Source organism: Pseudomonas sp. B21-056, from assembly GCF_026016325.1.
In the GTDB taxonomy this organism is placed as follows: Bacteria; Pseudomonadota; Gammaproteobacteria; order Pseudomonadales; family Pseudomonadaceae; genus Aquipseudomonas.
Genome location: NZ_CP087203.1, coordinates 1,545,837 through 1,659,747, shown reverse-complemented (window position 1 = coordinate 1,659,747; position 113,911 = coordinate 1,545,837). Strand labels below are relative to the sequence as shown.

The following is a 113,911-nucleotide window of genomic DNA, read 5'->3' as shown; positions in this document are numbered from 1 at the left end:
CGAGGCGGTGCCGGCGTTGCTGTCGTCCGCGGCGTGAGGCAGGTCATCGACAACGTTCACGTCGAGGTTGCCAGTGGCGGTGGTGCCGTTGTCATCAGTGACGACGACGTTGAATTGCTCACTGAGGCTGTTGGCGCCGTTGGCGTTTGGATGAGCTTCGTTGTCCAGCAAGGTGTAGCTGTAGCTGACCACGCCGGTGGCGGCGTTGAAACCGGTGATGGTCAGGGTGTTGCCCAATGCGGTGGTAATCGACTGTGGAAAACCAGCGACCACACCACCGGTGACGACGTTGATGCCGCCCACGCTCATGGTCTGTACGCCGTCCAGAGCAGTCACGCTAAAGGTGCCGCTCTGAGTCAGCGCCGATGCATCCGGGCTGCTACCATCGCTGAGGTTTTTTTCCTGAACCGCCAGCTCACCCCCTTCAGCATCAAGGCCCACCAACACCACTGGATCGTCGTTGTTGTGCACTTGCAGCACCAGGTTCGCAGTGCTGGTATCGCCATCAGAATCGGTCAGGGTGTAGGTGAAGGTTTCGGTACCGCTTCCCCCGCCGTGCAACGCGACGAATTGCGGGTCGCTGGTGTCCAGGGTGTAGGTGTACGTGCCGTTGGGGTTGAGCACCAAGGTGCCGTAGGTTCCGGTGAACGTCCCGCCGATGACCGGGCCGCTGTCGGGACCGGTGGGAATGCGGTCGGCGCCCTGGTGGTCGTTGGGCAGTACGTTGCCAGTGAGGGTGACCAATGTTTCCGATGCGAGGCTTTCGTTGTTGTCGTCGATCGCCTGGGGCACGTCGTCGGTGATGTTGACGTCCAGGGTACCGGTGACGCTGTCGCCATCGGTGTCCACGGCCACGACCGGGAAGTGTTCGGTGAGGGTATTGGCACCGTCGCCGGCGGGATGGGTTTCATTGTCGATCAGGGTGTAGTTGTAGCTGACCACCCCGGTGGCTGGGTTGTAACCGGTGACGGTCAAGGTGTTGCCCAGTGGGCTGGTGATGGTCTGAGGGAAGCCTGTGGGTACGCCGCCGGCGATCACGCTGATGCCGCCGATGCTCAGGCTGCTCAACCCGTCAGGGGCATTGATGGTGAAGGTGCCGCTCTGTACCAACGCGCCTGGATTGCTGGCTGAGCCGTCGGGCAGATTGGCCTCGTTGGCGGTCAGTTCACCGCCCTCCACGTTCAGCCCGTCGAGGGTCACGGGGTTGTCCGGGGTCACCGGTGGCACGGTGTCATTGTTGCCGTTGAGGTTCGCATCGCCGGCCAGGCGTATGAGAGGGAACTCAGGAATCCCGTTGAACCCGGCCGTAGGGAAGCCGATGTGCGGTGCAACGACGCCGCCCACTTCCTCCAGCAGCACAAAACTGTGCCCCCCGCCCAAAGCACCGGCCGCATTCCCGGCACCGGGGCCAGCGGCCGTGGCTTCGCCGGTCTGGGTCGGGTCGGCACCGGCGGCGATGGCTTGCTGCAGTTTCTGCACATCGGTCAGTTGCCCGGTCGTCGGGGTCACTGCTTCAGGCGTATCGACATGGGGTGCCTGGTGGGCGAGCAACTGCGTAGAGAGCGTCAGGTTGCTTTCGCGCCCAAGGGTCAGGTCCTGGCCGTTCGTGAGGTGAACGGCCACAGCCCCTACGGCACCGGTGATCAGGTGCTCGCCGGCATACAGCCGATCTCCTTCGACCAGCGGTCGCCGCTGGCCTGCGGCCGTCTCTGCGAAAACCTGCCCCACAATCTTGCTGACCGTACCGATGAGCGCTGCCATGTGCATTCCTCCCGTTGCCGACCACAGTCGGCACTGTCTGGGTGAAGAAATTCGTGCTCAGGAGCGGCCAAAAAATCTGGAAAATCTGCCAGCTTTCGCGAGAGTCAAAGGCACTAGCCAGTCGCCATAACGACAAAAAACCGTCACCAAAAACACCCACTCGTTCTGCCCTGTTGGCACCTCTTCACATTCTTTCAAAATTCCCATGGAACTTTTATTTGACGTCTGGAAGCCGTAAGAGCCCTTATTTTCAAAGGCTTCTTCCTTGAACAATGTGCCGCTTTTTTCAGAGGACATAAGTTTTTTTCGACATAAGCCTTATGAGAAATTCTTCTTAGGTTTGCCGCAGGATGTTCTTAGCTGTGTTGTTACAAGGTTGAAACGGTTTTGATCTTAAATACGTCAATATTCTGGCGACACAGAAGCACAACAGACCTCAGGAGATGCACCCCATGCGCGTTTTATCCCCTCTTTGCAGCGCGGTTTTGCTGGCGATGGCCTGCTCTTCTTCTGCGCAGGCCATGTCGCTGACCGAAGCGATCCAGAGCACCATTGCGACTCATCCGGAATTGGCGCAACGGGTGGACAGCCGTCTGTCGGCCAATGAAGACGTCAAGGTCGCCAGGGGGGGCTTCTTCCCGTCGGTGGATTTGAATGCCGGCTACGGCCGTGGCTACAGCGACAACCCCAATACCCGCGCCTTGGGCAATCACAACACCAACACCCTGACCTACACCCAGTCGGAGCTGCGCCTGCGGCAGATGCTGTTTGACGGGTTCAACACCAGCAATGAGGTGGAACGCACCAAGGGCGTGGTCAATTCCCGGGCCTATTACGCCCAAGGCACCGCCCAGGACCTGGCCCTGCGCACCATCGAGGTCTACCTGGAAGTGCTCAAGCGCCGCGAACTGGTGACCCTGGCCAAGAACAACCTGCAGGCGCACCTGCGGGTTAACGACCAGATCGGTCTGCGCACCCAGCGCGGCGTGGGCAGCACGGCCGACTCCGATCAGTCCAATGCCCGTCGGGCGCTGGCAGAGAACAACTACGACACCGCCCAGGTCGACCTGGCCGACGCCGAGGCGAACTTCTACAGCGTGGTCGGGCGCATGCCCGATGAGCTGGAAGCACCGCCCTCGACCAAAGGGGAAATGCCCGCCGACCTGCGCGAAGCCCAGCAAAGCATGGTGGACAACCACCCGTACCTGAAATCGGCCCAGGCCGACGTGCAGTCCGCCGAGAGCCAATATGAAGTGGCCAAGTCGCCGTTCTACCCGCGCTTCGACGCCGAGGCCGCGGTGGGCGCCAATAACAACATCGGTGGCGAAGAAGGCCACGACAACAATTGGCGGGTCGGTGTGGTGATGAACTACAACCTGTTCCGCGGCGGCAGCGACAAGGCCCGGCTGGCGTCCAACGCGCACCAGATCGACCAGGCCATGGACATCCGCAACAACGCCTTGCGCCAGCTCAATGAAGACACGCGCCTGGCCTGGAACGCGATGCTCAACGCCCGCAAACAGACTCCTACCGCCCGGGAATATGCCGACACCACTGCCCGCGTGCGGGCCGCCTATCAGGATCAGTTCGGTCTCGGCCAACGGACCCTGCTCGACCTGCTCGACAGCGAAAACGAGCTGTACAACGCCAACCGTCGCTACACCGAAGTGCGCTACACCGAGGAATACTCGATGTACCGGGTGCTGGCGAACATGGGCCTGTTGTTGAGCAAACAGCGGATCGTGCTGCCGGCCGACGCCATCGCCCAGACCGAAGTCAAGAGCGAAGCGCGGTTGCCCGAATTGAAGTAGCCCATTGGGAGCGATCAATGTGACCAGCATGGAACCCGCTACCCCTGGCGCCGACCCGCGCCTGAGCTTCGATGACCCTCTGCTGGATGGTCTGTTGATCCTCTGCAAACTCCATGGCGCGACGGTCAGCCGCGCCAGCCTCAGCGCCGGGCTTCCTATGGCGCACCAACGGCTGAGCCTGGACCTGCTGCCACGCGCAGCGGCCCGGGCCGGTTTGCAGGCACGTTTGCTGCGCCGGGGCCTGGCCGAGATCTCGTCGCTCAATTTGCCGGTCATGCTGATTCTGGCCGGTGGCCGTTGCGCGGTATTGCGACGCTGGCACGAAGACGGCCGGGCGCTGATCCTGCCCTGCGAAGCCGACGGCGGCGAGCAATGGGTCAGTCGCGAGGAATTGATCGCCGACTACGCTGGCCAGGCGCTGTTCGCCCGGCCGCGCCATGAACTCGAAGATCTGCGCTCGCCCCTGGTGCCACGGGTCGAAGCGTGGTTCCGCGACACCTTGAAACTGTCGCGCTGGCTGTACAGCGACGCGATCCTGGCGAGTCTGCTCATCAACCTGCTGGGGTTGATGGTGCCGCTGTTCGTCATGCAGACCTACGACCGCGTGGTGCCGAACCAGGCCACGTCCACCCTGTGGGTGTTGGCCGTGGGACTGTTGATCGGCACCGGCTTCGAGCTGGTACTGCGAGTAGTGCGTGCTCACCTGCTGGACAGTGCCGGCAAGAAAACCGACGTGATCCTCTCCGCTACCCTGTTCGAACGCATCACCGGCATGGCGATGAAGGCCCGGCCGGTGACCATCGGCGGGTTCGCCCAGAGCATCCATGACTTCCAGGGCCTGCGGGAATTTCTCACCGCCGTGACCCTCACCAGCCTGATCGACCTGCCCTTTGCCGTGCTGATGCTGTTGGTGATCGGCCTGCTGGGGGGCTGGCTGGTGGTCATTCCGGTGGTGGCGTTTCCCATCACGGTGATCTTCGCGATGATCATCCAGGTGCGCCTGCGTGATACCGTACAAAAAAGCCTGGCCCTGGGTGCCCAGCGCCAGGCCCTGCTGATCGAAACCCTCGGCGGCCTGGAAACCCTCAAGGCCTGCAGCGCCGAGAGCGAGCGCCAGCATCAATGGGAAAGCACCCACGGCGCCCTCACCCGCCTGGACAGTCACGCACGCAACCTCTCGGCGCTGGCGACCAACGGCACCCTGTTCCTGCAACAACTGGCCGGCATGACCACCATCGTCGCCGGGGTCTACAGCATCATCGCCGGCAACCTCAGCGTCGGCGCGCTGGTGGCGTCCTACATGCTCGGCAGCCGGGTCCTGGCGCCACTGGGACAGATCGCCGGGCTGATCACCCGTTACCAACAGGCCCAACTCACCATGCGCAGCACCGACGCTCTGATGGCCCTGCCCCAAGAGCGCGATGCCAAACAGCGGCCGCTGGACCATACCCAATTGCAGGGAGCGCTGGACGTCCACGGCGTGACGTTCCACTACAACGACCAGAGCACACCGGCGTTGTCGAACGCGAGCTTGCACATCAAGGCCGGCGAACGGGTCGGGATCATCGGCCGCAGCGGCTCAGGCAAAAGTACCCTGGCGCGCCTGGTGATGGGATTTTATGAACCCCAGGAGGGCCAGTTGCTGCTCGACGGCCTGGACCTGCGGCAACTGGACGTCGCCGACCTGCGCCACCAGATCGGCTACGTCGCCCATGACCTGCCGCTGCTGGCCGGCAGCCTGCGCGACAACCTGATCCTCGGTGCCCGCTACATCAGCGATGCCCGCATGCTCGAAGTGGCGGAACTGACCGGTGTCAACGAACTGGCCCGCCAGCATCCCCAGGGGTTCGATCGCCCGGTGGGCGAGCGCGGCCAACTGCTTTCCGGCGGCCAGCGCCAGGCCGTACTGCTGGCCCGGGCCCTGCTGCTCGATCCGCCGATCCTGCTGCTGGACGAACCCACCAGCGCCATGGACAACAGCAGCGAAGACGCCTTGCGGCAAAAGCTGCATACCCACATCCAGGGCAAGACCGTGCTGCTGATCACCCACCGCACTTCGATGCTGAGCCTGGTGGATCGGCTGGTGGTGCTGGACAACGGCCGGATCGTGGCGGATGGGCCGAAAGAGGTGGTGATCGAGGCGCTGCGCAAGGGGCGGGTGGGTTCCGGAACGGCCTAGCAAGCACCGCAGAACTTTTGTGGCGAGGGGATTTAGCGAAACGTCGCACCGCCCCGCTGGGCTGCGAAGCGGCCCTAAAACCTGACACCTCGGTATAACAGGCAGATTGAGTTGACTGGTTTGGGGCTGCTTTGCAGCCCAGCGGGGATAAATCCCCTCGCCACAAAAGCCTTATCCGGTATCACTTCACTTAACCGACGGGTATCCCCATGTCTGCCCAAACATCCGATCCAGCCACCCGAAGCTACTTCGGCAGTTTCAGCAAAAGTGCCGAGAGCGAGTTCATGCCGGAAACCGCCGGCGCGGCGCTGCAGGACTCTCCCCGTCGATCCCGCGTCACCGTGTGGCTGGCCGCCGGGCTGATCGTCACCGCGCTGGTGTGGGCGAAACTGGCGATCCTGCAGGAAGTCACCACCGGCGAAGGCAAGGCGATTCCGTCGAGCAAGGTCCAGGTGATCCAGAACCTGGAGGGCGGCATCGTCACCGAGATTTTCGTCCGTGAAGGCCAGATGGTGAACAAGGGTGACACCCTGCTGCGCCTCGACGACACGCGGTACCGGTCGAACAAGGGCGAGAGCGAGGCCGACCGTTATGCCTTGATGGCCCAGGTCCAGCGTTTGTCGGCGGAGGCCGAAGGGCGGCCTTTCCAGGTATCGGCCGAAGTGACCGCCAAGGCACCGCAAGTGGCCGAGGACGAGCGCTCGCTGTATGAACAACGGCAACGGCGCCTGGCCAGCGAACAACGGACCCTGACCGAACAACTGCGGCAGAAAACCCAGGAGCTGGCGGAGTTTCGTTCCAAGCAAAGCCAGTTCAGCTCCAGCCTGGCCCTGCTGCAAGAGGAAATGAACATGTCCGCGCCGCTGGTGAGTACCGGTGCGGTGTCACCGGTAGAGATCCTGCGGCTCAAGCGCAGCGCGGTGGAGATCCGCGGTTCGCTCAACGCCACCACCCTGGCGATCCCCCGGGCCGAATCGGCGATCAATGAAATCAAGAGCAAGATCGACGAATCGGAACAGACCTTCCGCTCCGACGCGGCCAAGGAACTCAACGAGAAACGCACGGACCTGTCGAAGATCACCGCCTCGAGCATCGCCATCGACGACCGCGTGACCCGCACCACTGTCGTTTCGCCGGTGCATGGGGTGATCAAGCAGCTCAAGGTCAACACCATCGGCGGCGTGGTGCAGCCGGGCAGCGACATGGTGGAAATCGTGCCCATGGAAGACAACCTGCTGATCGAAGCCAAGGTCCGCCCGCAAGACGTTGCCTTCCTCAATCCGGGCCAGAAAGCCATGGTCAAGTTCAGCGCCTACGACTACACGATCTACGGCGGGCTGAGCGCCCGGCTCGAACTGATCGGTGCCGATACCATCACCGACGACAAGGGCAACAGTTTCTACCTGATCCAGGTGCGTACCGATAAGAACCATCTGGGCGGCGACACCAAACCGCTGCTGATCATTCCGGGGATGGTGGCGACGGTGGACATCATTACCGGGGAGAAAAGTGTGCTGGATTACCTGCTCAAGCCGGTGTTGAAGGCGCGGACCGAGGCGATGCGCGAGCGGTAACGGCCTGATCGTTCCCACGCTCTGCGTGGGCACGCATCCTGTGACGCTCCGCGTCACGCTTGGGGGACGCTGAGCGTCCCTGGCGGCATTCCCACGCGGAGCGTGGGAACGATCATCAGTGGGTGTGGTTACGCTGGTAAGTCTCCTCCCCCATCGCCGCAATCTGCCCCTCAATCAACGCCTCGAACGGCCTGAGCAACGGCTCGAAACCCACCGGTGCTTCCAGCACCTGCAACGCCTGGACAATCGCCTCCACCGTCGACAATGCGCCCGGTCCCGGAGCCTTGCGCAAGCGGTAACGGGACACCCCGCCATCGGCCATGGTCACCCTCGGCAACGCCGCCAGCAACGGATTGAGGTGCAGCAACTTGCGCGCCTTGCGCCAGGTACCGTCCGGCACCACCAATAGCAGCGGTTCATCGGACGGCGCATAGGCCTGCATCGGTTGCGCATTCTCGCCGGGGAACAGCAGGCAGGCCCGATAACCCGGTTGATTGAGCAACCGGGGCAGATCCTCGAACACCTCGCCCACGACCAGCTCCGCATTGTTGAGCCCCAACGCCGCCAGCCGGGCGGTGTTCAAGGCGTGGTTCACTTCGCTGGGATGTTGCAGCAGCAAGACCCGGGTGCGGCTGTCGAGGCTGGGGATCAGCGGGCACAGGCAATGGCTTTGCGGCCTATGGCAGCGCGGGCAATGAATTCTGGACATGACGGCACCTCAGGCCTGGTTGAGCTGCGCCTTGAGCAGGTCGCGGAAAGTCTGGATCAGCGGCTCGCGGCTGCGGCCACGGCGCACGATCATCGAAAACGGCGCCTGATAGCCGAACGTGGCCGGCAACAACACCCGCAGGTCGCCCTTGTCGACCCAGGCCTGGGCATAGTGCTCGGGCAGGTAGCCGATGTAGGCGCCGGACAAGACCAGGATCAGTTGCGCCTCCATGCTCTCCACCGTCGCGGCGCTGTGCTTGAAGCCGTGGCGGGCCAGTTCGGCCTGGCTCCAGTAACCGCGCCCGACCATGCGCTGCTGGGTGATGAGTTGTTCGGGGATACGCCGTTCGTTGAACAGCGGGTGACGGTTGCTGCAATACAACCAGTGTTGTTCGCGGTACAGGGGCATGTAGACCAGCCCGCTCATGCGCGTGGAAAACGCACCGATGGCGAGATCGAGGCGGTTGTCCTGCACGCCGAGTTGCAGTTCGTAGGGGCTCATGACCGACAGGTGCAGGTGCACCGCCGGGTGCTCGAGGCTGTAGGCGCCGATGGCTTCGGCGAACGGCAGGGCCTTGTCACTGACGGTGGAATCGATCACCCCCAGGTTCAACGTGCCGCGCAATTCTCCCTTGAGGGCGGCGGCATATTGCTCGAAACCTTCAAGCTCACCCAACAGGCGCAGGGTTTCCTGGTGGAACAGCTCGCCCTTGCTGGTCAGGCTGAACCCGCCCCGGCCGCGATGACACAACACCAGGCCCAGGGCCGACTCAAGCTGGCTCATGTAGGTGCTGATGGCCGAGGTGGAGAGGTTGAGCTCGTGCTGGGCATTGGCGAACCCCTGGTGCCGGACCACGCTGACGAAAATGCGCAGCAGTTTCAGGTCGGGTAGAGCGTTGGTCATTGGGGTTTCTCCGTACCGGCGGGTCACTGCAAAACTTTGTGGCGAGGGGATTTATCCCCGCTGGGGCGCGAAGCGGCCCCGAATCCTGACACCTCGGTGCATCAGGAATATTGATTGGGGCTGCTTCGCAGCCCAGCGGGGCGGTGCGACGTTTCGCTAAATCCCCTCGCCACAGGGTATCCATCAGGGCCAACAGCAAGCGCCTATCTGGACAGAAGTCTATCGCCCCGCCCCGCATTAGTTTAGAAAATTCTGAACTAAGTATTTGCCCCCAGGGATTCTTCACGGCCACGGCTTTTCGCAGAATCGGCCCCTGATAACTAAAACAAACGATGAGGCCCTACCCGTGGACAAGATTCTTCACCAACCACTGGGCGGCAACGAAATGCCGCGCTTCGGCGGCATCGCCACCATGATGCGACTTCCCCACGTGCCCACCGCCGCCGGCCTGGACGCTGCCTTCGTCGGCGTGCCGCTGGACATCGGCACCTCCCTGCGCGCCGGCACCCGATTCGGGCCTCGGGAGATCCGCGCCGAATCCGTGATGATCCGCCCCTACAACATGGCCACCGGTGCCGCGCCGTTCGACTCGCTGTCGGTGGCCGACATCGGCGACGTGGCGATCAACACCTTCAACCTGCTGGACGCGGTGCGGATCATCGAGGAGTCGTACCACAAGATCCTCGAACATAACGTCATCCCGCTGACCCTGGGCGGCGATCACACCATCACCCTGCCGATCCTGCGGGCCATCCACAAGAAACACGGCAAGGTCGGCCTGGTGCACATCGACGCCCATGCCGATGTGAACGACCACATGTTCGGCGAGAAAATCGCCCACGGCACCACCTTCCGCCGCGCTGTGGAAGAAGGCCTGCTCGATTGCGATCGCGTGGTGCAGATCGGCCTGCGGGCCCAGGGCTACACCGCCGATGACTTCAACTGGAGCCGTCGCCAGGGTTTCCGCGTGGTTCAGGCCGAAGAATGCTGGCACCACTCCCTGGCACCGCTGATGGCCGAAGTCCGCGAGAAAGTCGGCGGCGGCCCGGTCTATCTGAGTTTCGACATCGACGGCATCGACCCGGCCTGGGCACCGGGCACCGGCACCCCGGAAATCGGTGGCCTGACCACCATCCAGGCCATCGAAATCGTGCGCGGCTGCCAAGGCCTCGACCTGGTCGGTTGCGACCTGGTAGAAGTCTCGCCACCGTACGACACCACCGGCAACACCTCGCTGCTGGGCGCCAACCTGCTGTACGAGATGCTCTGCGTACTGCCCGGCGTGACCCATCGCTGAGGCGCCGTCATGAACGAACGAGATCAAGTACTCAGGGCCGCCGCGGAATTGGTGTCGGCCTTCGCTCGCAATGACCGCGACGCCTACTTCGGTGCGTTCACCACCGACGCGAGTTTCGTGTTCCACACCCTCGAACAGCCCCTGCTGTCTCGCGATGCCTATCAGGTGCTGTGGGATCGCTGGCGGTCCGAGGAGGGTTTCGAGGTGCTTTCGTGCTCTTCGAGCAACGCCTTCGTCAGCCTGCAAGGGGACGTGGCGGTTTTCATCCATGACGTGGCCACCGAGCTGCGCATGCTAGGGGAGCGACACTTTAGCCAGGAGCGCGAAACCATTGTGTTTCGCCAAGAACAACAGGGCCTATGGCTGGCCTGCCATGAACATTTGTCCGCAATGCCGGAAGGGCTGCCACCCTTTAGCCAAACAGGCGACGCTCACATTCGATGAGCGCGCCGTGATGATCGGAGCAGATCATGCATAACAATAACGACAATAGCCTTACGCAAATCGAAACCAACGGAGTCGAACAGATCCCGGACCATGAACGCACCGCCGGCCCGGGCGACCTGTTTCGCCTGATCTTCGGCGGCGCCAATACCTTCGCCACCGCCGTGCTCGGCAGTTTCCCGGTGCTGTTCGGTCTGTCGTTCCAGGCCGGAGTCTGGGCGATTGTGCTGGGGGTGCTGGTGGGTTCGATCATTCTCGCGCCCATGGGCCTGTTCGGCCCGCTCAACGGTACCAACAACGCGGTGTCTTCCGGTGCGCACTTTGGCGTGCACGGGCGGATCGTCGGTTCGTTCCTGTCGCTGCTGACCGCCATCGCGTTCTTCTCGCTGTCGGTGTGGAGTTCCGGGGACGCGCTGATCGGTGGCGCCAAGCGCTTGATCGGCGTGCCGGAAACCGACCTGAGCCTGGGGCTGGCCTACGGCCTGTTCGCCCTGCTGGTATTGACGGTGTGCATCTACGGCTTCCGCTTCATGCTGTGGGTCAACCGCATCGCCGTGTGGGCCGCCAGCTTGCTGTTCCTGCTGGGCATTATCGCCTTCGCACCGAGCTTCGACAGCCAGTTCGCCGGCACCGTCGGCCTCGGTCAGCCGGGTTTCTGGGCCGCCTTCATCGGCGCGGCGCTGGTGGCCATGAGCAACCCGATTTCCTTCGGCGCGTTCCTCGGTGACTGGTCGCGCTACATCCCGCGCCACACCCCCAAGCGGCGCATCATGGCAGCGGTGATCGCCGCGCAACTGGCGACACTGATTCCGTTCCTGTTCGGCCTCGCTACCGCCACCATCGTGGCGATCAAGGCACCGGACTACATCGCGGCGAACAACTACGTGGGCGGACTGCTGGCGGTGTCGCCGAGCTGGTTCTTCCTGCCGGTGTGCCTGATTGCGGTGATCGGTGGCATGTCCACCGGCACCACGTCGCTGTATGGCACCGGGTTGGACATGTCCAGCGTGTTTCCGCGAGTGCTGTCGCGGGTCAAGGCGACGCTGCTGATCGGCGTGCTGTCGATTGCCTTCATCTTCATCGGGCGCTTCGCCGCGAACCTGGTGCAGAGCGTGTCGACCTTCGCCGTGCTGATCATCACCTGCACCACGCCATGGATGGTGATCATGATCATTGGCCTGCTGGTGCGCCGCGGCTTCTACTGCCCGGATGACCTGCAAGTGTTCACCCGCGGCGAAACCGGCGGCCGCTACTGGTTCAGCCACGGTTGGAATTGGCGCGGCCTGGGGGCGTGGATTCCCAGCGCACTGGTGGGGTTGTGCTTCGTCAACCTGCCGGGGCAGTTCGTCGGGCCACTGGGCGAGCTGGCCGGGGGCATCGACATCAGCCTGCCGGTGACCCTGGGTCTGGCTTCGGTGGTGTACCTGGGGTTGCTGGGGCTTTTTCCAGAACCGGCGGCGGTGTATGGCCCATCCCCCACTACTCAGGCGGACGCAAAACCTGTGGCGAGGGGATTCATCCCCGCTGGAGCGCGCAGCGGTCCCCAACCCTGACTCCTCGGTGTGCCAGACAAATTGAGTTGAATGTTTTGGGGCCGCTTCGCAGCCCAGCGGGGCGGTGCGACGTTTCGATAAATCCCCTCGCCACAAAGGCAGCACACACCCCGACCTCACTATAAAAAAGACAATCGGAGACACGCCATCATGGCTTTGGATTTAATCGTCGTTCTCATCTACGCCGCCGGCATGATCGCCCTCGGCTGGTACGGCATGCGCCGCGCCAAAACCCGTGACGACTACCTGGTCGCCGGGCGCAACCTGGGCCCGGGCTTCTATCTGGGCACCATGGCCGCCACCGTACTGGGCGGCGCGTCCACCATCGGCACCGTGCGCCTGGGTTATGTCCACGGGATTTCCGGGTTCTGGCTGTGCGGCGCCATCGGCCTGGGTATCGTCGGCCTGAGCCTGTTCCTCGCCAAGCCGTTGCTCAAACTGAAGATCTACACCGTCACCCAGGTGCTGGAGCGCCGCTATAATCCGGCCGCACGCCACGCCAGTGCGTTGATCATGCTGGTGTATGCGCTGATGATCGGCGCCACTTCGACCATCGCCATTGGCACCGTCATGCAGGTGCTGTTCGGCCTGCCCTTCTGGGTCTCGATCCTGGTGGGCGGCGGTGTGGTGGTGCTGTATTCCACCATCGGCGGCATGTGGTCGCTGACCCTCACCGATATCGTGCAATTTTTGATCATGACCGTCGGCCTGGTGTTCCTGCTGATGCCGATGTCCATCATGGACGCCGGCGGCTGGGATGCGATGGTGGCGAAACTGCCGGCCAGCTACTTCGATTTCACCGCGATCGGCTGGGACACCATCGTCACGTACTTCCTGATCTACTTCTTCGGCATCTTCATCGGCCAGGACATCTGGCAGCGGGTGTTCACCGCCCGCAGCGAAGGCGTGGCAAAAGTCGCCGGCACCGCCGCCGGTTTGTATTGCGTGCTGTACGGCCTGGCCGGGGCGCTGATCGGCATGGCGGCCAAGGTGTTGCTGCCGGACCTTGCCAACGTCAACAACGCTTTTGCCAGCGTGGTCCAGACCAGCCTGCCCAGCGGTATTCGCGGGCTAGTGGTGGCCGCGGCACTGGCTGCGTTGATGTCCACCGCCGCAGCGGGCCTGCTCGCGGCCTCGACCACGGTGGTTCAGGATCTGCTGCCCCGCTTGCGCCAGGGCCGTGAAAACACCGGCGGCGATGCCCATGAAAACCGCATCGCGACCCTGTTGATGGGCGTGGTGGTGCTGGGCATCGCCCTGGTGGTCAGCGACGTGATCAGCGCCCTGACCCTGGCCTACAACCTGTTGGTGGGCGGCATGCTGATCCCGCTGATCGGCGCCATCTACTGGAAACGCGCCACCACGGCGGGCGCCATCACCAGCATGTCACTGGGCTTCCTGACCGCGCTGTTCTTCATGCTCAAGGACGGCCTCGACGCCAACACGCCGATCTACTACAGCCTGGGCGTGGCGCTGGTGAGTTTTGTGGTGGTGAGTGTGTTGTCGCCACGGGCGAATGTGGTGGCGAAGACGGTTTGATTATTGGTAAACGACTGTGGGAGCGAGCCTGCTCGCGATGGCGGCGTATCAGCTACGACTTATGCTGCTGATACAACGCATTCGCGAGCAGGCTCGCTCCCACAAAAAATAGACCTGACAGGTAATCAGCGGCGACGCGGCTGGCGGCGGCGTTGCTCGTCATCGGTGCGGATCGGGATCGGCTGCATGGGCGGTTCGATCAGGCCGAGTGCGACACCCAGGTCGTGAAGCCAGTTCTGAATTTTCTCTTTCATCGTGGTGCCCCCTCAGGGTCATGCGAGCGGCAGATTTCTGTGGCCCCTTCGCGTTGATAATAGTCCGATGTGCTGCGCAATGCTCGTCTCTGTTTGCAATGATCTGTTACTGAATTGATCCAAATCCCACCCCCGTAGTTCAAGCCGATTGGGCCGTCGCCACGGGCGTCCGCGGCCAGGCCTGTTGCTGCAACTCGATCCAGGCGTTCAGGTTGGCCCCGACCATGCCCTTGCGCCACATCAGCCAGGTGGTGGCACTGGCAAACGGCTCGGCCAATGGATGCACCGTCACCCGCTCGCGGCCCGGCATGCTGGCCAGCATCGACTCGGACAACAACGCCACCCCGGAGCCGGCGATCACGCACGCCAGCATCCCCTGATAAGACTCGATCTCCATCGCCCGGCCCATGGTCGCGTGGTCATGGGCAAACCAGGCCTCCAGGCGCATGCGATACGAACAGCCCCGGCGAAAGGTGAACACCGAGCGGCCCTGGACATCCAGCGCACTGCGCACCGGCGGATGATCGGCCTCGGTAATCACCACCAATCGCTCGTCGCACAACGGCACGCCGTCCAACCCCGCCAGCTCCAGCGGGCCATCCACCAACGCCGCATCGAGACGCCCGGTGAGCAAGCCTTCGAGCAATTCCCCGCTGGGCCCGGACTGCACTTGCAGGTTCACCGCCGGGTACGCCCGGTGATAACTGGCCAGCAGGTCCGGCAGGTGAATCGCCGCCGTGCTGTACATGGTGCCCAGCACAAACTCCCCGGCCGGTTGGCCGCCCTGCACGGCCGCATGGGCTTCGTCGTGCAGGGCAAAGAGCTTGGTCGCATAGTCCAACAGGACTTTTCCCGCCGGCGAAAGCTGCAAGCGCTGACGCTCCCGTAGGAAAAGATCCACGCCCAACTGCTCTTCGAGCTGCTTGAGCCGGGTCGACAGATTCGACGGCACCCGGTGCAGGCGCTCGGCGGCTCGGGTGATGGACCCTTCCTCGGCCACGGCCTGGAAGATCCGCAACTGGCTGAACTCCACGACATTCTCCAAAAAGGAACAAGTTACTCACTATTATTCATTTTTAATGAAAGTCAATCGGTTCTAGCCTGACGGTCATTCGCCTCAACGTGGAGAACGATCATGTCGCCCCTTATTCGCCTGCTCGCCAGCTTCATCGCTTTGATGATGGCCATGGGCATCGGCCGCTTCGCCCTTACACCTCAGTTACCTCATCTCATCGGCGAAGGTCAGATCGACTTGACCGCCGCCGGTCTGATTGCCGCCGCCAACTACCTGGGTTATTTCCTCGGCGCGCTGGACGCGATGTTCGCTCGCCGCCCGGAACAGGTGCGCCGGCGTTTGCTCGGTGGCCTGTGGCTGTGCGTGCTGCTGACCCTGGCGTCGTTCTGGGCCTGGGGCTTCTGGCCGCACCTGGCGCTACGCTTCGGCACCGGCGTGGCGAGTGCCTGGGTGCTGGTGATGATCACGGCACTGAGCCAACCCTTGGCCGCCGCGGCGGGACAGCCACGGCTGGGGGCGCTGGTATTTGCCGGACCGGGGCTGGGGATTTTTCTCACAGGCCTGCTGGCCTTGGGCTCGAACCTGTTGGGCCAGACGTCCGCCACGCTGTGGCTGGTGTATGCCGGTGTGGCTCTGGCGATGCTGCTGGTGGTGCTGCCGATCCTGCCACAACCCGCCGCAGTCGCGACCGTTGCGCCGCCGGCCGGCTCATCGCCGAACCGTGGCATTGCCCGGCTCGGCGTGGTGTATGCCTTGTACGGCGTGGGCTACATCATTCCCGCCACGTTCCTGTCGCAGATGGCCTCGGCGCAATTCCACGGCCAATGGCAGGCCGACCTGTTCTGGCCCTGCTTCGGCCTGGCCGCCGCCCTCGGCGTGTTGCTGGTGAGCCTGCGTCGGCCAAACCCGAACAGCACCGGTCGCTGGCTGATCGGCACGTTATGGCTGCAGGCCGCCGGGGTGTTCGCCTGCCTGCTGGGCAGCGGGCCGGGGTTGGCGCTGGGGGTGATCCTGTGTGGCGCGCCGTTCCTGGCGTGCATGCAACTGGTGATGCTGCGCTCCCGGGAACTGGCCCCCCACGCCACCCAGCGCAACGCCGGGCTGTTGACTGCGTGCTTTGCCGTGGGCCAACTCAGCGGGCCGTTGCTGGCGGCGCTGAGCAGTCACTTCAGCGGCGGCCTGCAACCGGCGTTGGTGGTTGCCGGCTGCGGTCTGGTGCTGGCTGGCGGATTGCTGCTGCGACCGGCTCGCCAGAGCGCGGTGAACCCCTGCGCCCAAACCGCCCTGCGCTGATCAGGCCCGGCCGACCGAGCTGAACGAGGAGTTCAGTTGGGTCGCCCGCTCACGCCGCGCCAGGGCGAAATACAACACCCCGCCGAGGAAGCAACCGGTGAACCAGGCAAAGTTGGCCATCGGTTGCAGCAGCGGCGTGAAGGTGATCGCCACCCCCATCAGCGTCGCCGGAACCAGCGCCTTGACCGCCGTCCAGTTGATGCCGCCGCTGTAGTAATACCGCCCGCTCGGCCCGTCATTGAACAGCGCGTCGACGTCGATCGCCTGCTTTTTGATCAGGTAGAAGTCCACCAGCAGAATCCCGAACAGCGGGCCGATGAAGGCCGCCAGCACGTCCAGGGTGTAATGGATCACTTCAGGATTGTTGAACAGGTTCCAGGGCGTGATGAAAATCGACGCCAGCGCAGCGATCATGCCACCGGCACGCCAACTGATCTTGCTGGGCGCGACGTTGGCGAAATCGAAGGCCGGCGATACGAAGTTGGCAACAATGTTGATGCCGACGGTGGCGGTGACGAAGGCAAAGGCGCCGAGCAGCACGGCCACGCTGTTGTCGATGCGCGCCACGGTGGCGATCGGGTCATGGAGCATTTCGCCGAACACCGGCAGGGTCCCGGACACAATCACCACGGTGACCAGCGAGAACGCCAGGAAATTCACCGGCAGCCCCCAGAAATTGCCCCGGCGCACGTCAGACATGCTCCGGCAGTAGCGACTGAAATCGCCGAAATTCAGGGTCGGCCCGGAAAAGTACGACACCACCAGCGCCGTCGCTACGATCACTTGACCGAACGCCTGCCAGCCGGACAGGGACTTTTCCGCCAGGGTAAAGCTGATGTTGCTCCAACCGGCCTTCCACACAATCCAGCCGGCCAGCAAAAACATCACCGCGTAGACCACCGGCCCGGCCCAGTCGATGAAACGGCGGATCGACTCCATGCCCGTCCAGAACACCAGCGCCTGGACGAACCACAGGCTGAGGAAACCAAACCAGCCCAGGTAAGACAAACCGACAAAATGCGGCGTCGCATAGGCTTCCATTGTAGGAAAGAACCGCAGCACCACGATGATCAGCGCACTGGACGCCAGGTACGTCTGAATGCCGTACCACGCCACGGCGATCAAGCCACGAATCACCGCAGGAATGTTCGCCCCGAACACCCCGAACGCCAGCCGGCAGATCACCGGATACGGCACCGCCGCCTGCTGGCTCGGCTTGGCCACCAGATTGGCGATCACCTGCACGATGCAGATCCCGCCCAACAGCGCGATCAACACCTGCCAACTCGCCAGCCCCAGCGCGAACAGGCTGGCGGCGAACACATAGCCACCGACGCTGTGCACATCACTCATCCAGAACGCGAAGATGTTGTACCAATTCCATTTCTGCGGCAGCGGGCCCAGGTCTTCGTTATAGAGGCGGGGGCTGTAGCCGTTGGGTAATTGCTCGGACATCGCGGGGCTCCTTATGAGTTCCACCGTGCCCCCGAGACGACCTGCTCACCACACTGCGCACGGGAGCCGGCATGGTTTGTATACGAAGCGCTACGCAGAATGCGTGCCATAGGCGGGGAATATGAGACAAACCGAGGTGTATGGCGGGGTTTGATAGCGGGCAGGAAGGGACATACGCCCACGAACAGGGCGCGAGTGCATGCTAAAGGTGCAAGATTTTGTATACAGCCAGATCAAAGGGTCTGACTCAGCTTTTGTGGCGAGGGGATTTATCCCCGCTGGGCTGCGTAGCAGCCCCAAGACAGCCAAGTTGTTCTGCCTGGCACACCGAGGTGTCAGGTTTTAGGGCTGCTACGCAGCCCAGCGGGGATAAATCCCCTCGCCACAAAAGCATCCTTTCCGACACAGATTCTGTTGTCGGCTGAAAGATCAACTCAACTCAATACGATCCGCATGAATAACAATCTGCCCATTCTTGTACAGCGCACCAATGGCCTTCTTGAAGTTGCCCTTGCTCACGCCAAACAGGCTGCTGATCAGCGCCGGATCGCTCTTGTCGCTGACCGGCAGGGTGCCGTTGTTGTCACGCAACTTGGCGAGGATCTTGGCATTCAGGCTGGTGGCGGCTTCCTGGCCGACCGGTTGCAGGCTCAGGCTGATCTTGCCGTCCCCACGGATTTCCTTGATGTAACCTTTTTCCTGCTTGCCGGGGCGCAGGAACTTGAAGACTTCGTTCTTGTGGATAAGTCCCCAGTGGCGGTTATTGATGATCGCCTTGAAGCCCATGTCGGTGGCTTCGGCAACCAGCAGGTCCACTTCCTGGCCCGGCGCGTAGTTGGCCGGCGTCTTGTCCAGGTGACGGTCCAGCCGCGCCGTAGCGGTGATGCGGCGGGTATGCTTATCGAGATAGACGTGCACCACGCAATAATCCCCGGCCGTCATCTGGCGTTTCTCTTCCGAGAACGGCAGCAACAGATCCTTGGGCAGGCCCCAGTCGAGGAACACGCCGATGCTGTTGACTTCAACCACTTTCAGACTGGCGAATTCACCGACCTGGACTTTGGGTTTTTCCGTGGTCGCGATCAGTTTGTCGTCGCTGTCCAGGTAAATGAAAACATTGAGCCAGTCTTCATCTTCACTGGGAATATCCTTGGGGATATAACGATTGGGCAAAAGGATTTCGCCGTCCGCACCACCGTCCAGATATAAACCGAAGTTCGTGTGTTTAACCACTTGCAAACTGTTGTAGCGACCGACTAAAGCCATTTCCGAATACCCTCATTGCGTGGGCGGCATTCTACCCGGTTTTGCGGTGCGATTCGTGACCGGCAGGAAAGCGTCCCTTCCGAGAATCAGCCACTCGTCAGGCAGACCACGTCCCATGCGGCCGATGCGCACAGGCCGGTCGACGTTACACTTCCCTGTTGGTTGTTATTTAAAACAGTGGCTTAGGGCAATGACCGTGGCATAAATCCGCCACTTGCCCAACCCTGTCCAGATCATTCAGCGGGATATCGACCAAGCAAGGGTCATGTATTTCCTGTACGATGCCTGGCCCAATTAATTATCGACAGGTTAATGGCCGCCATGCGCGTAAAAGCATCCCACAGCAAAGCAAAGCCAGCTCCAGCCGTTGAAACCAGCGAATCGATCAACGATCAGATTGCTGCGTTCCTCAAGTCCGGCGGTGAAATCCAGCAAATTGCCAAAGGCGTCAGCGGCCAGACATTCGGCCCGTCCAAGCAGATCAGCCTGGGCAAAAAGTAAACCCCGCATCACCTGGTCCCAAAGCGCTTTGAGCTTCGAAGCGCTTGGACTGGAACCCTCCCCCGCCACATCTCCCTCGTAAAAATCGACGAACGGCCTTCACCGCCGGATATTCGTCGGTATGCTTGCACCTCTCTAGCTCAAGTGCTCCAGCTTGTCCTGCTCCTCGCTATTCACGGAGTGAAGCATGCGCCTTCCCATTGTCCTGCTGAGCATCAGCCTGCTGGCCTGTCCCCCTGCCCACGGACAGATTTTCCAACGCGAACTCGGCGACTTTGACCTGAAGCTCGGCACCAGCCCCAGCCGCAGCATGGCCCAAGGCCTCGTCACGCCGTCGAGCACCGGCTCATTTCATGGCGGCCTGGACCTGAGCCACGACAGCGGCTGGTACTTTGGCCAATGGTCACCCAGCGCCGGCCTGACCTCGTCCGCCGACCTCGAGGTGGATTCCTACATGGGTTTTAAACAGCCCTTCGACCAGACCCTGGGCTATGAAGTCGGCCTGATCCACTACAGCTACCCCACTGTCGACACCCTCGACAGCCAGGAACTCTATGGTGGCCTGACCGTGCTCGGCAGTCGTTTCGGCGCAGCCCTGAGCAACGATCCCGACAAACAGAACAGCACGCTGTTCGCCGACCTGGGCGGTAACGTGCCGTTCGGCATCGGCGTCAGCGCCAAATACACCACCCATCAGCTCAACACACCGGTTTCGGTCGAGAACGGCTACGTAGGCAGTTTCAGCGACTGGTCGTTGAAAATTTCCCGTCCGTGGCGGGGCATCGACCTGGACCTGATCTACAGCGACTCCAGCCTCAGCGGTAGCAGCTGCTCGGCCTATTCCGGCCACAACAGCGAATGCGACGGCCTGCTGACCCTGAAGATGGCCCACCCGTTTTACTAAGGGTTACGTATTCACTCGGCTGAACTGCCGCGCGCCTGCCATGCTCAAACAAAACACCGATGGCTTCGCAAGGACTCGCTCATGTCGCGCTGGTTTATACGCACCGCCACCTTTATCGCCCTGCTGCTGTTGCTCACGGCCTGCAGCCGTATCGGCCTGGCCTACCGCAACCTCGACCTGATCATCCCCTGGACCCTCAATGACTACCTGGAGATCAACGGCGAGCAAAAGGACTGGTTCAACGAACGCCTCAAGGAACACCTGAGCTGGCACTGCACCACGCAACTGCCGGGTTACCTCGACTGGCTGGACCGCTTGAAAACCATGGTCCAGACCGATCAGGTGAGCGACGAAGCGCTACAACAGCGCACCCGGGAAGCCAAGGCCGCCATCGCCGAAACCGCTCGAGAGATCACTCCGTCCGCCATCGAACTGCTGCAAGGCCTGAACGACGAACAAGTCGCCGACATGGACGCCGCCTTCATCAAGGACCAGCGCAAACGCCAGCAGGATTACCTCAAGCCGTCGCTGCAACAACAGATCCAGGAACGCAGCGAACGCATGGAGAAACGTCTGAACGACTGGCTCGGCCCCCTCAACATCGCCCAACGCCAGCGCGTGGTGGCCTGGTCCACCGCCCTGGGCGACCAGAACCAGCAATGGATCGCCAACCGCGCCCATTGGCAGAACCAGTTCAGCGCCGCCGTGGCCCAGCGCCACAACCCGGACTTCCCGAAACGCATCGAGCAACTGCTGGTCAACCGCGAAAGCCTCTGGACACCCGCCTACCGCGAGGCCTACAACAAAACCGAAGCCCAGGCCCGCAGCCTGCTGGTAGACCTGATGGCCGACAGCACCCCGCCCCAACGCGAACGGCTGTTGAAGAAAATCGACGGGGTGAAGAAGGACTTTACCGACTTGAAGTGCCTGAAAGCCGCAAAAAACTGAACAAACACGCTCTCTCAAACACAGAAAAACCCTGTGGGAGCGAGCCTGCTCGCTCCCACAAGTGTTGTGTACAACCCTCAGGCAATCTGCGCCTTCGAAGCCAGATCATCAAAGGTAAACTCATCCAGCGCATCCTCCTGCTCATCCAGCACCTGGCGCGGATGATCATTCCCGGGAATGCTGCTGTCGATCAGGCTCAACAACCGCGAACCCCGCACCGTCAGCACGAAATTCTCACCATTGCCGCCCTCTTCCTCCGGCCGAGGCTCAATGAAGCCACGCTCCAGCAGCAACTTTTCGTACTCCCCGGCGACCGCTTTCAGATGATCGAGGTTCTCGATGTCCTCACCCGCGGCCGCTTTCGCCGCCGCGTACTCCTCCGCATAAGGCCGAGGCGTAAAACTGTGGCCGGCGCCGTTCTGCACCTCGTGCAACAACCGTTCGATCAAGTCCCAGTTATAAGTCGTCATCCTGGTCCATCCTCCAAAGAGTGAGATGCCTACCTAAGGTGTGACCGAGGCGCCACGCCACCGTTCAGCCAGGCTTCCAGGCGGACCGTCTGGCCAACCGACCAACGGTCTGTCGAATTCGTCCAAGGCCAGACGACCACTTGTTGAACAGCCCTGCCCCTAGGAGAAATCACCATGAACGTAGAGAATCATCCCGTCGTCTCGCGGGAAGAATGGCTCAAGGCTCGCCAACAACACCTGGCCCACGAAAAAGCCTTCACCCGCGAACGCGACAAACTCAGCGCCGAACGCCGCGCCCTGCCCTGGGTCAAAATCGACAAACCCTACCGCTTCCAAGGTCTCCATGGCGAACTCAGCCTGACCGACCTGTTCGGCGGCCGCAGCCAACTGATCGTCTACCACTTCATGTTCGGCCCTGGCTGGAAAGAAGGCTGCCAGGGCTGCTCCTTCCTCTCCGACCACATCGACGGCGCCAACCAACACCTATCCCACCACGACGTCGCCATAGTAGCCGTCTCCCGCGCCCCGTTCGCCGAATTCCAGCCATTCAAACGCCGCATGGGCTGGGCCTTCGACTGGGTCTCTTCAAACGGTTGCGACTTCAACTACGACTTCGGCGTCAGCTTCAAAGCCGAAGACACCGCCGCCGGAAAGGCCACCTACAACTACGAAAAAACCGACACCGCCGAAGGCGAACTCCCCGGCCTGAGCGTCTTCTATCGCAACGAAGCCGGCGAGATCTTCCACACCTACTCCACGTATGCCCGGGGTTTGGACATGCTGGTCGGGACTTACCACTACCTTGACTTGACGCCGAAGGGTCGTAATGAGGACGAGATCATGGACTGGGTACGGCATCACGATAAATACGAGGACACCAAGCCCAACGGCTGCTGCCACGGTTGATGCAGGGCATTCACCTACCGCCCAGTCGAGCAAAGCTCCCGTGGCGAGGGAGCTTGCTCCCGCTCGACTGCGCAGCAGGCGCCTGCGGTGCCAGAACCAACACCACCGCTTGGATGTGATTGGGAGACGATTGCGGGCGCAGGAATAGGAGCAATGAAACGGGCGACCTGATTCGCCCGTTTCATTGTTGGATCCTTTATTACCGGTGGTTTTGCTGCGCTTGCATGTACTGACGCAGAAGTTGATTGATGCGCGTCTGGTAACCAGCGCCCTGCCCCTTGAACCACTCCAGCACATCGGCGTCGAGGCGAATGGTCACTGCTTGTTTTGTCGGAACACGCAGCTCCGCGCGACGAAAGAAATCCTCTCCCAATTCGGGAATGTCGCTAGTGTCGATGTCTTCGTCATTGATTCTGGCCAAGCGCTCCCAGTCAGTCTTCGATGCTTTTGACATATAGTTTGGCCTCCTGCTGAGTGGATTTTCGGGCTGAGATGATACGGATGACATCGCCACGCCGTTCGGTATACACGACCACGCCAATCAACACCTTGATCCAGCCAATTGCGATCCAGCGATCTTCGTCGTAATCCGCTCGGTAATCGTGCAGAACCAGCACAGAATGCTGGAAGACGGCCGGAACGTCGTTGAAGTCGATACCGTGTTTGCGGATATTGGCTCGGTTCTTCTCTTCGTCCCATTCAAACCGCATGGGACGCCCTGTACTTACTTACGTACATACACAATACTCTTCTCGACAGGAATGCGAAGCCCCTGGTGGGCCCATAATCGTGGTTGGTCCTCGACGTCTCGCAATGGAAGCGAAAGACAAAAGCGTAGGGAACGCATTTCCGAGGGACAACCCTAAAAAGTCGTGGGATGTTTCGTTGCTCGACAGCTCAGCAAGCGTCTTCGCTGTCTAAGCAGAGCCAAAGCTGACCGCCACCTAAGCAAGGTCCTACAAAAGGCTCGGAAAGCGGTGTCTTGTGACCCAGGAACCGACAAGCCTATAGTCCCCCATCGCCCACATGGCGACTCGGGTTTGGCGACCTGAACAACGAGGGTCATCCATTAACCGAGGCTCTTACCATGACTAAATACATGCCCATCACCGGCGTCGACTGCACGCCGGCTACCTTGCTCATCGACACCGAAGCTCCGCTCGATGTCCTCTTCGAAACTGCCGATTACCGTATTCGCACCGTGACTCAGGTGTTGGAGAACATCGCGTTTCGTTCGGATATCAGCTCCGACACCGTCGTGCTTTCCGACTTCTGCAAACTGCTGACAGTATCATTGCGCGATGGGTGTGATGTGATGGATGTGATTGGACGGCGATTGCGAGCGCAGGCGGCGGAGTAATGGAAATGGGCAGCCAGAGGGTTGCCCATTTCCCATCCCACCAGTGGAATGGCAGAGCACGACTTGAGACTGAAATGACGCAGCAACGGATAAGGGCAATCAGGGCCGTGACATGGAAATCGTGCACCAGATATGCAAACGTGGAGAACCCAGAATGGTTGAGACGTTTACAGAATTCGATCCAACAGAGTATCTCTACACTCCCGAGGCTATTGCGGAGTTCATGAGCGACGCCCTCGAAACCGGTGATGCAGGCTATATAGCTAAAGCCATGGAAGTGGCCGCACGCACCAAAAAAAATGACCAAACGTGCTGAAATTCCTCAGGACCAGACCACGATTAACAGGCGAGCGAATTTTCAGTCAACTCATAATCGTAGTCTATTCCTGAGCAACTCTTTATCTTTACTTGGAACGAATCACAATCGTAGACGCTAGCATGTCACCGAGCCTTTTCCGTGAGCCAAAGAAAATAAACACCCAATCAAAAACACTTAGAAACGGCGTCGTGATGTTACGCATAAAAGACTGATATAGATTGCAACTCAAGTAACTACGCTCATCAATCACTGTCATTCCTAATAGTTTTTTCCCCACGCTTTGACCGTTTGGCATCGCATCGGAAAACAGGTAATACGCTGCACCTGAACCTAAAGCCAAGAGACCGACCACGTTTGGCGGAAAACCAATATATCGGGCTATCAGCCCTACAATGTAGAACAGCAAAAAAGTAACGATTGAGTCAATTATCTGCCCTCCCCACCTACGCCCAAGCCCAGCCAGGTTATTAGGCTTCTGATACTTGCTTTGGGTACTGTTAACTTCCATGGGTACTGCTCCATTGACGTATAAATGTAAGAATATCGGCACAGCAAAATTTGCGCCTCTCTCGACAAATCTAGTGTGATTGATTGGGCATCTTTCTCCTTCGGGGTCAGCCCTGTCCCTCATACCGGATGTCAAAAAAGCTGAAAAAGGGAAACGAACGCTCCCCTTTCCATCTCTTGTCTCTACTTGACAGCAGTCACAGTCGTAACAGGAATACGCTGCTGAGGCTGCGTGGTGTCATAGACATGCAGTTCACAGCCCTGCCCCACAAACTGAAACTCCGCCAGATAAACCTTACCCTTCCCCGGCGTGAACCTGGTGTTGATCGGGCCACAGCGGTAGCCACTGTTGATACTTGCACCACTGGCGTAACCTGATACCTCGAATGGCTGATCGGGATCAGCTTGTACTTCCAACTGTGGGAAGTGTTTCAAGGTTGCGCTGTGGGTTGCTTCGTTAAGCTTGGCAATCCAGCCGAACACCTTGCCACGACCGGAATCCACTACGGTTCCTCGCACATCCATGCGCTGATCTGGGTCGTTGGCCCGCCTAATCGAAAACTCAACGGGGTACGTAGCGCCCGAAGCTTTCATAATGACTTTGGCATGCAGGGCATCGACGGTTACCTTGTTCTGCTGGAGCTGGACACCTTCATTGAGCAGGCTGGGGGAAGAGTCTCGGACATTGGATTTGCAACCTGGTAGCGTCAAGATCAGGCTCAATACCAGCAGTGTAGTTTTTTTCATTAATGCTCCTAGCGCATTATTAATAGTTGAATAGAAACAAGGAGAACCACACTCAATCGTACCCTCTCGATAAAGCATGGCTTGAGCCTGATGAATCGATGCAACGGATTTAGAGATAGTTTGGAACTACTCAGGAACAGGCTACGATTAAAAAGCGAGTTGGTTTTTAGTCAATTCATAATCGCGATCCATCCTGCTAAGAATTTCCTCTCTCGCTTGTTCGCCCGCTAGTTATCGTTCAACCCACACAGAATAATAAAATCTGAAATCGGCATTTCTACGCCGCCATCCTCTCCTGAATCGAGAACATCTTGAATAACAACTACCCCTTTCAAAAAATCAAACTCAACATCAAAACAATTGAACTCACATTGCCTAGCTAAACTTTATCAGAGTCAGCTCGTTGCTGAAGAGCCCGGGGGTCAGCTCCATCTTCGCCTGGTTCGACGGCAGGCGATTGAGCTGGTCGACCATCTGCTCGATTTCCCGCAGGTTGACCAGCTCGCCGGTCTTGCCGGGAAACGCCATCGCCAATTCACGCTCCGACAATTGGCTGTTTTCGGCGCCTTTCAAACCCTCGAGGCGGCCCTCGACCACCAGCACTTGCAGGTGCCCGCTGGAGAGGTCCTGCTGCGGCAAGTAGGCACGGCTGGTGACCAGGCCTTTCTCGATGTAGTGGTCGGTGATGGCCTTGAGCAGTTCATTGAGCTGGGGCACACCCAGGCATTGGCCGATGTAGGGCTGGAGCAGACGCTTGCGCTCACTGGCGGAAAGGCTGTCGGCGCCCTTGAGTTCGACGGTCTTGATGGGAAAGCAACGGGTGTCGACCGGGGCGGCCGGCTGGACAGGCCTGGCCTCTTTTCCGGGCAAGTCCTTGAGTTCCTCAAGACGCCGGCGCTGCTCTTCGAGCAAACGATCCTGGCGTTCGCGGATCAGGTCGGTTTCACCGGGAGTGGGGGCGGCGTGAGCCAGGGTAAGCGGAGAAAGGCACAGCAAAGCCAGGCACAACCTCGCCCAAAGGGCGGGTGAGGACATGTTCGATCCCTCGAAATCAAAGTGATATCAAAATAGCGGCGCGATACTAGATAGCCACTATTCCGACGTCAATTAAATATTCGAGTTTTGAAGCGACTGTTGGAACCGTTGATCTGAAATCAGACGCTTCCCATACGGGGTAAGGCCAGTTCCAACGGCGCAGAGCGCTGTGGGAGCAAAGCTTGCTCCCACAGCCGTTCGAGGTGTTTGCCTGCTACTGACTCGCCTTCTCGATAGCTTCTTTGTTCTGAGGCCCGAAAGAGTATTTCTGGGCCCGTTCCTTCATCGTGCGCGGGTCCGGCAAGCCTACGGTCTCCGGGTTCGCAAAGCCGGTTTTGTTACCGAGCATAGGATTGATGGCATCGAACAGAAAACTGAAACCTTGCTTCAGCGAACTCTGGGCGATGCCGTGACACCCCATGCAACCGCCCATGGTCAGGCTTTTAGTGCTGTGATCATAATCCGGCACGTTGATGTTCGGTTGGTTGCGGGCATTGGTCAGGGTGTTGTCATTCCGGATCGGGAATACGTTGCTGCCACGAAACAGCTGAATCCCCGGCTGGCTGCTTTCGACCATGATATTGGCCAGGTAGTAATCCGGGTCGGTTTGAGTGCTCGACGGGATGGCCTGCACGCCTTTAAGCCGATAGTGCTTCCAGACCGAATTGTTGAATTCGCTGCTGCCGTCCATGAGCTGTTTGACCTGGTTGTTCACCGCTTCAACTTCGGAATAAACAGTCAGCGGTTGCACCACACGGATCGGGCCGGCCTGCCCCTCGGGGATCCCGTTGCTGTTGGAGTAGACACCAGGATTCTTCGAAGTGGCGACGAGACCTGGGTTCGGCAAAGAAACCGTATAAGTTTTGTTGCCGTCAGAGAAAGTGGCGGTCGGGGGATTGTTTGTAGTATCGAGACCGGGATAGGCAATCTTGTCGTAGTTGGCAATGTAGTAGAGTCCGCTCGGCGACTTGCCATCGGACAAGGTCAGGGCATCCTCGTGCTCGAACGTGGCGAATATGAAAGTCGGGTAGTTGGGCGTCTTGTGGATGATATGCAGGGCGACCAGCGCGTAGTCTTCATTGTGCGCCACCGGCACATCATCTTTGCCCTGATAGGTCACCACCGTCGCCGTATGGTAGCGCGCACGATTCTGTACCGGAATGTCTGCCAGTTTGCGCCAAGCCGCCTTGACCTCCACCGCGCCGTCGGGCAGCACAATATGCTCCGGAAAACTGCTCAAGGTTTTCGCGTACTCGTAAACGACCGGGTTAGCCTTGGCCTCGAACAGGATCTGGCTGTCGCTCGAAGGGGCATAGTCGTCGCCTGTCTTCGCCGCATTGGGCGGGTTGACCGGGAAAAATATCGCGTTCTGCCCTATCTGGGTCGCCTCGTCCAGATTGTTGTAATGGGCAAAGGTGGCGCCTGCTGCCAGAGGTATACCGTTGGGGAAGTTGATATAGCTGTATTGCGGGTCGGAACCAAACGGACGCATAGGACCGCCTGCGGAGTTTTTCTGCTTTTGTGCCGCCGGAAACAGCTCGGTACGGTGAGCAAAGGTTTGCCACAACAAGGGGTTGGGAGATTTTGACACCTTGCCCGAATCCGCAAAGCTGCTGCCGGGATTGCCGACGCCACGGTTGGCCGGTAACGGGGTCTTGGCGGTATTGTTCAGGGCGAAAAAGCTCCGCCAGGCGAAGGTTGCATAGTCGGTATGGCTGAGCCCCGTCGCCAGGTCCGCAGGCAGTTGCGGGTTGTCCGCCGTCAGATCGCTGGTGGTGATGGCATAGGAAACGCCCAATCCCGGCGCGCTCGTCAAGACCCCGAAGGACTTGGAAAAATAGGGGCTCCAGTTGACCCCGTCGGTTGAAGCAAACGTGTTGGCGCCACTGCTGATAAAAATGCGGTTGCCGATCATTGTTGCACGGCTCAGGAGAAGCTCATTGGTTATACCCGACAGCGCTTGCTCATCGCCCCAATGACCACTGCGGTCGTAAGCACGCACGGCCAGATGGCCAACGTCATAAGAGTAGTAAAGCAACAGCTCACCGTTAAAAACCACCGGCACTACGCTCAGGATCCTGTAGGCGTTTGCCTTGAACCCGAGATTTGGCTGGCTCCACTGAAGGCCGTCGTCCGAGGTTACGTAGTAAACAGTGCTGTCGTCCTCCTCGCAGTAGAAGACAAACAATTGCCCGTTGTACACCACAGGACTGTTATAGGCGGCATCACTGCTGCCCGTGACAGGGTTCACGTCGGACCAGGTCATGCCATCTTCGGAACTGATGCTGTTTATCTGAGCCTGGTTGGTAAAGGTCAGTATCAGCTTTTGTTTGAACACCGTTACTGAAACGTTACCCAAGATACTGCCGACGGGGATGGGTTGTGGAGGAGACCAATTATTCCCCTCCACCGAAGTGGAAAAATAGATATGAGCGGTATCACTATCGCCGACCCAGAACATGTACAGCTTGCCTTTGAACGACTGCACCGCGGGTGTAAACAACCCAACTGAAGTGGCGGGCACGCTGCTGGTTGCAGATGGTTTTCCATTGATGGCATCAGGGCTATCGAATACATCCACTTCGATCCCCACACCTTGTTGCGGCGTGGCAATGATCACACTTTCCGCATAAGTCGATGAGACCGCGAACACGCTGCACAGGCACAACATCAGGCGACTGAATATCGCTCTCAGGGTCATGGCTTTCATTCCTTTGAATAATCCTTTTTCAAGGAGCGACCCAGCGTTGCAGGCGCAACGCTACCGGTCGTTTTTTCCATGGTAGACGACTGTTTAATAACGGCCAGGGGCATTGCGAAAAGAAGTCACCCGGACCGCGGCCAATGAACTTTCCACTCGACATCGGCCTCAACCCATTACCTGCCCAACAAGGAATACGAGGCCCACCATGAAAACCCTCCTGACATTCACCCTCGCCGCCACGCTCACCTGCGCCCTGCCCGCCTGGGCCACTTGCACCCCGGAAGAAGCCACCGCCAAGCGTGAACAACTGGCCCAGGAAGTGACCAGACTCACCCAACAGAACCCGGCCAAGGCCAAGGAGATGAATGATCAGTTGCAGGCCATGGATCTGGAGACAGCCAGCAAGGACGTGCCGGACAAGTGCCAATTGATTGATAAGCGCTTGGAGGAACTGAAGGATGCCGGGAAGAAGGCTGAATAGAGGCGGTGCATGGCTCCGCTTTTGTGGCGAGGGGATTTATCCCCTCGCCACAGAGTTTGTGTAGATGGAATGGAATGCGCATAAAAAAACCGGACCCAAGGTCCGGTTTTTCATGATGTGCTACAGACGACTCACTCAGCCGCCGGCGCTTGCGGCTTGCGGCGCTTGAGTGGGGCCATGCCGTCCTTGCTGACCAGCGACGGGGCTTCGGTCTTCGGACGGTTGGCGGTCTTGCGCTTGGTCGGGGCCTTGGCGGCGGCTTTCTTCTTGTCGCCCTTGGCGTCGACCTTTTTCTTCTTCGCGCCAACGGCCTTGCCCGAAGCCTTGACCTTTTTCGGTCCGCCGTAGGTGCCTTTGACTTCCTTGATCGTACGGCGCTCGAAGCTCTGTTTGAGGTAGCGCTCGATGCTCGACATCAGGTTCCAGTCGCCATGGCAGATCAGCGAGATCGCCAGGCCATCGTTGCCGGCACGACCGGTACGGCCGATGCGGTGCACGTATTCGTCACCGCTGCGGGGCATGTCGAAGTTGATGACCAGGTCCAGGCCTTCCACGTCCAGGCCACGGGCGGCGACGTCGGTGGCCACGAGGATCTTCACGCCGCCTTGCTTGAGGCGATCGATCGCCAGCTTGCGGTCCTTCTGGTCCTTCTCGCCGTGCAGCACGAACGCCTTGTATTCCTGTGCCACCAGGCGACCGTAGATGCGGTCGGCCATGGCCCGGGTGTTGGTGAATACGATGGCTTTTTCGTAGGTTTCGTTGGCGAGCAGCCAGTTCACGATCTGCTCTTTGTGCTGGTTGTGGTCCGCCGTGATGATCTGCTGGCGGGTGGTGGAGTTCAGTTGGCTGACCGCGTTGAGCTGCAAGTGCTCCGGGTTGTTCAGCACCTTGGCGACCATCTCCCGCAGGCCCGAGCCGCCGGTGGTGGCGGAGAACAGCATGGTCTGCTGGCGGTTGGCGCACTCGTCTACCAAGCGCTGCACGTCTTCGGCAAAGCCCATGTCCAGCATGCGGTCGGCTTCGTCCAGCACCAGCACTTCGACTTCCTTCAGGTCGAGATTACCGGCGTTCAGTTGTTCGATCATCCGCCCCGGCGTACCGATCAGAATGTCCGGCACCTTGCGCAGCATGGCGGCCTGGACCTTGAAGTCTTCGCCGCCGGTGATCAGGCCGGACTTGATGAAGGTGAACTGCGAAAAGCGCTCGACTTCCTTCAAGGTCTGCTGAGCCAGCTCACGGGTCGGCAGCAGGATCAGGGTCTTGATGCTGACACGAACCTTGGCCGGGCCGATCAGGCGGTTGAGGATCGGCAACACGAACGCGGCGGTCTTGCCACTGCCGGTCTGCGCCGTCACCCGCAGGTCACGCCCCTGGAGCGCGAGCGGAATGGCCGCTGCCTGCACCGGCGTTGGCTCGACAAATTTAAGCTCGGCCACGGCTTTGAGCAGGCGTTCGTGCAGGGCGAATTCGGAAAACACGGGTGCTACCTCGAAGAAATGCAAAAAAACAGCTGCATAGGGTAACGGTTTCGAGCGCGAAGGCCGAGTTTCTTTATACAAACGGCGACAATCAGTGGCTTTTTTCACGGCCGACTCGCCATCAACGGTCACTTCGGCAGGCTTAAATGCTCTAATCCCCCGTCGAATTTCAATAGAAGACCCGTTTCGCCCATGGACATCAAACAGCTCTGGCTCAACATCCAAGACCTCTGGGGTGCCCTCGACCAGCACCCACTCCTGCATTCCGGCCTCGCCCTGGTGTTGCTGCTGACCATTGCCCTGGTGCTCGGACGCGTGGCGCGTTACCTGATCCTGCACGGCGCCAAACTGCTCGGTCGCCAGCCGGCCCTGCATTGGGTCAACGACCTGCGCCACAACAAGGTCTTCCATCGCCTGGCGCAGATGAGCCCGTCACTGATCATCCAGTTCGGCCTACCCCTGATCCCTGGACTGAGCAAGACCAGCCTGGTGTTCCTCGGCAATGTCGCCACGGCCTTCACCATCCTGTTCATGGTGCTGACCCTCAGCGCCCTGCTCAACGCCCTGCTGGATGTCTACGCCCGCACCGAACACGCCCGCACGCGCTCGATCAAGGGTTACGTGCAACTGACGAAAATGGTGCTGTACGTGTTCGGCGCGATCATCATCGTCGCGACCTTGATCGACCGTTCGCCGTTGTTGCTGCTGTCGGGCCTGGGTGCGATGTCGGCAGTGATCCTGTTGGTCTACAAGGACACCCTGCTGTCGTTCGTCGCCAGCGTGCAACTGACCAGCAACGACATGCTGCGGGTCGGCGACTGGATCGAAATGCCCCAGGTCGGCGCCGACGGTGACGTGGTGGACATCACCCTGCACACGGTCAAGGTGCAGAATTTCGACAAGACCATCGTCTCGATTCCCACGTGGCGGTTGATGTCCGAGTCGTTCAAGAACTGGCGCGGCATGCAGCAATCCGGCGGACGCCGAATCAAGCGCAGCCTGTTCATCGACGCCAGCGGCGTGCGTTTCCTGCATGATGAGGAGGAACAGCGCCTGACCCACGTGCGCTTGCTTACCGACTACATCAGCCGCAAGCAAGCCGAACTCAAGGCCTGGAACGAAGCTCAGGGCAACGTTGCGGCGATGTCGGCCAACCGTCGACGGATGACCAACCTGGGCACCTTCCGCGCCTATGCCCTGGCGTACTTGAAGAGCCACCCCGAAATCCAGCCGAACATGACCTGCATGGTCCGCCAGATGCAAACCACAGCCCAGGGCATCCCGCTGGAAATCTACTGCTTTACCCGCACCACCGTGTGGGCCGACTATGAGCGCATCCAGGGGGATATTTTTGATTACCTGCTGGCAGTGATGCCGGAGTTCGGGTTGAACCTGTATCAACAGCCTAGCGGCATGGATTTGCGTTCGGGGTTACTGCCGGCGGTGTTGGGGGCAAGTCATATTCCGGAGGGGCAGAAGCAGGTGGTCTGAAATCACCGCTGATCCCTGTGGGAGCCGAGCTTGCTCGCGATGGCGGTGGGTCAGTCAACCTCTCAATTGAATGCACCACCGTCATCGCGAGCAGGCTCGCTCCCACAGGTCATGCGCCATACCCGGAAGCAATAAACACCACAAATCCCATGTGGGAGCGAGCCTGCTCGCGATAGCAGTGGGTCAGTCAACATCCATTCTGAATGTGCCGCCGTCATCGCGAGCAAGCTCGGCTCCCACAGGTCATGCGTCATATCCAAAAGTCATGAACACCACAAACCCCTGTGGGAGCGAGCCTGCTCGCGATTGGCAATACCAGTCGACATTGATGTCGGCTGACAGATTGCTATCGCGAGCAGGCTCGCTCCCACAGGGGTTGTAGCTATTTTTTAATTACTTGGCCTGACGCTGCGGTGCTTTGTGCACCATGCTGTAGGCGTAGTCCACACCCATCCCATAAGCGCCGCTGTGTTCCAGGACCAGTCCCATGACCGCTTCGTAAGTCTCTTTGTGTGCCCAGTCACGTTGGTATTCCAGCAGTACTTGTTGCCAGGTCACCGGCACCGCACCGGCCTGAATCATTCGCTGTACCGACATATCATGGGCTTCTTTGGTGGTGCCGCCGGAGGCGTCGGTGACGATGTACACCTCGTAGCCTTCAGCCAGTGCTTCCAGTGCCGGGAAGGTCAGGCAGACCTCGGTCCACAGCGCCGCGATGATCAGTTTCTTGCGACCGGTAGCCTTCACCGCGTCGACCAGCGCCTTGTCTTCCCAGGAGTTCATCGAGGTGCGCTCGATAGGTTTCTGATCCGGGTGGACCGCCAGCAGTTCAGGCCAGATGTAGCCGCTGAAGCTTTCGGTTTCGACCGAGGTGTAGATCGTCGGCACGTTGAAGATCTTCGCCGCCTTGGCCAGGCCGACGGTGTTGTTCTTCAAGGTCTGACGGTCGATCGACTGTACGCCGAAGGCCATTTGTGGCTGGTGGTCGATCAGGATCAGGGCCGAGTTGGTTGGGTTCAGCAGTTCGCGGTTAGACATGATGTGTTCCTTTTTAATTTATAAATTTCAATAAGTTAGGGTTTGTCGACGTTCGCTTCAGCGGTGATTTCGTCGGCATGGGTGTACTTTAGGGGCTAGCCATGAAAGGGACAATCACCTAAAGTCGAGAATCATTGATTCTAAATAAGGGACAATAATGGACCGCATCGAATGCATGCGCGCCTTCGTCGTCACCGTGGGCGAGAACGGCTTCGCAGCAGCCGCCCGGGCCATGGACGTACCGAGGTCGAAAGTCAGCAAGCAGATTCAGGCGCTGGAAGAAGCGATCGGCGTGCAGTTGCTGCAACGCACCACGCGCAGCCTGCATCTCACCGAGGCAGGCGCCGAATATTTCGATGCGGCCCGGGAGGTTTTGGCGGCGCTGGATGAGGCCGAGCAGCGGGCACGGGATGGGATCGGTGAATTACGCGGGGTGTTGCGGGTCAACGCGCCGATGTCGTTCGGCCTACGTCGGCTGGGCAAGCTGATTCCGCTGTTCCACGAGCGCCATCCGAACATCGAGCTGCAAGTGGTGCTCAGCGACCAGCAGGTCGACCCGGTGCGCGGCGGTTTCGACGTGACCATTCGCATCGCCAGCATGCCCGACTCGACCATGATCGCCCGGCAACTGGCGCCGGCACCACGCATCATGGTCGCTGCCCCGGCGTATCTCGAACGTGCGGGCGTCCCGCAGACGCCCCAGGACCTGCGCACCCATCAGTGCCTCAACTACGGTTACCTGCAAAGCGGCGTGAGCCTGCAATTGAGCAATGGCAAGGAGACGCAACGAGTCAATGTCACCGGCCCCTTGCACGTCAACAACGGTGACTTGCTGGCGCAGGCAGCCGAGGCCGGCATGGGCATTGCGCTGCTGCCGGATTTCATCGTTGAAGACGGCTTGGCCGCCGGGCGTTTGGTGCCGGTGCTGTGCGAATGGCAAGCACCGGCGATCAGCATCAACGCAGTGTATTCGTCAGCCCGGCGCCTGCCGCAGAAAACCCGGGCCTTTATCGAATTCCTGGTCGAACAATTGGCGATTAGGCAACCTGCGGCTTGCGCAGGCTCAACCGACTGATCCACACCGCGAGCAGAATGACACCACCGCCCAGGAATAACCGGCCCAGTTCTTCGTGCTGGTTCCAGATCAAAAGGTTCAGCAACAGCCCCACCGGCACATGCAGGTTGTTCATCACCGCCAACGTTCCGCCGTGGACCAGGCACGCGCCCTTGTTCCACCAGTAGAGCCCCAACGCCGTGGAGACGAGGCCGAGGAACACCAGCACGCCCCATTGCAACGGTGCTTCGGGCCAGAAACTCGCCTTGCCGAACAACAGGAAAGCCGGCAACGCCACCGCCAGTGCACCCAGGTAGAAGTAGCCGAAACGCCGGTAATGCGGCAGGTCGCTCGGATGACGGGCCACCAGATGCTTGTACAACACCTGCCCGGCCGCGTAGGTGAAGTTGGCCAGTTGCAGCAGCAGGAAACCCATGAAGAAATCCGGGTTGATCCGGTCATAGCGAATCACCGCCGCACCGGCCACGGCCACCAGCGCAGCCACCAGTGCCCAGGGATTGAAACGGCGGTTCAGTGCGTCTTCGATCAGCGTCACATGCAGCGGCGTGAGGATGGTGAAGAGCAACACCTCCGGCACGGTCAACACCCGGAAGCTCAGGTACAGGCAGACGTAGGTCACGCCGAACTGCAAGGCGCCGATCAGAAGCATGCCGCGCATGAACGACGCCTCCACCTGGCGCCAGCGGGTCAAGGGAATGAACACCAGCCCGGCCAGCAGCACCCGGACCAGCACCGCGAAGTAGCTGTCGACGTGCCCGGCCAGGTATTCGCCGATCAAGCTGAAGGAAAATGCCTGGATCAATGTCACAAAAAGTAGATAGCCCATACGCCCCTCGTTTCGGATGGCGGCGAAGATAGCGGTTTTTGCCGGATCCGTGAAAGGCAACACTGACTGTTTACGTGATGGCGTTTATCCTCAAGCCCACTTCAACAGGAAACTTCATCCACCGCCGGCGCGCGAACCAGGCGTTGCTGCCGATCATTGGCTGCACGCTGAAGCACCCGGGTCACGGCCTGGAAGTTCGCCGGTTTGGTCAGAATGTCATCGGCACCGGCAGCCCTGAAACGTTCGACCTCGTGGGAGAAAACACTCGCGGTAAAAGCGACGATGTAACAAGTATTTCCCTGCGGCAGTTCACGGATCCTACGGATCGCTTCCACCCCATCCATGACAGGCATGTTGATGTCCATGAGAATGACCTCTGGCGTAGAAGTCGCACACCGACTGACCGCCTCCAGGCCATCGGCTGCAAGAGCAGCGTCATACCCCAGCGCTTCCAGCATCCCCATGGCAACTTTCTGATTCACTGGATGGTTCTCCACCAGCAGGATATCCAGCGGATAATGCTTGGCAAAAGACCAGTCGAAACCCACCGCTGCATGATCATCATCCAAAGGGATTTCCGAACCTCGGAAATGCGCCGTGGGGAGCGAGAAGGAGAACGTCGAACCCACACCCGATTGGCTGGTAAAAGATAAAGTGCCCTGCTGTGCTTCGACCAATTTCTTGCAGATTGAAAGACCGAGACCACTCCCGGTAAAACGTTGACTGGCTTGCCCTTTAAGCTGAACAAAGGGCTCGAACAGAGTGTCTTGCCGCTCTTCGGGAATGCCTATACCGGTATCGCGTATGGAAAAGTCGAGCCGGGCGCCGGAGCCGTGATCGCTTGTCGTGACCATGAGCGATACCTTTCCGGTTTCGGTGAACTTGATCGCGTTGCCCAGCAAATTGATCAGTATCTGACGCAGACAGTCGATATCGGTTTTAACCCAGCGGGGTACGAGGGGTAAAACGTGAGCTTCAATGACTATCGGCTTGTCCTTGATGTTCTGCTGGATGATTTCGATGCTGGATGAAACCAGCGTTCGCAATTCAAATACGCGAGGCTTCAACTCAAGTTTGCCCGCTTCGATTTTTGCGAGATCGAGAACGTTGTCAATCAGTGACAGCAAGCTTCGTCCGCTGGTTTGAATCGTCTTCAGGAGACTGCTCTGCTCGACGGTCAGGGACGAGCGTGTCAGCAACTCGGTTGCGCCAATGACACCGTGCATGGGAGTACGGATCTCATGACTCATGGTGGCTAAAAACCTGGTTTTTGAACGGTCTGCCTCCTCGGCGGCATTTTTTGCATCGTTCAACATCCGCTCGTTTGTTTGCAGTTGCTGGAGATGAGCACGGGTGCGGAACAGGCTGAACGCGAGGAAAACCAGAATGGCAAGAAGGATATGGTGCAGCGAGTCCTGATTGAGTTGGTGGTAGTAATCCGCCAACGTCATCTCCGCCCCCGCCACATAAACCGTACCGTCCTTCGACTTCATTGGAACGAAGACGGCGCGAAAGTCCCCCCAATGATCCGAGTAGTCGATCCAGGTGGGTTCGGTGCGCTCAAAGCTGTCGAGTAAAGTCTGGCTGGCATCGGGGTAAGGATCGAAGAAACGCACGAAGTTGTTTTCCTCGATTTCTTTCTTCGATGCGCTGGAACTGATCAGATACGCCTTTCCATCACGCTTGATCACGCTGTAGACAAACGCGGTACCCATTGACTCGTTGAAACTGGAAAGCCGCTGAATGGCGTCCCAGTCTTGCACCTGGGATTTGGATTGTTTGTCGATCAGATTGTCATGATAACCATCACCGAGGATGGCCGAAGCACCTAACGCGGCATGCAGCAGCTTGTTATTGATATTGTCAGTCAGGATTCCCTGGGTCTCGACGTAGAGGTAGTAGATATAGCCACTGACTCCCACGATGTAGACCAAAAGTAACGCCCATGTTTTCCGTCTGAGTTTGAACATCTTTCACAGCCTCCATACTGTCCGCCCAGCATAGAGTGAAGATTGGTTAAAAACCATTCTCAAAAAAAAGCCCGATCTCGCCAATGCGTTCAATCGGGCTACAGCACTCAGGAGCATAAAGTGCAAAGGGAGGTTCGTTGCACGAAACGGTTGGGAGCGAATCGCCGAGCCACTAGACCACCCGACGATTACCCGAGGATTAACGGATCAGGCGACCTGGGACAGTTTGGCGTTGGCCTGATTCAAGCCCTTCTCCTGGAAGTCACCGCCCAGGTTCATGCCTTCGGCATGGATGAAGGTCACGTCGTGGATCCCGATGAAGCCCATGACCTGGCGCAGGTAGGGTTCCTGGTGATCGGAACTGCCGCCGGCGTGGATGCCGCCGCGAGCGGTCAGCACGAAGGCCCGTTTGCCGGTCAGCAGGCCTTGAGGGCCGGTGGGGGTGTACTTGAAGGTCACGCCGGCACGCAGCACGTGGTCGAGCCAGGCTTTCAAGGTGCTGGGGATGGCGAAGTTGTACATCGGCGCGGCCATCACCAGCACGTCGGCGGCGAGCAACTCATCGGTCAGTTGGTTGGAGCGCTCAAGCGAAGCGTTCTCGATGTCGTTGCGCTGCTCGGCAGGCTTCATCCAGCCACCCAACAGGTTGGCGTCCAGATGGGGCACCGCATTGACGGCAAGGTCGCGGACATTGATTTCATCAGCCGGGTGCGCGGCTTTCCACTGCTTGATGAACGTCTGGGTCAGTTGACGGGAAACCGAGTCTTGCTGGCGGGCACTGCTTTCAATGATCAGAACGCGGGACATGGGATGTAGGCTCCATCTGAATGTGTTGTCAGTCGATGGAGCAGAGAGTAATAGGGACTATATCGATGAAAAAGCGCAAATATTTGCTGCAAAGCATCGATAAATTCGTTTATAAGCTGAACCAGCGTCCCAGTTTCGAATTACTTCGGCTTACAGGTCAGCTCGATGCGCAACTTGATGATGTTGCGGTTGAACTTGGCGGTAGCGTTCTTGAACTTGCCCGCGGCCACCTCGATCTTGCGGGTGCGAGGCGCTTCCGGACCGTTGCGGAACACCACGGTGCAGGCCGCGTCGGTGCTGCCGTAGTTGTTGACCTGGATGGAGCCGATGTCGGCGTCGGTGTCGTAGGCGGTGTAGTCGATGCTCAGGCCCTCGAGGTGTTTTTCCACATCGATCGGGTACGCAAACGCAGTCAGCGGCAACAGGGCCAGCACTGCACAACAGATTTTCTTCATTCGGCTGTCTCCACCAAGGGACCGCCAGCTTAGGACAAGAGGAGCTCAATATGAAAGCGCCCCGCGTGACCCTTGATCAATGGCGAACGTTGCAGGCCGTGGTGGACCACGGCGGTTTCGCCCAGGCCGCCGACGTGTTGCACCGCTCCCAGTCATCGGTGAGCTACACCGTGGCCCGCATGCAGGATCAGCTCGGCGTGCCCTTGCTGCGCATTGATGGGCGCAAGGCGGTGCTGACCGAAGCCGGCGGCGTGCTGCTGCGGCGTTCCCGGCAACTGGTGAAACAGGCCAGCCAACTGGAAGACCTGGCCCATCACATGGAACAAGGCTGGGAAGCGGAAGTACGGCTGGTGGTCGATGCCGCGTACCCCAGCGCCCGCCTAGTCCGGGCCTTGACGGCGTTCATGCCGCAGAGCCGCGGCTGCCGGGTGCGGCTGCGTGAAGAAGTGTTATCGGGCGTGGAAGAGGTGCTGCTCGAAGGCGTGGCCGACCTGGCCATCAGTGGCTTCAGTATCCCCGGCTACCTCGGCGCTGAGCTGAGCGACGTGGAGTTCGTCGCGGTGGCTCACCCCGAACACGCGTTGCATCGACTCAATCGCGAACTGACGTTCCAGGACCTGGAAAGCCAGCTGCAGGTGGTGATCCGCGACTCCGGTCGCCAGCAGCCCCGGGACGTCGGCTGGCTCGGTGCCGAGCAGCGCTGGACCGTCGGCAGCCTCGCCACCGCCGCGACCTTCGTCGGCAGCGGCCTGGGCTTCGCCTGGCTGCCCCGGCACATGATCGAGCGGGAACTGCGGGAAGGCACGCTCAAGCGGCTACCCTTGGATCAGGGGGGCAGCCGCAACCCGAGTTTTTACCTGTACTCGAACAAGGAAAAACCCCTGGGCCCGGCCACGCAGATCCTCATCGAACTGCTGCGCACCTTTGACACCGCGCCGCTGGATGCGCCGTTCGCCGCTCCTGAACAAGCCTGACAAGGATTTCGCCGATGGCCTATTTCGCACACGAAGATTGCAACCTGCACTACGAGGAATACGGCCACGGCGCGCCTCTGGTGCTGGTCCACGGGCTGGGCTCGAGCACCCAGGATTGGGAAAAACAGATCCCGGTGCTGTCCGCCCATTACCGCCTGATCGTGGTGGATGTGCGCGGCCACGGACGCTCCGACAAACCCCGCGGCCCCTACAGCATCGAAGGCTTCAGCGCCGACCTGCTCGCCCTGATCGAACACCTGGACCTGGGCCCGGTGCACTTGGTGGGCTGGTCCATGGGCGGCATGATCGCTTTCCAGTTGGCGGTGGATGAGCCGGGGCGGGTCAAGAGTCTGTGCATCGTCAACAGCGCGCCACAAGTCAAGATCCGCACCCTGGACGACTGCTGGCAATGGTTCAAACGCTGGAGCCTGATGCGTATCCTCAGCCTGGAAACCATCGGCAAGGCCCTGGGAGCCAAGCTGTTTCCCAAGCCCGAACAAGCGGATTTACGCTTTGAAATGGCCCGGCGCTGGGCAAAAAACGACAAACATGCTTATCTCGCCAGCTTCGATGCCGTCGTGGGCTGGGGTGTCCAGGAACGACTCTCGCAGATAGCCTGTCCAACCCTGGTCATCTGCGCCGACCACGACTACACCCCGGTGGCACTGAAGCAAGCCTATGTAAAACTGCTGCCCGATGCACGGCTGGTGGTCTTCACCGATTCAAGGCACGCTACCCCGTTGGACCAACCCGAACGCTTCAACCAAACCCTGCTCGACTTTTTGATCGCAATCGACTCCACCACTCAGGATCAATGAACCCATGCTGAAAAAGATCGCCCTCGCCGCCGGCTCCGTTCTGTTTGCCGCCAACCTGATGGCCGCACCTGCGCCCCACGTGTTGCTGGACACCACCAACGGCCAGATCGAAATCGAACTGGACCCGGTCAAGGCCCCCATCAGTACCAAGAACTTTCTCGAGTACGTGGACAGCGGTTTCTACAACAACACGATTTTCCACCGTGTGATCCCGGGCTTCATGGCCCAGGGCGGCGGCTTCACCCAGCAGATGCAACAGAAAGACACCAAGGCGCCGATCAAGAACGAAGCCAGCAACGGCCTGCACAACGTTCGCGGCACCTTGTCGATGGCCCGCACCTCCGATCCGAACTCGGCCACCAGCCAGTTTTTCATCAACGTCGCCGACAACGCGTTCCTCGACCCGGGCCGTGACGCCGGTTACGCCGTGTTCGCCAAAGTGGTCAAGGGCATGGACGTCGTGGACATCATCGTCAACTCCCAGAGCACCACCAAACAAGGCATGCAAAACGTGCCGATCGACCCTGTGATCATCAAGTCGGCCAAGCGTATCGACTGAAGGTACAGGGCAAGCCTGAGCGGCGACGGCGATCCCGCGCCGCTCACAGCAGAAAAGGAGAGCCCCGCCCGGGCTGCTTAACATGGTTTATCGCCGTTTCGAAAAACTGATCGACATCTTCCGCGACGCCCCAAGCTCGGCCCCGCCGAACCGCGTCCTGCCCTTCTACACGTATTACCTGAAACAAGTCTGGCCAAGCTTCGCCGCCCTGCTGGTGGTGGGCCTGATCGGCGCACTGATCGAAGTGGCGCTGTTCAGTTACCTGAGCCGCATCATCGACCTGGCCCAAGGCACGCCCAACGTCGACTTCTTCAAGATCCATGGCCTGGAACTGGCGTGGATGGCGGTGGTGGCGCTGGTTTTCCGGCCGATCTTCGTGGCCCTGCATGACCTGCTGGTGCACCAGACCCTGAGCCCCGGCATGACCAGCCTGATCCGCTGGCAGAACCACAGCTACGTGCTCAAGCAGAGCCTGAATTTCTTCCAGAACGACTTCGCCGGGCGCATCGCCCAACGCATCATGCAGACTGGTAACTCCCTGCGTGACTCGGCGGTGCAGGCCGTGGACGCGCTGTGGCATGTGCTGATCTATGCCATCAGCTCGCTGGTGCTGTTCGCCGAAGCCGATTGGCGCCTGATGATCCCCCTGCTGCTGTGGATCGCCGCCTACATCGGCGCGCTCTGTTACTTCGTGCCACGGGTCAAGGAACGCTCGGTGGTGTCATCCGATGCCCGCTCCAAGCTCATGGGCCGGATCGTCGACGGCTACACCAACATCACCACCCTGAAGCTGTTCGCCCACACCCACTTCGAACAGCAATACGCCCGCGAGGCGATCCAGGAGCAGACCGAAAAAGCCCAACTGGCCGGCCGCGTGGTGACCAGCATGGACGTGGTCATCACCAGCCTGAACGGCCTGCTGATCGTCGGCACCACCGGCCTGGCGCTGTGGCTGTGGACCCAGTCGTTGATCAGTGTCGGTGCCATTGCCCTGGCGACCGGGCTGGTGATCCGTATCGTCAACATGTCCGGCTGGATCATGTGGGTGGTCAACGGCATCTTCGAAAACATCGGCATGGTCCAGGACGGCCTCCAGACCATTGCCCAACCGGTCAGCGTCACCGACCGCGAGCACGCCAGGCCATTGGCCGTGGCCCGGGGCGAAGTGCGTTTCGAGCATGTGGACTTCCACTACGGCAAGAAGAGCGGGGTGATCGGTGACCTGAACCTGACCATCAGGGCCGGCGAGAAGATCGGCCTGATCGGTCCTTCCGGCGCGGGGAAATCCACCCTGGTCAACCTGCTGCTGCGTCTTTATGACGTCGAGGGCGGGCGGATCCTCATCGATGGCCAGGACATTGCCGAGGTGAGCCAGGAGAGCCTGCGCGAGCGGATCGGCATGATCACCCAGGACACCTCGCTGCTGCACCGTTCGATTCGCGACAATCTGCTTTACGGCAAGCCGGGCGCCACCGACCAGCAGCTCTGGGAAGCCGTGCGCAAAGCCCGTGCCGATGAGTTCATCCCGCTGCTGTCGGACGCCCAGGGCCGCACCGGTTTCGACGCCCACGTGGGTGAACGCGGCGTGAAACTCTCCGGCGGCCAGCGCCAACGTATCGCCATTGCCCGGGTACTGCTCAAGGATGCGCCGATCCTGATCATGGACGAAGCGACGTCAGCCCTCGACTCGGAAGTGGAGGCAGCGATCCAGGAAAGCCTCGAGACGCTGATGCAGGGCAAGACCGTGATCGCCATCGCCCACCGCCTCTCGACCATCGCCCGGATGGACCGGCTGGTGGTGCTGGAAAACGGCCACATCGCCGAAACCGGCAGCCACACCGAACTGCTGGCCCATGGCGGGTTGTATGCGCGGTTGTGGCAGCATCAGACGGGAGGGTTTGTGGGGATTGACTAGGACCTGACTCAACCCTACTTGTGGCGAGGGGATTTATCCCCGCTGGGCTGCGCAGCAGCCCTAAAGCCTGACACCTCGGTGTATCAGGCAGATTGAGTCGGACTCTCTTGGGGCTGCTTCGCAGCCCAGCGGGGATAAATCCCCTCGCCACAGAGGATCGGCGTCAGCCTGCCCGCCTCAACACTGCCGATACGGCAACGCCGCCCTCGCCTCTTCGGCATACGCCAACACCCCCTCCTGTTCCCGGCCGAGGAAATCCGCCACCGCCGCTTTCAGCCCAGGATGGCGCAGGTAATGCCACGACCGGGTAATCACCGGCTCGAACCCACGAATCAATTTGTGCTCGCCCTGGGCGCCGGCATCAAAACGCTGCAAGCCCTGGGCGATCGCGTAGTCCATGCCCTGGTAGAAACAGGTTTCAAAGTGCAGGCGGTCGAATTCTGCCAGGCAGCCCCAGTAACGCCCGTAGAAACTGTCGCCCCCCACCAAACTGAACGCCATCGCCACCGGCCGTGAACCTTGCCTGGCGAGCACCACGCGAATGGCCTCGGGCATGCGTTCGGCCAGCAGGCTGAAAAATTCCCGGGGCAGGTACGGTGCCTGTCGGCGCACGGCGTAGGTATTGGCGTAGCAGGCATAGACAAAATCCCACTGCGCCTCGTCCAGTTGATGCCCCTCGAACCATTCGAAGTCGATGCCCTGCCCGGCCACCTGTTCGCGCTCCTTGCGCATCTGCTTGCGCTTGCGGGAACTGAGCACGTCGAGAAAATCCTGGAAGTCCCGATAGTCGCGATTGTGCCAGTGGTATTGGCAGCCGATCCGCTGCAGCCAGCCCTCATGCCCGGCCAGCGCCGCGTCGGTGGAAGGATCCGTGAAGTTGATGTGGGCGCTGGAAAGCCCTTCGATTTCCAGGTAGCCCGGTACACTCTTGAGCAACTCGAAACCGTCTTCGACCGTGGCTGCGAGCAGACGCGGCCCGCTGACAGGGCTGAACGGCACGGCGGTCAGCAGTTTCGGGTAATAGTCGATCCCGGCGCGCTCGCAAGCATCGGCCCAGCCATGATCGAACACGTACTCGCCGTAGGAATGCCACTTGCGATAACTGGGCAACGCGGCGATCAGCCGCTCACCCTCCACATGCAGCAAATGCTCGGACTGCCAGCCGGAATGCGGGCCGACGCTGCCGCTGTCCTCCAACGCGCTGAGGAAGGCGTGGCGCAGAAACGGCTGATTCTCCGGTACCAGGGCATCCCAGGCGTGCGGGGCTATTTCAGACAGTCTGTGCAAGCGCTGCAACGGCATCGATTGTTCTCCACTTCGCGATTCAGAGCCTCGCCAGTATCGCTTATCGCCGTGAGTTCCACACCCCGCGGCGCCGGCAAGACACCGCTCAAAGAAGTTCAGAACGACACTGAATCGTCACCGGCGCGCCATCACATTGCCACTGCCTTGTCATAAACCATCGCGATACTGGCGCCTGTTTTTAGAGCGCCGGGTTCTAACCCGGTCACCGTTTCCGTCCTTCAACGGTCGGTTGTGCCCTGGATGATCCCGTCATCCTCTCTCATCCTTCGGAGATTGATATGCGTCTTGCTTCCACGAAAACTGCGGCGGCCCTGTGTGGCGGCCTGCTGCTGGCCATGAGTGTACCGGCCAGCGCCGCAGTCGACGCCAAACTGCTCGACATGCTCAAAGCCAACGGTTCGATTACCAATGCGCAGTACAGCGAACTGCAAGCCGAACTGGCCCGGGATCAGAAAGAGCAGCAAATCGCTCGTCAGGCTCAGCAGGAGACCAACGAACAGATCGCCGCGACCGCGAAGAAAGCCAACGAGCTGAGCACTTTCGACCAGAAACTGGCTTGGGCGGCCAAGACCCAGTTCAAAGGCGACGTGCGTTTCCGCCAGGAAACCGTGAAGAACGACGGCGTTTCGAACACCGGTGACCAGGATCGCCAACGTATCCGGGTTCGCCTGGGTGCCTACAGCGAAATCAACCCGCAGGTGGACACCGGCATCCGCATCGCCACTGGCAGCGACAACGATTCGCGCTCTACCAACCAGAGCCTGGACAACAACTTCACCAAGAAAGACCTGTGGCTGGACCAGGGTTACGTCGACTACCACCCGGACGCCGTCAAGAACCTGCACCTCGTTGCCGGCAAGATGCCGCAGCAATGGGTGAGCATGGGCGACATCATCTGGGACAGCGACATCAGCCCTGAAGGTCTGTCGGCTTCCTACAAATACCCGCTGGGCGCCAGTACCGAGCTGTTCGGCAGCGCCGGCCACTACACCCTCAAGGACAACGTGGACGGCGAAGGCAAGCAGTTCCGTCATGACCTGCGTCTGTACGCAGGCCAGTTGGGCGCTCGCTTCGCGATCACCGACAACCTGAAAATGACCCTGGGTGGCAGTCTCTACGCCTACGACAACGACAACGACATCAACAACACCTGCTCGGCCAACACCTGCCGCCTGGCCATCAACGGCAACAGCGCCAACGAACAGTTCAAGCTGTACGAAGGCTTTGGTCAGCTCGATATCGGCGGCCTGCCCATGCCCCTGTCGCTGTACGGCCAGGTGGTCAACAACAAGGACGCCAGCAACGATCAGGACATGGGCTGGCTGGTGGGTGCCAAGACCAAGGTCTTCGGCTTCGGCCTGGATTACAACTATCGCGACGTACAGCGTAACGCCGTGGTCGGTGCCTTCACCGACTCCGACTTCGCCAACGGTTTCACTGGTTCGCGTGGCAGCAAGCTGAAAGCGAGCTACGAACTGGACAAGAACTTCTCGCTGGGCGCGACGTACTTCATGGCTGACTCCGACTACACCAACGCCACTTTGAAGGACTCGAAAATCAACACCCTGCAGTTGGATGCCGAAGCGAAGTTCTGATTACCGTCCTACACGTCGGGCAAGGAAGCCCGACGCGCATCTTATGCCTGGCAACGCCAGGCTTTTTACATTTGGCCGTCCCCCTGTGGGAGCGAGCCTGCTCGCGATAGCGGTCTGTCAATTGACAGGGTTGTCGACTGACACGGCCTCATCGCGAGCAGGCTCGCTCCCACAGGGGGGGCATGGTGCCTCATGTTTCAGCGCGAATGCCTGCGGCGCTCGGCGGCGAGTTTTTCGGCGAGGTGATCCAGGTCGGGGACGGGCGGTTCGGGGAGTTTTCTGAGGGTGGCCTGCATCAGCTTCATCTGGCGGATGAAACGCCGGCAATTGGGGCAGAACATCAGGTGATGACGCACCATCAGGCGTTCGCGAAAGCTCAGTTGGCCGTCGAGATAATCGCTGGAGCGTGCCACTTGTTCCTTGCAGGTCAGCATTCACCGGTCTCCTCGAAATGTTCCACGGTCGCGAAGACCTTCAGCCGGGCGCGATGCAACAGCACGCGTACGTTAGAGAGCGAGATGTCCAGAAGATTACAGATTTCTTCCAGCTCCAGCCCCTGGCGTTCACGCAGGGTCAACACGCTGCCTTGCAGTTCCGACAGGTTGAGCAGCGTGTGCTCGAGGCAATCGCGTAATTCGCTTTCGGTGAGCAGCGCTTCCGGTGTGTCCTGGTGCCAGGCGAACGGCGCCAGCAGCCAGTGGCCGTCGGCGGCGAAACGATCATCGCCGAGGGTGCCATGGGGCGACGGCAGGTCGTCGAGCAGCACCTCGCGACGGTTCTGCTTGTAGCGCCCCTTGGCGGCGTTGGCGGTGATGGTCAGCAGCCAGGTCTTGAGACTGGAACGGCCCTGGAAACCGCTGAGGTTGCGCACCACCGACAGCCAGGCATCCTGCACCACTTCGTCGGCATGGCGGCTGCCGACGATGGCATAGGCGACCGCGCGCATCGGGCTCTGGTACGTGCTGACCAGTTCCTTGTAGGCGCGCTGCTCCCCCGCCAGCAGGCGTTGGAGCAGTTGAGTGTCGTTGGTGGTGGTCATTCAACCTCTCATACGCCTGGCACCATTGTGGCGAGGGGATTTAGCGAAACGTCGCACCGCCCCGCTGGGTTGCGAAGCGACCCTGAAAGCAGTCACTCAATTTGCCTGATACACCGCAGCGCTTGGTTTTAGGGCTGCTTCGCAACCCAGCGGGGCGGTGCGACGTTTCGCTAAATCCCCTCGCCACAATAAATCCTCTAACAACCGGATCAACGCTTACGCAGAATCACGCTGCCAATCGAATACCCCGCGCCAAACGAGCTGAGTACCGCCACCGAGCCACTGGGCAAATCATCCTGGTTCAGGTGGAACGAAATCACCGAGCCCGCCGAGCTGGTGTTGGCGTAGCGGTCGAGGATCACCGGTGCTTCCTCTTCGGTGGCTTCGCGCCCCAGCAGCTTGCGCACGATCAACTGATTCATGCTCAGGTTGGCCTGGTGCAGCCAGAAGCGCTTCACTTCGCCGACGTTCAACTGGTTCTCTTCCAGGTGAGCGCCGACCAATTCGGCCACCATCGGGCAGACGTCGCGGAACACCTTGCGGCCCTCCTGGACGAACAGCTTGTCGCGGGTACCGATACCCTCTTCCGCGGCGCGGTTGAGGAAGCCGAAGTTGTTGCGGATGTTGTTGGAGAACTTGGTGAGCAGCTTGGTACTGACCACGTCGAACTGGTACGGCGAAGTCGCCAGGTCCGCCCGCTCGATGATCACGGCGGTGGCCGCGTCGCCGAAGATGAAGTGGCTGTCGCGGTCACGGAAGTTCAGGTGGCCGGTGCACACTTCGGGGTTGACCATCAGGATCGCCCGGGCCTGGCCTAGTTGCACGCTGTTGGCCGCGGCCTGGATGCCGAACGTCGCCGAGGAACAGGCCACGTTCATGTCGAAGCCGAACCCTTCGATGCCCAGGGCTTCCTGGACCTCGATGGCAATGGCCGGGTACGCGCGCTGCAGGTTGGAGCAGGCGACGATCACCCCGTCGATGTCGGCGACGGTACGGCCGGCACGCTCCAGCGCTTGTTTCGCGGCACCGATGGCCATTTCGCAGAGCACCGACCACTGCTCATTGGAGCGCTCGGGCAAGCGTGGCGTCATGCGTTGCGGGTCAAGAATGCCGTCCTTGTCCATGACAAAGCGGCTCTTGATGCCGGAGGCCTTTTCGATGAACGCCGCGCTGGATTCGGTCAACGCCTCTACTTCACCGCGCTCGATGGCGTCGGCGTTGTCGGCATTGAACTGCGCGACGTAGGCGTTGAAGGATTGCACCAGCTCTTCATTGGAAATGCTGTTGGCCGGGGTATACAGGCCGGTGCCACTGATGACGACGTTATGCATGGTCGTGTCTCTGATCTGTTCAGGCAGAAAGCATTGGTACCGACGTACCAATACGCAAAGGGTCTTTTCCCATCCCGGGGAAGCAGACCTGGCATCGCTTTATTCCGATCCGCCCGGGGAATTGAAGCTCAAAACCCCGGGACCGGCATTTATAGGCGCGAAGTTTGCCATAAACGCTGGCGTTTGGCCCATTCTCCATCAGCCATCACTCATATCCCCTGTGGGAGCAAGCCTGCTCGCGATAGCGGTGGGTCAGGCGGCATCAATGTTGAATGTGCCGCCGTCATCGCGAGCAGGCTCGCTCCCACAGGGATCAGTGTGTTGCTTCAGGGCTCCACCTGCCCCCACTGCTTGCCCAGGCGCTTGTCCGAGATCGGCACCTTGGTGCCCAACTGCTGGGCGAACAGCGACACCCGGTATTCCTCCAGCCACCAACGGTACAACTCCAGTTGCGGATCGCGCTTGCCTTCCTGGGCGTGTTTGCCGGCGCGGGTCTGGTACTGGGCCCAGAGATTCGACAGTTCGCCGCTCCAGACCCGATCTTTCTGCACTTGGCTACCGAGCTTCTCGAAGCGCTGCTCGATGGCCTTGAGGTAGCGCGGCAGTTCCTTGAGCCATTGATGCGGGGTTTCGCGCACGAAGCCCGGGTACACCAGATGGCTGAGCTGTTGCTTGATGTCGTTCAGCGCCACAGCCTGGGCCAGGTCGATCTTGCCCTTGAAGCGTTTTTGCAGGCCGTGCCAGAGCTTGAGGATGTCCAGGGTCAGCTTCGCCAGGCGCTCGGCGTGTTCGGTCCAGCCGCCGCGCTTGCGCTCGGCCAGGGACGCCAGCGCAGCACCGTCCCGGGGCAGGCTCGCTTCGCCTTCCAGTACGCAACTGTCGAGGCTGGCCAGCAGGATATCTTCCACCAGGTTATCGATGCGTCCCAGCTCGCGGTACAGCAGGCCCAGTTCCGTCAGCCCCGGCAGCTTACCCCGCAGGAACTTGGCCGACTCCGCCAACTGCTGCATCAACAACCGCTGCAAGGCGCGGCGATGCTGGAACTCGGCTTCGGCCGGCGTCGGAAAACGCCCTTCCTTGACCACGCCACCCTCTTCCACCAGCGCCGGATAAACCGTCATCGACAGCCCGGCAATCTTCTGTTGAGTTTGCTGCGCGACCGGAGCAAAGACTTTCGCTTCTACCGGCTCCTGGCTTTTCGCCGTTTGCGGCACGGCCAATGCAGCTTGGCTGGCTTCGGCAAAGCGCGCTGTGAGCTCAGCCAGGTCGCGGCCCTCGCCAAGGAACTTGCCCTGGCCGTCGACGATTTCCAAGTTCATGCGCAGGTGGCTTTCCACCTGCTGCGCCGCTTCGGCCCAGGCCTCGTCGCTGACCCGCGCACCGGTCATGCGCAGCAGCTCGCGGCCCAGGGATTGCGGCAGCGAACCCTCGGCGAAGGTGATCCGTTGCAGCGCCGCCTTGACGAAGTCCGGCACCGGCACGAAGTTCTTGCGCAGGGCCTTGGGCAGGTTGCGCACCAGAGCAATGCATTTGGCCTCGATCATCCCCGGCACCAGCCACTCCAAGCGCTCCGGCGGCAGCATCGGCAACAGCGGCGCCGGCACCCGCAACGTCACACCGTCGCGGGGATGATTGGGTTCGAAGTGGTAGCTCAGCGGCAACGTCAGGTCGCCGACGCGCAAGGTGTCGGGGAAGTGCGCGGCGGTGACTTCGCTGGCCTCGCGCGCCAACACGTCCTCTTCGCGCATGATCAACAGTTGCGGATCTTTCTGGCTGTTGATCCGGTACCAACTGTCGAACGTCGCGGTCTGGTGGATCTCGGCCGGCAACCGTGCGTCGTAGAACGCAAACAGGGTTTCTTCGTCCGCCAGGATGTCGCGACGGCGAGCCTTGGCTTCCAACTCGTCGAGTTGCTCCAACAACTTGGTATTGGCGCCGAGGCACCTGGCCCTGGACTGGATCTCGCCGCGCACCAGGGCCTCGCGGATGAACAGCTCCCGCGATACCACCGGGTCCACCGGACCGTAATGCACCGGCCGCCGGCCGACCACGATCAGCCCGAACAGCGTGATCTGCTCATACGCCACCACCTGCCCGCGCTTCTTCTCCCAATGGGGTTCGAAGTGGTTTTTCTTGATCAAGTGCCCGGCCAGCGGTTCGATCCAGTCCGGTTCGATCTTGGCGACCATGCGCGCATACAGCTTGGTGGTTTCCACCAGTTCGGCGGTCATCAGCCACTGCGGACGTTTCTTGCCCAGGCCCGATGACGGGTGGACCCAGAACCGCCGTTGACGGGCGCCGAGGTAGTCGCCGTCTTCGGTTTTCTGGCCGATCTGGCTCAGCAGGCCCGAGAGCACCGCTTTGTGCAGTTTCGGGTAATCGGCCGGGTCTTTGTTGAGGCTCAACTGCATGTCGCGGCAGATCAGGCTCAACTGGCGATGGGAGTCGCGCCACTCGCGCAGACGCAGGTAGTTGAGGAAATTCTTGCGGCACCAGTTGCGCAACGGGCTGGCGGTCAGGGCCTGGCGCTGCTCTTCGAAACCACGCCACAGATTGACCAGCCCGGCGAAGTCCGAGTCCGGATCCTTCCACTGGGCGTGAGCCTGGTCGGCGGCCTGTTGACGTTCGGGCGGGCGCTCGCGCGGGTCCTGAATCGACATGGCACTGGCGACGATCAGCACTTCCTGCAGGCTGCCCAGTTTCGCCGCTTCCAGCAACATACGGCCCATGCGCGGGTCCACCGGCAAGCGCGCCAACTGACGGCCCAGCGGGGTCAACTGACTGTTGCGGTCCACTGCCGACAACTCTTGCAGCAGGTTGAAACCGTCGCTGATGGCCTTGCCATCCGGCGGCTCGATAAACGGGAAATCGGTGATTTCGCCCAGGCGCAGATGGAGCATCTGCAGGATCACCGCCGCCAGGTTGGTGCGCAGGATCTCGGGATCGGTAAATTCCGGACGGCCGAGGAAATCTTCCTCGCTGTACAACCGCACGCAGATCCCCGGCTCGACCCGCCCGCAACGCCCCTTGCGCTGGTTGGCGCTGGCCTGGGAAATGGCTTCGATAGGCAGGCGCTGGACTTTGGCGCGATAGCTGTAGCGGCTGATGCGCGCGGTGCCGCTGTCGATCACATAGCGGATGCCCGGCACGGTGAGCGAGGTTTCGGCGACGTTGGTCGCCAGCACCACGCGACGGCCCGGGTGGGACTGAAAGATCCGCTGTTGTTCGGCCGGGGACAGGCGCGCATACAGCGGCAGAATCTCGGTGTGCTTGAGCTGGGCCTTGCGCAGCATTTCCGCCGCGTCACGAATCTCCCGCTCGCCGGGCAGGAACACCAGCACATCGCCCGGGCTGCGGCGCTCGCTGCGCTCATACGCGGCGATTTCATCGAGGGTGGCGAGGATCGCCTGGTCGACGGTCAGGTCGTCCTCGACGCGGTTGCCCTCTTCGTCCTGCTCCAGGGTCAGCGGGCGGTACCAGGTTTCCACCGGGAAGGTGCGGCCCGAGACTTCCACGATCGGCGCGTCATCGAAATGCTTGGAGAAACGCTCCAGGTCGATGGTCGCCGAGGTGATGATGACCTTCAGGTCCGGGCGGCGCGGCAGCAGGGTCTTGAGGTAGCCGAGCAGGAAGTCGATGTTCAGGCTGCGCTCGTGGGCTTCGTCGACGATGATCGTGTCGTAGCGTTCGAGGTAGCGGTCGTTCTGGGTCTCGGCCAGCAGGATGCCGTCGGTCATCAGCTTGATCAGGGTGTTGGCGTCGCTCTGGTCCTCGAACCGCACCTGATAGCCCACCAGCGCGCCCAACGGCGTCGCCAGTTCCTCGGCCACCCGGCTGGCGACGCTGCGAGCAGCAATCCGGCGCGGCTGGGTGTGGCCGATCAAGCCATGCTGGCCGCGTCCGATTTCCAGGCAGATCTTCGGCAACTGCGTGGTTTTGCCCGAGCCGGTTTCGCCAGCGATGATCAGCACCTGGTGCTTGAGCAGCGCGTCCTTGATCTCGTCACGCTTGGCGGCAATCGGCAGATTGTCGTCGTAGCGAATCAGCGGCAGGCTGGCCTTGCGCGCCAGCACCTGGTCGCACGACGCCTGCATGCGCGCCACCCATTGGACCAGCTTGGCCTCATCGGGCTTCTTGCGCAGCTCGAGCAACTGCCGCCGCAACCGGTGACGGTCGGCGAGCATGGCGTGGTCGAGGTTCTTCAGCAGCTTGTCGATAGCGGGGGCTTGGTCAGTCATCGGGTACGCAAGGGTCGTCGGTTTTATGCAGGGGGCGATTGTCGCAGATTTGCGGCTGCTGCGCCGAACACATGCCCTCTTTGCCAGCCATCCTCTCTTGTGGGAGCGAGCCTGCTCGCGATGGCGATTGTCCGATCAATATCCATGTCGACTGACACACCGCCATCGCGAGCAGGCTCGCTCCCACAAGGGATCTGCGCACACTTCGAAGATTATTCGCTATCCAGGTCCTTGCGCCGATACGGGAACACATCAATCACCTTCCCCGCCCGAATGGCCGCTTGCAGGCCTTTCCAGTAATCGGCGTTGTACAGCTCGCCGTGCAACTGGTCGAACAGCTTGCGCTGCCCGGCGTCGGCGAACAGGAAGGGCGGGAACTCCTCGGGGAAGACGTCCAGCGGCCCGATGGAGTACCACGGCTCGGAGGCCATTTCGTCTTCCGGCGTGCGCGGCTCCGGGATGTGGCGGAAGTTGGCTTCGGTAAGGAAGCAGATCTCGTCGTAGTCGTAGAACACCACGCGACCATGACGGGTCACGCCGAAGTTCTTCAGCAGCATGTCGCCAGGGAAAATATTCGCCGCCGCCAGTTGCTTGATCGCCAGGCCATAGTCTTCCAGCGCTTCGCGCACCTGGGCCTCGTTGGCGTTTTCCAGGTACAGGTTCAGCGGCGTCATCCGGCGTTCGGTCCAGCAGTGGCGGATCAACACCGTGTCGCCTTCCACCGACACCGTGGACGGCGCCACTTCCAGCAATTCCTCCAGGCACGCCGGTTCGAATTTTCCCAGGGGAAAGCGGAAGTCGGCGAACTCCTGGGTATCGGCCATGCGCCCAACCCGGTCGACACTTTTCACCAAGCGGTACTTCTCGATCACCGTGGCGCGGTCGACGTTTTTCGACGGCGAGAACCGATCCTTGATGATCTTGAACACGGTGTTGAAGCCCGGCAGCGTGAACACGCTCATGACCATGCCACGCACGCCCGGTGCCATGATGAACTGATCGTCGGTGCTGGCCAGGTGGTTGATCAAGGCTCGATAGAATTCGGACTTGCCGTGCTTGTAGAAGCCGATGGAGGTGTACAGCTCGGCAACGTGTTTGCCCGGCAGGATCCGCTTGAGAAAACCGATGAATTCCGCCGGCACCGGCACGTCCACCATGAAATACGAGCGGGTGAACGAGAAGATGATCGACACCTGGGCCTCGTCAGTGATCAGCGCGTCGATCTGGATACCCCGGCCCTCACGGTGCAACAACGGAATCACCAGCGGCCACTGGTCGCCCGGGGTGTAGATCCGGCCCACCAGGTAAGCGCCCTTGTTGCGATAGAGCACTGACGAAAACAGCTCCACGGTCAGTTCCGGGTCCTTGCAGACCCAGTCCGGCAGGTTTTCCCGCAGTTGGGCTTCGAGGCGCTGCAGGTCGCCCGGCAAGTCGGCGTAGTCTTCGCTGAAGCGGTAGTCGGCGAAGACGCTCGCCAGCATCTGGTCCAGTTGCCCCAGGGGCTTGTAGGTACGGGTCTGCGCGGCACGGGCCCGGCGCAGGCTCGGCCGGGTGGTGTGGATAAACATGGTGCCGTCGCTGATCAGGTCATGGCTGAACAGGCCGCAGAAAATCGAGTTGTACCAGGTCTCGGACAGTTCATCGTCGAAACGCAGGTCGATCAGGCTGATGTAGGCACTTTTCACCAGCGGCCAGCAGCCGACATCCATCAGCGCCTCGGCGTCGAAGGCCTTGCGCAGCCGGGCCACGGTTTCAAAGACTTTTTCCTCATACAGATTGATCCGCGCCGCCGACGCCGCTTGCGCCTCCTGCCACTGGGCCTGCTCGAACCGGGTACGGGCACCGTCGGTGATCTGCCGGAAATGCTCGCGATAATCGTCGAAGCCGTCGAGAATCGAGCGGGCGATATCGCTGGCGGGCCATGGCTGCGGCATAGGGAAAACCTCGGCGGGGCGTCTTGTTATGAGCGACTGAGCTTAGAGGCCAATCACGCGACAACGCAACCATTGCCATCGGTCCATGGGAGCGCGACACTTGCGGCCCACCCCATGGAAGGAATCCCTTGTGAACCTCGTCGATCTCCTGCGTTTGCTGTCATTGGCCGCCATCTGGGGGGCGAGCTTTCTGTTCATGCGCATTATCGCGCCTATCATCGGCACGATCCCCACCGCGTTTTTTCGTGTCTCCATCGCCTTTGTCGGCTTGGTGGTGATCCTGGCGCTGATGCGGGTCGACTGGAATTTCCGCGGCAAGCTGAAAATCGTGATGGGGCTGGGCCTGATCAATTCAGGCATTCCGGCGACCTTCTACTCGTTGGCGGCCCAGACCCTTCCGGCCGGTTACTCGGCAATTTTCAACGCCACGACGCCCCTGATGGGAGTGTTGATCGGCGGGCTGTTCTTCAGCGAGCAGCTTACGCTGGCCAAGGTCAGCGGCGTGTTCCTGGGATTGCTCGGCGTCGGCATCCTGACCCGCGCCGGCCCGGTGGCCTTCGACCTGCAACTGCTGATGGGTGCCCTCGCCTGCCTGATGGCCACCACCTGTTATGGCTTCGCCGGTTTCTTCACCCGTCGCTGGCTCGATCAGCAAGGTGGGCTGGACAGCCGTCTCTCGACCCTGGGCAGCATGTTCGGCGCCACGATGTTCCTGCTGCCGCTGTTCGGCTACAGCGTCATCAGCCACCCCCCGGCCAGCTGGGGTGGCTGGAACGTCTGGCTGTCATTGCTGGGGTTGGGCCTGGTGTGCACCGCGCTGGCGTACATCCTTTATTTCCGGCTGATCAGCTCCATCGGGCCGGTCAAATCCATGACCGTCACCTTCCTGATCCCGCCCTTCGGCGTGCTGTGGGGGGCGTTGTTGCTGGACGAGCCGCTGGGAATGGCGCATCTGTATGGCGGGGTGCTGATTGCGGCAGCGTTGTGGCTGGTGTTGAAGCCAGCGGCGCAGAAGCCGGTTGAGGTGTCTGCCCGATAGCGCATCGGCGCGTTTGGAAATGCCATCGCGAGCAGGCTCGCTCCCACAGGTCAAGGACAACCCTTGTGGGAGCGAGCCTGCTCGCGATAGCGGTTCTATGCCAACAGCAATCTAACGATCAGCCACTTTTACGAAACACAAACACCAGCCCGACAACGATCAGCACCATCCCCAGCAAGCTCAACAGCGCCAGCCGGTTGCCGAATACCAGGTAATCCATGACCGCCGTCACCGCCGGCACCAGGTAGAACAGGCTGGTGACATTCACCAGGTTGCCCCGTGCGATCAGCCGGTAAAGCAGCAAGGTCGCCAGCACCGACACCACCAATCCCATCCATAGCACCGGCACGATAAAGCCCGCGTTGCGCTCGAAATGGAAGGGCTGGAACGGCACGAACACCGCGCACAGTACCAGCCCGGCCAGATACTGCACCGGCAGCGTGCCGAGGGGATTATCGGTAATGCGCTTTTGCATGATCGAGCCGGCGGTCATGAACACCAGCGCCAGCAACCCGCACAGCATCCCGGTCAAGGACATGCCGGCCAGCCCGATGCCCTGGTACACCACCATGATCAACCCGACCAACCCGAGCGCCAGGCCGAACAGCCGCTGCCAGGAACGCTGACGCTCCACGAGCACCACCGTGAGGATCGGCTGTATGCCCATCAGGGTTGCCATCACCCCAGGTGTCACGTTCATTTGCAGGGCCAGCAGATAAAAAATCTGATAGGCCCCCAGCAGCACCAACCCGGTGGCCGTGGCATAGACCATCGGCCTGCCGGCCTTGGGCAACTGGAACCTGAACACCGGGATCAAGAGCACCAATGCGCACAGTGCAATGGCAAAACGGATCAGCAGAAAAGCAAAAGGTGACGCATGGGCCAGGCCCAGTTTGGAAAAGATTGCCCCGCTGCTCCACAGCAGGACGAACAGGCTCGTGGAAGCCGCCGCCAATAAGGCGTTCTTGGAGAGGGAAAACATGGATACCACCTGTAGTCAGGCAAAAGCCAACTCAGCCGAGGCTGAAGTCCAGTAGTTTTTTCAGGCAGGCACAGGGGGATGGCAACCGTTGCCGATCAGCCCTGAACGCCAACACCCGGCGGTGATACGACGGCGTATACCGGTGGGCTACTGACAGGTGGGGGGTATTGACCGATCTGCACAGGCTGCTGATTCCCGCACGGCACGACGCCAGCGTTGAACGCTGGAACCACAACCGCGATGACAGGGAATAAAGGCATGAGCCGATCTCTTGGGGAGGTGGGTCCTGGAACCCGACGAGCGCTGACTATAACCAGCGCCCGATGTATTGCGCAACGGCTAACCGAACAGCCAATAGCCAAGCGCCGTCAGCACCACCACCGCCAGCACCGGACGCATCACCCGATACACCTTGGGATGCTTGCGTTTCCATTGCTTGACCCGGCCGCTGATGCCATCGCTGAACGACTTGCTCCAGGCGTAGGCCTGGTTGATGCCACCAACGCGTTCGTCATCCAGATTCTGCGGCGCGGTGGCGCGACCGAGGATGCCGCTGACAGCACGATTGAGGCGAGTCATCAACCGGTTGCTCAAGGGGCGCTCGACGTCGCAGAACAGGATCACGCGGGTCTTGGGTGTTTCATTCTTGACCCAGTGGACATAGGTTTCATCGAACATCACATCCTCGCCGTCGCGCCACGCATAGATCTGGCCATCGACAAAGATCCGGCAATCGTCGGAGTTGGGCGTGGAAAGCCCCAGGTGATAGCGCAACGAGCCGGCAAACGGATCGCGATGGGGGTTCAAATGGCTATCGCCCGGCAGCAGCGCAAACATCGCGCCGCGGACGTTGGGGATCCGGTTGACCAGCTCGACGGTTCTTGGGCATAGCACTTCGGCCGACGGTAGCGGTTTGTCGTACCACTTGAGGTAGAAGCGCTTCCAGCCTTTCTTGAAGAACGAGCCGAAACCGGCGTCGTTGTTCTTTTCGGCCGCCCGGATGTAACCCTCGTCGAACAGGTGCATCGCCTCGTCGCGGATGACCTGCCAGTTGTCCTTGAGCACATCCAGTTCAGGGAACTTGCTGCGGTCCAGGTACGGCCTGGAAGGTACGCCAGAGAACAAGTACATCAGTGTGTTATAGGGGGCGAACAGCGCCGAATGATTGACGAACTGGCGCAACACCGGTAGACGCGCCTTGCCGCGCAGGTGCACATACAGGGTACTGCCCAGGAACAGCAGCAGTACCGACGCCTTGGCGACAAACGAAACGGTCATTTACAACTCCTTGTCAAAAACAACGGATGCAACGTCAACTGCCCGACGTGGCCGGGGGCCATGCTAAATGCTCGTGGCCCGGGTAAAAACCGTCTGACGCAATATTTACTGTTGTGTAGAACGCAACAAACCTAACAGGCGTCACCTGAACCCCGGCTGACGCCAGTCAAAACACCTTCAATCCTGCTGAAGGCTTCTGTGGCGAGGGGATTTATCCCCGCTGGGTTGCGCAGCAACCCCCAATTTGTCCGCAGCCACGGTATTTCAGATAGACGCACTGGGGACTGCTGCGCAGTCCAGCGGGGATAAATCCCCTCGCCACAGAAGCTGTCCTGCCACCGTTACTGCTGGTTTTCCTGTTCGGTAAACAGATCACTGAACAGCATGCTCGACAAGTACCGCTCGCCCGAATCCGGCAGGATCACCACGATCGTCTTGCCTTGCATCTCAGGCTTTTCCGCCAGGCGTGCAGCCACGGCCATCGCCGCACCACAGGAGATACCACACAGGATTCCCTCTTCCTGCATCAGGCGCAGGGCCATGGCCTTGGACTCGTCGTCCGTCACCCGCTCAACCTGGTCGACCATCGACAGATCCAGGTTCTTCGGTACGAACCCGGCACCTATCCCCTGGATCTTGTGAGGGCTGGGCTTGATTTCCTGGCCCGCCAGCGCCTGGGTGATCACCGGCGAGCTCTCAGGCTCCACCGCCACCGACAGGATCGGCTTGCCGCAGGTGTTCTTGATATAGCGGGAGACTCCGGTGATGGTTCCGCCGGTCCCCACGCCCGACACCAGCACGTCCACCGCGCCATCGGTGTCGTTCCAGATTTCCGGGCCGGTGGTCTTTTCGTGGATCGCCGGGTTCGCCGGGTTCTCGAACTGTTGCGGCATGAAGTAACTGGACGGGTCGCTGGCGACGATCTCGGCGGCTTTCTCGATGGCCCCTTTCATGCCCTTGGCCGGCTCGGTCAGCACCAGTTCGGCACCGAGGGCCTTGAGCACCTTGCGCCGCTCGATGCTCATGGAGGCCGGCATGGTCAGCATCAGCTTGTAGCCACGAGCAGCGGCGACGAACGCCAGGCCGATCCCGGTGTTGCCCGAGGTCGGCTCGACGATGGTCATGCCCGGCTTGAGCCTGCCGGTGCTTTCAGCGTCCCAGATCATGTTCGCGCCAATCCGGCACTTGACCGAATAACCCGGGTTACGCCCTTCGATCTTGGCCAGGATGGTCACACCCCGCGGGGCAATGCGATTGATCTGCACCAGTGGCGTATTGCCGATGGAATGGGCGTTGTCAGCGTAGATACGGCTCATGACTAGGTCCTTAGTGCTGCGTGAATTCAAGCGCCTAAAGGTATGCCTGTTGCCCAAGGGCGTCCAGTTGCACCGAACGTTCACATTGCTGCAACGGTCAATGGTTTTAATATCACCGGAGACTGAATGACATGAAGCGTCGATACAGCTGGCCACTGTGGACCCTCGCGGCCATTGTTGCGGTGCTGGTGGCCCTGCATTTCACGTTGCCGTACCTGGTGCGCAATTACCTGAACGACAAACTCGCCGACATGGGCGATTACCGCGGCCAGGTCACCGACGTAGACCTGGCGCTGTGGCGCGGGGCCTACCGGATCAACAGCCTGAAAATCGTCAAGGTCGACGGCAAGGTCCCGGTACCGTTCGTCGACGCGCCGCTGGTCGACCTGTCTGTCAGCTGGCACTCGCTGTGGTACGACCACGCGGTGGTGGCCGAAGTGGAATTCGCCCACCCTGAAGTGAACTTCGTCGACGGCGGGGGCAACCGGCAGAACTCCCAGACCGGCCAGGGCACCAACTGGCGTGAGCAACTGAGCAAGCTATTGCCCATCACCCTCAACGAAGTGCGGATCAGTGATGGCAAGGTCACTTTCCGCAATTTCACCTCCCAGCCGCCGGTCAACCTGCGCGCCACTGCCGTCAACGCCAGCTTCTACAACCTGACCAACGTGGTCGACACCGAAGGCAAGCGCGACGCCCGCTTCGAGGGCAAGGCCCTGGTGGCCGAACACGCTCCACTGGAGATGCAGGCCACCTTCGACCCGCTGAGCAATTTCGAAGATTTCGATTTCCGCCTGCGGGTCAGGAACATCGAACTCAAGCGCCTGAACGATTTCGCCGCGGCCTACGGCAAGTTCGACTTCAACGCCGGCCATGGCGACCTGGTGATCGAGGCCGAGGCGAACAACGCCAGACTCAGCGGCTACATCAAACCGCTCCTGCGGGACGTGGACGTGTTCGATTGGCAGCAGGACGTGGAAAACGAGAAAAAGAACATTTTCCGCTCGATCTGGGAAGCATTGGTCGGCGCAGGCGAAACGGCCCTGAAGAACCAGCGCAAGAACCAGTTCGCCACCCGGGTCGAACTCAACGGCAATGTCCATCAACAGGACATCAGCGCCTTCGAAGCCTTCCTGCAGATCCTGCGCAACGGTTTCGTCCAGGCCTTCAACGCCCGTTATGAACAACCACCGCCCTCGAAGGACTAGTGGCCACACAGGCCACTACGGTTTACGGGTGACGGTATAGCGGCCGGTCGGTTCTGCCGCCACTACCCCTGCTCCACGCTGCAGCGAGTCCCAGCCCAGGCACGCCAGGGCCAGCGAACGCGGAACAGCCTCGCGACCGCTGCTGTAGCGGCTGATACTGCGTGCACTGACCCCCAACGCTTCGGCGGCCTTGTTCAACGGCAGGCCAGTGCGGGCGCGCCACTCGATGAAGATACGGGTATTTTCGTCCTCGGCGTTTTGCGCCAGCGCGTCCAGATACAAGGTATCGGCGCCGATCTGGATATCCAGCGCGGGCCATTCCACGCTCCAGCCATCGTCGCCCAGGGTCGCGCCCGCAAACGCACCCTCCTCAAGCAAAGGCTGCAACCCCGGGTAACGTTGCACATCGCCGCTCAAGTCGAGCATCAGCCTCTGCCCGTCGATGAACACCAGCTCCAGGCTGAATGGCAACACGGCTTGCACGGCCAACAGCCTGGGCCGCTTCATGGGTAACATCGTTTCCAATCCTCCAGCAGTTGCGCCTGGTGGGCCCTGACCCAGTCCAGTGCTTCCTTAATGATCAACGGCGGCGCCCGGCCCATCATGACTTCGACGGTTTCCAGGCTCAGCATCACGTCCAGCCCGCCACCGGTGAGGTGGACATGAGGCGGCGGGTGGTCCCGTTCGCGCAGTTGAATGCGATATGTGTTCTTGAATCGATATTTAGTAGACATGCCTCAAACATATCGCCAAATTGGCGATATGCAATACTGGCAAGCAGCCGAGACTGAGTCAACATGTGACGCTCCATTCAGAGACTGAATACAGCGTCTGCGTTCACAGTCGGCGGGACGTCGCGTTATAGTCGGGCACGACATTATTTCGCGCGCCCCGCCTCACCGGGCCGGCGACACCGCTTGAGGAATTGCAGATGAAGTTCGAAGGCACCCGCGCCTACGTGGCCACCGATGACCTGAAGCTGGCCGTGAACGCCGCCATTACCCTGGAGCGGCCGTTGCTGGTCAAGGGCGAGCCGGGCACCGGCAAGACCATGCTGGCCGAACAACTGGCGCAGTCCTTCGGCGCGCGCCTGATCACCTGGCACATCAAGTCCACCACCAAGGCCCACCAGGGCCTGTACGAGTACGACGCGGTCAGCCGCCTGCGGGACTCGCAGTTGGGCGTGGACAAGGTCCACGACGTGCGCAACTACCTGAAGAAGGGCAAGCTCTGGGAAGCGTTCGAGTCCGAAGAACGGGTCATCCTGCTGATCGACGAAATCGACAAGGCCGACATCGAGTTTCCCAACGACCTGCTGCAAGAACTCGACAAGATGGAGTTCTATGTCTACGAGACCGATGAAACCATCAAGGCCAAGCAACGCCCGATTATCATCATTACCTCCAACAACGAAAAAGAGCTGCCGGACGCGTTCCTGCGCCGCTGCTTCTTCCACTACATCGCCTTCCCGGACCGCGTCACCCTGCAGAAAATCGTCGATGTGCACTACCCGGACATCAAGAAAGACCTGGTCAGCGAAGCGCTGGACGTGTTCTTCGATGTGCGCAAGGTGCCGGGCCTGAAGAAGAAACCTTCCACCTCCGAACTGGTGGACTGGCTCAAGTTGCTGATGGCCGACAACATCGGTGAAGCGGTGCTGCGCGAGCGTGATCCGACCAAGGCCATCCCACCGCTGGCCGGTGCCCTGGTCAAGAACGAACAGGACGTGCAGTTGCTCGAGCGCCTGGCGTTCATGAGCCGTCGCGGCACGCGTTGAGCCCTCTTCGTCAACAAGCGCGAGGGCAACTGCCATGCTGCTGAACCTGTTCAATGAAATGCGCGCCGCCAAGGTGCCGGTGTCGGTGCGTGAACTGCTGGACCTGATCAACGCGTTGAAACAGCGGGTGATCTTCGCCGACATGGATGAGTTCTATTACTTGTCCCGGGCGATCCTGGTGAAGGACGAACGCCATTTCGACAAGTTCGACCGGGCGTTCGCCGCTTACTTCAATGGCCTGGAGAAACTCGACGACCATCTCCAGGCGCTGATTCCCGAAGACTGGTTGCGCAAGGAATTCGAGCGCTCGCTGACCGATGAAGAGCGCGCGCAGATCCAGTCCCTCGGTGGCCTCGACAAGCTGATCGAGGAATTCAAGAAGCGCCTGGAAGAACAGAAGGAACGCCATGCCGGCGGCAACAAGTGGATCGGCACCGGCGGCACCAGCCCGTTCGGTTCCGGCGGTTTCAACCCCGAAGGCATCCGCGTCGGTGACGCCGGCAAACGCCAGGGCAAGGCCGTGAAGGTCTGGGACCAGCGCGAGTACAAGAACCTCGACGACCAGGTGGAGCTGGGCACCCGCAACATCAAGATCGCCCTGCGCCGCCTGCGCAAGTTCGCCCGTCAGGGCGCGGCCGAAGAGCTGGACATCGACGGCACCATCGACCATACCGCCCGGGACGCCGGCCTGCTGAACATCCAGATGCGCCCCGAGCGACGCAACACCGTCAAGCTGTTGCTGCTGTTCGACATCGGCGGTTCGATGGATGCCCACGTGAAAATCTGCGAAGAACTGTTCTCGGCCTGCAAGACCGAGTTCAAGCACCTGGAGTATTTCTACTTCCACAACTTCGTGTACGAGTCGGTATGGAAGAACAACCTGCGCCGCACTTCGGAACGCACTTCGACCCAGGACCTGCTGCACAAGTACGGTGCCGACTACAAAGTGATCTTCATCGGCGACGCCGCGATGGCGCCCTATGAAATCACCCAGGCCGGCGGCAGCGTCGAGCACTGGAACGAGGAAGCGGGCTATGTGTGGATGCAGCGTTTCATGGAGAAGTACAAGAAGCTCATCTGGATCAACCCTTACCCGAAGGACACCTGGGGCTACACCGCCTCGACCAACATCGTGCGCGAATTGGTGGAGGACCGGATGTATCCGCTGACGTTGCGGGGGTTGGAGGAAGGGATGCGGTTTCTTTCCAAGTAAGATTTTTACCGCCTGACAGGGCCTCATCGCGAGCAGGCTCGCTCCCACATTTGGAATGCGTTCCCCTGTGGGAGCGAGCCTGCTCGCGATGCTTCTAGCGGTCCATGAATCGGCGCAAACACTCCACCTGCTGCCGATGCGCAACCTCCTGCACCACCGGCCGCAACCGCACCTGCGTCCCCGGCAGGCATTGCGCCAACCGGGCCAGGGCCAATGGCGTCAAGGCACCCAGGCGCGGATAGCCGCCGATGGTCTGCCGGTCGTTGAGCAGCACGATCGGCTGGCCGTCCGGCGGTACCTGCACGGCGCCGAGCGGGATGCCTTCGGAAATCATCGGCGAGCCCTGATATTCCAACGACGTACCGAGCAAACGAATGCCCATGCGGTCAGCGCGGCTGTCCAAGGTCCATGGCGTATTGAACGCATCGAACAGGCTGCGCCCGCTGAATGCGCCATTCTGCGCGCCGAGGATCAGATCAAGCGGTGGCGTCTGCTGGAAATCCGGGATCAGCGTGCCCGGCATCGGCCGAGGCGTGACCGGGCCTGAATAGCTCAAGTGCTCGCCCCGACTCAGCGCTCGCCCCAGTCCATCCAGGCCACCGAGTGCTTCGCGCACCACCGTCGCCCGGCTGCCCAGCACCGTCGGTGCATCAAACCCACCGGGGGCCGCGAGGTAGGCCCGGGCACCGAGTACCGGTTGGGTCAACGCCAGGGTCTGGCCTTTGCGCAGGCTGAAGTAGCGCCACGACGCCACCGCCTGGCCGTCCAGCCGCGCCCCGAGATCCGCCCCGGCCAGCGCCAGTACGCAATCCTCTTCGGCCACCACCGTGAAGCCACCGAGGGTAATCTCCACCACCGCCGCGTCCAGGGCATTGCCCAGCATCCAGTTGGCCCAGGCCATCGACAGCCAGTCCGCCGCGCCGCCCTGAGTCACGCCCAAATGCCTGACGCCGAAACGGCCGCCGTCCTGCAACAGGCACAGCGGTGTGCTGGCCTCGATCAATAAACGGCTCATGCCAGGGCCTCCTGCGGGGTGTCGTCGCCGCCCAATGCGATGAATTCGGCGTGGTCCACGGCGACAAAGCGCACCGTGTCGCCGGGTTGCATCAGGCTGTAGCCGTCACGCTCGCGGTCGAACAAGCGCGTCGGCGTGCGGCCGATCAGGTTCCAGCCACCGGGCGACACCAGCGGATACGCCGCGGTCTGGCGCTCGGCAATGCCGACACTGCCCGCTGCCACCCGCTTGCGCGGCGTGTCGAGGCGCGGCGCTGCCAACAGTTCGTCCACCAGTCCCATGAAGGCAAAGCCTGGTGCAAAGCCCAGGGCAAACACCTGGTATTCATGCTCGCTGTGGCGACGGATCACCTGCTCAACCGTCAACCCGCTGCGGCTCGACAACAGGCTCAGTTCCGGCCCGACACTGGGGTCGTACCACACCGGCAGCACATGGCGCTGGCCGACCGAGCGGGCGTCGGGGGAGAGATTGTTCAGCGCCTCGTTGACCAGGTCCCGAGCCTGCGCCGGGTTCAGCGCCAACATGTCGTAATGCACCATCAGCGTGGTGTAGGACGGCACCAAGTCGATCAGGTACTCGGCGAACACCTCGCGCAGACGTTCACTGGCGGCGAGCATCCACGGCATGTTGGTCTCGGCGATATCATCGAACAATCGCACCATCAGGCCGTCCACCGCGACCACTTCCACCCGTAGTTTCATGATGCACTCTGCCGGTCCAGCGCTTCGCGGATGCGTTGCACCGCCGCCACGGAGCTGGCGTTGTCTCCGTGCACGCACAAGGTGTTAGCGTGCAGAAGCAACGCACTGCCATCGCTGGCGGTCAGCGAGTCGCCACGGGCAATGCTCAGGGCCTGGCCGATGATGGTCTCGGCATCGTGGTGCACCGAGCCCGGCAACTGTCGCGAAACCAGGCGGCCGGCGCTGTCATAAGCACGGTCGGCGAAGGCTTCGAACCAAAGCGTCAGGCCATACTCGTCACCCAGGGCCTGGGCGGCAGTGTTATCCCGGGTCGCCATCAACATCAGCGGCAACTGCGCGTCGTAGGCCGCGACGGCCTGGATCACCGCACGCAGTTGTGCCGGGTTGGCCATCATGTCGTTGTACATCGCGCCATGGGGTTTGACGTAGCTGACCCGCCCGCCCTGGGCCCGGCAGATGCCATCGAGGGCGCCGATCTGGTAGTGCAGCAGGTCCTGCAGTTCCTGGGCGGTGTAGGCCATGGAGCGGCGGCCGAAACCCACCAGGTCCTGATAGGCCGGGTGTGCGCCGATCCGCACGCCATGGCTCAGGGCCAGGCCAACGGTCTTGCGCATGATGCTCGGGTCACCGGCGTGGAAACCGCAGGCGATGTTGGCGCAATCGATGAAGGGCATCACCTCGGCGTCCAGACCCATGGTCCAGTTGCCGAAGCTTTCGCCGATGTCGCAGTTCAGTAGCAGGCGGTTCACAGTGAACGCTCCTGTAGGTTGTTTCTTTTTTCTGGCCGTGGGGCATGCGCCCCACAGGTTATCAGTTACTCGGCGTCCAACTGTTTGCCCTGGGTTTCCGGCAGGCTCAGGGCCGCCAGGATCACCACGCCGTAGGACACTGCCGCGAATGCACCGATGCCGACACTCAATGGCACCTTCTGGCTCAGCAGGCCGATCAGCAGCGGGAACAGTGCCGCCAGTGCCCGACCGATGTTGTAGCAGAAACCCTGGCCCGAACCGCGGATGCGGGTCGGAAACAGTTCGGTGAGGAACGAGCCCATGCCGCTGAACATCCCCGACGCGAAGAACCCCAGGGGAAAGCCCAGCCAGAGCATCACGTTATTGCTCACCGGCAGTTGGGTGTACAGCAGAACGATGACGAACGAACCGATGGCGAACAGGACGAAGTTCTTCTTGCGGCCCAGGATATCGGTCAAATAGGCGCTGATGACATAACCCACATAGGAGCCGACGATCACCATCGCCAGGTAGCCACCGGTACTCAGCACGCTCAAGCCACGTTCATTCTTCAGGAAGGTCGGCAGCCATGAGGTGATGGCGTAGTAGCCACCCAACGCACCGGTGGTCAGCAACGAGGCGCGAATCGTGGTGAAGAGAATGCCGGGGGCGAAAATCTCGTAGAACTTCGCCGGATTGCTCGGTTCCTCGCGGGCCTTGGTCTGGTTATAGATGTCCGGATCCTTGACCAGGCGCCGGACGAAAATCACGAATATCGCCGGGACCAGGCCAAGCATGAACAGGGCGCGCCAGGCGTCTTCCGGTGCCAGCACCGAAAACAGCAGCGCATACAGAATCGCCGTCATGCCCCAGCCCAGCGCCCAACCCGCTTGCACCATGCCAACCGCCTTGCCACGGTCCTTGGCGCGGATCACCTCGCCCATCAGCACCGCGCCGGCGGTCCATTCGCCACCGAAGCCGAAGCCCATCAGGGTACGAGCGATCAGCAGTTGTTCATAACTCTGGGCCAGGCCACACAGGAAGGTGAAGAAGGCGAACCACAGCACTGTCAGTTGCAGGGTGCGGACCCGACCGATGCGGTCCGAGAGAATACCGGCTACCCAGCCGCCGATGGCCGAGGCGATCAGGGTGCTGGTGTGGATCAGCCCCGCCTGGCCGGTGGTGATGCCCCACATCGCGATCAGGGTCGGCACCACGAAGCTGAGCATCTGCGTGTCCATGCCATCCAGGGCATAACCGATCTTGCAGCTCCAGAAGGTGCGGCGTTCCTGCTGATTGATGTTGCGATACCAGTCGAACGGACCGGAACGGGCCTGGGATTGGGGGACGCCGAGTGTGTCAGGGGCACTCATGGTGGTTCTCCACGGTTTTATTGTTATAAGCCTCGACGCTGGAAGCGCTGAGGCCGGTTGCCCCGATTCTTGGGCCCACGGCGCGGCGCGTCCAACGAATAAAACTGCGGACGGGTCATAAGAAAAAGTTGATTGGGTGGGGAACGGTGGAGTGTCTGGTTGGAATGCTGTTGTGGCGAGGGAATTTATCCCCGCTGGGTTGCGCAGCAGCCCTGAAACCAGGCAATCAGGTGTATCAGGCAGATTGAGTTGGCTGATTTGGGGCTGCTACGCAGCCCAGCGGGGATAAATCCCCTCGCCACAAAAAAAGCTATCAGGGTTGCGTCAAAGCCCGCGCAAATCGCGCTCTTCAATCGGCCGGCTCTGACGCAGGCGTTTGCCGCCCAGTACCACCCAGTCGATCAGGCGGAACAGGCATTCCAGGCCGAACGACAGCAGCATGGCGCCGCTGATGCCCCAGATCATCGCTTCGGGGGTCAGCAGGATCTGGTAGCTGTAGCCGTTCCAGGTTTCTTTGCGAATATCCGGATCGGCGGCCAGCGCCACTTGCAGCAAACGGATATACCAGGGGCCTTGCATTGCCTGGAATTGCTTGTCCAACGCCTGCTGGCGCACCAGCAGGGTGTTCAGGCTGTCGGCATCGCTGCGAAAGATAGGGTCCTCGCTGGCACGGTAATGGGCCACCAGGGCCTGCATGTCACCTTTGAAAAACTGGTTGGCAGTGCCCTGGAACCCCTGCAGGCCGGCCTGGGCCTCGATCAAGTGCGCTTCGACGCGCTTGGCGTAATCGCTGATGAAACCCGGCACCTGGACCCCGACCAGCAGGCCAATCGCAAACAACACCAGCCGTAGATAACTGAGCAACATAACGTGACGTCCTTATTCGGTACGGCCATGGCTGACGCATTCGCCGCGTCGCCACAGGCTCCATTGGCCCGGTTCGTAGCGGGTCCAGGTTTCGTTTTCGGTCAAGGGTTCGGTGGCGATCACCGTGACCACGTCGTTGGGCGTGGTTTCGGCCTGGAAATCCACAATCACATCCACATCCTTGAGCCGCGCCGGGCCAAACGGCGCGCGACGGGTGATCTGGGCCAGTTTGGTCGAGCAATAGCAGAACAGCCAGTCGCCATCGCTGAGCAGGCAATTGAACACGCCCTTGCTGCGGTACTCGGAACAGGCCTGGATCAGCGAGGGCAGCAGCAGTTCCACCTCCACCGGCTCCGGAAAAGCCTGGCGCACGCGGTTGAGCAGGTCGCAGAACGCCGCTTCGCTGTCGGTATCGCCCACCGGACGGTAGAAACTCACTCCCGGCTGGAAACCGGCAAGCTGGCCGTTATGGGCAAAACACCAGTTCCGTCCCCACAATTCACGCACGAACGGGTGGGTGTTGGACAGGCAGACCTTGCCGACGTTGGCCTGGCGGATATGCCCGATCACCACTTCACTCTTGATCGGGTAACGCTGCACCAGATTCGCCACTTCCGACTCGCTGCTGGCCGCCGGGTCCTGGAACAGGCGCAGGCCGCGGCCTTCATAGAACGCGATGCCCCAGCCATCCCGGTGCGGCCCGGTCTTGCCACCGCGCTGCATCAGCCCGGTGAAGCTGAACACGATGTCGGTCGGCACATTGGCACTCATGCCCAGTAACTCACACATGCTCGGACTCTCGCTTGAAGGGGCAGGCCGGATTACAGACGCGGCTCGATACGCGAACGCTGGGGATTGCTCGGCACCGGCGGGCGACCGTAACGGTCATCACCGGCCACGCCGAACGGCGGCTCGTCATCCTCTGCATCAGCCGCGGCGGCAGCGGCTTTCGCGGCGGCAGCCCTTTCCTTGCGAGCGCTGGAGGCACGCTCGATGGGGAAGCGGATCAACGCGAAGATCAAGTAGACGCCGAAAGCAATCATGCCGTACATGAGCAGGTCGGACGCTGCCCGCCAGACGTTGTTGCCGACCTTGAACAGGATGTCCAGGGCAACAATGGCCACGGCCGGGGCAAACTTGTCCTTCACCGGGTCGACAATGGTGGGGCAGAACAGCAACACCGCCATCAGCAACCGCAGCGGCTCGCGCAACCAGCGCCACATCCAGCGGGTCATGCGCATCCATACCAGCAGGCAGCCCAGTGCGGCGAAGGCGTAGAGGCCCCAGGCGATCAGATAGTCGTTCTCGGTCATGGTGTCCATGGCAAGGCAGGCAAAGAGGCGCTTATAGTAACGGCTTTTCGCTCGTCAGGCTGCCCAGACGTGCGCCATGATTATGTTCGAGAGCCTTTCATGTCCTTATCCGCCCATGTTTCCAACGCCCCGGTCGCCCGCAAGGACGCCGGTGTCGACCCGTATGCCTGGTTGCAGGAACGCGATACCGACGCCGTGCTCGACTACCTCAAGGCCGAAAACCGCTTCCAGGAAGACCAGCTCGCCGACCAGGCCGAACTCCGGGAAACCCTGTTCCAGGAAATCAAGGGGCGGATCCTCGAGACCGATCTGTCCCTGCCCTCGCCCTGGGGCCCTTACCTGTATTACACCCGTACCACGGCTGGTGACGAATACCCGCGCCACTACCGCTGCCCGCGCCCGGCGGACGACAGCCTGACCGTGGACGAAAGCCACGAGCAACTGCTGCTCGACCCCAACGCACTGGCAGGTGGCGGCTTCTTTTCCCTCGGCGCCTTCAGCATCAGCCCCGACCACCAGCGCCTGGCCTACAGCCTGGACACCACGGGCGACGAGATCTACACGCTGTTCGTCAAGGAGTTGTCCAACGACAAGGTCAGCGAATTGTCCTTCGAGGACTGCGACGGCAGCATGACCTGGGCCAACGACAGCCTGACGCTGTTTTTCGGCGAACTGGATGACACCCACCGACCGCACAAACTCTGGCGCTATCGCCTGGATGGCACCGCCGCCGAAGAAGTCTTCCATGAACCGGACGGCCGTTTCTTCCTGCATTGCTACCGCTCGAGCTCCGAACGGCAGTTGATTCTGTCCCTGGGCAGCAAGACCACCAGCGAAGCCTGGGTACTCGATGCCACCCAACCGCAGCAGCCCTTCACCTGCCTGGCGCCACGGGTGGAAAACCATGAATACGACGTCGACCACGGCCTGCTCGACGGCCAGTGGACCTGGCTGATCCGCAGCAACCGCGACGGCATCAATTTCGCGCTGTACCAGGCCCTCGATGCCGGCGTAGCGCCGACCGAGGCTGACTGGCGGAACCTGATCCCCCACAGCGACACGGTGATGATCGATGGTCTGAGCCTGAACGCCGGCGCCATGACCTTGAGCCTGCGCGAAGGCGGCCTGCCGATCATCGAAGTTCACCCACAGGATTTGCCGGCTTATCGCGTGCAACTGCCGGACGCAGCCTACAGCCTGCATGTGCAGAACAGCCTGGAGTTCGCCAGCGAGCGCATCCGCCTGCGTTATGAAGCCCTGAACCGCCCGGCGCAGATCCGTCAGTTGGACCTCGCCAGTGGCGAGCAGGTGGTGCTCAAGCAAACCCCGGTGCTGGGTCCGTTCGACGCCGATGCCTACGTCAGCCAGCGGCTCTGGGCTACGGCACCGGACGGCACGCAGGTGCCCATTAGCCTGGTGGTCAAGCGCGAGGCCCTCGGGCAACCGGTGCCGCTGTATCTGTATGGCTACGGCGCCTATGGCGAGAGCCTCGACCCGTGGTTTTCCCATGCGCGGCTGAGCCTGCTGGACCGTGGCGTCGCATTTGCCATTGCCCATGTGCGCGGCGGTGGCGAGCTCGGGGAAGCCTGGTATCGCGCCGGCAAGCAGGAACACAAGCACAACACCTTCAGCGACTTCATCGCTTGCGCCGAGCATCTGATCGCCAAGGGGTTTACCCGCGCCGACCAACTGGCGATCAGCGGCGGCAGCGCCGGTGGTCTGCTGATCGGCGCGGTACTCAATCAACGCCCGGAACTGTTCAAGGTGGCGATTGCCGAAGTGCCGTTCGTCGATGTGCTCAACACCATGCTCGACCCGGACCTGCCACTGACCGTCACCGAATACGACGAATGGGGCAATCCGGAGGAGCCGGACGTCTATGATCGGATCCGGGCCTACGCGCCATACGAAAACGTCCGCGCCCAGGCGTACCCGGCGCTGTTGGTGATCGCTGGCTACAACGACAGTCGCGTGCAGTACTGGGAAGCGGCCAAGTGGGTGGCGAAGTTGCGCGCCACCAAGACCGATGACAACCCATTGCTGCTCAAGACCGAACTGGGTGCCGGTCACGGTGGAATGAGCGGGCGCTACCAGGGGTTGCGTGACGTAGCGCTCGAATATGCATTTGTGTTGAAGATTTTGGGCCGGGGTTGAGGAACTCTGTGGGGCGGGCGGGTCTTAGCTCCATGCGCAAACTCTAATGCTACACGGCCCCATGTGGGAGCGAGCCTGCTCGCGATGGCGGCGGATCAGCCGGTTTCAATGCTGCGTGACCCACCGCTATCGCGAGCAGGCTCGCTCCCACAAAGGCCCTCATTCGCCTGAACTATACGAACAGACCGTAAAGACATGCCAGAACCAACCTTGTTGAACACAGAAATCCGCGACTGGCTGATGGACTGCGGCCTGTTCGATCAGTTGCTGCCTGTCGACTTCGCCGCCGCGTCGGGCTATTTCAGCATCAGCGCCATCGCCCAGGGCGAAGCGATTTTCCGTGAGGGCGACGCCGGCAGTTTCATGTGCATCATCCACACCGGCCAGGTGGCCGTGCAAAAGACCGGTCCCGACGGGCAACCGGTGACCATCGCCACCCTGCGCAGCGGCCGGGCGTTCGGTGAAATGGCTGTGCTGGATGGCGAACGACGCTCGGCCAGTTGCATCGCGGCCAGTGATTGCCAACTGCTGAACCTGGGCAAGGACTCTCTGGAGAAAATGCTCAACGACGCCCCCAAGGTCGCCGCAAAAATCATCCGCGCCCTCGCCGTCTCCCTGTCCAAGCGCCTGCGCATGGCTGATGGGCAGTTGTTGTCGCAGCAGGTCTAGCTGCACATCAACCCTGTGGGAGCGAGCCTGCTCGCGATAGCGGTGGGTCAGTCACATGGATATTGATTGATCCGGCGCTATCGCGAGCAGGCTCGCTCCCACAGGGTTCTTCATTCACCTGGGACATGGGTTCAGCCTCCCGGCGACTTGACCTTCGGCGGCTTCACCTCCATCCCTGGCAACGGCTGATCCTTCGGCGGCCTGGGCATTTCAATCGGCGGCAGCAAGGGCGGCCCGGCATTTCCGGGGCCGGCGCTGGGCACACTGCTGGGCGCGACCGGTGGGTAGGGCATCGGTGTGGCGGTACCGGGCGAACCGGGGATGCTCGGAGGGTTGACCGGAATCGTCGGCTGCTGGGCCTGTGCATAACTTATTGAGAGCGCCGCCAGGGCAATGGCCGTTAGAATGATGCACTTCATCAATGGCTCCGTGGCTACTGTCTGTCTTCAGGCTAGTCCTTACCGGGCCGGTCTGCCCTTGTCCATGAGATTTCCATGAAACGTTTTGTCCTGCTCGACACCACTCCCATCCCTGACAATGGCGGTGCCCTGTGCCTGTTCGAGTACGGCGAAGACTTCGTCATCAAGATCCAGGGCGGTGACGGCGGGCAGTTGATGAACACCCGCATGCACGGCTCCGAAGACGCCCTGGCGGAAATTCCCTGCCGCAAGGTCGCCGGTCGTCCTGGTTCTCGCGTGCTGATCGGCGGCCTCGGCATGGGTTTCACCCTCGCCTCGGCCCTCAAGCACCTGGGTAAGAACGCCGAAGTGGTGGTGGCCGAGCTGGTGCCCGGCGTGGTGGAGTGGAATCGTGGCCCCCTGGGCGAAAAGGCCGGGCGGCCGCTGGAGGACCCGCGCACGGTGATCCGCCTGGAAGATGTGGCCAAGGTGCTGCAAGCCGAGCCCCAGGGTTTCGACGCGATCATGCTGGATGTCGACAATGGCCCCGAAGGCTTGACCCAGAAGGCCAACAGTTGGCTGTATTCGGCCGGCGGCCTGGCCGCCTGCGCCAAGGCCCTGCGACCCAAGGGTGTGTTGGCGGTCTGGTCGGCCAGCGCTGACCGACAGTTTTCCGACAAACTGAAGAAGGCCGGTTTCAAGGCCGAAGAGGTGCAGGTGTTCGCCCATGGCAACAAAGGCACCCGCCACACCATCTGGATTGCCGAGAAGCTCAAGGGCTGAGCTAAACTTCGTACAACCGTCATCAGTCTTTTTTACAAAGGTGAACCCATGAGTTCGTCAACACCTCCTTCCAATACCGCGAAGTTGGACCGCATCCTCGCCGACGCCCAGCGTGACCGGGAAATGGGTTACCGCGACAAAGCGCTGAAAATGTACCCCCACGTCTGCGGCCGCTGCGCCCGTGAATTCTCCGGCAAGCGCCTGAGCGAACTGACCGTTCACCACCGCGACCACAACCACGACAACAACCCGCAGGACGGTTCCAACTGGGAACTGCTGTGCCTGTACTGCCACGACAACGAGCACTCGCGCTACACCGACCAGCAGTACTTCGGCGACGGCTCCCTGAGCACCCCGAAAATCGCCAAGGCGACTCACAACCCGTTTGCCGCGCTGGCAGGGTTGATGAAGAAAGACGAGTAACCGGTAGGGCACTGAGCGCCTGTCAGGCCCTCATCGCGAGCAGGCTCGCTCCCACAGGAAATCGCATTCCAATGTGGGAGCGAGCCTGCTCGCGATGGCGGAGCCCCCTTCACCGCCAATCTCGAAACTGACCACCCTCCCCCATTCCCCGTATAATCGCGCCTTTTCCCAAAGGCACCCCGCCCGTGGCCAACAAACGCTACAGCTGCATCGGTCTGTTCAACCCCAAATCACCGGAAAACGTCGGCTCGGTCATGCGTGCTGCCGGCTGCTACGGCGTGGCGTCGGTGTTCTACACCGGCAAGCGCTATGAACGCGCCGCCGACTTCGTCACCGACACCAAGAAAGTCCACTACGACATTCCGTTGATCGGCATCGACGACCTGAAGAAAATCCTGCCCCTGGGCTGCGTGCCGGTGGCCGTGGAGCTGGTGGAGGGCGCCCGCCCCCTGCCTGAATACACCCACCCGGACCGGGCGCTGTATATCTTCGGCCCCGAAGACGGCTCGCTGGACAAAGACATCCGGGATTGGTGCGAAGACGTGGTGTACATCCCCACCACCGGTTGCATGAACCTGGCAGCCACGGTCAACGTCGTGCTGTACGACCGCATGGCCAAAGGCAACAACACCCGCTCGGGGCCGCAATTCCGCTGACCGGTGGGAAATTCCATGGAACGACGGATTCGCTCCGGCAGTCAGCTTTATACCAATCCCCACACTGGAGACAGACCATGAGCGATAACAATCCGTTCGAGCCGATCGAGAGCACCCCGTTCCAATCCCGCCCTGCGCAAAACGTGCACGGCTGGGAACGCGCGGGCTCCCTGGCCGGCGGCGTGCTGATGATGGGCAAGGGCTTGCGGCGTGGCGGCATCATTGGTCTGGCTCAACTGGCCATCGGTGGCATGGCGCTGGCACGGGGCATTACCGGGCATTGCTCGGCCAAGACGCTGCTGGAGAAGAGCCGCCAAAACCTGAGCAGCGCCCGCGCCCGGATCGAGCAGGCCGGCGATGAACTGAGCCGCATGAAGGCCAACGCCGAGGCGGCCACCGGCACGGCTACGGTGACGGGGAATGATTCGTTGGATTCGCCGAAGGCTGGGCTTTGAGCGGAAAACTGCGCTGGGGCTGATGGCCCCATCGCGAGCAGGCTCGCTCCCACATTGGAATGCGCTTCCCTGTGGGAGCGAGCCTGCTCGCGATGCGGTATTACTGGAGTAACCGGTTATCCAGCACAGTAGAAGCACCACCCAGAATGCTCTCACTGAGCTGCACGAACTCCCGGGTGTCGACCGTCTCCAGGCGCATCGCGGCCTGCAGGACGTCATCGAGGGAGCGCTTGTTACGGGTTTTCAAACGAATCTCCCGATCCAGCTCCTGCAGCAACAGCACCGCCTTGGCCTCCATCGCGGGGCTGACCTGCTCGCCGCGCAGGGTCGTCACGCCCTGGCTGTCCCGGGCAAGGCGCTCATTCAGAGTCTGGTAACGCTCGTCGCTCATGCCGCCGGCGCGGCGTAGCAGTTCGATGGCGTAGTACTCGGCCAGGCCTTCGCTGATCCAGTCGCTGCGTTCACGGTCGTGGACACGGGCGAGTGTCTGCACCAGCTCCCGCAGCAACGGGCTGGTGCCCCGTTCGCTGACCAGTGGCGGGCGGCTGTGCAGGTAGATCGACTCATGACCCGCCTGGGCACCCCGCCACATCGGGTCCTGGGCTCCGACAATCAGCAACTTGGTGGGGTGGCGCGGTATCAGCGCCTGCACCTGCGGCCAGACAAAGGTCAGCAGTGTCAGCACGTCCATCCGGCGCATGCCCTGGCCTCGGGGTGAGGCTACGGTGACTTCGGTTTCGCCCAGGCGCGTGCGGCGGCTGCCGAGTTTACCGGCCAGCATCCAGCCCGTGGGACGGTCGAACAGGCGCGAAGGGTTGTCGATGCGAAAACGTTGCTTGCCGATGCGCGGCCAAGGCGTCTCGATGCTTTTCCAGCCGGTGGGCAATTCAACGTCCAGACGTGCCACCAGTTCGACGCCATCCTGCTGGTCGAGCCGGGCCGACGGCACCAGGTCATCACCGCGCAACAAGGCCCAGCCCGGCGTCATGCGGGTTTCGAAAGTGCCGTTCTTGCGCCCATGGCTGATGCGCACGCGGTAGGTCAGGCTCGCCTTGTCGGCGCTCGGGCGCCAGAGGCCTCGCGCGGTCTTACCCGGCGTAAGCTGCCATTGACCGTCCGCCTTGAAATCGCTGTAGCGACTGCCGTCGCCGAGGTCGAAATCCAGGCTGCGCACCGCCGAGCCTCGGGCCAGGGTCATGCGCACTTCGGCCTGATCGCTCTGCGGCAACAGGTGCACGTGATAATCCAGATCGACTTTCTGCGCCGCCCACAACGGTGCGCACACCGCCAGCAGCCCAACGGCCGCCAGCATCCGTTTCAATCCTGCGCCCATGGGCTCTCCCCGGTGATGCAACGCCCGACGATTCAGCCGGCGCGAAAAATCAGATGATCTTCCCAATCGTCTTCGGGCACGCTGCCTTCGGCCAGCATGCGCCCGGACTGGGAAATGCGTTCGTGGTGCACAGCATCGCGGTCACCACAGACCAGATGGTGCCACAGCGGCAGGTTCTTGCCCTCGCTGACCAGCCGGTAAGCGCAGGTCGGCGGCAGCCACTTGAACTCATCGGCCTTGCCCGGCGTGAGCTGGATGCAATCGGGAACGGACTCGCGGCGGCGCGGGTAATCGGTGCACTGGCAGGTTTTCAGGTCCAGCAGCTTGCAGGCGATGCGGGTGTAGTAGACGCTGTTATCGTCTTCGTCTTCGAGTTTTTGCAGGCAGCACAGGCCACAGCCGTCGCACAGCGATTCCCACTCCTGCGCATCGAGCTGATCGAGGGTCTTGCGGATCCAGAAGGGTTCGACTTTGGCGGCCATGGCTCGAGCATCAACATCAGGTGGTGAAAAGGCCGACAGTCTAGTGCCGGGACTTCTTCAGGCCAAGCGTTGGCGACTGTCGGTAGGGGGGCAATGCCACCCTGTGGGAGCGAACCCGCTCGCGATGGCGGTGGATCAGCCAGCGTCAATGTTGACTGACACACCGCTATCGCGAGCAGGCTCGCTCCCACAGGTTTTGATTGGTGGGGTCAGTACCCTCGGGTGAAGTCCACTTCTCCGCGCAAGGCTTCGCCGGCCTGGTAGGCGCGCAGGTTATCCAGGAACAGCTGCATCATCAGCGGCGGCGAGGTCGGTGCCGAACTGTGCCCGGTCAGCAGCAGGCCCCAGGCTGTCCAGAACGGATGACGCTGCGGTAACGGTTCCTGCCGGCAAACGTCGATCACTGCGCCGGCCAGGTGCCCGTCTTTCAAGGCTTGCACCAGGTCCGCGTCCACCACGGCCACGCCGCGGCCAACATTGATGAACAGTCCGGTGGGCTTGAATTGCTTGAACAGCGCCGCGTCATACACATCATGGGTGTGGGGCGTGTTGGGCAGCAGGTTGATGACGTAATCCACTTCGCCGACCAGGCGCGGCAGATCCTGCATCGCCCCGACTTCGACGAAAGGCGCCAGCTCCCGTGCCTCGCTGGCAATGCCATAGAGCTGAACCCCGAACGGCACCAGGAATTGCGCGATCCGTTGACCAATATCACCGGTCCCGACGATCAGCGCCTTGCGCCCCGCCAGGCCCTGCCCCTGGCGGTTGTCCCACTTGCGTTCGACCTGGCTGACCAGCCGCGCCAGCACTTCGCGCTCATGCCCGAGCATGTAGGTCAGTACGTACTCCGCCATCAACTGGCCGAAAATGCCCACCGCACGGGTCAGCCGGTAGTCACGTGTCAGCCCCTCGGCCAGCAGCGGCGTGATACCCGCCCAGGTCGATTGCAGCCACCGGGGTCGATGACCCTGGCGCAACAGGGTGGCCAGCAGATCGGGCTGGCCCAGCCAGACCGTGCAATCGGCAGCCAGCCGCGACAATTCGGCGGAGTCGCCGCTGGTCAGCACTTCGATATCGGGTGCAGCCTGGCGCAACAGTTGGGCATATACCGCGTGGTCGTGTTCGGCAATCAGAACGCGCATGAATCAAACCTTTCAAAAACAGTGCAGACGAACGCCGACAGAGTGTCGCTCCATCCATGCGGCGATCGTCAAGAAAATCCAGTGTGTCTCAAGAGGCCCCAGGACGGGTGCCTCGGTATCGCCTCAGACCGGGTCGTTGCGTCGCAGCAACTCTTCGGGCAAATGTTCGATGTACTCGTCTTCGGCCGGCGGCATCTGCAGGTGATAACCCTGGGTGTCGAGGTTCTCCAGTACCTTGTTGATGTCCTCCCGGGACAACTGCCGCTCAGGGCTCAGGACCAGGTCGAAGGCATGGATCGCCTTGCCAAAGGCATTCATCAACGGCTCAGGCACACGGGCCAAAGCATCGCTCTTGAGCACATACAGGTACATCTCGTTTTTCTTCGAGCTGCGGTAAATGGAGCAAATACGTTTCAAGGCTGTTCTCCGGCAGTGGCCAGGCTGTCGAGCAGCGCCTGGCCCATCAGTTCGCGGCGCCAGCCACGCAGCGAATCAGGCAGTTGGTAAGGACCCTCGGGGAAGCCGCTCTTGATCAGCGCTTCGAGGGTTTTCTTGCGCAGCATCAGTTCCGGGGCAATGCCCAGGCGTTCGGCTTCAGCCTGCCCCAGGGCCCGCAGACGCTTGACCAGCGCCGCGGCCTCGATGGGCAACGGCTCGGCCACGGCCGGCGGCCATTGCTCGGGCGGTACGCTGGCAGCGCGCTTGATCAAATCCAGCAGGAACTCGCCGTCCTGGCGCACGGTACGCGGATGCATGTCTTCAATTTTCGCCAGCGCACCGATGTTATCCGGCTGGGTACGGGCCAGGGGCCACAGCGAATGCTCGCGAACGATGCGGTTACGTGGCAGGTCACGGGCCCGCGCCTCTCGCTCGCGCCAGGCGCAGAGCTCACGCAGCACGGCCAATTGCGCACGGGACAGTTTCCAGGCCAGCTTGGCTTCGCGGTACACCTCATCAGGGTCGACTTCGCGGCGCAGGTTGGCGACCAGCTCAGCGCCGTCCTCCAGCACCCAGGCGTACTTCTCATCGGAAAGTTTGGGACGCAGTTGTACGAAAACTTCAGCCAGGTGCACCGCATCTTCCGCGGCGTAGCTGATCTGCGTTTCGGACAGCGGCCGTTGCAACCAGTCGGAGCGGGTCTCGCCCTTGGGCAACTCGATGCCCAGTACATCCTGAACCAGACGCGAGTACCCCATGGAGAAACCCAGGTTCAGGTACGCAGCAGCCAGTTGTGTATCGAACAGCGGCGCGGGCAGGCTGCGGGTCAGGCGCAGCAGGACTTCAAGGTCTTCGCTGCAGGCGTGCAGCACCTTGAGCACGGCCGGGTTCTCCAGCAGCGCGGCCAGGGGCTGCCAGTTGTCGATGGTCAAGGGGTCGATCAGGTAGGCACGCTTGCCATCGCCGATCTGCAGCAAACCGGCGATGGGGTAAAAGGTGTCGACCCGCATGAATTCGGTGTCGAGGGCGACGAAGGGCAACTGCTGCCATTCGGCGCAAAACCGACCGAGGCTATCGTTGTCGCGAATCCAGTGAATATCGATGGCCACACGGCTCTCCCTTGAAGAATGGCGCGCAGTATATATCGCCGTCAGCGATTGCGAGCATCCATAGAGCATGAGCCTGAGAGAAATCGCCTGCGCAACGGCAAGAATAGTCCTACATTGGAAGCTAACTGGTCTTACGCAACACATAAACCCGCGTCAACGCAAAACCGGGCAGGAAGTCCTGGTGCCACAGCACGTTGAAACCCGCCTGGAGGAACTCGGCCTCGACATCAGCCTTGTCCGCCAGGTTTCGTTGCGATGGATGGCCAAGCTTGAAACGTCCGTCGATTTGCACCGATACGATGACCGTGTCGCGACTGACCCGATGAAACTCGCGCAGCAGCGCCAGGCGATGCTCACTGGCACTCACGTGGCGAAACAATTGCAGGCAACAAATACAATCCACCGCGTTTTCCGACAGCCCGATGGTAAACGCCGAACTTGGAAAGGTCTTGACCCGGTTGAGCAACGCGCCGCCATGGTGGGTAAGTGCGTGGTCAAGCATATCCTGCGATGGATCCGCCGCCAGGATCACCCGGTTGGCATGTTCGGCCAGCACCGGCCAGAACCGCCCTGCCCCACACGCCACGTCCAGCACCAACCCCGGCTCACCGGCCACTTTCAGGGCGTTGCGCACCATGTGCTCATCACGCCAGAACGCCAGGCGCAACCGTCGAGGCGCCGGCTGGGAGCAGACTTGCGCATGCTCCTGGTCGTGATGCCTGGCGAACTCAAGCTCGACGGTGGAGGGGGATAGCCCGGACATACGAACGGCTCTTGGATAATGGACAGATAACAGCTTAAACGGCGCGGCGTGAAAAAAAGGTGTAGGCAATCACTCCCGCGCCAACACACCGTCAATCACTGAGCCGCGACAGCCGGCGAACAGATCCAGGTCGCGGTTATAGACCTTGCTGTTGACCTCCAGCAACCCGAGCATCGAGTGAAACAGGTTGTCCTGGCTCAAGGGCTTTTCCCGACTCATCTGCAGGCAATGGGTGTCTACGGCGAAGGACTTCTGATAGCTGTCGGAAAACCAGGCGAGCATCGCCACATGCTTCTGTTGCTCCGGGGCCAGCATGTAGGGCGTGCCATGGAGAAACAGGTTGTATTCGCCCAGGGACTCACCGTGGTCCGACAGGTACAGCATGGCCGTATCGACCTTGTCCTGGTTGGCCCGCAGCAGATCGATCAGGGTCGACAGGACATGATCGGTGTACACCAGCGTATTGTCGTAGCCGTTGACGATGCTTTCGCGGCTGCAATTGTTCAGCGCATTGCTTTCGCACACCGGCGTGAAGTGTTCGTACTCCTTGGGATAACGCTTGAAGTACTCAGGCCCGTGGCTGCCCATCTGGTGCAGGACCAGCACCGTGTCCCTGTCCAGGGTGTCGATGAAATGCTGCAGTCCCTGGAGCAGGATCTCGTCCCGGCACTCGCTGTTGGCGCACAGGGCCGGATCCTTGAGATTGCTCACGTCCTGCAGGGTGACCCGGTCGCAGGTACCTTTGCAGCCAGACTGGTTATCCCGCCAGATCACCTCCAGACCCGCGCGCTGGAGTACATCCAGCAAGCCTTCCTCATGCTTGGCCTTGCTGGCGTCGTAGTTCTTGCGGCCCATGTTGGAAAACATGCATGGCACCGACACAGCGGTTTCGGTACCGCAGGAATGCACATCCGTGAAGGCGATCAGGCCGGCCTCGTGATTCAACTTCGGCGTGGTATCACGGTTGTAACCGAGGATGCCGAAGTTCTCGGCCCGGGCGCTCTCCCCTACTACCAGTACGGTCAGGGACTTGCGGGTATGGGTCTGCCAGGTCGGATTGCGACTCGCATCCTCGCCCAGCTTGACGAACGGTTGCTTGGCCGACACGACCTGCTCGCGCAGGTAGCCGATCGAAGCACCGATATAGTTGCTTGGCACGATCATCAGGCGCAATTCGTGGTGGTTGCGAAACAGGGAAGACAGACCCTGGTAATTCGCCAGGGCGACCACGCCAATCATCGCGGCCGAGGCCACGCCGACCATCAGCTTACTTAGCAACTCTTTAGGCCAGCTACGGTACTTGATTGGTGTCTTGAACAATAACCAGGAGGGTAAGACACCAAGTAACCCGAGATAGGCAAATAACTTCAGCGACAACAGATCACGGACTTCGGTGGCATTGGTTTCAGCAAAGTTGCGCAACATGCCGACGTCGATCAAGACACCGTATTGGCCCATGAAATACGCCACGCCGGCGCTGATCAGGAAGATCAGCATCAGCACGGGCTTGAGCAGCGGACGGAACGCCACGAGGGTCAGTACCAGGTTGAATGCACAGAAAATCATCACGCCAAAGGCCGCGCACATCAGCAGGCCCCGACCGTCAGCCGCCGTGATCGTCAGCAGGTGTTGCCAGAGAATGACGTTGAAACCAACTAATAAAAAGGCACTGGCGAGCAGCGTCACCCACTCGGGGCGCACGGCTTTAATGGTCAGCATGATGGTGGGCGTTTTCCTGAAAGTTGCTCTTTGGAGAAGAAGTGCCTAAGGAAAGTGTGAAAAATTCGTTTCCTACGGCAGCACAAACTTTAGGCAGCCCACCATCAATTTTTCGTGAAAAAGTTGCTATTAAATTATTATTTAAGTGACAAACCTGACGCAGTCGTCAGGCTTGATTCAGGTACCAGCGCCAGTCCTGCTCCCCCACCTCGCCCATGAACTGACGGTATTCGGCGCGTTTGACTGCCAGGTAAACACCAAGGAATTCGCCACCGAAGGCTTCTTGTGCCCAGACCGAGGCCTCGAGCGCGCGCAGGGCGGTGAGCCAGTCGGTGGGCAATAAACGGGTCGCTTGCGCATATCCATTGCCTTCGACGGGCGCAGCGGGATCGCACTGTTCCCGTATGCCACGGTGAATGCCGGCCAGTATCGCCGCGGCCGCGAGGTACGGGTTGGCGTCGGCGCCACAGACGCGATGCTCGATGTGCCGGGAAAAGGCCGGACCGCCTGGCACCCGCAGGCTCACGGTGCGGTTGTCCACGCCCCAGGTCGCCGTCAGGGGCGCGTAACTGTTGCTCTGGAATCGCCGGTAGGAGTTGGCGTTCGGGCAGAACATCAGCAACGAATCGAGCAGGGTGTCGAGCATTCCGCCTATCGCCCAGCGCAGCAACGGCGTGCCATCGGCGGCCTCGCTGGCAAACAGGTTATTGCCCTCGCGGTCCGCCAGGCTGACGTGCATGTGCATGCCGGAACCCGCCAGATGATCGAACGGCTTGGCCATGAAACACGCCAGCATGCCATGTTTATGCGCCACGCCCTTGACCAGTCGCTTGTAGCGCACGGCTTCATCCATGGCTTGCAACGCATCGGTGCGGTGTTCGAGGGTGATTTCCACCTGGCCCGGGGCGTATTCGGAAATGGCCGTGCGAGCCGGAATGCCCTGGAGTTTGCAAGCCGCATAGAGGTCCGCCAGGAACGGCTCGATCTGCTCCAGCTCGCGCAGACCGTAGACCTGGGTGGCACGCGGCCGGCCACCATCGGCATCCCGCGCCGGTTGCGGCCGGCCCTGGCTGTCGCGTTGCGCATCCAGCAGATAGAACTCCAACTCGGCCGCCATCACCGGGTAATAGCCGTCGGCCTGCAAGCGCTCGACCACTCGGCTGAGCAGATAACGCGGATCGGCGATGGCCGCCGGCATGCCTTCCTGGGGATGCATGGCGACCTGCACGGCAGCGGTGGGAATCAACCGCCACGGCATGCGTTGCAAACTGCCGCTGATGGGGTAGGCCCGGCAATCGATATCACCGACATCCCACACCAGCCCCGAGTTTTCCACATCATCACCGTTGAGGGTCAACCCGAGGATCGTGCTCGGCAGCGGACGGCCGCTTTCATAGACCGCCAGCAATTCATCCCGGTGCAACAACTTGCCCCTGGGCACGCCATTGTTGTCGAGGATAAACAGTTCGAACAGTTCGATATCCGGGTGCTGGGCTAGGAATGCCCGGGCTTGTTCAACGGGCGCAAAAACAGGATTGGCAATGCTCATGAGAATGCTCGTATTTCCATGTCGGACGAACGCCTAGGCGCCGTCAGTCTGTGCCCACCATGAGCGGACACCGTGAGTGATCAACAGGAAATACGGACATCTGGAGGACGGGCGTGACGGCAATGCCAGAGGGCCCAGAAAGCCAGCTCAGAAGGCAAGGCACACAATGACGGAGCGAAGACAGGCGTGAGTCGACCGACCGGACCGACCGGGGCAGATGATGGGTACAGGCATGCTGCAGGCCGACCGTCCATAAGCGCATCACAGGAAACACACCCCGGGAGCGTCCCACGCCGACCCGCGTCGTTAAACCTGGATTTGATGGAGCATGGATGGGAATGCGCTAAACAATCTCGGTACGCGTAAGACATTCTGTTCGTCGTATTCCCTACAGAATCTGTCCCGTTCCCGACAGCGAAACAGTCCCGACGGCATTCACTTGGGACCATCGTTCCGTTAGGATCACGGATCTTGTTTGCGCAAGATCCGCGCAAGGAGCACAGCGAGAAGCAACGGATGCTAAACAGTAACTCCCTCAGAAAGCTCGATATGCAAGACCTCATGGTGTTTAGCGCCGTGTACGAGCAAAGCAGTGTCAGCAGCGTGTCCGAGGCATTGTGTGTCAGCCAGTCGACGGTGAGTTACTGCCTGAAGAAACTGCGGACCTGCTTCAAGGACGAACTGTTCATCAACACCCGCACCGGCATGCGTCCCACGTTCAAAGCCGAAGGCATGTACGACCATGTGCGCACCATCTTGCAAAGCATCAATCTGTGCCATGCCGGTGCAGGCTCACCCCTGCCAGATTGCCTGGCCGTGCACCAGGCTGACGCTTGAGCTTCAGTTGTCGAGGATAGCCTTAGCGTAGCAGCCGCGATCCATATCGACGATCTCAACGCTGAACTGCACGCTGAGACCGGTCGGCCACGGGCCCAGGTCCTGAATCACGGTCAACAGGCTTTCTCCCAGTTGCTTCTTGATTTCCGGCGAGCGACCGCTCAGCAACGCCAACTGCACGTGCACGAAACCACGCTCGCCCAAACCGGTACCCACCCGGAAATGCTCGACCTTCACCGCCCGGCTCTTGATGTCCGTCTCCGCGAACTGACCGGACGCCACCAGCGCGTTGTTCAAGCGCAGCAACGCGACGTCGGCGTTCAGCTCGGGCAGGTTGGCGGTGTATTCGATGTGCAGGTGAGGCATGGGTTCGACTCCGGTTCGAAATGTGACGAGGTAAATTCAGCCGACGCAACCATACCCCTACTTGGCGCTCAAGCACAGAATCCTGTGGTTAAATCCCCCTCCGGGACTAAGCACAGAGCTTTTTGGTTAAACCAGATTCCAGGGATAAACACAGAACTTTGTGGCGAGGGGATTTAGCGAAACGTTGAGCTGGTCTAATGGCCCCGGACACCTCAATGGGTGAAACTACACCCATTGAGGAATATTCCATGACTAAGAAATACAGAAAATTCGACGCCGAGTTCAAGCTGAAGGTCTGCAAGATGATTGTTGATCAAGGTCTGAGCGTGAACTCGGTTTGTACCGATTTAGGCCTGAGCGACACCGCCGTGCGCCGCTGGGTTCAGCAGTATCAAACCGAGCAGTCGGGCGGTACGGGGATTGGCAAACCATTGACCAGCGACCAGCAGCGTATTCGCCAGCTTGAACAGCAAGTCCGCGAACTGAAGACGGATAATGACATATTAAAAAAAGCTACGGCCTTCTTTGCCCGCGAGTTGAAGTGATCCACCAGTTGGTTCACCAAATTCAATGCAAGGCCTACCCGGTGGCGCGTATCTGCCGGGTGTTGCGGATCAGTCGTTCGGGGTTTTACGAAGCTCGTCAGAGGCGTTTGAAGCCAAAACCTGTGTGCTCGGTTGCCGCTCAGCTCAAGGCTGCCTTCGTGTCCAATGAACACTGTTATGGCAGTCGTCGTTTGGTGAAAGCGCTGCGTGACACTGGCGTCTCCGTTGGGCGGAACAAGGTCCGCCGCCTGATGAAACAACAGGATTTGCGCCCGATCTGGAAACGCAAGTTCGTTCATACCACTGACAGCAATCACAATTTTCCGGTGGCTGAAAACCTGCTCAATCGCCAGTTCAACCCCGAGCGCATCAACCAGTCGTGGGTCGCTGACATCACTTACATCCGCACCCGCAGCGGCTGGCTGTACCTGGCGGCCGTCATGGACCTGTACTCACGCAAGATCGTGGGCTGGGCCATGGCACCCCACATGCGGGCAGAGTTGGTATGCAGTGCGATGCAACTGGCCATCGCGCAGAGGCAACCAGAACCGGGCCTGATCGCACACTCGGATCGAGGCAGCCAGTATGCCGGTACGGACTACCAGGACTTGCTGAAGCGGCATGGAATGCGTTGCAGCATGAGTCGCAAGGGCAACTGCTGGGACAATGCGGTCATGGAGCGCTTCTTCTTGAATCTGAAGATGGAGCGTGTTTGGCGCAAGGATTACGCCAACCATGGCGAAGCGATCAAGGACATCACGGACTACATCGTGCGGTTCTACAACGGAAGGCGAATCCATTCATCCTTGGGCTATTTACCGCCCAATCAGTATGAGCGGCAAGCAGCCTGAAAAACACCGATTGAGGTGTCCGGAAAAAGTTGACCACCTCACGTCGCACCGCCCCGCTGGGCTGCGAAGCAGACCCAAAAATCCAACTGTCGCTGCGGCGTGTCAGGTCCAACGCAGAGGGCCGCTTCGCGCCCCAGCGGGGATAAATCCCCTCGCCACAGAAAGCCATGTACTGCTCTAACCGAGCAATTGCGCCGAAACCCCGCGCTCACTCATGAACGCCTCCAGCCGAGACCGCAACCAGCGTTCCGCCGGATCGCTCAAGCACAGAATCCTGTGGTTGAGTCCCCCTGCGGGACTAAGCGCAGAGCTTTTTGGTTAAACCAGATTCCAGGGATAAACACAGAACTTTGTGGCGAGGGGATTTATCCCCGCTGGGCTGCGAAGCAGACCCAAAAATCCAACTGTCGCTGCGGCGTGTCAGGTCCAACGCAGAGGGCCGCTTCGCGCCCCAGCGGGGATAAATCCCCTCGCCACAGAAAGCCATGTACTGCTCTAACCGAGCAATTGCGCCGAAACCCCGCGCTCACTCATGAACGCCTCCAGCCGAGACCGCAACCAGCGTTCCGCCGGATCGCTGTCGACATGGCTCAGCCAGACCATGGACAGGTCCAGGGTCGGTGTCTTGAACGGAAAGGGCTCGTTGAACAACTGGCCCGAAGCGGCCATGGCGACGGCGGTATAGTCCGGCAGGCTGGCGATCATATCGGTGCCGGCCAGCAGCGCCGGCAACGCGCTGTACTGCGGCACGGACAGCACCACTTGGCGCTTGCGACCGATCTCGGCCAGCCATTCGTCAGCGAAACCGGCCACGTTCGCGGTATGGGACACCAGCACGTGGGGTCGCGAGCAGTATTCATCCAGGGTCAGCGGCGTCTGCGAGGCATCAGCCCGCAACACGCAAGGCTGGATGTGTCGCAACAGCTTGCGCTTGGCATTGGCCGGCAGCCCGCGGGTCTGGCTGATTCCCACGGTGATGTCGCCCGACGCCAGCAAATCGGGAATCCGCCAGTAATCGACGTGCTGGACCACGAACACCACCTGCGGCGCTTCCTGGCGCAGGCTGCGCAACAACGGCGGCAACAGGCCGAACTCGACGTCGTCGGACAGGCCGATACGAAACGTCATGTTGCTGCTGGCCGGGTCGAAATCGTGGGTCAGGCTCAGGGCCACCGACAGCGAGTCCAGTGCCGGCGACAGGTGCCGGATGATCTCCTCCGCCCGCGCCGTGGGCTCCATGCGATGGCCGACGCGGATGAACAGCGGATCGTTGAACCGCGCACGCAACCGGTTGAGGGCCGAACTGATGGCCGGCTGGCCCAGGAACAGCTTTTCCGCCGCCCGTGTCACATTGCGCTCAAGCATCAGCGTTTCGAACACCACCATCAGGTTGATGTCGGCCTTGCGCAATTCGTTGCGGTTCATCCACTTGCTCCCGGTTCGAGTCAGTTCGAGCGAACGCTGTCATTATCGGCAATATTTCATAACCATTGGAAACGTATTTCCGATAGCGAAAACTTTCAGCTTGGCTAGGCTTTCGACGACATGTTCAAAAACATGTCTTGAATGAGTCAATCGCAGGGAGCGAACCGATGTACTTTGAAATCTACAGACAGACCCGAGGCACCCAGAGCAGCGGAAAAGGCCAATGGCGCTGGCGCTTGAGAGCGGGTAATCACGAAACGATCGCCAGCGGCGAATCCTACGTGAACAAGGCTGACTGCCTGCACGTCATCGGGTTGATCAAAAACGTCCAGGGTGAGACGCCCGTCAGGGAAATCTGAAACAGCGTCGCGCCACACTGTCCACAAGCTGCTCCGCCAGGCTGCCCTGCCTGTCGAGCAGCTTGTTGCGGCTTCATCCAAGTCCCATAACGAGCACTGCGCGATGGCTACCCATGATTCCCCTGTCAACTTTGCCCAGAAGTACGCCCTGTTCCAGGATCAGTGGGCCCCCAAGGTCGTGGCTGAAATGAACGACTACCAGTTCAAGGTCGCCCGGCTCGAAGGCGATTTCGTCTGGCACTCCCATGCAGACACCGACGAAACCTTCATCGTGCTGGAAGGCGAGCTTCGTATCGATTTTCGCGACGGCGCGGTGACGATCGGCCCTGGCGAGATGTACGTCGTCAAGAAAGGCATCGAACACAAGCCCTGGGCTGCCCAGGAAGTGAAAGTGCTGTTGATCGAACCTCGCGGGGTCATCAACACGGGCGAAACCCATGAGCGAACGGCAGACAACGATGTCTGGATCTGAGGTCGCCCTCCGAGCGCTCATTGGATCGCGAGGATGGCGGATCAGCCTTCTGATGCGTGCTCCGCTGGGGCTTGAGCATCCTGGTCGCCAGCCCACACTTTTGGCCGCCGGTCTCGCCAGGGCATCTCACGCTCCAGCTGTGCCGCCAGTTGCAGCAGCAGGTCTTCACGACCGTAACCCGCTCCAAACTGCAGCCCGATGGGCAGGCCGCTCTGCGTATCATGGGCCAGGGGCACGGACATGGCGGGACAACCGCTGACGTTGTACACGGCGGTGAACGGCGAGTAGTTGAATACCCGGGCCATCCACTCGCGGCCGTTGAGCAGCTCCTGGCCGGCGTTGTACTCCCCGATCAACGGGGCGACGTCCGGCAGTGTGGGAGTGACTAACACGTCGTAATCGGTGAGGACCTGCCCCATGCGCCGGGTCACCAGGTTGCGATTGTGCATCGCGCCCAACAACTGCATTGCGCTCAGCCCTTGGCCCATGCGGTACAAGGCAAGGGTGGCCGGCTCCAGGGTGCTGGCATCGATGGGGCGTCCGGTCGCGCTCGCGATGGCGTCGATCCAGGCGGCGGTATTGCTCGACCAGAAGCAGGCATTGAGTTCGACGAATGCTTCCCAGCTCAGTCCGATGTCCGTTGATACGAGGGTGACCCGATGCCCAAGGGTTTCAAGAACCTTGCACACCCGGTCGAGGGCTTCATCCACTGCGGGTGCGTTCAACCGGCCGTTCAAGGCCTGATGTTGCACGGCAATGCGCAAGGGGCCGGGGTCGCGGTCAAGTAAGGACGCATAGCGTTCGGCAGGAGGTGCTACATGGAACGGATCGCCCGCGGCGGGCCCGTGCAAACAGTCCAGCAAGGCGGCGGTGTCCCGCACCGTGCGGCTCAACACGCCGTGCACCGCCAGCCCGGACCACACTTCGTCTACATCAGGCCCCATGGGCAGGCGTCCACGGCTGGGCTTGAGGCCGAACAGCCCATTGGACGCGGCGGGCACGCGAATAGAGCCGCCGGCATCGGTAGCATGGGCGACGGGAACCGCTCCGGCCGCTACCGCAGCCGCCGAGCCGCCACTTGAACCACCTGCACTGCGAGCCAGATTCCAAGGATTACGAGTCGGCCCATCCACCCGGTTCTCGGTGGTGGTGCTGGCGGCAAGTTCCGGCGTGGTGGTGCGCCCCAAGGGCAACAGGCCTGCCCGACGCAGCCGCAGCATCAGTTCGGAATCCGCGCTGGCAACGCAACCTGTGGCCAGACGGCTGCCCAATTCATTACGACGATTGCGCACGGTCAACCCCAGGTCCTTGACCAGCAATGGCACGCCCAGGAAAGGCCCGGACAGCGGTTCCGGCTCATTCTTCCAGACCTCGATGACCGCGTTGATGCTGGGATTGACGGCATCGATGGCCGCTAACGCGGCGCTGCGCACTTGCTCCTGGCTGACCTGGCGATCCCTGATCAACTGCGCCAGACCAACAGCATCCTGTTCGGCGTATTCAAAGCGATTCATATGACCTCCTACCCACACAGATACCACAAAGTATCGGACGATACTGTTTAGTATCATGCAATACCATGTAGTATTCATGTCAAGCAGAAATCTCAATCCCTCGGAGAACCCTTTGAAGCTCATTCACCCTGAACGCATCGCGCAGTTACCACCGTGTGAACGCATCATTGATGCTGCCCATGCCCTGTTCGTTGAACAGGGCATTACCCGGGTGACCGTGGATGCCATCGCCGCCCTCGCCGGCTCGACCAAGATGACCTTGTATCGGCATTTCGAAACCAAGGATGTGCTGGTGCTGCAATGGCTGCGCTTGCTCACCGCCCAGTACAGCAGGGTGCTCGACGACCTCGCGGCGCAATGGCCAGGCCAGCCAATTCAACAGTTACTGGGGTTTACCCGGTTCATTGCGCAAGACCTGGCTCGGGCGGGCTATCGCGGCTGCTCCTTCACCAATTGCCTGGCCGAACTGGCCGACCCGCAACATCCGGCGCGGCAGCTGATCGAGGCGCATAAGCAACGTCAGTTCCAGCGACTGGTCAGCCTGTGCCAGGAGGCGAAGCTGCCCGATGCCCAGAACGTCGCCCGCGAGCTGACGTTCCTGCTCGAAGGTGCCCAGGTTGTCGCCCAGAACAAGGGGGTGAGCAATGTGGCGGAACACCTGTTGCAGATGGTTGGAAAACGCCTGGGGGTTGAGGCGCCGGGCAGTCAGTCGAACCCGGCTTCCTGATGCAAGGCCCGCAGGCGGTCGCGGGTGAGCGCCGCCTGGGACTTGCGGGACACGGCCGTGCCCGACTCAGGTGCGGAAGCGGCCGGTGAGTTCCGCCAGGCTCTTCGACAGATTGGACAACTGCCGGCTGGCCTGCATGCTCTGGGCGGAATTCTCTGCCGCTTCGTTGGACAGGTCGCGGATGTCGGAGATGTTGCGGGCAATCTCCTCGGTGACGCTGCTCTGCTCTTCACAAGCGTTGGCGATCTGCGCGGCCATGTCGTTGATCCGCTGTATCGAGCCACTGGTGCCGCTGAGGACCTGATCGACGCCCGCGGCGCGCTCGACGCTGTCGCGGGCCTTGTCGCTGCCGACCTGCATGGCCTGCACCGCCTTTGCCACCCCGCTCTGCAGCCGTTCGATGCGCACCTGGATGTCCTTGGTCGAGTCCTGGGTACGTGCCGCCAGGGCCCTGACTTCGTCGGCCACCACGGCAAACCCGCGACCCTGTTCGCCGGCCCGCGCGGCCTCGATGGCGGCGTTCAGCGCCAGCAGGTTGGTCTGCTCGGCGATGCCTCGAATCACCTCGAGCACGGCACCGATGCTGGAGGTTTCCTGGGCCAACGCTCCGATGGTACCCGAGGCGCTTTCCACTTCCTGGGCCAGTTGGCGGATCGAGTCGATGGTGCTGCTGACCACTTCGGCGCCGTCACGGGACTGGCTGCTGGCTTGTTTGGCGGCGTCGGAGGCATTCACGGCACTGTGCGCCACCTCATGCACGGCCGCGCTCATCTGGGTGGCGGCGGTACTGACCTGATCCAGCGCCGCATGTTCGCTGCTGATCAGTTGATCATTGGTCGCAGCCATACTGGCCATGGTGCGGGCCGCGGCATCGACCTCCCCGGTCACCCGGCCCACCTCGGCAATCAGCGGCTGGAGTTTGTCGAGGAAACGGTTGAAAGCACTGCCAAGCTGCCCCAGCTCATCAGCCGAACGCACCTCGAGGCGGCCCTTCAAATCACCGCCGCCCTCGGCAATCTGCTCGACGCGGTGGAGCAATCGACGCATCGGATGCAGCACCACCAGCGGCAAGGCAAAAACAACCAGAGCGCAGCCGAGCAGACCGATCAACAGAATACCGCCCTGTTGCCGTCCGACAGCTTCGCCATGGTCGATCGCCGCCTGCCCCTCGCGAAGCGACGCCTGGTCTTCCAGCTCACCCAGCTTGTCGATGGCATCGCGCATGGTGTCGAACCGCTTTTCGCCGTCGCCGAAGCTCAGGGCACTGGCCGCCTGCGGATTGGTCGTGGCCTGCTCGACCACTTGCCGCGAAAGCTGCGCCCACTGGGCAAAACTGTCATCGAACTGTTTGACCAACGCCAGCGCCTCGGTCCCCGGCTGCATGGCCGCGTACTTGTGCACGCGATCATAGGCTTGCTTCAGATTCTCGGCGTGACTGGTGCGCAACGCCTGCACATGATCGCCCGCATTACCGACCAGCAGGCTGCGCTCGGCCACGAACGCCTGGTAGAGATCGCGGTCGGCATTGAGCAGCAAACTGATGGCCGGCAGATAGCGCTTGGTCAGCTCCGTACTGGAGTCAGTCACCTGATCGATTCCACGCACACCCGACCAGCCCATCAACACCAACAGCAACGCCAGGAAAGCGATTGGCAGGGTGATTTTCCAGCGAAAGCCCAGGTCGGCAAAGAACCGCAGCATGGGAACTACTCCTTTTACGGGGTTTGATGTACCTATCGGCAGGTATGCCTTGAGCTATAGACCATTAGTCTAATTGTCACAAAGGAGTGACACCTACATTGCCGGGCTAGCATGCACTTGAAACGCAAACTGAGCGTCGCCAAGCAATAGATTTATGGTGGTTAGCCATCCCAACTCTCGGATACCTTCGCGCTCAGGAGGGCCTGATTTCATACGAAATTTATTGGATCCAAACCTTCGCACAGCAGTGGCACTGTGCTACATTCTCATCCGTACTCAATCACAAGCGTCGCCGGAGAGCACATGCCCGCGCTGAAAACCTATGTCGGCTTTATTTCCCATGCTTGGGACTACCACGATGAATATGAACGTTTAACAAAAATGTTAGCGGCAACTCCCAATTTTTTGTTCCGCAACTCCTCCGTACCCCGTACCGATCCGATACCCTCACCAATTACCACCGCAAAACTGACTGCTGCCTTGGATGAGCAAATTCGTATCACGAATGTTGTTCTAATCCTAGCTGGCATGCATGCCGCTCACAGCGACTGGATTAGCGCAGAGATTGCCATTGCCGCAAAGTATCAAAAGCCCATTATTGGCGTCGTTCCGTGGGGACAGCAGCGTACCCCTTTGATTGTGCAGACCGCTGCCAAAGAAATGGTGCGTTGGAACACTGATAGCATCGTAACCGCCATTCGAAAATACGCGCTCTAAATAGAACGATCATAGCCAACTGAGAAGGTACCTCTTCATGAGTCACGGCGATGTAATGTATCCGGCCGATGCCAAACTCTGTTTTGTAGTAATGGGGTTTGGCAAAAAAACTGACTATGAAACAGGACGCACCCTTGATCTGAATGCAACCTATAGAGAAATCATCAAGCCTGCAGTCATTTCCGCAGGTTTACGGTGTATCCGGGCTGACGAGGTCATGCATTCGGGACACATTGACTTGCCAATGTATGAAATGCTTCTGCGGGCTGATCTTGTCATTGCCGACATCTCAACCGGCAATCCAAATGCACTGTATGAACTGGGTGTGCGACATGCACTCAAGCCGTTCTCTACAATTATTATGAAAGAGAGCAAAGGCAAACTACATTTCGACTTAAACCACACCAATACATTTTCTTATGATCATTTGGGTGAAGATATTGGTGCCAGCGAGGCTCGACGCGCCATCCTGGATCTGACTAATTTGATTGGTGAAGTGCTTACCCACTCACGACCTGATAGCCCGGTATACACGTTCATCCCTCGCTTGATCCAACCTCAAATGTCGGAAGAGCAAATCGAAGCGCTCATACAGCAAAGTGAAGATAGCGAAGAGCATTTCTCTAATATCTTCGAGTGTGCCGAAGAGGCTTTACGTAGTGATCAGTTTGATACGGCCGTCGCAAATTTTTTTGCCGCTTCACAAATAAAACCTGGCGACCCCTACATAACTCAACGACTGGCTCTTTCCACATACAAGAGTCAAGCTCCCTCACAGATCGCATCGCTGGTCAATGCACTAAAAATCATCAACGAACTCTCTCCGGACTCATCCAACGATCCCGAAACATTGGGAATAGCAGGAGCCATTCACAAGCGCCTCTGGAAAATCACCAAAGATCCCGCAGAGCTGGAGCTTTCCATCAAATATTATGGGCGCGGATTCGACATTCGCCGCGATTACTATACAGGTGAAAACCAAGCCATCTGCCTAAACTATCGATCTGAGCTGGAAACAGATCCGATCGAACAGAGCTACTATCGGGTAAGCGCTCGCAAGACACGAGAAGAGCTTGAGTCCATCTTAAACGATATTATCCTATCGCCCAACTTTACAGAGCGATCTGATCAGAAGTGGGTACTGGCGTCTATGGCACAAATTTTGTTTGGCCTTGGAAAAGAACTAGATGCACAACGATTTGAACGGCGCTTCTTTGAATACCAAGAATCTGGTCGTTTGGCACAGTGGGAGATCGATACATTCTACGCCAACAAAATGGATGTCCTGAATGTCATGAAATCATCTCAAGCTAACATTTACTCACAACCGTAACATCTTTGGTCGCAAACGCATATCAGCCGGAGAACAACCTGTTGATCGCTTTGCTTCTTTGCCTGCAACTAATCCAGAATCCGCCAGCTTGTGTGCCTTGGTCCGTAACGGTAGCTTGGTTCCCATCAATGCTCATCAGTGATCGGGTTTAGCGACCCGAATGGTATGGATGCATCAGCACTCCTGATCTCGTTGCAGGTATTCATCTCTGCGATGGTCGTAATGGTGGCTGTGCGCGGGAGAACCTTCTGAACGATGCGTACGGTTTGGCAAAACCGTAACGCGCATCAGGCACACTGACCGCAAGCTTGCTAAGCTGCCTTCCGCCCGACTGGCCTGGCTTGCAAGGAGTACGTTATGGAGTTGGTGGTTCATAGCTATTGCCTGAAAGGCGCACGCCAGGAGCCATTGCTTCCCCCCGTCACCCTGACACCGACCTCGTCGACCCTGACGGTCGCCGAGCTCATTCGCCTCACCGTTGCCGAACAGATCGCCGCGCTGTCGGTCCAGCACTGGCTGGAACAGGCATCCATGCGCGAGGTGCTTGATCGCCAGTACCTGAGCGAGCGGGACATCCGCCGGCAAGCCAGTGAAGGTGCAATCGTGATGCCGCAAGCCAGCGAATCTCCCAGACTGGATGTCGACGTCGAGATCGAGCAAGCCTTGAAGGGCTTTGAAAACCGCGCCTTCCGCGTTCTGCACAATGGCGTCATGCTGCAAAGCCTGAATGACCCCATCGATTTAAGCCCCCCTTCCACGCTTGCGTTTATCCGTCTGATGCCGCTGATTGGCGGCTGACCCGTCGTTCATTTCTTCGGAAACCCTCATGCAATCACGCCGTCCCCTGCCCGACCAAGCCACACGCCTCGCTGCACTGAGAGCCTTCTGTGACAGAGCGCTGGATACCTATCCCGAATTCAGCCGCGATGAGCTATTCGAGCTCAATTTCTGGGATGACTTCGACTTCCTGCGCATTGCCGATGACTGGGTCAGGCAGGATCCACAGGACGGCACCCGGGCATTGGCTGACGGCTTTGTGTTCCCGACCGTCTGGGAAGACCTGGAGGATCGCCGCGACCAGCAGCGCTATGGCCTGCAATATCGCCTCTGCGATGCGTGGATCACGGCTCACCCCGATGCCTACGCACTGGAGCAGATCTGTGTACGACTGCAGCACATGCTGCAATTTGCGTTCGAGGACAGCGACTATCCACTGCCCACTGAGGACGACGATCCTGCCTATTACCGCAGACGCCCGGAACATGCCTGGGCCTTCCCCGATGTACCGGCCTGCATCAACCGCCTGAGCAACTATCCGCCCACCCCGGCCTGGCAAACGTTCGCCGAATGGTTGCTGGACGGCAGCTGGAACCGTGTGCAACCCTCCTCCTCGCCTGATGAAGAACAACGGAAAATCGCTGACGCGTACACCTACGTGTACAAGGACATCGAGCGCATTGCTTTGGCCCTGATGGAAGCTGGTCGGCTCGATTACCCTCGCTTCGTCCGGGCGGCCAACACCTGGGGGCGCGCCATGATGTTCTATACAGACGACGCCGGGCTCGCGAGCGATGACTTGGAGCTGGATCGGTACGCCGATGAAGCGCTCGACGAAGACGAACCGGATGATGAAGCCCCTGACGATGAAGGATTCGAGGCAGAGCAACCTCAGAGCGAAGATCCCCTGATTGAAGAACCGACCGACGTGCCACCTGAACTGGCGAACTTCACCGTTCGTTATGTCGAGGACGCCCTGGCCGGATTACCCGATAACGCCGGAAAACTGGCTGACACCTTCCGTTCGGTAGAGGTCTATCAGACCCGCTGGATGCTGCAGGCCCTGGCGGTCATTGAACGGCTGGGCATGACCCCCGACACCTTTCATGACAGCTTCGGCGATACGGCCGCGGTGCTCGAACGTTTCCTCTTACTCCAGGAATTACCCAAGGACCAATCGGCAGAGCTGCTCGCGTCGCTGACCGGTTTTTCCAGAAATACCCTGCTGACCGCCCTGCCCTACGCCGGGCAAGCCAGCCGAGTGATACTCGATGCGCTCGGCTGGCATGATCTGCAAGCCTTCCAGCGTGAATACCTGAACATCGCCCTCGCACCTCAGTCCGGCTGGGCCCGCGACCTGCCCAATTCATTGGATGAAACCGTAGGTGTGGTGGACCGCTACCTGCTGGACAAAGCGTTGTCCGAGGCCGACCCACAGCACTTGCGCGAATATCTCGCCGCACTCGCCCCTTCGCACTGGGCATTTCCTGAAACGCGCGTGCTGCTCGATGCCTATCAGGGCATCGATAGACCTGCACTGGAAAAGAAGCTGACCCGCCACGCACAGTCGGCGATGCGCATCTATGGGGTATTCCCCGTCACACATCCGGACGACGTACGCCAGCGCTATCTGACGCTGAAGAAACTGCACAAGGAGGTGCGCAAGTACGGCGCTCAACGGCAGGCCAACTCCCACGCAGCGATTCAGGCGGGGCTGGAAAACCTGGCGCGTGTTGCCGGTTATCCCTCAGCGATTCGCCTGGAATGGGCCATGGAGTCGGAGATCGCCGAATCCACCCTAATGGCCGCCTCCATCGACGGCTATGACGTCACGCTGGTGATCGACGGCTTGTCGCCCACCTTGCGCGTCTGCAAAGCCGAAAAGACACTCAAGACCGCACCGCCGGCGATTCGCAAAAGCGCAGACTTCGTCGCCCTCAAAGCCCAGCAGATCCAACTCCAGGAGCAGATCGCACGCTTCTGCCGCACCCTGGAAACGATGATGAGCAGCGGCGAAACCCTGGTCCTGGATGTCCTGAAAACCCTGTTGAACATGCCCGCGGTTCGCCTGCTGCTGGAACAACTGATCGTGCAGGCCGATGACGCGGCGCTGGGTTGGCTCGACAGCACAACGCTGACGGTGACCGACCTTGAAGGCCGCCAACACGCCATTGAACAGAACCTGCGCATTGCTCACCCTTATCATCTGTTCACGGCAGGACAACTGTCGGCCTGGCAGAAAGAAGTCGTCAGCCATCGTCGCGTGCAGCCGTTCAAACAGGCCTTTCGCGAGCTGTACCTGCTGACACCTGCCGAGCGAGAGACGCGCTTGTGGTCCAATCGATTTGCCGGCCACCGCCTCAAAGGCAAAGTAGCCGCCCGGTTGCTGCAGGTCCGCAACTGGTCGACCTCAAGCGTCGAAGACATCTATTACGAGAGCAAGGAGCACGGCATTCACGCCACGTTCAACTTTCTGGAGACCGGCCATTACCTGTCAGAAACCGAACACTTCACCTTTGACACGATAGCGTTCCACCGCGACCAGAAAGCCCTGTCGCTTGAACAGGTACCGCCACTGCTGTTTTCAGAAGTCATGCGTGATGCCGACCTGCTGGTCTCCGTGGCCCACGCCGCGGACGGCTACAGCACCAGTCACGAAACCCTGCAGCGACGCGCCGAACTGGTCGGCGAACTGGTTGAAGGGTTGGGACTGCAAAACGTCAAATGTGAGGGACATTTCCTGCACATTACCGGCCAGCGTGCGAACTACCGCATTCATCTGGGCAGCGCAGCCATCCATATCGAACCCGGCAACTACCTGTGCATCGTGCCTGTTGGCGGCAGCTCCCCCGAGTTCTACCTGCCGTTCGCCGACACCGACCGGAAAATGGCCGAAGTACTGAGCAAGATGTTTCTGCTGCTGGACGACATGAATATCACCGACAGTCAGATATTGGAGCAGATAGAGCGGGGGAGTTGATGTTGGGCTGTTGGCCAATCGTGTTTTCAGGCGAATTGTCCTGCTTGACGTGAGGCCGTAACCAAACATACGCAGAAACACCTGGCCCATGGAGCGAGGCTACGTCACCTTGCGCCTTTGCCTACAACTAAGCCAGAATCCGCCCGCTTGTGTGCCTTGGCCCGCACCGGTAGCTTGGTTCCCGTCACTGATCATCAGTGATCGGGTTTAGCGACCCGAAGGGTATGGACGCATCAGCACTCCTGATCTCGTTGCAGGTATTTATGTCTGCAATGGTTGTAATGGTGGCTGTGCGCGGGAGATCTTCGGATCTGCCGGGCTCCTGTACCCCCGGTTCGCTAACCTGCGTGCAGCCGCCACCCTTACTTGCTTAGCGACAAGTCATGGTGGCTCAATCAGGTTCAGGAGATTCACCATGTTCAAGGCCACACCCAATCCCCCGGAAACGGACCCAACCGCCACCCGCCTCGATCCGAAAAAAGTCCAGGAAGCCACCGACCGGGCGCTGGATTTCTATTTGAAACGCAAAGATGCAGATACCAAAAGCGATCCCGCACCAGGTCAGCTCTTCACCGTCGTCGATGGCATCGACACCGAAAGCCTGCTTGCCAACCTCAGCGAAAGCCTGGCCTCAGCCAACGCCATGATCAACGACCTGGCATTCGACCTTGAAGGGTCACGCCGGCATGTGGCGCTGGGAATTCAGCAGGTGATTGAGCTGAGCGAGTTGTTGGCGAATCGGGCGTTGGATAGCGTCGATCCGCGCTAGTCCCGAGTCGTGGCGTTGTAGCGAAATCACCGCCTGAAAATCAAACGTCAGAAACGAAAAAGCCCCTGAAATGTTCAACCATTTCAGGGGCTTAGTCGTATTCAATAATGGCGGAGAGATAGGGATTTGAACCCTAGGTACTGTCGCCAGTACAACGGATTTCGAATCCGTCCCGTTCGGCCACTCCGGCATCTCTCCAGTGGCGCGCATCATACCAGCACATTCGTCGGAAGCGAACCCCCGAGCGAATTTTTTTCCGTGCTATCAGATGCTTGCGTCGATTACAGCGGCACGCCCAGACGCTGGGCGACTTCTTCGTAGGCTTCGATGACGTCACCGAGGCCCTGGCGGAAGCGGTCTTTGTCCATTTTCTTCTTGGTGGCCTTGTCCCAGAGGCGGCAGCCGTCCGGGCTGAATTCGTCACCCAGGACGATGGAACCGTCGCTGAATACGCCGAATTCGAGCTTGAAGTCCACCAGCAGCAGGCCGGCGTCGTCGAACAGTTTGCTCAGCACGTCGTTGACCTTGAGGGACAACTCTTTCATGCGAACCAGTTGCTCGGCAGTGCCCCAACCGAAGGCCACGACGTGGGATTCGTTGATGAACGGGTCGCCCTTGGCGTCGTCCTTCAGGAATAGTTCGAAGGTGTAGGGATTGAGCTTCATGCCCTCTTCCACACCCAGGCGCTTGACCAGGCTGCCGGCGGCGTAGTTACGCACGACGCACTCGACCGGGATCATGTCCAGTTTCTTGACCAGGCATTCGTTGTCGCCCAGCAACTTGTCGAACTGGGTCGGCACGCCGGCGGCTTCGAGCTTCTGCATGATGAAGGCGTTGAACTTGTTGTTCACCATGCCCTTGCGGTCGAGCTGTTCGATGCGCTTGCCGTCGAACGCCGAGGTGTCGTTGCGAAACAGCAGGACCAAGCGGTCAGCGTCGTCGGTCTTGTAAACCGACTTGGCTTTGCCGCGGTAGAGTTCTTCACGTTTTTCCATGATGGGCTCCGCTTGCTAAGTAGATGGGCTAGGCGATATGTCGCCAGTCGAGCCCTGAATCTTGATCGGCCAGTTGCAGCCAGTCCGGGTCGCACCCGAGGGTGTCGACAAAACATTGCCGGGCCAGCTGCGGCAGGTTGTTCTTGCTGCTCAGATGGGCCAGGACCAGGTGTTGCAGGCCTTGCCAGCCCAACTCGGCCACCAGGTACGCCGCCTGGTGGTTGTTCAAATGTCCGTGTTCCCCGCCGACCCGCTGCTTGAGGAAGTACGGGTAGTACCCGCGTGCCAGCATATCGCGGCAGTGGTTGGACTCGATCATCAAGGCATCGAGATCCCGATAGCTGTCCATGACCCTGTCGCAATACGATCCCAGGTCGGTCAACAAGCCGAAACGCCGCTCGCCGTCGCTGAATACATACTGCGTCGGCTCACGGGCGTCATGCGCCACACTGACCACGTTGATATCCAGACAACCGATGCGCAGTTGCTCGCCACCGGCGACGAAACCCGCCGGCTCAATGGGCTTGCGCAGGCCGCCTAAGGTTCCACGGCTCAGGTACACCGGCAGATTGTAGCGCCGAGAAAGCAGACCCACGCCATGCACATGGTCGGCATGTTCATGGGTCACGAGTATCGCGCTCAGTTGCGCCGGATGCACACCCAGGCGCAGCAGGCGCTTCTCGGTTTCCCGCAGGGAGAAACCACAATCGACCAGCACGTACGTACCGGCACTGGCTACCAGCGTGCCGTTCCCCTGGCTACCGCTGCCGAGAACGGCAAAACGCATCGGATCAGCCCAGGTTGTCCTGAATCACGCCCAATACCTTGCGGGCCACTTCGGCCGGCGCCACGGTATTGATGTTTTTCTCGACGGTCACCTGAACGTTGTCGCCCACCTTGCTCAGGCGAACCTGATAACGCTCGGCGCGCGCCTCGATTTCTTCCTTGTTCGGCTTGCTGCCGAACAGACCACTGAAGAAGCCTGGCTTCTCGTCTTTCTTCTCGGCTTTTTCGGCGAGGTTGATGTAGTACAGGCCCAGGCTGCGGTTGATGTCCTCAACCCGCCATTCGCCCTGCTCCAGCGCACGACCAACGCTCGACCACGCACGGTCCAGGTCGGAGCCGACGTTGAGCACCGGGTTACCGCTGCCGTCTTCGGTCAGGCTGACACGGCTCGGCGTGTCGAAATCCCGGGAAGCCAGCATCGAAACCGAACCACCCTGCTCTGCCGAACGGCTCATGCTGGCGAGCATGTCGTCCACCAGCGCAGCGTCAAGGCCGGTATTGACCGAACGGTTGGTGAACGCCACGTCGGCGGTGCTGCCAGCAGGACGCTCGGCGCTGACCACATAGACTTCACTGGTATTGCGCTGCACGCCCGGCTCGATGCGCACCCGCACGCGGGATTCGCTGTCGCTGGCGACACCGGCAGCACTCAGGCGCTTGCCCATGGCGGCGGACAGTTCATCGGCGTGTTGCCAGGTGGTGGTGAACTCGCCGGTCTGCGGGCGCTGCTCATCAATGCGGAAACCGTTGTCCTGGAAGAACTGGATCGCCACCGGCCAGACTTCGGCCGGCGGATGCTGGGCCATGACCCAACGTGAATCGCCACTCTTCTGCAGGGTGTAGTCGCTGGCATCGGCGATGGCCGACAGCGGCTGCGGACGAGGAACCACGTATTCACCCTTGGCTGTGTCGTCGGCCACGTTACGCGGAATCGGCAGCAGCGGGTCCAGGCGCTTGGCGACGTGGACGTCCGGCGGCAGTTGCATCGGTGCAGTCTGTTGCGCGTTCAGGTAATCGCTACCACGATCGCGGAAGTAACCTTCCGGGCCCCAGATCCACCCACAGCCACTGGTGCTGGAGATAATCAAGGCAAGTGCGGAAAGTCCGGCAATTCGCTTCATGCGGTGTACTTCCTCAATTAAACCAGGACGCCGGACTGGCGCATGGCCTGCCGCAGCGGTTCGTGACAGGCGTTGCTCAGCCAGGTGAGCGGCAGACGGATGCCTTCGTGCATCAGGCCCATTTCCACCAGCGCCCACTTCACCGGGATCGGGTTGGCTTCGATGAACAGGTCCTTGTGCAGCGGCATCAGTTTTTCGTTGATGGCCCGTGCGGTCTCGGCGTCGCCCTTGAGCGCGGCCTCGCACAGGTCGGCCATTTCCCGCGGCGCGACGTTGGCGGTGACGGAGATATTGCCCTTGCCGCCCATCAGGATCAGCTCGACCGCCGTCGGATCGTCACCAGACATCACGATGAAGTCCTTGCTCACGCCATCAAGGATGGCCTTGGCGCGCTTCAGGTCGCCGGTGGCTTCCTTGATGCCGATGATGTTCGGGACGGTGGACAGGCGGATCACGGTCTCGGCCTGCATGTCGCAGGAGGTGCGGCCGGGAACGTTATAGAGGATCTGCGGGATGTCGACCGCTTCGGCGATGTGTTTGAAGTGCTGGTACAAGCCTTCCTGGGTCGGCCGGTTGTAGTAAGGCACAACGAGCAGGCAGGCGTCGGCACCGGCTTCCTTGGCGTTGCGGGTCAGCTCGACGGCTTCGCGGGTCGAGTTGGCGCCAGTACCGGCGATGACCGGAATGCGGCCGTTGACCTGCTTGACCACGGCACGGATGACTTCGATGTGTTCGTTGACATCGAGAGTCGCCGACTCGCCGGTGGTACCGACGGCGACAATGGCATGGGTGCCGTTTTCAAGGTGGAAGTCCACGAGTTTGCTGAGGCTGGCCCAGTCAAGACGCCCTTGTGCATCCATGGGTGTGACCAGTGCCACCATACTGCCCGCAATCATGAAACCGCTCCTGCCGGAAAAAGAGAGCCGTAATGGTACTGGCGCCAAGATGCTTGTACAAGCGAACTCCCATTCCCCTTGGCGATGGTTTTCGCTACCCTTCAGACTTTGATCGGTACCGACACGCTCACAGGCCGGTTCCCAGCCTCCGTTTTCGTCGCCACAAGCCCCGATCCTGTGTTTGTCCCGGCGTATTTCCCCTCTGTTGCGGAATGCCGGGCAACCCCAGGCACAGGGCTTGAGTCGTTCGTTTTCGCAGGCCGGCGCCGTGCAGGATGGCGTAGGTATCGACCGCTCATCGCTTTAGGAATGCTGCATGTCCACCCCCACAGTCCGCGAACAATTCCTTGTCATCAGTGCCCTTGGCGCCAACCCCATGGAGCTGACCAACGTCCTGTGCCGCGCCAGCCATGAGAACCGCTGCGCCGTCGTGACCTCACGCCTGACCCGCCACGGCGAATGCAGTGCGCTCGTGCTTGAGGTTTCCGGCAGCTGGGACGCCCTGGCCCGCCTGGAAGGCAGCCTGCCGGTGCTGGCCAAGAAACACACCTTCACCGTCAATGTGGTGCGCAGCGCCGCGCTGGAAAACCGTCCACAGGCCCTGCCCTACGTGGCCTATGTGAGCTCGGCCTACCGCCCGGACATCATCAACGAGCTGTGCCAGTTCTTCATGGACCACCACGTCGAGCTGGAAAACCTCACCTGCGACACCTACCAGGCGCCGCAGACCGGCGGCACCATGCTCAACGCCACATTCACCGTGACCCTGCCGGCCGGCACCCAGATCAGTTGGCTGCGCGATCAGTTCCTGGACTTCGCCGACGCGATGAACCTGGACGCACTGATCGAACCGTGGCGCCCACAAAACCCAATGTAAGGAAGCGCTCATGGCCGTTGCCATCGACCAGCCGGTTACCGATTTCCAGGCACCCGCCACCAGCGGGCAGACTGTCAGCCTCGCGGCCTTGAAAGGCAAGCAGGTGGTGATCTACTTCTATCCGAAGGACAGCACCCCAGGCTGCACCACCGAAGGCCAGGGCTTTCGTGACCAGTACGCACAATTCCAGGCGGCCAACACCGAAGTGTTCGGCGTCTCCCGGGACAGCCTCAAGTCCCACGAAAACTTCAAGTGCAAGCAGGAGTTTCCGTTCGAGCTGATCAGCGACAAGGACGAAGCCGTCTGCCAGTTGTTCGATGTGATCAAGCTGAAAAAGCTCTATGGCAAGGAATACCTGGGCGTGGATCGCAGCACGTTCCTGATCGACAAGAACGGCGTGCTGCGCCAGGAATGGCGTGGGGTGAAAGTGCCCGGGCATGTGGATGCGGTGCTGGCGGCGGCTCAGGCGCTCGACAAGATCTGAGACTTTTTATTGCTAGTCGGGCCCCATCGCGAGCAGGCTCGCTCCCACACTGGATTTTCGGCGTTAACAAATCCCTGTGGGAGCGAGCCCGCTCGCGATGAAGCCATCAGCCCCACCCGATAAATCAGCTAGAGCAGCGGCGCGACAACCGGCTCCTTGCTCGGCCACGCATCCAGCACAGCCTTGAACAGCGTCGCCAGGGGAATCGCAAAGAACACCCCCCAGAACCCCCACAACCCGCCAAACAACAGCACCGCGCAGATGATCGCCACCGGATGCAGGTTCACCGCTTCGGAGAACAGCAGCGGCACCAGCACGTTGCCGTCCAGCGTCTGGATGATGCCGTAGACCGCCATCAGGTAAATGAACTGATCGCTCCAGCCCCACTGGAACAGCGCAATCAAGGCCACCGGCACGGTCACCACCACCGTGCCGACATAAGGCACCACCACCGAAACCCCCACCAGCAGCGCCAGCAATGCGGCGTAATTGAGCCCAAGAGCCACGAAGCCGATGTAGGTCACGCCGCCGCAGATGAAAACCTCGATGACCTTTCCGCGAATGTAATTGGCAATCTGGCGATTCATCTCCTGGGCCACCCGGGTGATCAGCGCCCGCTCACGGGGCAGGTAGCCACGGACCCAACGGCCGATCATTTCCCGATCCTTGAGAAAGAAAAACACCAGGATCGGCACCAGCACCAGGTAAATCATGATGTTCACGAGCAGCGGCAGGCTCGACAACGAAAACGTCAGCGCCCACTGGCCGAACTTGCCGATCTGGCCGCGCACCACTTCGATGGTCTGGAGCACCTGCTCGTCCGACACCAGGTGCGGATAGCGCTCAGGCAGCAGCAACAACAGGGACTGCCACTTGGCGAGCATGCCCGGCAATTCGTTGAACAGCGTCACCAACTGGTGCCAGAGCAGCGGCACGATCATCACGATGAACACCACCAACAGCCCCATGAACAGGGCGAACACCAGCGCCACCGCGACGCTGCCCGGCAGCCGCAGGCGCTCCAGCGTGGTGACCAAGCCTTGCATCAGGTACGCCAGCACCATCCCCGCCAACACCGGTGCCAGCATACCGCCCAAGGTGAGGACTGCCGCGAACCCCAAGAACAGCAGCACTGCCAGGACCACCGCTTCTTCGTCGGAGAAGTAGCGCTGGATCCAGTCGCGTAACACTTTGAACATTAAAAATCCTTAAGCAACACCATCGGTTATTCAGGCTTTTTTCAGCCAATAACGGAAGACGCCATTGTCGTCTTCCTCATGCAGCAGCGTATGACCGGCCAACCGGGCGAAGGTGCGGAAATCACGCTGGGAGCCCGCGTCCGTGGCGATGACCTTGAGCACGGCGCCACTGGCCAGGCTGTTGAGCACAAGCTTGGCCTTGAGCAATGGCAACGGACAGTTCAGGCCGCTGGCGTCCAGTTCGGCATCGTGGGCTACAGCATCGGTCATCGGTTCACTCCGCAGCGGGTCGTAGAGCGGCCTAGAATATCTGGTCCCGGGCCCGGTGTCCGGCTACAGTAGGGTCTTTGTCGACTAAGGCCCCCGTGCATGACATTTCTGCGCCCCACCCTGCTGACGCTCGCTTGCCTGCTCGCCTCACCAGGCTTCGCCGACGACCTGCCGTCACTTGGCGATGCCAGTTCTGCCATTGTCTCGCCGGAGCAGGAACACCAGCTGGGGCGCGCCTGGCTGGCCCTGCTGCGCAGTCAGGTCACACAGCTCAATGATCCACAGCTCAAGGATTACGTCGAGAGCAGCGTGTACAAACTGGTGGAAACCAGCCAGGTCAACGACCGGCGCCTGGAGTTCATCCTGATCAACAGCCCGCAGCTCAACGCCTTCGCCGCACCCGGCGGGATCGTCGGGGTCAACGGCGGTCTGTTTCTCAACGCCCAGACCGAAGGCGAATACGCCTCGGTGATGGCCCACGAACTGGCTCACCTGTCGCAACGCCACTTCGCCCGCGGCGTCGAAGCCCAGCAGCGCATGCAGGTACCGATGATGGCCGCGCTGCTGACCGGTATCGTGATCGCCGCTGCCGGCGGTGGTGATGCCGGGATCGCGGCCATTGCCGGGACCCAGGCGGCCGCCATCCAGGAACAACGGCGTTTTTCGCGCCAGAATGAACAGGAAGCCGACCGCATCGGTATCCAGAACCTGGAAAAGGCCGGCTACGATCCACGCTCCATGCCGACCATGTTCGAACGGCTGATGCGCCAGTACCGCTTCGATGCCAGGCCACCGGAGTTCCTGCTGACTCACCCGGTCACCGAGTCCCGGATCGCCGACACCCGCAACCGCGCCGAACAGGCCAAGCCGGGGGGCATCGAGGACAGCATGCGCTATCAACTGATCCGCGCACGCGTCCAGTTGACCTACGAGGAAACCCCGGGCCTGGGCGCCAAGCGCTTCCGGGCACAACTGGATGAAAACCCCAAGAACGACGTCGCCCGCTATGGCCTGGCAATTGCGCAGATCAAGGGCGGCCAGTTGAATGAAGCCCGGGAGAACCTCGCGCCGCTGCTGGCCAAGTCCCCCAACGAAATCATCTACAACCTGGCCCAGGTCGATCTGGACATCACCAGCAACAAGCTGGCCGACGCTCAATCTCGCGTAGACCGGATGCTGACCCAATACCCGGGCAATTACCCACTCAATCAGGTGCGCGTCGACCTGTTGCTCAAGCAGAACCGTGCCGCCGATGCCGAGAAGGCCCTGGAAGCGCTGCTCAAAACCCGCCCGAACGATCCGGATGTCTGGTACCTGGTGGCCGAGACCCGTGGGCTGTCGGGCAACATCATCGGCTTGCACCAGGCCCGGGCCGAGTACTTCGCCCTGGTGGGTGATTACCGCCAGGCCATCCAGCAACTGGACTTCGCCAAGCGCCGCGCCGGCACCAACTTCCCGCTGTCGTCACGTATCGATGCCCGGCAGCGGGAACTCATGGAGCAGGAGCGCATGGTCAAGGACATGATGGGTTGAGGGTGAGACAGGGATTCGCGGCCAGGCACTTTCCCTGTGGGAGCGGGCCTGCTCGCGATGACGGAAGCACATCCGACATCTCTTTCGACTGACCCACCGCTATCGCGAGCAGGCTCGCTCCCACAGGGGCTATATATTCGCCAATGGCTGTCCTTTCACCAGGCACAAAAAAACCGCCTCTCCCGAGGCGGTTTTTTCATTGAGCCACTAACCGGTCATTCGGCCAGCTTGAAGGTGATGAAGCTCGCACGTCCCTGACGCAGAACGCGCATCGAGACCGAGCGATTCTTCGGCAGGGCCTTGGCGATATCGGTGAACTCCTTGGTGGAGCCGATGGCCTGGTTGTTCAGGTGCGTGATGATGTCGCCGGGTTGCAGGCCGATCAGGGCAGCAGGACCGTCCTGCACTTCCTTGATCACCACGCCACCCTGCAGTTCCAGGGCTTTCTTCTGCTCGGCCGTCAGCTCGACCACCGCCACACCCAGGCGATTGCTGCTGCGCTCGACGCCGGACTTGGGTTGCGATTCCAGCTCCGCGCCCTCTTCAGGAATGGCACCGACCGTCAGCTCGACGTTCTTGCGCTTACCCTCGCGAATCACTTCCAGGTTGGCCTTGGCACCGGCCTTGAGCGCGCCCACCAAGTGTGGCAGGTCCGCGGACATGATGATCGGCTGGTCATTGAGCTTCAGAATCACATCACCAACCTGCAGGCCACCCTTGGCAGCCGGACCACCTTCCTGGATCTGCGCCACCAGCGCACCGGCTGGTTTCTCCAGCCCGAACGATTCGGCCAGATCCTTGTTCACCTCCTGGATGACCACCCCCAACCAGCCGCGACTGACCTTGCCTTCGCTTTTCAACTGGTTGGATACGTCCATGGCCACATCGATCGGAATCGCGAAGGACACGCCCATGAAACCGCCCGAACGGGTGTAGATCTGGGAGTTGATGCCCACCACCTCACCGGACAGGTTGAACAATGGGCCACCGGAGTTACCCGGGTTGATCGGCACGTCGGTCTGGATGAACGGAACGTAGTTTTCGTTCGGCAGGCTGCGACCGATCGCACTGACGATGCCCTGGGTCACGGTGTGGTCGAAGCCGAACGGCGAACCAATAGCGACAACCCATTGACCGGCCTTCAGGTCCTGGGACTTGCCGAGCTTGAGCACCGGCAGGTCCTTGCCGTCGATTTTCAACAGCGCCACGTCGGAACGCGGGTCGGTACCGATCAGCTTGGCCTTCAACTCACTGCGATCAGACAGACGTACCAGGATTTCGTCGGCATCGGCGATTACGTGGTTATTGGTCAGGATGTAGCCATCGGGCGAGATGATGAAACCCGAGCCCAGGGATTGCGCTTCACGCTGGCGACCGCCGCCAGGCGAACGCGGTTGCTGCGGCATGCCGCGTTCGAAGAACTCGCGCAGCATGGGGGGCAACCCCTCCAGATCCGGCATCTGCTGGTCCGAGACGCGGCGATCCGGCAGCTTCTGGGTGGTACTGATGTTCACCACCGCAGGCGAGGCGTTTTCGACCAACTGAGTGAAGTCAGGCAAGCTGTCCGCCAGGGCGGGAACGGCCTGGCCGAGCACCAGCACGGTGGCAAGGATGGAGAAACAGGTTTTCAAGCTTGGTATCGACATACGGCTCCCGTTACGACGAGCAGGGTTAAGCGATATGGAACAAGGAATACCAGTGGAAAGACACGTCGGTATTATCGTTCCGGAAAAACAGGCAAGGCCAGAGCCGAGCGGCTCTGACCTAATAGAAAAAAACTTGAAGTTTTGCAAATGAAAATGCTGACAGGAAGTTTCGGCATTTCGATCAAGACCGAACCACCGCGCCAGCATATTACTGTGTTGCCGTGGCGTCGGAACGCATGGACAGCGCGATCCGCTCAGCCGTACCAATAGGGATTTCGCCGACCACGGTCACCATCATTTCGCCCTGGGGCGTCGTGAGGCGACGAGAGACGGCTGCCGTAGGGCCGAGCTGGGTGCGCGTGTCGGTGACGGTCGCGCCGTTCAGGGGCTCCAGGAACACCGAGAAACGGGCCAGGCCATCGTCGTACATCAGGCTGCTGACCTGGACGTTGGTCTCCGGATCCTTGCGCACGGCGCTGTTGGTCAACTCGAAGCCGGGGGGAGCCAATCGGAATGCCAGCTGGTTTTCACCACAGCGGCCTTGCCGGCGTCCTGGACGACTGCCTTGCATTCGGTACTGGCTTGCAGGTCGCTGTCCGCCGGCTCGGCAATGTTCAGGCGAGTGAACTGGAACCGCTCGAGCAACTGCCCCTTGTCGTTGAGCAGCAGGGATTTGAGCGGCAGGCCGGTTTCCTTGTCCAGATGCAGCTCGAAGCCGTAGCGATGCTGGTCCCTGGGTGTCAGGGAAACGATGACAGCCGGTCGCCCGGCCACACGCGACTTGCCGATGACGGCAAGGTCGTACCAATTCTTGAGTTTTTGCGGATCGAGTGCACGGGCCGTGCCCTCGGTGTTGCCAAGCCCTGAGATCAGGGAGCCGCTGACGCATTGAGTATGTCCATCAATGCGCACGACTTCCTGTGCCGAGCCATCCTGCTGGAGCAACCGCTCGCGTACTTTGCCATCCTGGACACGATGCCAGATGTTATGGGTAGAAAAACTACCGTTGCGCTCGTAAACGAAAGTGCCTTGGAAGCTTTGCTGTTGCTCGGCCTGGCCCAAACGATTCAACCAGTCCTGAGCCTCATCGGCGTAGGCTGGGACAGCACACCAGCCACCCAGCAGCAGCGTGAATAGAGGTATGGCGCGCAAGGGTTGTCCTTAACGGTTTTCCAGACTGGCTGCACGGGCGTAAGGCAATGCGCTTTCAGTCCCTTTCAGGGCAGCCTGTTGGGCATGCTGACGCAGGTAGTTGGGCAGGCGCTGGTCGTGCCAGCCTGGCTGACCCTGCAGAACACCGTTGACCATGGGACCGGCGGCTTCCGAGCTTTCGCTGTAACCGGCCAATACCGCTGGGCCCTTGACCTGAGGAGCAACCAGGCTTGGCTGGTTGGTCTGCTGCGCCATCTGCACACCGGCGATTTCATCTTGGTTGTACAGGCGTACACCGGCCAGAACGGCGACGGTCACCGAGGCGGCAACTGCCAGACGACCCAGGTTACGCCATGGACTGCGGGAAACTTTTGCCGGTACAGCTTCGTCAGCCAATGCAGCAGAAACAGCCGCAGCGATATCCAGGCGCGGAAGCAGCAGGTCCTTGTGCATGACGGCCCGGGCAATCTGGTAACGAGCCCAGGTCTCACGGGTTTCAATATCGTCAAAGGCATTCAATACCCGACGTAATTCCAGTTCGTCCGCTTCGTTATCCATCACTGCGGACAGCGATTCCTGCAGGGCTTCACGACTCATGGCGTTCCTCTCTTGGCTGTCGCCGCTGTCTCTAGTTTTCCTGCAACAACGGCTGCAGGGCTTTATCGATGGCCTCCCGGGCGCGGAAGATCCGGGAGCGCACGGTGCCTACCGGACATTGCATGACGCTGGCAATGTCCTCGTAACTCAGACCGTCGAATTCACGTAAAGTTAACGCCGTACGCAAATCTTCAGGCAGTTGCTGGATGGTTCGATGGACGGTGCCTTCGATCTCATCCCGCAGCAACGCTCGCTCCGGTGATTCGAGATCCTTGAGGCCGTGATCGCCGTCGTAGAACTCTGCATCTTCGGAACTTACATCGCTATCCGGCGGCCGGCGGCCGCGTGAAACCAGATAGTTTTTCGCCGTGTTAATGGCGATGCGGTAAAGCCACGTATAAAACGCGCTATCCCCGCGAAAATTACCAAGTGCGCGGTAGGCCTTGATGAAGGCTTCCTGGGCGACATCCTGGGCTTCATGGGTGTCGTGCACGAACCGCACGATCAACCCGAGAATTTTGTGCTGGTATTTCAGCACTAGCAGATCGAAAGCTCGCTTGTCGCCGCGCTGAACACGTTCGACCAGCTGCTGATCCTCTTCCTGGGTTAGCATGAACACTCCTCGATAAGCTCGAAGGAGGCTTGCATGACTAATTGACCGGGCTTGCAAACATAGACTCGGGCTTTTCGCAAAAGTTCTCCCCCTTTCAAGCAAGTTTCCGGCGTGCTCTGATCCCGGCACGCACGAAAAACGCAGCACGAGATTCCCCGGCTGCGCGAATAATCTGTCACCGGGCCTGCCGGCAAGGACTCGAATCGAAGTCCTGCACCAACCCGACGCTGTTCCCTTTTGCAGACAACCGTCTATTGAACGTAGGCGCTTGGCAAAAGTTCCCGCCATTTATAGCCATTCAAGGCAGACATTGAGCAACCGTGACGAGATAAACCACGTTTCATCCTCGAAAACGCGGTCTTGTCGCCCGTCAGCGAAAATCTTGATCCGACGAAGCGCGTCGCTTTTCTGTCACGCTGGTTTCACATTGCCATGAATGCCCGGCTATTGTGCCGTTCCACCCCTCTATATACTAGTGGGCTGCGTGGCTGCCTGACCCGCTGCAGCGGATGTCTCGCGCCAACCCCGACCCGGGTCGCCTTGAGCGGAAACCTATCGAATGAGCCAACAGTTCCAACATGATGTTCTGGTAATCGGCAGCGGTGCCGCCGGATTGAGCCTTGCACTGACGTTGCCGGAGCACCTGCGCATCGCAGTACTGAGCAAAGGCGACCTGGCCAACGGCTCGACATTCTGGGCACAGGGCGGCGTCGCCGCTGTGCTGGATGACACCGACACCATCGAGTCCCATGTCGACGACACCCTCAACGCCGGCGGGGGGCTGTGCAATCCTGACGCCGTGCGCTTCACCGTCGAGCATAGCCGCGAGGCCATCCAGTGGCTGATCGACCAGGGCGTGCCTTTTACCCGCGACGAGCAATCCGGCACCGAGGACGGCGGATTTGAATTCCACCTGACCCGTGAGGGCGGCCACAGCCATCGGCGCATCATTCATGCAGCCGATGCCACCGGGGCAGCGATTTTCAAGACCCTGCTGGCCCAGGCACAGCAGCGACCGAACATCGAGCTGCTGGAACAGCGAGTCGCCGTCGACCTGATCACCGAAAAACGCCTGGGCCTGGACGGCGATCGCTGTCTGGGGGCCTACGTGCTCAATCGCGGCACCGGCGAAGTCGACACCTATGGCGCACGCTTCGTGATCCTGGCGTCAGGTGGCGCAGCCAAGGTCTATCTGTACACCAGCAACCCCGACGGCGCCTGCGGTGACGGCATCGCCATGGCCTGGCGCTCGGGTTGCCGGGTAGCGAACCTGGAATTCAATCAGTTCCACCCGACCTGCCTTTATCACCCGCTGGCGAAGAGTTTCCTGGTCACCGAAGCCCTGCGTGGCGAAGGCGCGCACCTGAAGCTGCCCAATGGCGAACGCTTCATGCAACGCTTCGACCCGCGCGCAGAGCTGGCCCCGCGGGACATCGTCGCCCGGGCCATCGACCATGAAATGAAACGCCTGGGCATCGACTGCGTTTACCTGGACATCAGCCATAAACCCGAGGCGTTCATCAAAAGCCATTTCCCGACGGTGTACGAGCGCTGCCTGGAATTTTCCATCGACATCACCCAACAACCGATCCCGGTGGTGCCGGCGGCGCATTACACCTGCGGCGGCGTGATGGTCGACCAGCACGGCCGCACCGACGTAGCGGGCCTGTATGCCATCGGCGAAACCAGCTTCACGGGCCTTCATGGTGCCAACCGCATGGCCAGCAACTCGCTCCTGGAATGCTTCGTCTATGCCCGCTCGGCCGCGGCGGACATCCTCGAGCAGTTGCCGCAGATTGCCATTCCGGCCGGCCTGCCGTCGTGGGACGCCAGCCAGGTTACCGACTCGGACGAAGATGTGATCATTGCCCACAACTGGGACGAACTACGGCGGTTCATGTGGGACTACGTGGGTATCGTGCGTACCAACAAGCGCCTGCAAAGGGCCCAGCATCGGGTGCGCCTGCTGCTGGATGAGATCGATGAGTTCTACAGCAACTATAAGGTCAGCCGTGACCTGATCGAACTGCGCAACCTGGCCCAGGTGGCCGAGCTGATGATTCGCTCGGCCATGGAGCGCAAGGAAAGCCGGGGGCTGCATTACACTCTCGATTATCCGAACCTGCTGCCCGAGGCACTGGACACTATCCTGGTGCCGCCCACCTACGCCGACTGAACCTGAGCCGCACCCGCAGGCGCCGATGGACATCCGGCGCCAGCGCGTCGCGGGGCACGCACTGCGAGCGGATCCGCCCCTCACCTTTCAAGCGAAAGCGTAGTATCACGATCATCGGCAGTGCCAGGCTGTCGGGGCGCAACTGCACCGCCTGCCAACCATTGGCCTTGTTCCAGAGCTGCCAGCCATCAACGTCCCGGCGCAATCCGCAGAACGCCTGGGGATGAGTCAGCAACAACTGTCGAGGTATCGTCCAGGCACCGTGGGCCAAGCACAGCACAACGCCAAGCACTGCGAACCCGAACGGGGCAGACATCAGGAGCAACGAGCCCAGCGCGAGTGCCTGGGCCAGCAGATAGGCCGCCAGCAGTTGCCCGGAGGCCTGCCAGCGGCATTCGAAGCGGTTACTTGGGCTGGACACGGTCCAGGATCATCCGGACCATGCGTTGCAGTTCCGGATCTTCGGATTCGCTGCGCTCCATGAACCAGCCGAACATGTCCTGGTCTTCGCACTCGAGCAAGCGGAC

General features: G+C 60.6%; 106 protein-coding genes, 1 tRNA gene and 5 pseudogenes (2 of these 112 only partly in view). 46 read left to right on the top strand and 66 right to left on the bottom strand.

What is annotated here, in order from left to right:
* On the bottom strand, window positions 1-1,761 hold the start of the coding sequence (locus LOY67_RS07465; protein WP_265066609.1) for a retention module-containing protein. Its footprint begins 5,352 nt before the window's first position; only the first 1,761 of its 7,113 coding nucleotides appear in the window; it begins with the start codon at window positions 1,759-1,761; the stop codon falls past the left edge of the window.
* A 57-nt stretch (window positions 1,762-1,818) separates the two neighbouring features.
* Window positions 1,819-2,058, bottom strand: coding sequence for a hypothetical protein (locus LOY67_RS07460; RefSeq protein ID WP_265066608.1), 240 nt, complete (start codon window positions 2,056-2,058; stop codon window positions 1,819-1,821).
* Window positions 2,059-2,213: 155 nt separating this feature from the next.
* Here LOY67_RS07460 and LOY67_RS07455 point away from each other — a divergent pair, with 155 nt between their 5' ends.
* The 3 genes from LOY67_RS07455 to LOY67_RS07445 all read left to right on the top strand — a co-directional run bounded on the left by LOY67_RS07455 (window position 2,214) and on the right by LOY67_RS07445 (window position 7,325).
* A complete protein-coding gene (locus LOY67_RS07455; RefSeq protein WP_265066607.1) occupies window positions 2,214-3,572 on the top strand; it encodes a TolC family outer membrane protein in 1,359 nt (452 codons plus the stop codon).
* 19 nt (window positions 3,573-3,591) lie between these two features.
* Window positions 3,592-5,751, top strand: a complete 2,160-nt coding sequence (locus LOY67_RS07450) for a type I secretion system permease/ATPase (protein ID WP_265066606.1) — start codon at window positions 3,592-3,594, stop codon at window positions 5,749-5,751.
* Between the two features lie 209 nt (window positions 5,752-5,960).
* Window positions 5,961-7,325 carry an HlyD family type I secretion periplasmic adaptor subunit gene (locus LOY67_RS07445; RefSeq protein WP_265066605.1) on the top strand — a complete coding sequence of 455 codons (1,365 nt, stop codon included), beginning with the start codon at window positions 5,961-5,963 and terminating at the stop codon, window positions 7,323-7,325.
* A gap of 115 nt (window positions 7,326-7,440) precedes the next feature.
* Here LOY67_RS07445 and LOY67_RS07440 read toward each other — a convergent pair whose 3' ends face one another.
* Both LOY67_RS07440 and LOY67_RS07435 read right to left on the bottom strand, forming a co-directional pair.
* The gene (locus LOY67_RS07440) at window positions 7,441-8,034 is read right to left on the bottom strand and encodes a tRNA-uridine aminocarboxypropyltransferase (protein ID WP_265066604.1); all 594 of its coding nucleotides are present in this window, start codon (window positions 8,032-8,034) and stop codon (window positions 7,441-7,443) included.
* Between the two features lie 9 nt (window positions 8,035-8,043).
* Entirely contained in the window at window positions 8,044-8,937 is an 894-nt protein-coding gene (locus LOY67_RS07435; protein ID WP_265066603.1) for a LysR family transcriptional regulator, read from the bottom strand.
* Window positions 8,938-9,283: 346 nt separating this feature from the next.
* Between LOY67_RS07435 and speB the strand changes: the two genes are divergently transcribed.
* The 4 genes from speB to LOY67_RS07415 all read left to right on the top strand — a co-directional run bounded on the left by speB (window position 9,284) and on the right by LOY67_RS07415 (window position 13,770).
* On the top strand, window positions 9,284-10,234 hold the full coding sequence (speB, locus tag LOY67_RS07430) for an agmatinase (protein WP_265066602.1): 951 nt from the start codon (window positions 9,284-9,286) through the stop codon (window positions 10,232-10,234).
* A 9-nt stretch (window positions 10,235-10,243) separates the two neighbouring features.
* Window positions 10,244-10,678 carry a YybH family protein gene (locus LOY67_RS07425; protein ID WP_265066601.1) on the top strand — a complete coding sequence of 145 codons (435 nt, stop codon included), beginning with the start codon at window positions 10,244-10,246 and terminating at the stop codon, window positions 10,676-10,678.
* A gap of 23 nt (window positions 10,679-10,701) precedes the next feature.
* Window positions 10,702-12,231: a purine-cytosine permease family protein gene (locus LOY67_RS07420; RefSeq protein WP_265067712.1), complete on the top strand. Its 1,530-nt coding sequence runs from the start codon at window positions 10,702-10,704 to the stop codon at window positions 12,229-12,231.
* A 150-nt stretch (window positions 12,232-12,381) separates the two neighbouring features.
* A complete protein-coding gene (locus LOY67_RS07415) occupies window positions 12,382-13,770 on the top strand; it encodes a sodium:solute symporter (protein WP_265066600.1) in 1,389 nt (462 codons plus the stop codon).
* A gap of 125 nt (window positions 13,771-13,895) precedes the next feature.
* On the opposite strand, the gene LOY67_RS07410 is transcribed toward LOY67_RS07415, so the two are convergent.
* Window positions 13,896-14,024, bottom strand: a complete 129-nt coding sequence (locus tag LOY67_RS07410; protein WP_256222727.1) for a PA1414 family protein — start codon at window positions 14,022-14,024, stop codon at window positions 13,896-13,898.
* A gap of 139 nt (window positions 14,025-14,163) precedes the next feature.
* On the bottom strand, window positions 14,164-15,057 hold the full coding sequence (ptrR, locus tag LOY67_RS07405) for a putrescine utilization regulator PtrR (RefSeq protein WP_265066599.1): 894 nt from the start codon (window positions 15,055-15,057) through the stop codon (window positions 14,164-14,166).
* 102 nt (window positions 15,058-15,159) lie between these two features.
* Between ptrR and LOY67_RS07400 the strand changes: the two genes are divergently transcribed.
* Entirely contained in the window at window positions 15,160-16,332 is a 1,173-nt protein-coding gene (locus tag LOY67_RS07400; protein ID WP_265066598.1) for an MFS transporter, read from the top strand.
* Here the strand turns inward: LOY67_RS07400 and LOY67_RS07395 are convergent, their stop codons facing one another.
* Both LOY67_RS07395 and LOY67_RS07390 read right to left on the bottom strand, forming a co-directional pair.
* On the bottom strand, window positions 16,333-17,787 hold the full coding sequence (locus LOY67_RS07395) for an NCS1 family nucleobase:cation symporter-1 (protein ID WP_265066597.1): 1,455 nt from the start codon (window positions 17,785-17,787) through the stop codon (window positions 16,333-16,335).
* A 429-nt stretch (window positions 17,788-18,216) separates the two neighbouring features.
* On the bottom strand, window positions 18,217-19,053 hold the full coding sequence (locus LOY67_RS07390) for a S1 RNA-binding domain-containing protein (RefSeq protein WP_265066596.1): 837 nt from the start codon (window positions 19,051-19,053) through the stop codon (window positions 18,217-18,219).
* 312 nt (window positions 19,054-19,365) lie between these two features.
* On the opposite strand from LOY67_RS07390, the gene LOY67_RS07385 reads away from it, so the two are divergent.
* From LOY67_RS07385 to LOY67_RS07375, 3 genes are all read left to right on the top strand, one after another.
* Window positions 19,366-19,554: a hypothetical protein gene (locus LOY67_RS07385; protein ID WP_265066595.1), complete on the top strand. Its 189-nt coding sequence runs from the start codon at window positions 19,366-19,368 to the stop codon at window positions 19,552-19,554.
* 187 nt (window positions 19,555-19,741) lie between these two features.
* Window positions 19,742-20,458, top strand: a complete 717-nt coding sequence (locus LOY67_RS07380; RefSeq protein ID WP_265066594.1) for a TorF family putative porin — start codon at window positions 19,742-19,744, stop codon at window positions 20,456-20,458.
* A gap of 81 nt (window positions 20,459-20,539) precedes the next feature.
* Window positions 20,540-21,406, top strand: a complete 867-nt coding sequence (locus LOY67_RS07375) for a DUF6279 family lipoprotein (protein WP_265066593.1) — start codon at window positions 20,540-20,542, stop codon at window positions 21,404-21,406.
* A 77-nt stretch (window positions 21,407-21,483) separates the two neighbouring features.
* On the opposite strand, the gene LOY67_RS07370 is transcribed toward LOY67_RS07375, so the two are convergent.
* Window positions 21,484-21,876, bottom strand: coding sequence for an Eisosome component PIL1/LSP1 family protein (locus LOY67_RS07370; protein ID WP_265066592.1), 393 nt, complete (start codon window positions 21,874-21,876; stop codon window positions 21,484-21,486).
* 174 nt (window positions 21,877-22,050) lie between these two features.
* Here LOY67_RS07370 and LOY67_RS07365 point away from each other — a divergent pair, with 174 nt between their 5' ends.
* On the top strand, window positions 22,051-22,782 hold the full coding sequence (locus LOY67_RS07365; protein ID WP_265066591.1) for a DUF899 domain-containing protein: 732 nt from the start codon (window positions 22,051-22,053) through the stop codon (window positions 22,780-22,782).
* 199 nt (window positions 22,783-22,981) lie between these two features.
* Here LOY67_RS07365 and LOY67_RS07360 read toward each other — a convergent pair whose 3' ends face one another.
* Window positions 22,982-23,236, bottom strand: a complete 255-nt coding sequence (locus tag LOY67_RS07360) for a BrnA antitoxin family protein (RefSeq protein WP_265066590.1) — start codon at window positions 23,234-23,236, stop codon at window positions 22,982-22,984.
* Window positions 23,214-23,492: a BrnT family toxin gene (locus tag LOY67_RS07355; RefSeq protein WP_265066589.1), complete on the bottom strand. Its 279-nt coding sequence runs from the start codon at window positions 23,490-23,492 to the stop codon at window positions 23,214-23,216. Before LOY67_RS07355 ends, LOY67_RS07360 begins: the two co-directional genes overlap by 23 nt.
* Window positions 23,493-23,869: 377 nt before the next feature.
* Between LOY67_RS07355 and LOY67_RS07350 the strand changes: the two genes are divergently transcribed.
* Complete coding sequence (locus tag LOY67_RS07350) at window positions 23,870-24,142, top strand: hypothetical protein (protein WP_265066588.1); 273 nt, start codon at window positions 23,870-23,872, stop codon at window positions 24,140-24,142.
* A gap of 154 nt (window positions 24,143-24,296) precedes the next feature.
* A pseudogene (locus tag LOY67_RS07345) lies at window positions 24,297-24,437 on the top strand (transcriptional regulator); the annotation flags it as partial.
* A gap of 109 nt (window positions 24,438-24,546) precedes the next feature.
* On the opposite strand, the gene LOY67_RS07340 reads toward LOY67_RS07345, so the two are convergent.
* The 4 genes and pseudogenes from LOY67_RS07340 to LOY67_RS07325 form a co-directional block, all read right to left on the bottom strand.
* On the bottom strand, window positions 24,547-24,969 hold the full coding sequence (locus tag LOY67_RS07340) for an RDD family protein (RefSeq protein WP_265066587.1): 423 nt from the start codon (window positions 24,967-24,969) through the stop codon (window positions 24,547-24,549).
* Between the two features lie 182 nt (window positions 24,970-25,151).
* Window positions 25,152-25,715, bottom strand: coding sequence for a hypothetical protein (locus LOY67_RS07335; protein WP_265066586.1), 564 nt, complete (start codon window positions 25,713-25,715; stop codon window positions 25,152-25,154).
* A gap of 414 nt (window positions 25,716-26,129) precedes the next feature.
* A pseudogene (locus tag LOY67_RS07330) lies at window positions 26,130-26,750 on the bottom strand (POTRA domain-containing protein); the annotation flags it as partial.
* 214 nt (window positions 26,751-26,964) lie between these two features.
* A complete protein-coding gene (locus LOY67_RS07325) occupies window positions 26,965-29,460 on the bottom strand; it encodes a glycoside hydrolase (RefSeq protein ID WP_265066585.1) in 2,496 nt (831 codons plus the stop codon).
* A gap of 199 nt (window positions 29,461-29,659) precedes the next feature.
* Between LOY67_RS07325 and LOY67_RS07320 the strand changes: the two genes are divergently transcribed.
* A complete protein-coding gene (locus tag LOY67_RS07320) occupies window positions 29,660-29,935 on the top strand; it encodes a hypothetical protein (RefSeq protein ID WP_265066584.1) in 276 nt (91 codons plus the stop codon).
* 131 nt (window positions 29,936-30,066) lie between these two features.
* Here LOY67_RS07320 and LOY67_RS07315 read toward each other — a convergent pair whose 3' ends face one another.
* Window positions 30,067-31,413, bottom strand: a complete 1,347-nt coding sequence (locus LOY67_RS07315; protein ID WP_265066583.1) for a DEAD/DEAH box helicase — start codon at window positions 31,411-31,413, stop codon at window positions 30,067-30,069.
* Between the two features lie 192 nt (window positions 31,414-31,605).
* Here LOY67_RS07315 and LOY67_RS07310 point away from each other — a divergent pair, with 192 nt between their 5' ends.
* Window positions 31,606-32,904: a mechanosensitive ion channel family protein gene (locus LOY67_RS07310; protein ID WP_265066582.1), complete on the top strand. Its 1,299-nt coding sequence runs from the start codon at window positions 31,606-31,608 to the stop codon at window positions 32,902-32,904.
* 393 nt (window positions 32,905-33,297) lie between these two features.
* On the opposite strand, the gene LOY67_RS07305 is transcribed toward LOY67_RS07310, so the two are convergent.
* Complete coding sequence (locus tag LOY67_RS07305) at window positions 33,298-33,942, bottom strand: hydrolase (protein WP_265066581.1); 645 nt, start codon at window positions 33,940-33,942, stop codon at window positions 33,298-33,300.
* Between the two features lie 157 nt (window positions 33,943-34,099).
* Here LOY67_RS07305 and LOY67_RS07300 point away from each other — a divergent pair, with 157 nt between their 5' ends.
* Window positions 34,100-35,017 carry a LysR family transcriptional regulator gene (locus LOY67_RS07300; RefSeq protein WP_265066580.1) on the top strand — a complete coding sequence of 306 codons (918 nt, stop codon included), beginning with the start codon at window positions 34,100-34,102 and terminating at the stop codon, window positions 35,015-35,017.
* On the opposite strand, the gene LOY67_RS07295 is transcribed toward LOY67_RS07300, so the two are convergent.
* The 4 genes from LOY67_RS07295 to LOY67_RS07280 form a co-directional block, all read right to left on the bottom strand.
* Window positions 34,980-35,843 (bottom strand): carboxylate/amino acid/amine transporter, encoded by an 864-nt coding sequence (locus tag LOY67_RS07295; RefSeq protein ID WP_265066579.1) that lies wholly within the window; start codon window positions 35,841-35,843, stop codon window positions 34,980-34,982. The genes LOY67_RS07300 and LOY67_RS07295 overlap by 38 nt on opposite strands.
* 101 nt (window positions 35,844-35,944) lie before the next feature.
* Window positions 35,945-37,813, bottom strand: coding sequence for an ATP-binding protein (locus tag LOY67_RS07290; RefSeq protein WP_265066578.1), 1,869 nt, complete (start codon window positions 37,811-37,813; stop codon window positions 35,945-35,947).
* A 207-nt stretch (window positions 37,814-38,020) separates the two neighbouring features.
* Entirely contained in the window at window positions 38,021-38,620 is a 600-nt protein-coding gene (locus tag LOY67_RS07285) for an FMN-dependent NADH-azoreductase (RefSeq protein WP_024780440.1), read from the bottom strand.
* A 140-nt stretch (window positions 38,621-38,760) separates the two neighbouring features.
* Complete coding sequence (locus LOY67_RS07280) at window positions 38,761-39,075, bottom strand: 3-phosphoglycerate kinase (protein WP_265066577.1); 315 nt, start codon at window positions 39,073-39,075, stop codon at window positions 38,761-38,763.
* A 50-nt stretch (window positions 39,076-39,125) separates the two neighbouring features.
* Here LOY67_RS07280 and LOY67_RS07275 point away from each other — a divergent pair, with 50 nt between their 5' ends.
* From LOY67_RS07275 to LOY67_RS07260, 4 genes are all read left to right on the top strand, one after another.
* On the top strand, window positions 39,126-40,049 hold the full coding sequence (locus LOY67_RS07275) for a LysR family transcriptional regulator (protein ID WP_258631804.1): 924 nt from the start codon (window positions 39,126-39,128) through the stop codon (window positions 40,047-40,049).
* A 14-nt stretch (window positions 40,050-40,063) separates the two neighbouring features.
* Entirely contained in the window at window positions 40,064-40,867 is an 804-nt protein-coding gene (locus LOY67_RS07270; RefSeq protein ID WP_265066576.1) for an alpha/beta fold hydrolase, read from the top strand.
* 4 nt (window positions 40,868-40,871) lie between these two features.
* Entirely contained in the window at window positions 40,872-41,426 is a 555-nt protein-coding gene (locus LOY67_RS07265) for a peptidylprolyl isomerase (protein WP_265066575.1), read from the top strand.
* A gap of 82 nt (window positions 41,427-41,508) precedes the next feature.
* Window positions 41,509-43,341 carry an ABC transporter ATP-binding protein gene (locus tag LOY67_RS07260; protein WP_265066574.1) on the top strand — a complete coding sequence of 611 codons (1,833 nt, stop codon included), beginning with the start codon at window positions 41,509-41,511 and terminating at the stop codon, window positions 43,339-43,341.
* Window positions 43,342-43,518: 177 nt separating this feature from the next.
* On the opposite strand, the gene LOY67_RS07255 is transcribed toward LOY67_RS07260, so the two are convergent.
* Window positions 43,519-44,643 (bottom strand): GNAT family N-acetyltransferase, encoded by a 1,125-nt coding sequence (locus LOY67_RS07255; RefSeq protein ID WP_265066573.1) that lies wholly within the window; start codon window positions 44,641-44,643, stop codon window positions 43,519-43,521.
* 281 nt (window positions 44,644-44,924) lie between these two features.
* Here LOY67_RS07255 and LOY67_RS07250 point away from each other — a divergent pair, with 281 nt between their 5' ends.
* The gene (locus LOY67_RS07250; RefSeq protein WP_265066572.1) at window positions 44,925-46,241 is read left to right on the top strand and encodes a putative porin; all 1,317 of its coding nucleotides are present in this window, start codon (window positions 44,925-44,927) and stop codon (window positions 46,239-46,241) included.
* 197 nt (window positions 46,242-46,438) lie between these two features.
* On the opposite strand, the gene LOY67_RS07245 is transcribed toward LOY67_RS07250, so the two are convergent.
* From LOY67_RS07245 to aceK, 5 genes are all read right to left on the bottom strand, one after another.
* Complete coding sequence (locus LOY67_RS07245; protein ID WP_024780432.1) at window positions 46,439-46,675, bottom strand: anti-sigma factor family protein; 237 nt, start codon at window positions 46,673-46,675, stop codon at window positions 46,439-46,441.
* On the bottom strand, window positions 46,669-47,280 hold the full coding sequence (locus tag LOY67_RS07240) for an RNA polymerase sigma factor (protein ID WP_265066571.1): 612 nt from the start codon (window positions 47,278-47,280) through the stop codon (window positions 46,669-46,671). The genes LOY67_RS07245 and LOY67_RS07240 overlap by 7 nt, the downstream gene beginning before the upstream one ends.
* Window positions 47,281-47,489: 209 nt before the next feature.
* The gene (locus tag LOY67_RS07235; protein ID WP_265066570.1) at window positions 47,490-48,611 is read right to left on the bottom strand and encodes a beta-ketoacyl-ACP synthase III; all 1,122 of its coding nucleotides are present in this window, start codon (window positions 48,609-48,611) and stop codon (window positions 47,490-47,492) included.
* A 326-nt stretch (window positions 48,612-48,937) separates the two neighbouring features.
* Window positions 48,938-52,849, bottom strand: a complete 3,912-nt coding sequence (hrpA, locus tag LOY67_RS07230) for an ATP-dependent RNA helicase HrpA (RefSeq protein WP_265066569.1) — start codon at window positions 52,847-52,849, stop codon at window positions 48,938-48,940.
* Between the two features lie 212 nt (window positions 52,850-53,061).
* The gene (gene aceK / locus LOY67_RS07225; protein WP_265066568.1) at window positions 53,062-54,783 is read right to left on the bottom strand and encodes a bifunctional isocitrate dehydrogenase kinase/phosphatase; all 1,722 of its coding nucleotides are present in this window, start codon (window positions 54,781-54,783) and stop codon (window positions 53,062-53,064) included.
* A 130-nt stretch (window positions 54,784-54,913) separates the two neighbouring features.
* Here aceK and LOY67_RS07220 point away from each other — a divergent pair, with 130 nt between their 5' ends.
* Window positions 54,914-55,822, top strand: a complete 909-nt coding sequence (locus tag LOY67_RS07220) for a DMT family transporter (RefSeq protein WP_265066567.1) — start codon at window positions 54,914-54,916, stop codon at window positions 55,820-55,822.
* Between the two features lie 118 nt (window positions 55,823-55,940).
* Here the strand turns inward: LOY67_RS07220 and LOY67_RS07215 are convergent, their stop codons facing one another.
* From LOY67_RS07215 to cysK, 3 genes are all read right to left on the bottom strand, one after another.
* On the bottom strand, window positions 55,941-56,804 hold the full coding sequence (locus tag LOY67_RS07215) for a DMT family transporter (RefSeq protein ID WP_265066566.1): 864 nt from the start codon (window positions 56,802-56,804) through the stop codon (window positions 55,941-55,943).
* Between the two features lie 339 nt (window positions 56,805-57,143).
* Entirely contained in the window at window positions 57,144-58,082 is a 939-nt protein-coding gene (locus LOY67_RS07210; RefSeq protein WP_265066565.1) for an aspartyl/asparaginyl beta-hydroxylase domain-containing protein, read from the bottom strand.
* Between the two features lie 341 nt (window positions 58,083-58,423).
* A complete protein-coding gene (cysK, locus tag LOY67_RS07205; RefSeq protein ID WP_265066564.1) occupies window positions 58,424-59,398 on the bottom strand; it encodes a cysteine synthase A in 975 nt (324 codons plus the stop codon).
* A gap of 131 nt (window positions 59,399-59,529) precedes the next feature.
* Here cysK and LOY67_RS07200 point away from each other — a divergent pair, with 131 nt between their 5' ends.
* Window positions 59,530-60,606, top strand: a complete 1,077-nt coding sequence (locus LOY67_RS07200; protein ID WP_265066563.1) for a DUF748 domain-containing protein — start codon at window positions 59,530-59,532, stop codon at window positions 60,604-60,606.
* A gap of 15 nt (window positions 60,607-60,621) precedes the next feature.
* Here the strand turns inward: LOY67_RS07200 and LOY67_RS07195 are convergent, their stop codons facing one another.
* Together LOY67_RS07195 and LOY67_RS07190 are read right to left on the bottom strand one after the other, a co-directional pair.
* Window positions 60,622-61,122: a DUF2442 domain-containing protein gene (locus LOY67_RS07195; RefSeq protein WP_265066562.1), complete on the bottom strand. Its 501-nt coding sequence runs from the start codon at window positions 61,120-61,122 to the stop codon at window positions 60,622-60,624.
* Window positions 61,110-61,340, bottom strand: coding sequence for a DUF4160 domain-containing protein (locus LOY67_RS07190; RefSeq protein WP_265066561.1), 231 nt, complete (start codon window positions 61,338-61,340; stop codon window positions 61,110-61,112). Before LOY67_RS07190 ends, LOY67_RS07195 begins: the two co-directional genes overlap by 13 nt.
* Window positions 61,341-61,537: 197 nt before the next feature.
* On the opposite strand from LOY67_RS07190, the gene LOY67_RS07185 reads away from it, so the two are divergent.
* Both LOY67_RS07185 and LOY67_RS07180 read left to right on the top strand, forming a co-directional pair.
* On the top strand, window positions 61,538-62,383 hold the full coding sequence (locus tag LOY67_RS07185; RefSeq protein WP_265066560.1) for an AAA family ATPase: 846 nt from the start codon (window positions 61,538-61,540) through the stop codon (window positions 62,381-62,383).
* Between the two features lie 34 nt (window positions 62,384-62,417).
* A complete protein-coding gene (locus LOY67_RS07180) occupies window positions 62,418-63,596 on the top strand; it encodes a vWA domain-containing protein (RefSeq protein ID WP_003198888.1) in 1,179 nt (392 codons plus the stop codon).
* A gap of 94 nt (window positions 63,597-63,690) precedes the next feature.
* Here the strand turns inward: LOY67_RS07180 and LOY67_RS07175 are convergent, their stop codons facing one another.
* The 7 genes from LOY67_RS07175 to LOY67_RS07145 all read right to left on the bottom strand — a co-directional run bounded on the left by LOY67_RS07175 (window position 63,691) and on the right by LOY67_RS07145 (window position 69,602).
* Window positions 63,691-64,611, bottom strand: a complete 921-nt coding sequence (locus tag LOY67_RS07175; RefSeq protein WP_265066559.1) for a biotin-dependent carboxyltransferase family protein — start codon at window positions 64,609-64,611, stop codon at window positions 63,691-63,693.
* The gene (gene pxpB, locus LOY67_RS07170) at window positions 64,608-65,312 is read right to left on the bottom strand and encodes a 5-oxoprolinase subunit PxpB (protein ID WP_265066558.1); all 705 of its coding nucleotides are present in this window, start codon (window positions 65,310-65,312) and stop codon (window positions 64,608-64,610) included. Before pxpB ends, LOY67_RS07175 begins: the two co-directional genes overlap by 4 nt.
* Entirely contained in the window at window positions 65,309-66,061 is a 753-nt protein-coding gene (locus LOY67_RS07165; RefSeq protein ID WP_265066557.1) for a 5-oxoprolinase subunit PxpA, read from the bottom strand. The genes pxpB and LOY67_RS07165 overlap by 4 nt, the downstream gene beginning before the upstream one ends.
* Window positions 66,062-66,126: 65 nt before the next feature.
* The gene (locus tag LOY67_RS07160) at window positions 66,127-67,413 is read right to left on the bottom strand and encodes an MFS transporter (RefSeq protein ID WP_265066556.1); all 1,287 of its coding nucleotides are present in this window, start codon (window positions 67,411-67,413) and stop codon (window positions 66,127-66,129) included.
* A gap of 324 nt (window positions 67,414-67,737) precedes the next feature.
* Window positions 67,738-68,280 carry a DUF2937 family protein gene (locus LOY67_RS07155; protein WP_265066555.1) on the bottom strand — a complete coding sequence of 181 codons (543 nt, stop codon included), beginning with the start codon at window positions 68,278-68,280 and terminating at the stop codon, window positions 67,738-67,740.
* A gap of 12 nt (window positions 68,281-68,292) precedes the next feature.
* The gene (locus LOY67_RS07150) at window positions 68,293-69,069 is read right to left on the bottom strand and encodes a class II glutamine amidotransferase (RefSeq protein ID WP_265066554.1); all 777 of its coding nucleotides are present in this window, start codon (window positions 69,067-69,069) and stop codon (window positions 68,293-68,295) included.
* A 32-nt stretch (window positions 69,070-69,101) separates the two neighbouring features.
* Entirely contained in the window at window positions 69,102-69,602 is a 501-nt protein-coding gene (locus LOY67_RS07145) for an MFS transporter (RefSeq protein ID WP_265066553.1), read from the bottom strand.
* 90 nt (window positions 69,603-69,692) lie between these two features.
* On the opposite strand from LOY67_RS07145, the gene LOY67_RS07140 reads away from it, so the two are divergent.
* Together LOY67_RS07140 and LOY67_RS07135 are read left to right on the top strand one after the other, a co-directional pair.
* Window positions 69,693-71,747: a S9 family peptidase gene (locus LOY67_RS07140; RefSeq protein WP_265066552.1), complete on the top strand. Its 2,055-nt coding sequence runs from the start codon at window positions 69,693-69,695 to the stop codon at window positions 71,745-71,747.
* Between the two features lie 195 nt (window positions 71,748-71,942).
* Window positions 71,943-72,416, top strand: coding sequence for a cyclic nucleotide-binding domain-containing protein (locus LOY67_RS07135; RefSeq protein WP_265066551.1), 474 nt, complete (start codon window positions 71,943-71,945; stop codon window positions 72,414-72,416).
* Between the two features lie 131 nt (window positions 72,417-72,547).
* Here the strand turns inward: LOY67_RS07135 and LOY67_RS07130 are convergent, their stop codons facing one another.
* Window positions 72,548-72,835, bottom strand: coding sequence for a hypothetical protein (locus tag LOY67_RS07130; protein ID WP_265066550.1), 288 nt, complete (start codon window positions 72,833-72,835; stop codon window positions 72,548-72,550).
* A 75-nt stretch (window positions 72,836-72,910) separates the two neighbouring features.
* On the opposite strand from LOY67_RS07130, the gene LOY67_RS07125 reads away from it, so the two are divergent.
* The 4 genes from LOY67_RS07125 (at window position 72,911) to LOY67_RS07110 (ending at window position 75,131) form a co-directional block, all read left to right on the top strand.
* Complete coding sequence (locus LOY67_RS07125) at window positions 72,911-73,597, top strand: spermidine synthase (RefSeq protein ID WP_258631780.1); 687 nt, start codon at window positions 72,911-72,913, stop codon at window positions 73,595-73,597.
* 48 nt (window positions 73,598-73,645) lie between these two features.
* Window positions 73,646-74,020, top strand: a complete 375-nt coding sequence (locus LOY67_RS07120; RefSeq protein WP_003184246.1) for a YajD family HNH nuclease — start codon at window positions 73,646-73,648, stop codon at window positions 74,018-74,020.
* A gap of 185 nt (window positions 74,021-74,205) precedes the next feature.
* Complete coding sequence (locus LOY67_RS07115; RefSeq protein WP_003198862.1) at window positions 74,206-74,676, top strand: RNA methyltransferase; 471 nt, start codon at window positions 74,206-74,208, stop codon at window positions 74,674-74,676.
* 77 nt (window positions 74,677-74,753) lie between these two features.
* Window positions 74,754-75,131 (top strand): DUF2892 domain-containing protein, encoded by a 378-nt coding sequence (locus tag LOY67_RS07110; RefSeq protein WP_265066549.1) that lies wholly within the window; start codon window positions 74,754-74,756, stop codon window positions 75,129-75,131.
* A 100-nt stretch (window positions 75,132-75,231) separates the two neighbouring features.
* On the opposite strand, the gene LOY67_RS07105 is transcribed toward LOY67_RS07110, so the two are convergent.
* The 8 genes from LOY67_RS07105 to LOY67_RS07070 all read right to left on the bottom strand — a co-directional run bounded on the left by LOY67_RS07105 (window position 75,232) and on the right by LOY67_RS07070 (window position 83,666).
* Window positions 75,232-76,464: a hypothetical protein gene (locus LOY67_RS07105; RefSeq protein ID WP_265066548.1), complete on the bottom strand. Its 1,233-nt coding sequence runs from the start codon at window positions 76,462-76,464 to the stop codon at window positions 75,232-75,234.
* Window positions 76,465-76,496: 32 nt separating this feature from the next.
* A complete protein-coding gene (locus tag LOY67_RS07100; protein WP_265066547.1) occupies window positions 76,497-76,946 on the bottom strand; it encodes a YcgN family cysteine cluster protein in 450 nt (149 codons plus the stop codon).
* 209 nt (window positions 76,947-77,155) lie between these two features.
* On the bottom strand, window positions 77,156-78,088 hold the full coding sequence (locus tag LOY67_RS07095) for a D-2-hydroxyacid dehydrogenase (protein WP_265066546.1): 933 nt from the start codon (window positions 78,086-78,088) through the stop codon (window positions 77,156-77,158).
* Between the two features lie 123 nt (window positions 78,089-78,211).
* On the bottom strand, window positions 78,212-78,505 hold the full coding sequence (locus LOY67_RS07090; RefSeq protein WP_265066545.1) for a YcgL domain-containing protein: 294 nt from the start codon (window positions 78,503-78,505) through the stop codon (window positions 78,212-78,214).
* Window positions 78,502-79,635 carry a ribonuclease D gene (gene rnd, locus LOY67_RS07085; RefSeq protein ID WP_265066544.1) on the bottom strand — a complete coding sequence of 378 codons (1,134 nt, stop codon included), beginning with the start codon at window positions 79,633-79,635 and terminating at the stop codon, window positions 78,502-78,504. The genes LOY67_RS07090 and rnd overlap by 4 nt, the downstream gene beginning before the upstream one ends.
* A gap of 121 nt (window positions 79,636-79,756) precedes the next feature.
* On the bottom strand, window positions 79,757-80,398 hold the full coding sequence (locus tag LOY67_RS07080; RefSeq protein ID WP_265066543.1) for a class I SAM-dependent methyltransferase: 642 nt from the start codon (window positions 80,396-80,398) through the stop codon (window positions 79,757-79,759).
* A 69-nt stretch (window positions 80,399-80,467) separates the two neighbouring features.
* On the bottom strand, window positions 80,468-82,117 hold the full coding sequence (locus tag LOY67_RS07075; RefSeq protein ID WP_265066542.1) for a phosphoethanolamine transferase: 1,650 nt from the start codon (window positions 82,115-82,117) through the stop codon (window positions 80,468-80,470).
* A 166-nt stretch (window positions 82,118-82,283) separates the two neighbouring features.
* Window positions 82,284-83,666, bottom strand: coding sequence for a glutamine synthetase family protein (locus tag LOY67_RS07070; protein WP_265066541.1), 1,383 nt, complete (start codon window positions 83,664-83,666; stop codon window positions 82,284-82,286).
* A 516-nt stretch (window positions 83,667-84,182) separates the two neighbouring features.
* Here LOY67_RS07070 and LOY67_RS07065 point away from each other — a divergent pair.
* Window positions 84,183-84,455, top strand: a pseudogene (locus LOY67_RS07065) (LysR family transcriptional regulator); the annotation flags it as partial.
* 51 nt (window positions 84,456-84,506) lie between these two features.
* On the opposite strand, the gene LOY67_RS07060 reads toward LOY67_RS07065, so the two are convergent.
* Entirely contained in the window at window positions 84,507-84,869 is a 363-nt protein-coding gene (locus tag LOY67_RS07060) for a 5-carboxymethyl-2-hydroxymuconate Delta-isomerase (protein WP_265066540.1), read from the bottom strand.
* A gap of 248 nt (window positions 84,870-85,117) precedes the next feature.
* Here LOY67_RS07060 and LOY67_RS07055 point away from each other — a divergent pair.
* Window positions 85,118-86,265 (top strand): IS3 family transposase gene (locus LOY67_RS07055; RefSeq protein WP_265067689.1). Its coding sequence is split into 2 segments (ribosomal slippage): window positions 85,118-85,373 and window positions 85,373-86,265, totalling 1,149 coding nucleotides; the frame shifts between segments, so codons are not numbered across the junction.
* Between the two features lie 495 nt (window positions 86,266-86,760).
* On the opposite strand, the gene LOY67_RS07050 is transcribed toward LOY67_RS07055, so the two are convergent.
* Window positions 86,761-87,690 carry a LysR substrate-binding domain-containing protein gene (locus LOY67_RS07050; protein WP_265066539.1) on the bottom strand — a complete coding sequence of 310 codons (930 nt, stop codon included), beginning with the start codon at window positions 87,688-87,690 and terminating at the stop codon, window positions 86,761-86,763.
* Window positions 87,691-87,857: 167 nt separating this feature from the next.
* Here LOY67_RS07050 and LOY67_RS07045 point away from each other — a divergent pair, with 167 nt between their 5' ends.
* Window positions 87,858-88,049 carry a YegP family protein gene (locus tag LOY67_RS07045; protein ID WP_265066538.1) on the top strand — a complete coding sequence of 64 codons (192 nt, stop codon included), beginning with the start codon at window positions 87,858-87,860 and terminating at the stop codon, window positions 88,047-88,049.
* A gap of 103 nt (window positions 88,050-88,152) precedes the next feature.
* Window positions 88,153-88,521 (top strand): cupin domain-containing protein, encoded by a 369-nt coding sequence (locus LOY67_RS07040; RefSeq protein WP_041023897.1) that lies wholly within the window; start codon window positions 88,153-88,155, stop codon window positions 88,519-88,521.
* Between the two features lie 41 nt (window positions 88,522-88,562).
* Here the strand turns inward: LOY67_RS07040 and LOY67_RS07035 are convergent, their stop codons facing one another.
* Window positions 88,563-90,035, bottom strand: coding sequence for an amidase (locus LOY67_RS07035; RefSeq protein ID WP_265066537.1), 1,473 nt, complete (start codon window positions 90,033-90,035; stop codon window positions 88,563-88,565).
* 112 nt (window positions 90,036-90,147) lie between these two features.
* On the opposite strand from LOY67_RS07035, the gene LOY67_RS07030 reads away from it, so the two are divergent.
* Window positions 90,148-90,762 (top strand): TetR/AcrR family transcriptional regulator, encoded by a 615-nt coding sequence (locus tag LOY67_RS07030; RefSeq protein WP_413776165.1) that lies wholly within the window; start codon window positions 90,148-90,150, stop codon window positions 90,760-90,762.
* A 66-nt stretch (window positions 90,763-90,828) separates the two neighbouring features.
* Here LOY67_RS07030 and LOY67_RS28420 read toward each other — a convergent pair whose 3' ends face one another.
* Both LOY67_RS28420 and LOY67_RS28415 read right to left on the bottom strand, forming a co-directional pair.
* Window positions 90,829-91,608 carry a methyl-accepting chemotaxis protein gene (locus LOY67_RS28420; RefSeq protein WP_413776202.1) on the bottom strand — a complete coding sequence of 260 codons (780 nt, stop codon included), beginning with the start codon at window positions 91,606-91,608 and terminating at the stop codon, window positions 90,829-90,831.
* Window positions 91,609-91,686: 78 nt separating this feature from the next.
* Window positions 91,687-92,463, bottom strand: a pseudogene (locus LOY67_RS28415) (MCP four helix bundle domain-containing protein); the annotation flags it as partial.
* Window positions 92,464-92,766: 303 nt separating this feature from the next.
* Between LOY67_RS28415 and LOY67_RS07020 the strand changes: the two are divergent.
* The 5 genes from LOY67_RS07020 (at window position 92,767) to LOY67_RS07000 (ending at window position 99,039) form a co-directional block, all read left to right on the top strand.
* Window positions 92,767-93,180, top strand: coding sequence for a TIR domain-containing protein (locus tag LOY67_RS07020; RefSeq protein ID WP_265066535.1), 414 nt, complete (start codon window positions 92,767-92,769; stop codon window positions 93,178-93,180).
* Window positions 93,181-93,217: 37 nt separating this feature from the next.
* On the top strand, window positions 93,218-94,513 hold the full coding sequence (locus tag LOY67_RS07015; protein ID WP_265066534.1) for a tetratricopeptide repeat-containing protein: 1,296 nt from the start codon (window positions 93,218-93,220) through the stop codon (window positions 94,511-94,513).
* A 357-nt stretch (window positions 94,514-94,870) separates the two neighbouring features.
* Window positions 94,871-95,311 (top strand): hypothetical protein, encoded by a 441-nt coding sequence (locus LOY67_RS07010; RefSeq protein ID WP_265066533.1) that lies wholly within the window; start codon window positions 94,871-94,873, stop codon window positions 95,309-95,311.
* Between the two features lie 28 nt (window positions 95,312-95,339).
* Window positions 95,340-98,270 (top strand): DUF4132 domain-containing protein, encoded by a 2,931-nt coding sequence (locus tag LOY67_RS07005; protein WP_265066532.1) that lies wholly within the window; start codon window positions 95,340-95,342, stop codon window positions 98,268-98,270.
* 415 nt (window positions 98,271-98,685) lie between these two features.
* Complete coding sequence (locus tag LOY67_RS07000; RefSeq protein ID WP_265066531.1) at window positions 98,686-99,039, top strand: DUF6124 family protein; 354 nt, start codon at window positions 98,686-98,688, stop codon at window positions 99,037-99,039.
* Window positions 99,040-99,147: 108 nt separating this feature from the next.
* Here the strand turns inward: LOY67_RS07000 and LOY67_RS06995 are convergent.
* The 5 genes from LOY67_RS06995 to dapA form a co-directional block, all read right to left on the bottom strand.
* A tRNA-Ser gene (locus tag LOY67_RS06995) sits at window positions 99,148-99,237 on the bottom strand.
* Window positions 99,238-99,320: 83 nt separating this feature from the next.
* Window positions 99,321-100,034, bottom strand: a complete 714-nt coding sequence (purC, locus tag LOY67_RS06990; protein WP_265066530.1) for a phosphoribosylaminoimidazolesuccinocarboxamide synthase — start codon at window positions 100,032-100,034, stop codon at window positions 99,321-99,323.
* A gap of 28 nt (window positions 100,035-100,062) precedes the next feature.
* Window positions 100,063-100,821 (bottom strand): MBL fold metallo-hydrolase, encoded by a 759-nt coding sequence (locus tag LOY67_RS06985; RefSeq protein WP_265066529.1) that lies wholly within the window; start codon window positions 100,819-100,821, stop codon window positions 100,063-100,065.
* 4 nt (window positions 100,822-100,825) lie between these two features.
* Entirely contained in the window at window positions 100,826-101,941 is a 1,116-nt protein-coding gene (bamC, locus tag LOY67_RS06980) for an outer membrane protein assembly factor BamC (protein WP_265066528.1), read from the bottom strand.
* A gap of 17 nt (window positions 101,942-101,958) precedes the next feature.
* The gene (gene dapA, locus LOY67_RS06975; protein WP_041020811.1) at window positions 101,959-102,837 is read right to left on the bottom strand and encodes a 4-hydroxy-tetrahydrodipicolinate synthase; all 879 of its coding nucleotides are present in this window, start codon (window positions 102,835-102,837) and stop codon (window positions 101,959-101,961) included.
* 316 nt (window positions 102,838-103,153) lie between these two features.
* Between dapA and LOY67_RS06970 the strand changes: the two genes are divergently transcribed.
* Together LOY67_RS06970 and LOY67_RS06965 are read left to right on the top strand one after the other, a co-directional pair.
* Window positions 103,154-103,714 carry a glycine cleavage system protein R gene (locus tag LOY67_RS06970; protein WP_041020812.1) on the top strand — a complete coding sequence of 187 codons (561 nt, stop codon included), beginning with the start codon at window positions 103,154-103,156 and terminating at the stop codon, window positions 103,712-103,714.
* Between the two features lie 10 nt (window positions 103,715-103,724).
* Entirely contained in the window at window positions 103,725-104,198 is a 474-nt protein-coding gene (locus LOY67_RS06965; protein WP_265066527.1) for a peroxiredoxin, read from the top strand.
* Window positions 104,199-104,326: 128 nt separating this feature from the next.
* Here LOY67_RS06965 and LOY67_RS06960 read toward each other — a convergent pair whose 3' ends face one another.
* Window positions 104,327-105,397 carry an AI-2E family transporter gene (locus LOY67_RS06960; RefSeq protein WP_265066526.1) on the bottom strand — a complete coding sequence of 357 codons (1,071 nt, stop codon included), beginning with the start codon at window positions 105,395-105,397 and terminating at the stop codon, window positions 104,327-104,329.
* Between the two features lie 30 nt (window positions 105,398-105,427).
* A complete protein-coding gene (locus LOY67_RS06955) occupies window positions 105,428-105,667 on the bottom strand; it encodes a sulfurtransferase TusA family protein (RefSeq protein WP_265066525.1) in 240 nt (79 codons plus the stop codon).
* A 99-nt stretch (window positions 105,668-105,766) separates the two neighbouring features.
* Between LOY67_RS06955 and LOY67_RS06950 the strand changes: the two genes are divergently transcribed.
* Window positions 105,767-107,200: a M48 family metalloprotease gene (locus LOY67_RS06950; RefSeq protein ID WP_265066524.1), complete on the top strand. Its 1,434-nt coding sequence runs from the start codon at window positions 105,767-105,769 to the stop codon at window positions 107,198-107,200.
* Window positions 107,201-107,415: 215 nt separating this feature from the next.
* On the opposite strand, the gene LOY67_RS06945 is transcribed toward LOY67_RS06950, so the two are convergent.
* The 4 genes and pseudogenes from LOY67_RS06945 to rpoE all read right to left on the bottom strand — a co-directional run bounded on the left by LOY67_RS06945 (window position 107,416) and on the right by rpoE (window position 111,208).
* On the bottom strand, window positions 107,416-108,840 hold the full coding sequence (locus LOY67_RS06945; RefSeq protein WP_413776201.1) for a DegQ family serine endoprotease: 1,425 nt from the start codon (window positions 108,838-108,840) through the stop codon (window positions 107,416-107,418).
* Window positions 108,841-109,054: 214 nt separating this feature from the next.
* A pseudogene (locus tag LOY67_RS06940) lies at window positions 109,055-109,998 on the bottom strand (MucB/RseB C-terminal domain-containing protein).
* 9 nt (window positions 109,999-110,007) lie between these two features.
* Window positions 110,008-110,595, bottom strand: coding sequence for a sigma-E factor negative regulatory protein (locus LOY67_RS06935; protein ID WP_265066522.1), 588 nt, complete (start codon window positions 110,593-110,595; stop codon window positions 110,008-110,010).
* 31 nt (window positions 110,596-110,626) lie between these two features.
* The gene (rpoE, locus tag LOY67_RS06930) at window positions 110,627-111,208 is read right to left on the bottom strand and encodes an RNA polymerase sigma factor RpoE (protein WP_003172477.1); all 582 of its coding nucleotides are present in this window, start codon (window positions 111,206-111,208) and stop codon (window positions 110,627-110,629) included.
* Between the two features lie 559 nt (window positions 111,209-111,767).
* On the opposite strand from rpoE, the gene nadB reads away from it, so the two are divergent.
* The gene (gene nadB / locus LOY67_RS06925) at window positions 111,768-113,384 is read left to right on the top strand and encodes an L-aspartate oxidase (RefSeq protein WP_265066521.1); all 1,617 of its coding nucleotides are present in this window, start codon (window positions 111,768-111,770) and stop codon (window positions 113,382-113,384) included.
* Here nadB and LOY67_RS06920 read toward each other — a convergent pair.
* Both LOY67_RS06920 and LOY67_RS06915 read right to left on the bottom strand, forming a co-directional pair.
* Window positions 113,353-113,805: a protein YgfX gene (locus tag LOY67_RS06920; protein WP_265066520.1), complete on the bottom strand. Its 453-nt coding sequence runs from the start codon at window positions 113,803-113,805 to the stop codon at window positions 113,353-113,355. The genes nadB and LOY67_RS06920 overlap by 32 nt on opposite strands.
* Window positions 113,789-113,911: the 3' portion of a succinate dehydrogenase assembly factor 2 gene (locus tag LOY67_RS06915; RefSeq protein ID WP_039593311.1), read on the bottom strand. 132 nt of this gene lie beyond the right edge of the window; only the last 123 of its 255 coding nucleotides appear in the window; its start codon lies off the right edge, out of view; its stop codon occupies window positions 113,789-113,791. The genes LOY67_RS06920 and LOY67_RS06915 overlap by 17 nt, the downstream gene beginning before the upstream one ends.

Bases quoted from the DNA above. Each gene is read 5' to 3' on its own strand.
- LOY67_RS07460 (WP_265066608.1), bottom strand. From the start codon at position 2,058: ATGTCCTCTGAAAAAAGCGGCACATTGTTCAAGGAAGAAGCCTTTGAA.
- LOY67_RS07455 (WP_265066607.1), top strand. From the start codon at position 2,214: ATGCGCGTTTTATCCCCTCTTTGCAGCGCGGTTTTGCTGGCGATGGCC.
- LOY67_RS07445 (WP_265066605.1), top strand. From the start codon at position 5,961: ATGTCTGCCCAAACATCCGATCCAGCCACCCGAAGCTACTTCGGCAGT.
- LOY67_RS07440 (WP_265066604.1), bottom strand. From the start codon at position 8,034: ATGTCCAGAATTCATTGCCCGCGCTGCCATAGGCCGCAAAGCCATTGC.
- LOY67_RS07435 (WP_265066603.1), bottom strand. From the start codon at position 8,937: ATGACCAACGCTCTACCCGACCTGAAACTGCTGCGCATTTTCGTCAGC.
- LOY67_RS07425 (WP_265066601.1), top strand. From the start codon at position 10,244: ATGAACGAACGAGATCAAGTACTCAGGGCCGCCGCGGAATTGGTGTCG.
- LOY67_RS07415 (WP_265066600.1), top strand. From the start codon at position 12,382: ATGGCTTTGGATTTAATCGTCGTTCTCATCTACGCCGCCGGCATGATC.
- LOY67_RS07410 (WP_256222727.1), bottom strand. From the start codon at position 14,024: ATGAAAGAGAAAATTCAGAACTGGCTTCACGACCTGGGTGTCGCACTC.
- LOY67_RS07400 (WP_265066598.1), top strand. From the start codon at position 15,160: ATGTCGCCCCTTATTCGCCTGCTCGCCAGCTTCATCGCTTTGATGATG.
- LOY67_RS07395 (WP_265066597.1), bottom strand. From the start codon at position 17,787: ATGTCCGAGCAATTACCCAACGGCTACAGCCCCCGCCTCTATAACGAA.
- LOY67_RS07390 (WP_265066596.1), bottom strand. From the start codon at position 19,053: ATGGCTTTAGTCGGTCGCTACAACAGTTTGCAAGTGGTTAAACACACG.
- LOY67_RS07385 (WP_265066595.1), top strand. From the start codon at position 19,366: ATGGCCGCCATGCGCGTAAAAGCATCCCACAGCAAAGCAAAGCCAGCT.
- LOY67_RS07380 (WP_265066594.1), top strand. From the start codon at position 19,742: ATGCGCCTTCCCATTGTCCTGCTGAGCATCAGCCTGCTGGCCTGTCCC.
- LOY67_RS07375 (WP_265066593.1), top strand. From the start codon at position 20,540: ATGTCGCGCTGGTTTATACGCACCGCCACCTTTATCGCCCTGCTGCTG.
- LOY67_RS07370 (WP_265066592.1), bottom strand. From the start codon at position 21,876: ATGACGACTTATAACTGGGACTTGATCGAACGGTTGTTGCACGAGGTG.
- LOY67_RS07365 (WP_265066591.1), top strand. From the start codon at position 22,051: ATGAACGTAGAGAATCATCCCGTCGTCTCGCGGGAAGAATGGCTCAAG.
- LOY67_RS07360 (WP_265066590.1), bottom strand. From the start codon at position 23,236: ATGTCAAAAGCATCGAAGACTGACTGGGAGCGCTTGGCCAGAATCAAT.
- LOY67_RS07355 (WP_265066589.1), bottom strand. From the start codon at position 23,492: ATGCGGTTTGAATGGGACGAAGAGAAGAACCGAGCCAATATCCGCAAA.
- LOY67_RS07350 (WP_265066588.1), top strand. From the start codon at position 23,870: ATGACTAAATACATGCCCATCACCGGCGTCGACTGCACGCCGGCTACC.
- LOY67_RS07340 (WP_265066587.1), bottom strand. From the start codon at position 24,969: ATGGAAGTTAACAGTACCCAAAGCAAGTATCAGAAGCCTAATAACCTG.
- LOY67_RS07335 (WP_265066586.1), bottom strand. From the start codon at position 25,715: ATGAAAAAAACTACACTGCTGGTATTGAGCCTGATCTTGACGCTACCA.
- LOY67_RS07325 (WP_265066585.1), bottom strand. From the start codon at position 29,460: ATGAAAGCCATGACCCTGAGAGCGATATTCAGTCGCCTGATGTTGTGC.
- LOY67_RS07320 (WP_265066584.1), top strand. From the start codon at position 29,660: ATGAAAACCCTCCTGACATTCACCCTCGCCGCCACGCTCACCTGCGCC.
- LOY67_RS07310 (WP_265066582.1), top strand. From the start codon at position 31,606: ATGGACATCAAACAGCTCTGGCTCAACATCCAAGACCTCTGGGGTGCC.
- LOY67_RS07305 (WP_265066581.1), bottom strand. From the start codon at position 33,942: ATGTCTAACCGCGAACTGCTGAACCCAACCAACTCGGCCCTGATCCTG.
- LOY67_RS07300 (WP_265066580.1), top strand. From the start codon at position 34,100: ATGGACCGCATCGAATGCATGCGCGCCTTCGTCGTCACCGTGGGCGAG.
- LOY67_RS07295 (WP_265066579.1), bottom strand. From the start codon at position 35,843: ATGGGCTATCTACTTTTTGTGACATTGATCCAGGCATTTTCCTTCAGC.
- LOY67_RS07290 (WP_265066578.1), bottom strand. From the start codon at position 37,813: ATGTTCAAACTCAGACGGAAAACATGGGCGTTACTTTTGGTCTACATC.
- LOY67_RS07285 (WP_024780440.1), bottom strand. From the start codon at position 38,620: ATGTCCCGCGTTCTGATCATTGAAAGCAGTGCCCGCCAGCAAGACTCG.
- LOY67_RS07280 (WP_265066577.1), bottom strand. From the start codon at position 39,075: ATGAAGAAAATCTGTTGTGCAGTGCTGGCCCTGTTGCCGCTGACTGCG.
- LOY67_RS07275 (WP_258631804.1), top strand. From the start codon at position 39,126: ATGAAAGCGCCCCGCGTGACCCTTGATCAATGGCGAACGTTGCAGGCC.
- LOY67_RS07270 (WP_265066576.1), top strand. From the start codon at position 40,064: ATGGCCTATTTCGCACACGAAGATTGCAACCTGCACTACGAGGAATAC.
- LOY67_RS07265 (WP_265066575.1), top strand. From the start codon at position 40,872: ATGCTGAAAAAGATCGCCCTCGCCGCCGGCTCCGTTCTGTTTGCCGCC.
- LOY67_RS07260 (WP_265066574.1), top strand. From the start codon at position 41,509: ATGGTTTATCGCCGTTTCGAAAAACTGATCGACATCTTCCGCGACGCC.
- LOY67_RS07255 (WP_265066573.1), bottom strand. From the start codon at position 44,643: ATGCCGTTGCAGCGCTTGCACAGACTGTCTGAAATAGCCCCGCACGCC.
- LOY67_RS07250 (WP_265066572.1), top strand. From the start codon at position 44,925: ATGCGTCTTGCTTCCACGAAAACTGCGGCGGCCCTGTGTGGCGGCCTG.
- LOY67_RS07245 (WP_024780432.1), bottom strand. From the start codon at position 46,675: ATGCTGACCTGCAAGGAACAAGTGGCACGCTCCAGCGATTATCTCGAC.
- LOY67_RS07240 (WP_265066571.1), bottom strand. From the start codon at position 47,280: ATGACCACCACCAACGACACTCAACTGCTCCAACGCCTGCTGGCGGGG.
- LOY67_RS07235 (WP_265066570.1), bottom strand. From the start codon at position 48,611: ATGCATAACGTCGTCATCAGTGGCACCGGCCTGTATACCCCGGCCAAC.
- hrpA (WP_265066569.1), bottom strand. From the start codon at position 52,849: ATGACTGACCAAGCCCCCGCTATCGACAAGCTGCTGAAGAACCTCGAC.
- aceK (WP_265066568.1), bottom strand. From the start codon at position 54,783: ATGCCGCAGCCATGGCCCGCCAGCGATATCGCCCGCTCGATTCTCGAC.
- LOY67_RS07215 (WP_265066566.1), bottom strand. From the start codon at position 56,804: ATGTTTTCCCTCTCCAAGAACGCCTTATTGGCGGCGGCTTCCACGAGC.
- LOY67_RS07210 (WP_265066565.1), bottom strand. From the start codon at position 58,082: ATGACCGTTTCGTTTGTCGCCAAGGCGTCGGTACTGCTGCTGTTCCTG.
- cysK (WP_265066564.1), bottom strand. From the start codon at position 59,398: ATGAGCCGTATCTACGCTGACAACGCCCATTCCATCGGCAATACGCCA.
- LOY67_RS07200 (WP_265066563.1), top strand. From the start codon at position 59,530: ATGAAGCGTCGATACAGCTGGCCACTGTGGACCCTCGCGGCCATTGTT.
- LOY67_RS07195 (WP_265066562.1), bottom strand. From the start codon at position 61,122: ATGTTACCCATGAAGCGGCCCAGGCTGTTGGCCGTGCAAGCCGTGTTG.
- LOY67_RS07190 (WP_265066561.1), bottom strand. From the start codon at position 61,340: ATGTCTACTAAATATCGATTCAAGAACACATATCGCATTCAACTGCGC.
- LOY67_RS07185 (WP_265066560.1), top strand. From the start codon at position 61,538: ATGAAGTTCGAAGGCACCCGCGCCTACGTGGCCACCGATGACCTGAAG.
- LOY67_RS07180 (WP_003198888.1), top strand. From the start codon at position 62,418: ATGCTGCTGAACCTGTTCAATGAAATGCGCGCCGCCAAGGTGCCGGTG.
- LOY67_RS07175 (WP_265066559.1), bottom strand. From the start codon at position 64,611: ATGAGCCGTTTATTGATCGAGGCCAGCACACCGCTGTGCCTGTTGCAG.
- pxpB (WP_265066558.1), bottom strand. From the start codon at position 65,312: ATGAAACTACGGGTGGAAGTGGTCGCGGTGGACGGCCTGATGGTGCGA.
- LOY67_RS07160 (WP_265066556.1), bottom strand. From the start codon at position 67,413: ATGAGTGCCCCTGACACACTCGGCGTCCCCCAATCCCAGGCCCGTTCC.
- LOY67_RS07155 (WP_265066555.1), bottom strand. From the start codon at position 68,280: ATGTTGCTCAGTTATCTACGGCTGGTGTTGTTTGCGATTGGCCTGCTG.
- LOY67_RS07150 (WP_265066554.1), bottom strand. From the start codon at position 69,069: ATGTGTGAGTTACTGGGCATGAGTGCCAATGTGCCGACCGACATCGTG.
- LOY67_RS07145 (WP_265066553.1), bottom strand. From the start codon at position 69,602: ATGGACACCATGACCGAGAACGACTATCTGATCGCCTGGGGCCTCTAC.
- LOY67_RS07140 (WP_265066552.1), top strand. From the start codon at position 69,693: ATGTCCTTATCCGCCCATGTTTCCAACGCCCCGGTCGCCCGCAAGGAC.
- LOY67_RS07135 (WP_265066551.1), top strand. From the start codon at position 71,943: ATGCCAGAACCAACCTTGTTGAACACAGAAATCCGCGACTGGCTGATG.
- LOY67_RS07130 (WP_265066550.1), bottom strand. From the start codon at position 72,835: ATGAAGTGCATCATTCTAACGGCCATTGCCCTGGCGGCGCTCTCAATA.
- LOY67_RS07125 (WP_258631780.1), top strand. From the start codon at position 72,911: ATGAAACGTTTTGTCCTGCTCGACACCACTCCCATCCCTGACAATGGC.
- LOY67_RS07120 (WP_003184246.1), top strand. From the start codon at position 73,646: ATGAGTTCGTCAACACCTCCTTCCAATACCGCGAAGTTGGACCGCATC.
- LOY67_RS07110 (WP_265066549.1), top strand. From the start codon at position 74,754: ATGAGCGATAACAATCCGTTCGAGCCGATCGAGAGCACCCCGTTCCAA.
- LOY67_RS07105 (WP_265066548.1), bottom strand. From the start codon at position 76,464: ATGGGCGCAGGATTGAAACGGATGCTGGCGGCCGTTGGGCTGCTGGCG.
- LOY67_RS07100 (WP_265066547.1), bottom strand. From the start codon at position 76,946: ATGGCCGCCAAAGTCGAACCCTTCTGGATCCGCAAGACCCTCGATCAG.
- LOY67_RS07095 (WP_265066546.1), bottom strand. From the start codon at position 78,088: ATGCGCGTTCTGATTGCCGAACACGACCACGCGGTATATGCCCAACTG.
- LOY67_RS07080 (WP_265066543.1), bottom strand. From the start codon at position 80,398: ATGTCCGGGCTATCCCCCTCCACCGTCGAGCTTGAGTTCGCCAGGCAT.
- LOY67_RS07075 (WP_265066542.1), bottom strand. From the start codon at position 82,117: ATGCTGACCATTAAAGCCGTGCGCCCCGAGTGGGTGACGCTGCTCGCC.
- LOY67_RS07070 (WP_265066541.1), bottom strand. From the start codon at position 83,666: ATGAGCATTGCCAATCCTGTTTTTGCGCCCGTTGAACAAGCCCGGGCA.
- LOY67_RS07060 (WP_265066540.1), bottom strand. From the start codon at position 84,869: ATGCCTCACCTGCACATCGAATACACCGCCAACCTGCCCGAGCTGAAC.
- LOY67_RS07050 (WP_265066539.1), bottom strand. From the start codon at position 87,690: ATGAACCGCAACGAATTGCGCAAGGCCGACATCAACCTGATGGTGGTG.
- LOY67_RS07045 (WP_265066538.1), top strand. From the start codon at position 87,858: ATGTACTTTGAAATCTACAGACAGACCCGAGGCACCCAGAGCAGCGGA.
- LOY67_RS07040 (WP_041023897.1), top strand. From the start codon at position 88,153: ATGGCTACCCATGATTCCCCTGTCAACTTTGCCCAGAAGTACGCCCTG.
- LOY67_RS07035 (WP_265066537.1), bottom strand. From the start codon at position 90,035: ATGAATCGCTTTGAATACGCCGAACAGGATGCTGTTGGTCTGGCGCAG.
- LOY67_RS28420 (WP_413776202.1), bottom strand. From the start codon at position 91,608: ATGGCTGCGACCAATGATCAACTGATCAGCAGCGAACATGCGGCGCTG.
- LOY67_RS07020 (WP_265066535.1), top strand. From the start codon at position 92,767: ATGCCCGCGCTGAAAACCTATGTCGGCTTTATTTCCCATGCTTGGGAC.
- LOY67_RS07015 (WP_265066534.1), top strand. From the start codon at position 93,218: ATGAGTCACGGCGATGTAATGTATCCGGCCGATGCCAAACTCTGTTTT.
- LOY67_RS07010 (WP_265066533.1), top strand. From the start codon at position 94,871: ATGGAGTTGGTGGTTCATAGCTATTGCCTGAAAGGCGCACGCCAGGAG.
- LOY67_RS07005 (WP_265066532.1), top strand. From the start codon at position 95,340: ATGCAATCACGCCGTCCCCTGCCCGACCAAGCCACACGCCTCGCTGCA.
- LOY67_RS07000 (WP_265066531.1), top strand. From the start codon at position 98,686: ATGTTCAAGGCCACACCCAATCCCCCGGAAACGGACCCAACCGCCACC.
- purC (WP_265066530.1), bottom strand. From the start codon at position 100,034: ATGGAAAAACGTGAAGAACTCTACCGCGGCAAAGCCAAGTCGGTTTAC.
- LOY67_RS06985 (WP_265066529.1), bottom strand. From the start codon at position 100,821: ATGCGTTTTGCCGTTCTCGGCAGCGGTAGCCAGGGGAACGGCACGCTG.
- bamC (WP_265066528.1), bottom strand. From the start codon at position 101,941: ATGAAGCGAATTGCCGGACTTTCCGCACTTGCCTTGATTATCTCCAGC.
- dapA (WP_041020811.1), bottom strand. From the start codon at position 102,837: ATGATTGCGGGCAGTATGGTGGCACTGGTCACACCCATGGATGCACAA.
- LOY67_RS06970 (WP_041020812.1), top strand. From the start codon at position 103,154: ATGTCCACCCCCACAGTCCGCGAACAATTCCTTGTCATCAGTGCCCTT.
- LOY67_RS06965 (WP_265066527.1), top strand. From the start codon at position 103,725: ATGGCCGTTGCCATCGACCAGCCGGTTACCGATTTCCAGGCACCCGCC.
- LOY67_RS06960 (WP_265066526.1), bottom strand. From the start codon at position 105,397: ATGTTCAAAGTGTTACGCGACTGGATCCAGCGCTACTTCTCCGACGAA.
- LOY67_RS06955 (WP_265066525.1), bottom strand. From the start codon at position 105,667: ATGACCGATGCTGTAGCCCACGATGCCGAACTGGACGCCAGCGGCCTG.
- LOY67_RS06950 (WP_265066524.1), top strand. From the start codon at position 105,767: ATGACATTTCTGCGCCCCACCCTGCTGACGCTCGCTTGCCTGCTCGCC.
- LOY67_RS06935 (WP_265066522.1), bottom strand. From the start codon at position 110,595: ATGAGTCGTGAAGCCCTGCAGGAATCGCTGTCCGCAGTGATGGATAAC.
- rpoE (WP_003172477.1), bottom strand. From the start codon at position 111,208: ATGCTAACCCAGGAAGAGGATCAGCAGCTGGTCGAACGTGTTCAGCGC.
- nadB (WP_265066521.1), top strand. From the start codon at position 111,768: ATGAGCCAACAGTTCCAACATGATGTTCTGGTAATCGGCAGCGGTGCC.